81 protein-coding genes, 5 tRNA genes and 1 other RNA gene are annotated in these 98,430 nt (G+C 66.4%); 52 read left to right on the top strand and 35 right to left on the bottom strand.

All coding sequences use genetic code 11. The features are described 5' to 3' along the window. Window positions 1-112: 112 nt before the first annotated feature. Entirely contained in the window at window positions 113-754 is a 642-nt protein-coding gene (locus ACULPM_RS05035) for a hypothetical protein (RefSeq protein WP_445331967.1), read from the bottom strand. A gap of 171 nt (window positions 755-925) precedes the next feature. Here ACULPM_RS05035 and argH point away from each other — a divergent pair, with 171 nt between their 5' ends. The 10 genes from argH to ACULPM_RS05085 all read left to right on the top strand — a co-directional run bounded on the left by argH (window position 926) and on the right by ACULPM_RS05085 (window position 11,772). Further along, window positions 926-2,317 carry an argininosuccinate lyase gene (gene argH / locus ACULPM_RS05040; protein ID WP_445331966.1) on the top strand — a complete coding sequence of 464 codons (1,392 nt, stop codon included), beginning with the start codon at window positions 926-928 and terminating at the stop codon, window positions 2,315-2,317. A 132-nt stretch (window positions 2,318-2,449) separates the two neighbouring features. Further along, the gene (locus tag ACULPM_RS05045) at window positions 2,450-4,576 is read left to right on the top strand and encodes an InlB B-repeat-containing protein (RefSeq protein ID WP_445331965.1); all 2,127 of its coding nucleotides are present in this window, start codon (window positions 2,450-2,452) and stop codon (window positions 4,574-4,576) included. Between the two features lie 164 nt (window positions 4,577-4,740). Then, window positions 4,741-6,087, top strand: coding sequence for an adenylosuccinate lyase (purB, locus tag ACULPM_RS05050; RefSeq protein ID WP_445331964.1), 1,347 nt, complete (start codon window positions 4,741-4,743; stop codon window positions 6,085-6,087). A gap of 99 nt (window positions 6,088-6,186) precedes the next feature. Beyond that, a complete protein-coding gene (locus ACULPM_RS05055) occupies window positions 6,187-6,447 on the top strand; it encodes a TIGR03905 family TSCPD domain-containing protein (RefSeq protein WP_167930724.1) in 261 nt (86 codons plus the stop codon). 21 nt (window positions 6,448-6,468) lie between these two features. Next, a complete protein-coding gene (locus ACULPM_RS05060) occupies window positions 6,469-7,677 on the top strand; it encodes a Tat pathway signal protein (protein WP_445331963.1) in 1,209 nt (402 codons plus the stop codon). Window positions 7,678-7,768: 91 nt separating this feature from the next. Continuing rightward, the gene (locus tag ACULPM_RS05065) at window positions 7,769-8,491 is read left to right on the top strand and encodes a response regulator transcription factor (protein WP_167930723.1); all 723 of its coding nucleotides are present in this window, start codon (window positions 7,769-7,771) and stop codon (window positions 8,489-8,491) included. 8 nt (window positions 8,492-8,499) lie between these two features. Next, window positions 8,500-10,032 (top strand): ATP-binding protein, encoded by a 1,533-nt coding sequence (locus ACULPM_RS05070; RefSeq protein WP_445331962.1) that lies wholly within the window; start codon window positions 8,500-8,502, stop codon window positions 10,030-10,032. A 79-nt stretch (window positions 10,033-10,111) separates the two neighbouring features. After that, window positions 10,112-10,990: a phosphoribosylaminoimidazolesuccinocarboxamide synthase gene (locus tag ACULPM_RS05075; RefSeq protein WP_445331961.1), complete on the top strand. Its 879-nt coding sequence runs from the start codon at window positions 10,112-10,114 to the stop codon at window positions 10,988-10,990. Between the two features lie 28 nt (window positions 10,991-11,018). Further along, a complete protein-coding gene (locus tag ACULPM_RS05080; RefSeq protein WP_167930721.1) occupies window positions 11,019-11,651 on the top strand; it encodes an APC family permease in 633 nt (210 codons plus the stop codon). A gap of 45 nt (window positions 11,652-11,696) precedes the next feature. After that, window positions 11,697-11,772: transfer RNA gene (locus ACULPM_RS05085), tRNA-Arg, on the top strand. A gap of 188 nt (window positions 11,773-11,960) precedes the next feature. Here ACULPM_RS05085 and pknB read toward each other — a convergent pair. The 6 genes from pknB to ACULPM_RS05115 form a co-directional block, all read right to left on the bottom strand. After that, on the bottom strand, window positions 11,961-14,042 hold the full coding sequence (pknB, locus tag ACULPM_RS05090; RefSeq protein ID WP_445331960.1) for a Stk1 family PASTA domain-containing Ser/Thr kinase: 2,082 nt from the start codon (window positions 14,040-14,042) through the stop codon (window positions 11,961-11,963). A 129-nt stretch (window positions 14,043-14,171) separates the two neighbouring features. Then, window positions 14,172-17,075: an FtsW/RodA/SpoVE family cell cycle protein gene (locus ACULPM_RS05095; RefSeq protein ID WP_445331968.1), complete on the bottom strand. Its 2,904-nt coding sequence runs from the start codon at window positions 17,073-17,075 to the stop codon at window positions 14,172-14,174. A gap of 55 nt (window positions 17,076-17,130) precedes the next feature. Next, the gene (locus ACULPM_RS05100; protein ID WP_445331959.1) at window positions 17,131-18,447 is read right to left on the bottom strand and encodes a Stp1/IreP family PP2C-type Ser/Thr phosphatase; all 1,317 of its coding nucleotides are present in this window, start codon (window positions 18,445-18,447) and stop codon (window positions 17,131-17,133) included. Continuing rightward, window positions 18,444-18,857: an FHA domain-containing protein gene (locus ACULPM_RS05105; protein WP_075279122.1), complete on the bottom strand. Its 414-nt coding sequence runs from the start codon at window positions 18,855-18,857 to the stop codon at window positions 18,444-18,446. Before ACULPM_RS05105 ends, ACULPM_RS05100 begins: the two co-directional genes overlap by 4 nt. Then, window positions 18,854-20,002 carry an FhaA domain-containing protein gene (locus ACULPM_RS05110; protein WP_445331958.1) on the bottom strand — a complete coding sequence of 383 codons (1,149 nt, stop codon included), beginning with the start codon at window positions 20,000-20,002 and terminating at the stop codon, window positions 18,854-18,856. Before ACULPM_RS05110 ends, ACULPM_RS05105 begins: the two co-directional genes overlap by 4 nt. Continuing rightward, on the bottom strand, window positions 19,986-21,740 hold the full coding sequence (locus ACULPM_RS05115; RefSeq protein ID WP_445331957.1) for a serine/threonine-protein kinase: 1,755 nt from the start codon (window positions 21,738-21,740) through the stop codon (window positions 19,986-19,988). Before ACULPM_RS05115 ends, ACULPM_RS05110 begins: the two co-directional genes overlap by 17 nt. Before the next feature lie 129 nt (window positions 21,741-21,869). On the opposite strand from ACULPM_RS05115, the gene ACULPM_RS05120 reads away from it, so the two are divergent. Then, window positions 21,870-21,956, top strand: a tRNA-Leu gene (locus tag ACULPM_RS05120). A gap of 149 nt (window positions 21,957-22,105) precedes the next feature. Here ACULPM_RS05120 and ACULPM_RS05125 read toward each other — a convergent pair. Both ACULPM_RS05125 and ACULPM_RS05130 read right to left on the bottom strand, forming a co-directional pair. Further along, on the bottom strand, window positions 22,106-23,296 hold the full coding sequence (locus ACULPM_RS05125; protein ID WP_445331956.1) for a hypothetical protein: 1,191 nt from the start codon (window positions 23,294-23,296) through the stop codon (window positions 22,106-22,108). Between the two features lie 137 nt (window positions 23,297-23,433). Then, the gene (locus ACULPM_RS05130; protein ID WP_445331955.1) at window positions 23,434-23,625 is read right to left on the bottom strand and encodes a DUF6724 family protein; all 192 of its coding nucleotides are present in this window, start codon (window positions 23,623-23,625) and stop codon (window positions 23,434-23,436) included. A gap of 101 nt (window positions 23,626-23,726) precedes the next feature. On the opposite strand from ACULPM_RS05130, the gene serS reads away from it, so the two are divergent. Both serS and ACULPM_RS05140 read left to right on the top strand, forming a co-directional pair. Beyond that, window positions 23,727-25,022 carry a serine--tRNA ligase gene (serS, locus tag ACULPM_RS05135; protein ID WP_445331954.1) on the top strand — a complete coding sequence of 432 codons (1,296 nt, stop codon included), beginning with the start codon at window positions 23,727-23,729 and terminating at the stop codon, window positions 25,020-25,022. Between the two features lie 152 nt (window positions 25,023-25,174). Further along, on the top strand, window positions 25,175-25,567 hold the full coding sequence (locus ACULPM_RS05140) for a hypothetical protein (RefSeq protein WP_167930714.1): 393 nt from the start codon (window positions 25,175-25,177) through the stop codon (window positions 25,565-25,567). Here ACULPM_RS05140 and ACULPM_RS05145 read toward each other — a convergent pair. The 5 genes from ACULPM_RS05145 to ACULPM_RS05165 form a co-directional block, all read right to left on the bottom strand. After that, window positions 25,554-26,261, bottom strand: a complete 708-nt coding sequence (locus tag ACULPM_RS05145; RefSeq protein ID WP_167930713.1) for a GntR family transcriptional regulator — start codon at window positions 26,259-26,261, stop codon at window positions 25,554-25,556. The genes ACULPM_RS05140 and ACULPM_RS05145 overlap by 14 nt on opposite strands. Window positions 26,262-26,382: 121 nt before the next feature. Then, entirely contained in the window at window positions 26,383-27,240 is an 858-nt protein-coding gene (locus ACULPM_RS05150; protein WP_206109072.1) for a PTS system mannose/fructose/sorbose family transporter subunit IID, read from the bottom strand. A 21-nt stretch (window positions 27,241-27,261) separates the two neighbouring features. Further along, window positions 27,262-28,098 carry a PTS mannose/fructose/sorbose/N-acetylgalactosamine transporter subunit IIC gene (locus ACULPM_RS05155; protein ID WP_167930712.1) on the bottom strand — a complete coding sequence of 279 codons (837 nt, stop codon included), beginning with the start codon at window positions 28,096-28,098 and terminating at the stop codon, window positions 27,262-27,264. 28 nt (window positions 28,099-28,126) lie between these two features. Continuing rightward, window positions 28,127-28,621, bottom strand: coding sequence for a PTS system mannose/fructose/N-acetylgalactosamine-transporter subunit IIB (locus ACULPM_RS05160; RefSeq protein WP_445331953.1), 495 nt, complete (start codon window positions 28,619-28,621; stop codon window positions 28,127-28,129). A gap of 50 nt (window positions 28,622-28,671) precedes the next feature. Beyond that, window positions 28,672-29,100, bottom strand: coding sequence for a PTS sugar transporter subunit IIA (locus tag ACULPM_RS05165; protein ID WP_445331952.1), 429 nt, complete (start codon window positions 29,098-29,100; stop codon window positions 28,672-28,674). Between the two features lie 190 nt (window positions 29,101-29,290). Between ACULPM_RS05165 and deoC the strand changes: the two genes are divergently transcribed. Genes deoC through ACULPM_RS05180 form a run of 3 tightly spaced genes read left to right on the top strand, consistent with a single transcriptional unit; the run spans window position 29,291 to window position 31,874 of the window. Next, on the top strand, window positions 29,291-30,001 hold the full coding sequence (gene deoC / locus ACULPM_RS05170) for a deoxyribose-phosphate aldolase (RefSeq protein WP_445331951.1): 711 nt from the start codon (window positions 29,291-29,293) through the stop codon (window positions 29,999-30,001). 9 nt (window positions 30,002-30,010) lie between these two features. Next, window positions 30,011-30,958 (top strand): class I mannose-6-phosphate isomerase, encoded by a 948-nt coding sequence (locus ACULPM_RS05175; protein ID WP_445331950.1) that lies wholly within the window; start codon window positions 30,011-30,013, stop codon window positions 30,956-30,958. A gap of 49 nt (window positions 30,959-31,007) precedes the next feature. Continuing rightward, window positions 31,008-31,874 carry an SDR family oxidoreductase gene (locus tag ACULPM_RS05180; protein ID WP_445331949.1) on the top strand — a complete coding sequence of 289 codons (867 nt, stop codon included), beginning with the start codon at window positions 31,008-31,010 and terminating at the stop codon, window positions 31,872-31,874. 143 nt (window positions 31,875-32,017) lie between these two features. On the opposite strand, the gene ACULPM_RS05185 is transcribed toward ACULPM_RS05180, so the two are convergent. From ACULPM_RS05185 to ACULPM_RS05205, 5 genes are all read right to left on the bottom strand, one after another. After that, window positions 32,018-32,094, bottom strand: a tRNA-Arg gene (locus ACULPM_RS05185). A 135-nt stretch (window positions 32,095-32,229) separates the two neighbouring features. Next, a tRNA-Ser gene (locus tag ACULPM_RS05190) sits at window positions 32,230-32,321 on the bottom strand. 83 nt (window positions 32,322-32,404) lie between these two features. Beyond that, window positions 32,405-33,898, bottom strand: a complete 1,494-nt coding sequence (locus tag ACULPM_RS05195; protein WP_445331948.1) for an ATP-binding protein — start codon at window positions 33,896-33,898, stop codon at window positions 32,405-32,407. Between the two features lie 144 nt (window positions 33,899-34,042). Beyond that, the gene (gene gluQRS / locus ACULPM_RS05200; protein ID WP_445331947.1) at window positions 34,043-35,053 is read right to left on the bottom strand and encodes a tRNA glutamyl-Q(34) synthetase GluQRS; all 1,011 of its coding nucleotides are present in this window, start codon (window positions 35,051-35,053) and stop codon (window positions 34,043-34,045) included. Continuing rightward, the gene (locus ACULPM_RS05205; RefSeq protein WP_445331946.1) at window positions 35,025-35,675 is read right to left on the bottom strand and encodes a GNAT family N-acetyltransferase; all 651 of its coding nucleotides are present in this window, start codon (window positions 35,673-35,675) and stop codon (window positions 35,025-35,027) included. Before ACULPM_RS05205 ends, gluQRS begins: the two co-directional genes overlap by 29 nt. Window positions 35,676-35,744: 69 nt before the next feature. Here ACULPM_RS05205 and purH point away from each other — a divergent pair, with 69 nt between their 5' ends. Both purH and ACULPM_RS05215 read left to right on the top strand, forming a co-directional pair. Beyond that, window positions 35,745-37,376 (top strand): bifunctional phosphoribosylaminoimidazolecarboxamide formyltransferase/IMP cyclohydrolase, encoded by a 1,632-nt coding sequence (gene purH, locus ACULPM_RS05210; protein ID WP_445331945.1) that lies wholly within the window; start codon window positions 35,745-35,747, stop codon window positions 37,374-37,376. Window positions 37,377-37,551: 175 nt separating this feature from the next. Next, window positions 37,552-38,217, top strand: a complete 666-nt coding sequence (locus ACULPM_RS05215) for a hypothetical protein (RefSeq protein ID WP_445331944.1) — start codon at window positions 37,552-37,554, stop codon at window positions 38,215-38,217. Between the two features lie 6 nt (window positions 38,218-38,223). Here ACULPM_RS05215 and ACULPM_RS05220 read toward each other — a convergent pair whose 3' ends face one another. Continuing rightward, window positions 38,224-38,973, bottom strand: a complete 750-nt coding sequence (locus ACULPM_RS05220; protein ID WP_445331943.1) for a C39 family peptidase — start codon at window positions 38,971-38,973, stop codon at window positions 38,224-38,226. 413 nt (window positions 38,974-39,386) lie between these two features. Here ACULPM_RS05220 and nifJ point away from each other — a divergent pair, with 413 nt between their 5' ends. Beyond that, on the top strand, window positions 39,387-42,923 hold the full coding sequence (nifJ, locus tag ACULPM_RS05225; RefSeq protein WP_445331942.1) for a pyruvate:ferredoxin (flavodoxin) oxidoreductase: 3,537 nt from the start codon (window positions 39,387-39,389) through the stop codon (window positions 42,921-42,923). Between the two features lie 212 nt (window positions 42,924-43,135). Here the strand turns inward: nifJ and ACULPM_RS05230 are convergent, their stop codons facing one another. Continuing rightward, window positions 43,136-45,322, bottom strand: coding sequence for a MurT ligase domain-containing protein (locus tag ACULPM_RS05230; RefSeq protein ID WP_445331941.1), 2,187 nt, complete (start codon window positions 45,320-45,322; stop codon window positions 43,136-43,138). Between the two features lie 245 nt (window positions 45,323-45,567). On the opposite strand from ACULPM_RS05230, the gene ACULPM_RS05235 reads away from it, so the two are divergent. From ACULPM_RS05235 to ACULPM_RS05255, 5 genes are read left to right on the top strand one after another with little or no spacing between them, the layout of a single operon-like run. Further along, complete coding sequence (locus ACULPM_RS05235) at window positions 45,568-46,188, top strand: QueT transporter family protein (protein ID WP_167930700.1); 621 nt, start codon at window positions 45,568-45,570, stop codon at window positions 46,186-46,188. Window positions 46,189-46,191: 3 nt separating this feature from the next. Next, entirely contained in the window at window positions 46,192-47,475 is a 1,284-nt protein-coding gene (locus ACULPM_RS05240; protein WP_445331940.1) for a glycosyltransferase family 2 protein, read from the top strand. Further along, window positions 47,472-48,869, top strand: a complete 1,398-nt coding sequence (locus ACULPM_RS05245; RefSeq protein WP_445331939.1) for a sensor histidine kinase — start codon at window positions 47,472-47,474, stop codon at window positions 48,867-48,869. Before ACULPM_RS05240 ends, ACULPM_RS05245 begins: the two co-directional genes overlap by 4 nt. 20 nt (window positions 48,870-48,889) lie before the next feature. Further along, on the top strand, window positions 48,890-49,606 hold the full coding sequence (locus tag ACULPM_RS05250; protein WP_167930698.1) for a LytR/AlgR family response regulator transcription factor: 717 nt from the start codon (window positions 48,890-48,892) through the stop codon (window positions 49,604-49,606). A gap of 45 nt (window positions 49,607-49,651) precedes the next feature. Then, window positions 49,652-50,116, top strand: coding sequence for a YfcE family phosphodiesterase (locus ACULPM_RS05255; protein ID WP_445331938.1), 465 nt, complete (start codon window positions 49,652-49,654; stop codon window positions 50,114-50,116). Between the two features lie 119 nt (window positions 50,117-50,235). On the opposite strand, the gene ACULPM_RS05260 is transcribed toward ACULPM_RS05255, so the two are convergent. Both ACULPM_RS05260 and trxA read right to left on the bottom strand, forming a co-directional pair. Beyond that, complete coding sequence (locus tag ACULPM_RS05260) at window positions 50,236-50,922, bottom strand: phosphatase PAP2 family protein (protein ID WP_445331937.1); 687 nt, start codon at window positions 50,920-50,922, stop codon at window positions 50,236-50,238. Window position 50,923: 1 nt separating this feature from the next. Next, a complete protein-coding gene (trxA, locus tag ACULPM_RS05265) occupies window positions 50,924-51,241 on the bottom strand; it encodes a thioredoxin (protein ID WP_167930695.1) in 318 nt (105 codons plus the stop codon). Window positions 51,242-51,415: 174 nt separating this feature from the next. On the opposite strand from trxA, the gene ACULPM_RS05270 reads away from it, so the two are divergent. The 6 genes from ACULPM_RS05270 (at window position 51,416) to ACULPM_RS05295 (ending at window position 60,364) form a co-directional block, all read left to right on the top strand. Then, window positions 51,416-51,970: a hypothetical protein gene (locus tag ACULPM_RS05270; RefSeq protein ID WP_445331936.1), complete on the top strand. Its 555-nt coding sequence runs from the start codon at window positions 51,416-51,418 to the stop codon at window positions 51,968-51,970. A gap of 64 nt (window positions 51,971-52,034) precedes the next feature. Continuing rightward, window positions 52,035-53,729, top strand: coding sequence for a glucose-6-phosphate isomerase (pgi, locus tag ACULPM_RS05275; RefSeq protein WP_445331935.1), 1,695 nt, complete (start codon window positions 52,035-52,037; stop codon window positions 53,727-53,729). A 352-nt stretch (window positions 53,730-54,081) separates the two neighbouring features. Next, window positions 54,082-55,281 (top strand): DUF362 domain-containing protein, encoded by a 1,200-nt coding sequence (locus ACULPM_RS05280; RefSeq protein ID WP_167930692.1) that lies wholly within the window; start codon window positions 54,082-54,084, stop codon window positions 55,279-55,281. 372 nt (window positions 55,282-55,653) lie between these two features. Further along, the gene (locus ACULPM_RS05285) at window positions 55,654-58,269 is read left to right on the top strand and encodes a vWA domain-containing protein (protein WP_445331934.1); all 2,616 of its coding nucleotides are present in this window, start codon (window positions 55,654-55,656) and stop codon (window positions 58,267-58,269) included. A 218-nt stretch (window positions 58,270-58,487) separates the two neighbouring features. Beyond that, entirely contained in the window at window positions 58,488-59,396 is a 909-nt protein-coding gene (locus ACULPM_RS05290) for a ribokinase (protein ID WP_445331933.1), read from the top strand. Next, a complete protein-coding gene (locus ACULPM_RS05295) occupies window positions 59,393-60,364 on the top strand; it encodes a nucleoside hydrolase (protein WP_445331932.1) in 972 nt (323 codons plus the stop codon). The genes ACULPM_RS05290 and ACULPM_RS05295 overlap by 4 nt, the downstream gene beginning before the upstream one ends. 111 nt (window positions 60,365-60,475) lie before the next feature. Here the strand turns inward: ACULPM_RS05295 and ACULPM_RS05300 are convergent, their stop codons facing one another. The 3 genes from ACULPM_RS05300 to ACULPM_RS05310 all read right to left on the bottom strand — a co-directional run bounded on the left by ACULPM_RS05300 (window position 60,476) and on the right by ACULPM_RS05310 (window position 63,120). Beyond that, complete coding sequence (locus tag ACULPM_RS05300; protein ID WP_445331931.1) at window positions 60,476-61,339, bottom strand: alpha/beta hydrolase; 864 nt, start codon at window positions 61,337-61,339, stop codon at window positions 60,476-60,478. Between the two features lie 57 nt (window positions 61,340-61,396). After that, complete coding sequence (locus tag ACULPM_RS05305) at window positions 61,397-62,239, bottom strand: alpha/beta hydrolase (protein ID WP_445332321.1); 843 nt, start codon at window positions 62,237-62,239, stop codon at window positions 61,397-61,399. 158 nt (window positions 62,240-62,397) lie between these two features. Further along, entirely contained in the window at window positions 62,398-63,120 is a 723-nt protein-coding gene (locus ACULPM_RS05310) for a UTRA domain-containing protein (protein WP_445331929.1), read from the bottom strand. A 214-nt stretch (window positions 63,121-63,334) separates the two neighbouring features. Here ACULPM_RS05310 and treP point away from each other — a divergent pair, with 214 nt between their 5' ends. Both treP and ACULPM_RS05320 read left to right on the top strand, forming a co-directional pair. Further along, on the top strand, window positions 63,335-65,338 hold the full coding sequence (gene treP / locus ACULPM_RS05315; RefSeq protein ID WP_445331928.1) for a PTS system trehalose-specific EIIBC component: 2,004 nt from the start codon (window positions 63,335-63,337) through the stop codon (window positions 65,336-65,338). A 45-nt stretch (window positions 65,339-65,383) separates the two neighbouring features. Further along, on the top strand, window positions 65,384-67,069 hold the full coding sequence (locus tag ACULPM_RS05320; protein ID WP_445331927.1) for an alpha,alpha-phosphotrehalase: 1,686 nt from the start codon (window positions 65,384-65,386) through the stop codon (window positions 67,067-67,069). Between the two features lie 155 nt (window positions 67,070-67,224). Here the strand turns inward: ACULPM_RS05320 and ACULPM_RS05325 are convergent, their stop codons facing one another. Further along, window positions 67,225-67,782 (bottom strand): hypothetical protein, encoded by a 558-nt coding sequence (locus ACULPM_RS05325; protein ID WP_445331926.1) that lies wholly within the window; start codon window positions 67,780-67,782, stop codon window positions 67,225-67,227. Window positions 67,783-68,205: 423 nt separating this feature from the next. Continuing rightward, window positions 68,206-70,020, bottom strand: coding sequence for an adenine deaminase (gene ade, locus ACULPM_RS05330; protein WP_445331223.1), 1,815 nt, complete (start codon window positions 70,018-70,020; stop codon window positions 68,206-68,208). 278 nt (window positions 70,021-70,298) lie between these two features. Between ade and ffs the strand changes: the two genes are divergently transcribed. Beyond that, an RNA gene (gene ffs / locus ACULPM_RS05335) (signal recognition particle sRNA small type) lies at window positions 70,299-70,394 on the top strand. A gap of 78 nt (window positions 70,395-70,472) precedes the next feature. Here ffs and ACULPM_RS05340 read toward each other — a convergent pair. Next, window positions 70,473-70,562, bottom strand: a tRNA-Ser gene (locus ACULPM_RS05340). A gap of 61 nt (window positions 70,563-70,623) precedes the next feature. Between ACULPM_RS05340 and tadA the strand changes: the two genes are divergently transcribed. After that, window positions 70,624-71,100 (top strand): tRNA adenosine(34) deaminase TadA, encoded by a 477-nt coding sequence (gene tadA / locus ACULPM_RS05345; protein WP_445331222.1) that lies wholly within the window; start codon window positions 70,624-70,626, stop codon window positions 71,098-71,100. 175 nt (window positions 71,101-71,275) lie between these two features. On the opposite strand, the gene ACULPM_RS05350 is transcribed toward tadA, so the two are convergent. Further along, a complete protein-coding gene (locus ACULPM_RS05350; protein WP_445331221.1) occupies window positions 71,276-72,538 on the bottom strand; it encodes a class I SAM-dependent rRNA methyltransferase in 1,263 nt (420 codons plus the stop codon). Between the two features lie 148 nt (window positions 72,539-72,686). Beyond that, window positions 72,687-73,949: a DEAD/DEAH box helicase gene (locus ACULPM_RS05355; RefSeq protein WP_445331220.1), complete on the bottom strand. Its 1,263-nt coding sequence runs from the start codon at window positions 73,947-73,949 to the stop codon at window positions 72,687-72,689. 73 nt (window positions 73,950-74,022) lie between these two features. Between ACULPM_RS05355 and ACULPM_RS05360 the strand changes: the two genes are divergently transcribed. The 5 genes from ACULPM_RS05360 (at window position 74,023) to ACULPM_RS05380 (ending at window position 79,209) form a co-directional block, all read left to right on the top strand. Then, on the top strand, window positions 74,023-74,997 hold the full coding sequence (locus ACULPM_RS05360) for a homoserine O-succinyltransferase (RefSeq protein ID WP_167931230.1): 975 nt from the start codon (window positions 74,023-74,025) through the stop codon (window positions 74,995-74,997). A 326-nt stretch (window positions 74,998-75,323) separates the two neighbouring features. Next, window positions 75,324-75,764 (top strand): XRE family transcriptional regulator, encoded by a 441-nt coding sequence (locus tag ACULPM_RS05365; protein WP_445331219.1) that lies wholly within the window; start codon window positions 75,324-75,326, stop codon window positions 75,762-75,764. A 117-nt stretch (window positions 75,765-75,881) separates the two neighbouring features. Further along, the gene (locus ACULPM_RS05370) at window positions 75,882-77,483 is read left to right on the top strand and encodes a serine/threonine protein kinase (protein ID WP_445331218.1); all 1,602 of its coding nucleotides are present in this window, start codon (window positions 75,882-75,884) and stop codon (window positions 77,481-77,483) included. Window positions 77,484-77,592: 109 nt separating this feature from the next. Beyond that, window positions 77,593-78,126, top strand: coding sequence for a hypothetical protein (locus tag ACULPM_RS05375; protein ID WP_167930816.1), 534 nt, complete (start codon window positions 77,593-77,595; stop codon window positions 78,124-78,126). Between the two features lie 27 nt (window positions 78,127-78,153). Next, entirely contained in the window at window positions 78,154-79,209 is a 1,056-nt protein-coding gene (locus ACULPM_RS05380; protein ID WP_167930817.1) for a DUF6591 domain-containing protein, read from the top strand. Between the two features lie 2 nt (window positions 79,210-79,211). Here ACULPM_RS05380 and ACULPM_RS05385 read toward each other — a convergent pair whose 3' ends face one another. Beyond that, complete coding sequence (locus ACULPM_RS05385) at window positions 79,212-79,427, bottom strand: helix-turn-helix domain-containing protein (RefSeq protein ID WP_167930818.1); 216 nt, start codon at window positions 79,425-79,427, stop codon at window positions 79,212-79,214. Window positions 79,428-79,505: 78 nt separating this feature from the next. On the opposite strand from ACULPM_RS05385, the gene ACULPM_RS05390 reads away from it, so the two are divergent. Further along, window positions 79,506-80,780 carry a DUF4839 domain-containing protein gene (locus tag ACULPM_RS05390; RefSeq protein WP_445331217.1) on the top strand — a complete coding sequence of 425 codons (1,275 nt, stop codon included), beginning with the start codon at window positions 79,506-79,508 and terminating at the stop codon, window positions 80,778-80,780. A 486-nt stretch (window positions 80,781-81,266) separates the two neighbouring features. On the opposite strand, the gene ACULPM_RS05395 is transcribed toward ACULPM_RS05390, so the two are convergent. Further along, a complete protein-coding gene (locus ACULPM_RS05395; RefSeq protein ID WP_445331216.1) occupies window positions 81,267-83,846 on the bottom strand; it encodes an FAD-dependent oxidoreductase in 2,580 nt (859 codons plus the stop codon). A 142-nt stretch (window positions 83,847-83,988) separates the two neighbouring features. Here ACULPM_RS05395 and ACULPM_RS05400 point away from each other — a divergent pair, with 142 nt between their 5' ends. The 8 genes from ACULPM_RS05400 (at window position 83,989) to ACULPM_RS05435 (ending at window position 91,161) form a co-directional block, all read left to right on the top strand. Then, window positions 83,989-84,786 (top strand): Cof-type HAD-IIB family hydrolase, encoded by a 798-nt coding sequence (locus ACULPM_RS05400; RefSeq protein WP_445331215.1) that lies wholly within the window; start codon window positions 83,989-83,991, stop codon window positions 84,784-84,786. Between the two features lie 43 nt (window positions 84,787-84,829). Beyond that, a complete protein-coding gene (locus ACULPM_RS05405; protein WP_167930822.1) occupies window positions 84,830-85,192 on the top strand; it encodes a NifB/NifX family molybdenum-iron cluster-binding protein in 363 nt (120 codons plus the stop codon). 5 nt (window positions 85,193-85,197) lie between these two features. Then, window positions 85,198-85,911, top strand: a complete 714-nt coding sequence (locus ACULPM_RS05410; protein WP_445331214.1) for a hypothetical protein — start codon at window positions 85,198-85,200, stop codon at window positions 85,909-85,911. 67 nt (window positions 85,912-85,978) lie between these two features. Further along, window positions 85,979-86,527, top strand: a complete 549-nt coding sequence (gene yfcE, locus ACULPM_RS05415; RefSeq protein ID WP_445331213.1) for a phosphodiesterase — start codon at window positions 85,979-85,981, stop codon at window positions 86,525-86,527. Between the two features lie 312 nt (window positions 86,528-86,839). After that, window positions 86,840-88,744 carry a molecular chaperone DnaK gene (gene dnaK, locus ACULPM_RS05420; protein ID WP_167930825.1) on the top strand — a complete coding sequence of 635 codons (1,905 nt, stop codon included), beginning with the start codon at window positions 86,840-86,842 and terminating at the stop codon, window positions 88,742-88,744. Window positions 88,745-88,871: 127 nt separating this feature from the next. After that, window positions 88,872-89,612 (top strand): nucleotide exchange factor GrpE, encoded by a 741-nt coding sequence (gene grpE / locus ACULPM_RS05425; RefSeq protein WP_445331212.1) that lies wholly within the window; start codon window positions 88,872-88,874, stop codon window positions 89,610-89,612. A gap of 114 nt (window positions 89,613-89,726) precedes the next feature. Then, window positions 89,727-90,695: a DnaJ C-terminal domain-containing protein gene (locus ACULPM_RS05430; protein ID WP_445331211.1), complete on the top strand. Its 969-nt coding sequence runs from the start codon at window positions 89,727-89,729 to the stop codon at window positions 90,693-90,695. After that, a complete protein-coding gene (locus ACULPM_RS05435) occupies window positions 90,679-91,161 on the top strand; it encodes a heat shock protein transcriptional repressor HspR (protein ID WP_167930827.1) in 483 nt (160 codons plus the stop codon). Before ACULPM_RS05430 ends, ACULPM_RS05435 begins: the two co-directional genes overlap by 17 nt. Window positions 91,162-91,206: 45 nt before the next feature. On the opposite strand, the gene ACULPM_RS05440 is transcribed toward ACULPM_RS05435, so the two are convergent. Further along, on the bottom strand, window positions 91,207-91,827 hold the full coding sequence (locus ACULPM_RS05440) for a hypothetical protein (RefSeq protein ID WP_445331210.1): 621 nt from the start codon (window positions 91,825-91,827) through the stop codon (window positions 91,207-91,209). 571 nt (window positions 91,828-92,398) lie between these two features. Between ACULPM_RS05440 and clpB the strand changes: the two genes are divergently transcribed. The 3 genes from clpB to ACULPM_RS05455 all read left to right on the top strand — a co-directional run bounded on the left by clpB (window position 92,399) and on the right by ACULPM_RS05455 (window position 96,977). Further along, window positions 92,399-95,035 carry an ATP-dependent chaperone ClpB gene (clpB, locus tag ACULPM_RS05445; protein ID WP_445332322.1) on the top strand — a complete coding sequence of 879 codons (2,637 nt, stop codon included), beginning with the start codon at window positions 92,399-92,401 and terminating at the stop codon, window positions 95,033-95,035. A gap of 157 nt (window positions 95,036-95,192) precedes the next feature. After that, a complete protein-coding gene (locus ACULPM_RS05450; protein WP_445331208.1) occupies window positions 95,193-96,827 on the top strand; it encodes a PASTA domain-containing protein in 1,635 nt (544 codons plus the stop codon). A gap of 6 nt (window positions 96,828-96,833) precedes the next feature. Further along, window positions 96,834-96,977, top strand: coding sequence for a hypothetical protein (locus tag ACULPM_RS05455; protein ID WP_445331207.1), 144 nt, complete (start codon window positions 96,834-96,836; stop codon window positions 96,975-96,977). A gap of 160 nt (window positions 96,978-97,137) precedes the next feature. Here ACULPM_RS05455 and ACULPM_RS05460 read toward each other — a convergent pair whose 3' ends face one another. Next, window positions 97,138-97,584, bottom strand: coding sequence for a hypothetical protein (locus ACULPM_RS05460; protein WP_167930831.1), 447 nt, complete (start codon window positions 97,582-97,584; stop codon window positions 97,138-97,140). Window positions 97,585-97,853: 269 nt separating this feature from the next. Between ACULPM_RS05460 and ACULPM_RS05465 the strand changes: the two genes are divergently transcribed. Beyond that, window positions 97,854-98,282 carry an Hsp20/alpha crystallin family protein gene (locus ACULPM_RS05465; protein WP_167930832.1) on the top strand — a complete coding sequence of 143 codons (429 nt, stop codon included), beginning with the start codon at window positions 97,854-97,856 and terminating at the stop codon, window positions 98,280-98,282. The last annotated feature ends 148 nt before the right edge of the window (window positions 98,283-98,430 follow it).

A 98,430-nucleotide genomic window follows, 5' to 3' on the forward strand; every position in this document is an offset into this window, starting at 1 on the left:
CCGCCACGTCCCTGCCCGTCATGCTCGCCATCGCGACCTCCCTACGCCGTCGTGCCCCTCGCTGCGAGCGTACGCCGGCGACCGGACAGAAACTCAGGGGCTATGCTTCTCGTTAGGGGCCACATCTTCGAATTCCGTATCCATGTTCGGCGACGGGCTTCTTGAGGAGCAGCGCCATGGTCGCCTCCATTGCCGACCAGGCGTTGTCCTCGACGCTGAGAAGGGCGCGCCGCGCCGCGCTCGTCCCCGTTAGCCTGTGTGTCTCCTCAATGAAAGAGCGGATGCTCGCAACGTCTGTGACAGGACTGAGCCCATGGGTGACCTTCCCAGACCGAGGGTTGAGGGGGTCGCGACAGAAGCTCCCGCACAGCTCGTATCCCAAGAGGCCGAGCGCGGCGGGCTTCATGATCGTGGCGAGCTCGACAAAGAGAAGCTCAGGGCACGGGATCGTGAGGTTCTCGCCAAGCCGGAGGAACGACCCCTCGGGAAGTCCCGAGAGGTAGAGGGTGTTCTTGAAGAAGGAGGCGAGCGGTCGCGTCCCCTTCGAGGGGACTGCCACATAGACGGGCCGAGAGCTGCTGGGCGGATCCGATAGGCCGAGGAGCTGATGGGGGATGATCCGCGCACTCCACCTGCGCTGCGGATGGGGGTCGGGCTCGGGGAGGCCGCAGACCTGGGCGGATGCGTATTCCCCCGTGATCCTCACGTGACGGAGAAGCGCGAGCGCTGAGAGCTTGTTGACGCAGAGATGCACCGGAAATCCAATCACGAATCTAGTATATTATGTAGCGGACATAATGTACTAGATTAGTATGCTAATCCAATCATTATCGATAAAATCAAAGAAACAAACATTGGGGACTTTTTGGGAGCGGTCTGCCCTTTGGTAAGCTAGACGCGTCAAATCGCGAGCAAGGAGGCTATGATGGCGCTGTGGGGCGGCAGGTTCGAGAAGGGCGTGGACGCGTTCACGCAGGAGTTCGGCGCGAGCCTCGAGATCGACAAGAACATGGCGGCCCAGGACATCGCCGGCAGCCGCGCGCACGCTCGCATGCTCGCTGAGCAGGGCATCATTTCCTCCGAAGATCAGGCCGCGATCGATGCGGGCCTCGCTGACATCGCACGCCAGATCGAGGACGGCTCCTTCGCCTGGGACGTCAATGACGAGGACGTCCACATGGCCGTGGAGGGCGCGCTCACGCGCAGCATCGGCGCGGCCGGCGGGCGCCTCCATACGGGCCGCAGTCGCAACGATCAGGTCGCCACGGACATCCGCCTGCTCGCCAAGGACCTCTGCGACCAGCTGCTCGCGGGCAACGTCGCCCTGCGTCGCGTCCTCGTGGAGGCGGCCTCCCAGAACCTCGACGTCGTGATGCCCGGCTACACGCACCTACAGCACGCCCAGCCGGTGCTGCTCTCCCACCACCTGCTCGCGTACTTCTGGATGTTCTCGCGCGACTTCACCCGTCTCGCTGCGGCGCGCACGGCGGCCGATGCCAACCCGCTCGGCGCGGCGGCGCTCGCCGGCACCACCTACCCGCTCGACCGCGAGCGCACCACGGAGCTCCTGGGCTTCTCCCGCGCCATCCCCAACTCGCTCGACGCCGTCTCCGACCGCGACTACCTGCTCGACCTCGAGTACGCCTGCGCCGTGAGCATGATGCACCTCTCGCGCCTCTGCGAGGAGATCGTGCTGTGGAGCTCCACGGAGTTCGGCTTCATCACCCTCTCCGATGCGTACTCCACCGGCTCATCGATCATGCCGCAGAAGAAGAACCCCGACTTCGCCGAGCTTACGCGCGGCAAGACCGGTCGCGTCTATGGCGACCTGATGGCGCTGCTCACCACGATGAAGTCGCTGCCGCTGGCCTACAACAAGGACCTCCAGGAGTGCAAGGAGGGCCCGCTCGACGCCGCGCGCACGCTCTCCGACTGCATGGAGATCGCCGCGGGCATGGTGGAGACCTGGACCGTCAACGCCGACGTCATGCTCGCACAGGCGGGGACGGGCTTCTCGGCCGCCACGGACGTGGCCGACTACCTTGCCAAGAAGGGTATGCCCTTCCGCGAGGCGCACCGCGTGGTGGGCGAGCTCGTGCTCTACTGCGAGAAGCACGGCAAGGGCCTCGAGGACCTCACGGCCGAGGAGTTCGCCGCGGCGAGCCCGCTCTTTGAGGCGGACATCGCGCAGGACCTGGACCCGGCCGGCATCGCCAACGCCCGCGTGACGTATGGCGGCACCGGGCATGATGCGGTCGTCGTGCAGCTTGACGAGGCACGCTCCGCGCTCGAGAAAGACGCGGAGACCGTCGCCTAAATCGCATAAAACCATTCACCGACTTGACCCCCTCGCTTGCCGACGAGGGGGTTTGCATCTGCGGCAAATGTGCAAGTACGGGCATCTTCTCAGTAGGTATCCCTCTATTCCTACGCGAGAAGGGCGGGAACTATGAGACGGGATCGCAGATGGGCCCTCTGGCCCCTCGCGGTGCTGCTCGGCACCGCGCTCACCCTCGCGCCCGCGCTCGGGGCGCACGCGTATGCCGTAGAGGGTGATGTTGCCGGCGGCTCGACGGGCGTTGTCGAGCCGGGGGATCCCGCGGGAGCCCCGCTCGACGCCGAGACGCTCGTCGCCGCGCTCGATGCCGGCGGCGAGGTCACGCTGACCGCCGACGTGACGCTTGAGGGGCGGGTGGACGTGACCGAAGACGTCACGCTCGACCTCAACGGCTTCACACTGACGGGCGTCCTGCGCGCGAAGGGCGCGAGCCTGACGGTTCTTGATTCCAGCGAGGGCCAGACCGGGTCCATGGTTGACCCCGCCGGCGAGTTCCCACTCGTGAGAGGCGACGGGGCGACGGTCCTCGTCATGGGCGGGACGTTCCACGTGGAGCCTCCGGAGGGCTTTGTCCCGGATGGCCATGAGGCGATCGAGAAGGATGGCGTGTGGCTGGTGACCACGGCCGCGGAGCCCGAGCCCGTGCACGCGCACGATCTTGTTGCCCATGAGGAGGCGCCTGCGACCTGCACGACGCCGGGAACAAAGGCGTACTGGGAGTGCGCCGGCTGCGGCAAGCTCTTTGCGGATGCGTCCGCAACGACGGAGCTCCAGGAGAGCCCGTCGATCGCGCCCACGGGCCACACCCTCGCCTCCGTGCAGGAGGTGGCATCCACCTGCGTCGCCCCCGGCACTGCCGCCCACTGGAGGTGCGAGGCCTGCGGGGAGCTCTTCGGGGATGACAAGGCCGAGCAGGCCGTGTCCGCGGGCGACCTGGCGCTCCCGCTGGCTGCCCATGACCTCGAGTACGTTCCCGAGGTCCCGTCCACATGCGTTCAGTCTGGGACGGCCGGGCACTGGCACTGCTCCGTCTGTGGCGGGCGCTTCGCTGACGAGGGCGCCGCGCAGGCCGTGACGCTTGACGAGCTCGTGCTCCCGATCGGCGGGCATGCGCTCGCAGCCGTCGAGGAGACCCCTGCCACCTGCACGAAGCCCGGAACGGCCGCCCACTGGACGTGCGCGCTCTGCGGCAAGCTCTTCGCTGACGAGGCAGGCAGCGTTGAGGCAACAGCGGAGAGCCTGGCCACCGACCTCGCGCCCCACGCGCTCGCCGAGGTGGGCGGGACGCCCGCGACCTGCACCGAGCCAGGCGTTCGTGACCATTGGAAGTGCTCCGTCTGCGGCAAGCTCTTCTCCGACGAGGCGGGCACGACAGAGGTGACGGCCGAGCAGCTCGGAACCGACCTCGCGCCCCACGCGCTCACGGCCGTCGCGGAGGTCCCTGCCACCTGCGCGGAGACTGGCACCGCGGCGCACTGGCGCTGCACCAGCTGCGGCGGCCTCTTCAAGGACGAGAGGGGCACGCAGCCCGTCTCTGCCGACGACCTGGTCATTCCGCTCGCCGCGCACAGGCTGACGGCGCACGCCCCCAAGGCGGCCACCTGCACCGAGCCGGGCAGCCTCGCCCACTGGACCTGCGAGGTCTGCGGAAAGACCTTCCTGGACGACCGCACACTCGATCCTGCGGGTGACGTCGTCGTTCCTGCGACGGGCCACGAGGCCGTCCACCACGAGCGCATCGCGCCTACGACCAGGGCGGAGGGTCGTGCGGAGTACTGGGAGTGCTCCACCTGCGGGAAGCTCTTCTCCGACGAGGACATGACCAAGGAGACCACAAAGGATGCGCTCGTCCTGGCCAAGCTCAGGGTCTTTACCGTCACCTTTGACGACTGCCTCAAGGGGACGGAAAACGTCGCCTACGAGGTGACCGAGGGCCGCGCCACGCCAAGACCCAAGGACCCGTCCCTCAAAGGCTGGAAGTTCGAGGGCTGGTACGCCTATGACGGCGGCTGGGCCCGTGAGGCATACGATTTCGACGCCGCCGTGACCGAGGACCTCACGCTCTACGCCAAGTGGAGCGAGCTTCCCGACGCCGGGGCGGCGGGCGAGAAGGACGCGGCGCCTACGGTCCCCGAGACCGGCGACGACCTCAACACCGCCGCCCCCGTGGTAGTTGCCCTGGCTGGGGTCGCCGCGCTCGCGGGCACCGTCATAGCGAGGCGACGCGCGCGTCGCTAGCGTGTCCGAACATGACCAAACGCCGTCATGACGACGGCGCCTTCGGGGCCTCGCCGCGCGCGGGGCCCCGCTCGTTTGTGGGGCGTCCGTTGGGCCGTACGTATCGTCCCACGCCCTGCGGTAAAATCAATCCGTTGGACGCGCGCCTAAGCCGAGGAGGCCTCATGATCGATCGCTACACCCGTCCTGAGATGGGCCACATCTTCTCCCTGGAGAACAAGTACCTCATCTGGCAGGAGATCGAGGTCCTGGCCTGTGAGGCGCACGCCGAGATGGGCAAGATCGGCATCACGCGCGAGGAGGCCGCTTGGATCCGCGAGCACGCCGCCTTCAACAAGGACGAGGTCGACGCCATCGAGGCCGTGACCAACCACGACGTCATCGCCTTCCTTACCAACATGGGCGAGTACATCGATCACGACGTCCCCGAGGGCGAGCCCAAGCCGTCCCGTTGGGTCCACTTTGGCATGACCTCCTCCGACCTTGGCGACACGGCTCTCTGCTATCAGCTCGTCCAGGCCACCGACATCCTGATCGAGGACTGCAAGAAGCTCGGCGAGATCTGCAAGCGCCGTGCCTTCGAGGAGCGCGACACCCTCTGCGTGGGCCGCACCCACGGAATCCACGCCGAGCCCATGACCTTCGGCATGAAGTTCGGCAGCTGGGCCTGGGAGCTCAAGCGCGACTACGACCGCCTCAAGGACGCCCGCGCCAACGTGGCCTTCGGCGCCATCTCCGGCGCGGTGGGCACCTACTCCTCCATCGACCCGTTCGTCGAGGAGTACGTCTGCGAGCACCTGGGCCTCGTGCACGACCCGCTGTCCACGCAGGTCATCTCCCGCGACCACCACGCCTACCTCGCCGGCGTCCTGGCCACCACCGCCGCCACTTGCGAGCGCATCGCCACGGAGATCCGCAACCTCCAGAAGACCGACACCCTCGAGGCCGAGGAGCCGTTCCGCAAGGGCCAGAAGGGCAGCTCGGCCATGCCGCACAAGCGCAACCCCATCACCGTGGAGAAGGTCTGCGGCCTCTCCCGCGTGGTGAAGGCCAACGCGCAGGTTGCCTTTGACAACGTGGCCCTCTGGCACGAGCGCGACATCTCGCACTCCTCCGCCGAGCGCGTGGCGCAGGCCGACAGCTTCATCGCCCTCGACCACATGTTCCAGTGCCTCACGCGCATCGTGGACGGCCTCATCCTCTACCCGGCCCAGATGCTCGCCAACCTCAACAAGACCCGCGGCCTGATCTTCTCGTCCAAGGTCCTTCTCGCCCTCGTGGAGACGGGCATCACGCGCGAGGAGGCCTACGCCATCGTGCAGGAGAACGCCATGGCCACGTGGCACGAGGTCCAGCAGTGTGCCGGCGGTACCACGTTCCGCGAGAAGCTCGAGGCAGACCCGCGTTGCACCGTGCCCGCCGCCGAGCTCGACGCCATCTTCGACCCGCGCGCCTTCCTCACGCGCGCCGGCGTCGTCTTTGACCGCCTGGAGCAGCTCAACTTCGACTAACCGCGCGCCGTGCAAAAGGGACAGTCACTTTTGCACGCCGGCGACAGACATCAGAGAGCGTGCAAAAGTGACTGTCCCTTTTGCACGGAAGGAGCGGACATGCACTTTGACTACACGCCGCGCGGGGTCTGCTCGCGCGCCATCCACATCGACCTTGCGGACGACGGCAAGACTATCGAGCAGGTCTCCTTTGAGGGCGGCTGCAACGGCAACCTCAAGGCCGTGAGCAAGCTCGTCGCCGGCCATCCCGTCGACGAGATCGTGGGCATCCTCTCCGGCAACACCTGCGGCCCGCGCCAGACCTCCTGCGCCGACCAGCTCGCGCGGGCCCTCGTCGAGGCCTCGGCCCAGGCGCGCTAGGCGAGAAGGACGGTCGACCCGGTGAGGCTCCCCAAGCTCAAGATGACGCGCCGCTCGCTCTTCAAGGCGACGGCGGTCGGCGGTGTGACCGCGGCGGCGGTCGGCATCCTGGCCGGCTGCACGCATGGTGCGAACGACACCGTGGCAGACCCCACCGTGGTCGACGAGTCCGAGGCGGACGACATCCTCTCGGAGTTCGAGGGCGTGGACACGACGCTCGCCGTCGAGGGGTCGTGGACCCTGCCGCTCGGCAACGTGCTCCACCCGGCCGAGGGCACGTGGATTCCCGTCACCACGGCGGGGTCCTCTGCCACGCCGATGGTCACGGGATCGGCCTTCTCGCTCGCGTCCGGGGAGCTCATGGAGGTCGTCCCCGAGCCCGTCAGCGGCTCGGCGACTTCGGTCATCTATGACGCGCGCTGCTCGGACAGCGTGTACGCCTGGACCGAGCTCGACCTGGTGACGCGGGCGTGGTCGCTCCATGCGTCCTCGTTTTCCGCCGGCGAGCTGACCGGGGACACCAAGACCCTCTGGGAGGGCACCTCGGACTATGACCCAGCCCCCTTCGCCGTCTCCGGCTCGAGCGTGATCTGGCAGGTCCAGCCGTCGACGCTCGGGACCAAGACGCAGGAGCACTCCTTCTGCTACATCTGGCATGCCGGGGACTCGGACGCCCAGGCGGTGGTGGAGTCCCCGGGCCGCTTTGCCACGTGGCCGACCGTCTCGGGCGAGGTCGTCACGCTCGCTCCGCGCGTGCGCGCCTCCGAGGGGACCTACTACGGCGTCACCGCCTACTCCCTCTCGGACGACCTCAAGACGAGGATCGACCAGCTCGTCATGCCCCAGGGCGTGCGACCGTTCCGCGCGGCCCGCGTGGGGGACCGGTTTCTCGTCTCGGTTGAGGCCAGCTACAGCACCGGCGGCCTCCTCGGGCAGATGGGCACCTACATCGGGACGTCCTCGGCCGGCTTCTACCGCCTCAACCGCGAGCCGTCCGAGTGCGGCTGCGGCAACGGCGACCTGTTCATCGTCAAGAGCAACGCCACATACCTCGTGCTCGACCTCGCCAAGCGCCAGTACTCGGCGCTGCCCTCGGCAGACCGCATCGTCGACTACGGGGAGTACCCGGCCCGCGTGGGAGAGTGCGACCTCTTTGTGACCTTCTCGACGGTCAAGGACGCGGACACCGGCTACCCCGCTTCCGTTGCGGTGCGTACCTTCCGCCTGTAACTTGGAATCTCCAGCGGCCCGGTAGGGTACACTAGGGTCATCCACGGACCGGATTTCCCGGAGACGACCAGTCGTTAGCGAGGAGGCCAGCATGGCTTCAGATGAGAAGAAGATTCTGCTCGTTGAGGACGAGAAGGCAATCAGGGACGCCGTCGCGGCGTACCTCGAGCGCGAGAGCTATATCGTGCGCGGCGTCGGCGACGGCCAGAGCGCCGTCGAGGAGTTTGAGAAGCACACCTTCGACCTCGTGATCCTCGACCTCATGCTCCCCAAGCTCTCGGGCGAGCGCGTCTGCCGCGCCATCCGCGAGACGTCCAACGTGCCCATCATCATGCTCACCGCCAAGGGCGAGGTCGAGGACCGCATCATCGGCCTCGAGCTCGGTGCCGATGACTACCTCATCAAGCCCTTCTCGCCGCGCGAGCTCGTCGCCCGCGTGCGCGCCCTGCTTCGTCGCGCCCACACCGAGACCGAGCCGCAGCTCGAGGTGCTCGACTTCGGCGATCTCGTGATCGACATCTCGGGCCACAAGGTCCTCGTGGAGGGCAAGGAGGTCGACCTCACCGCCTCCGAGTTCAAGCTGCTGACCACGCTCGCCCGCTACCCGGGCCGCGTCTACACGCGCATGGAGCTTGTCGAGAAGGTCCTGGGCTACGACTTCGAGGGCTACGAGCGCACCATCGACTCCCACGTCAAGAACCTCCGCGCCAAGCTCGGCGACGACCCGCGCAACCCGCGCTGGCTCTACACCGTCCACGGCGTCGGCTATCGCTTCGAGGCTCCCGAGAAGGCGGCCGACGCCGGCAGCCGATAGGCGCCGGGATGTCCGCGCGCTTCGTCACCGGAAGGGACGCACAGCTGGACGAGGGCGGCTCCGAGCGGCCCTCGTCCTCTCGTAGCTCTTGGAACACGATCAAGCCCTCGCCCAAGCGCGGGCGCCCCTACTCCACGAGCCTCACCCTCGGCTTTGCGCTGACGGCGATAATGACGGCCGTGGTGCTCGTGGTGGTGCTCGCCATGGTGTGGGAAGGCCAGTTCATGGCCTACACCCGCCAGAACATGCAGAGCATCGCCGACTCCACGGCGGAGAGCATATCCGAAGCATACCAGCAGACCGGCGAGCTCGACGAGACCGCCGCCGCTGCCGCCGCGGGGGCGTCCTCGCTCTCCTCTGACATCGTCGTCCAGGTCGTCGACGCCGACGGCAACGTGCTCTACGATGACACCTGGGCTCGGTCGACCACGCTCACCCCGGATGCCGCCGAGGGCGCGAAGCCCGTTCCCGCCACGGTCCCGACCGCCCAGGAGGCGCTCGTCACCTCGCAGATCCTCGACGAGGACGGGGCCGTCGTCGGCGAGGTCCGGCTCTGGGCCTTTGGATCCGAGGCCCTGCTCACCAAGAGCGACGCGTCCTTCCGCTCCAACTCGTACGGCGCCATCGCGACGGCCGCCGCGATCGCGGCCCTTCTCGCCTGCGTGATCGGGTACTTTGTCTCGCGCGGGATGGCAAAGCCCATCCAGCGCATCACCTCGACGGCCAAGCAGATCAGAAACGGCGACCTCACGGCGCGCACCGGCGTCACGGGTGCCGACGAGATCGGCCAGCTCGGCGAGACCTTCGACGACATGGCCACGACCATCGAGCGCGACATCAAGCTCGAGCACCGCCTCACCGGGGACGTCGCCCATGAGCTGCGCACGCCGCTCATGGCCATGCAGGCCACGGTCGAGGCCATGCAGGACGGCGTCCTGCCCGCGGACGACGAGCACCTGGAGGTCGTGGCCTCCGAGGTGCGCCGCCTCTCCCGCCTCATCGACGCCATGCTCAAGCTCTCGCGCCTGGAGAACGGCACCACCGAGGTCAAGGTCGAGAAGACCGACATGGTGTACCTCGTCAAGAGCCTGGTCTCCGCCCAGCACCAGCTCTTCCACGAGCGCGGTCTCCACCTGCGCTTCGTTGACGAGACCGCCCACGGCGAGCTCTACGCCGACGTCGACCCTGACCTCATCCGCGAGGCGATCGTGAACCTCATGAGCAACGCGATGCGCTACACCAACGCGGACGGCTGGGTGAAGGTCTTTCTGCGGCAGGATCGCTCCGACGTGCTGGTTGGGGTCCAGGACACCGGCATCGGCATCGCCAAGGAGGACATCCCGCAGACCTTCTCGCGCTTCTGGCGCTCCGACGTGAGCCGCGAGCGCGTGTCCGGCGGTCTTGGCGTGGGCCTGGCCATCACTAAGGAGATCGTCGACAAGCACAACGGTACGATCCTCGTGGAGTCCGAGCTCGGCAAGGGAACCACGTTCACGCTGCGGATTCCCCAGCGCCGCGAGCGCAAGGAGAAGGACCGGTAGCGCCGCTGTGCTCGCCGCGCCGCGGCGAGAGTGACGTATACTGGATGGTTGAGTGAAACGCCTACGAAAGGTGGCCGGAATGGCTGAGATGGAACTTCGTCCGGACTCGCACGGCAAGGTCCGCGACATCTACGACTGCGGCGACAGCCTCCTCATGGTGGCGTCCGACCGCATTAGCGCCTATGACTTCATCCTGCCGGACGAGATCCCGCACAAGGGCGAGATCCTCACCCGCATCTCCGCGTTCTGGTTCGAGCGCTTTGCCGACCTCATCCCCAATCACATGATCTCCTGCGACGTGGCCGACCTCCCTGAGGAGTTCAAGCCGTACGCCGACTACCTCGCCGGCCGCTCCATGCTGGTCAAGAAGGCCCAGACCGTGCCCATCGAGTGCATCGTCCGCGGCTACCTCACCGGCTCCGGCAAGAAGACCTACGACGAGGACGGCACCGCCTGCGGCATCAAGCTGCCCGACGGCCTGACCGAGGCCTCCAAGCTCCCCGAGCCGATCTTCACCCCGTCCACCAAGGCGGAGCTCGGCGATCACGACGAGAACATCTCCTTCGAGCGCTGCTGCGAGATCGTGGGCGAGGACGTGGCGGCCCAGCTGCGCGATGCCTCCCTCTCGATCTACAAGGCCGCTGCCGACTACGCCGCCGAGCAGGGCATCATCATTGCCGACACCAAGTTCGAGTTTGGCTTCATCGACGGCAAGCTCACCCTCATCGACGAGTGCCTCACCCCCGACTCCAGCCGCTTCTGGCCTGCCGACTCCTACGAGGAGGGCAAGGTCCAGCCGAGCTACGACAAGCAGTACGTCCGCGACTGGCTGCGCGCCAACTGGGACATGACCGGCGAGCCACCGCGCATCCCCGCCGAGGTCATCGAGGGAACCTCCAAGCGCTACCAGGAGGCCTTCCAGATCATCACCGGCACCGAGTTCGTGCCCGCCCGCTAACGTCGAAGACGACCGCAGAAGGAGCTTCATGTCACTCAAGGACACCATCGAGGGCGCCCGTCGCGAGGCCGAGGGCAACGCCGTCGGCCGTCCCAAGAAGGAGGCCGAGGCCGTGACCTCCACGAGCGAGGAGCGCAAGGGCTTCTCGCGCAGCTCTGCGGCCAAGGCGCGTCCCGTGCGCGAGGCCGGCGCCTCAGTGCGCGTGGAGAGCAAGGCGAAGGCCTCCGGCCTTGGCCGTGCCGAGACCAAGGAGGAGAAGAAGGAGCGCAAGCGCCGCGAGCGCGAGGAGGAGGACATCCGCAACCGCGCCTACGACCTCGTCCTGCGGGAGCTTCCCGGCTACAAGAAGACCGAGAAGGTCTTCTGGGCGTTTCTCGGCGTGGGCATGGCGCTCGCCGTCATTTCCCTCATCTGCGCCTACGTCTTTGGACAGAACACCGACCTCGGCACCTGGCAGGGCATCCTGAGCGTGGCGTCGCTCGTCTTTGCGTATGCCGCCATCATTGGTAGCTTCATCTACGACATGGTGAAGCGCCGCCCGTTCCGCAAGGCGGCTGAGGCGCGCGTCCGCGGCCTCTCCGACAAGAAGCTCCTCGAGCTCTTCCAGCGCGCGAGCGCCGAGGCGTCCGCGAAGAAGGTCGAGAAGAACGTCAAGAAGTAGCTTTTGTCGCCGCGCGTGCGCGGTGATAGAATAGTTCGACGCACTGCCTTCGTAGCTCAGGGGATAGAGCACCGCTCTCCTAAAGCGGGTGTCGGCCGTTCGAATCGGCCCGGGGGCACCAGTAAACTCGCAGGTCAGACGGTATAAGCCGTCTGACCTGCTTTTCTTTTCCGTACAAGATGCCTAAAAGGTGCCTGTCCCCATTTAGGCATGCCTAAAAGGGGACAGGCACCTTTTAGGCATCTTGTAGGCAGAAAAAACGGCCGGGCCCTGCGGGGCCCGGCCGTCGTGGCGTCGGGTGCGTTTGCGCTAGTTGCCGCTCTTCTGTCGCGAGGACGAGCGTGAGTTGACACTGACGCCGTTTCCGATGTCGGTGCCGGTGCCCTCGCCGCTCGTGCCGCCCTGGTTGTCCCCGGTGGAGGAGTTCCCGCCCCCCTCGGTTCCCGTGTTGGACCCGCCGCCCTCGTTGCCGGTGGACTGGACCTCGGTGGTGAGGACGATCGTGCCGCCCTCGGGCAGGGACTCCCAGGCTGACTGGTTGACGACCACGCCCTCGGCGCTGCTGCCCGAGGCGAGCTGCACCACGAAGCCGAGGTTCTGGAGCTGCGCGCGGGCGTCGTAGTAGCTCTTGCCCACGACGTACGGCACGGGCACGTTCTCCACGGGCTTGGGGCCGCTCGAGACGGTGATGGTGACCGTGGAGCCCACCTCGGCGGTGTTGCCCGCCGCAGGGTCGACGGAGATGACGTTGCCCTCGGCCACGGTGTTGCTGTAGTCCCAGACCACCTTGACGTCAAACTCGCCGTCGCTGCTGGAGAGGCGCTCCTGCGCGTCCTCGTAGTAGTCGCCCACCACGTTGGGGATGACGGCCGTGCTCGCGCCGGAGGAGATGTGATAGGTGATGGTCTCGCCGACGTTGACCTCGGTGCCCTCGGGCGTGTCCTGGGCGCAGACGCGGCCCTTCTCGATGGAGTCGCTCTCCTGGTCCTCGCCCTTGCGCCCCTTGAGGTTGTACTTGGCAAGCTCGTCTTCCACCTGGTCCTCGGGGAGGTTCGTGAGGTCGGGCACCGTGACCTTCTCGGCCGGCGCCTCACCCTTGGAGACGCGGATGTCAATGGAGGAGCCCTCGGGCATCGCGCGGGTGGCAAGGGGGTTCTGCTCGTAGACGAGGCCCGGGTCCTGCGCCGACGTGTAGCCCTGCTCCACCTTGCCGACCTCGAAGCCGTTGTCCTCGATCGCCTTGATGGCCTGCTCCTGGGTGAGGCCGATGAGGTTGGGCACCGGCTTGGTCTGGGTGCCGGAGCCAAAGATCGAGAAGAGCGCGACGGCCGCCACGGCCACGACGGCGATGACGCCGATCACGCCGAGGATGACGTTGCGACGGTGCCTGCGCTGACGCTCGGCCTCCTCCTCGGCAGCCTGCTCTGTGGCGCTCTGCGCGCGATAGCGGTTCGTGCGCTCAACGCGGGGGATGGAGGCGGTGCTGCCCGTGGCGGGGATGGCGCCCGTGCCGCGCTCGAGCTTGTTGGTGGGCTGGATGGGCAGCATGGCGGTGGCGCTGTTCACGGCCTGCACGCGGCCCGCGAGGTAGTCGCGCAGCGTGCGGAAGAGCTCGTCTGCCGTCTGGAAGCGGTCGGCCGGGTTCTTCTGCATGCACTTGAGGATGATGGACTCGAGGGCGGGGTCCACGGAGGGGTTGAGCTGGCTGGGCGGCTTGGGCTGCTCGTTCACCTGCTTGAGGGCGACGGTGATGGCGTCGTCGCCCTGGAAGGGGACCTGCCCGGTGGCTGCCTCGTACATCACGATGCCGAGCGAGTAGATGTCCGTGGTGGGCCCGAGCTCCTTGCCCTGCGTCTGCTCGGGGGAGACGTAGTGGGCCGTGCCGAGGACGGAGTTGTCCTGCGTGAGGTGGCTGTTCTTGGCGCGCGCGATGCCGAAGTCCATCACCTTGATGTTGCCGTCCGGCTGCACCATGATGTTCTGCGGCTTGATGTCGCGGTGGATGATGTCGTGCTTGTGGGCCACGGAGAGCGCCTGCGCGATCTGCGAGCCGATCTGCGCGACCTTCTTGCAGTCGAGCGCGCCGTGCTTGCGAATGCCGCTCTTGAGGTCGGTGCCGCGCAGGTACTCCATGACGATGTAGTACGTGTCGGCGTCCTTGCCCCAGTCGTAGACGGAGACGATGTAGGGGCTCTGGAGCGCCGCCGCCGCCTGCGCCTCCTGCTTGAAGCGCGCGGCGAAGGACGGGTCCGCGGCGTACTGGGGCAGCATCGTCTTGATGGCGACGGTGCGGCCGAGCACCTCGTCAAGGCCGCGGAAGACCGTGGCCATGCCTCCCGTCCCGATCTTGTCCTGCACCTGGTAGCGTCCGCCGAGAATCATCCCTGGCATGCTCAACTCCTATCCCGCTCGCGGCCGTGCCGCGTCCCCTTTTCTGTGCGCCGAGGGCGCGTCCTGCTCTGTCCCTGGTTCGTTTCTGCTTCGTTGGTCAGTGTGTCCTGTCGGTCTGTCGCGCCCCCATCAGCTGCCCGCCCCGGATGACTGCACGGCGAGGGCGCGCGCGAGCACCTGCCCGGCGAGCGAGGCCGCGAGGCCCTCGACGTCCTCCCCCTGGCCCTCGACGCAGATCGAGATGACGAGGGTCGGGTTGTCATACGGCGCGAAGCCGATGAAGAGCGAGTTGATGGTGCCGTCCCCGACCTCGGCGGTGCCGGTCTTTCCGGCCACGCGGGTCCCCTGGACCCGGGCCGCCATGCCCGTGCCGCTCTCGACGACCTGGAGCATGGCCTCCTTCACGAGTGCGGCGGTGTCGGCCGAGATGGCCTGCCCGAGCGAGCGGGCCTGGGTGCGCGAGGTCTCGACGCCCTCGGGGGAGAGCACGTGGTCGACCACGTAGGGGTCCATGACCACGCCGCCGTTGGCGATGGCCTGGGCCACCATGGCGTTCTGCATGACGGTGGTCTGCGGGCCCGCGGGGCTCTCGTGCTCGCCCACGGGCTGGCCGCAGGCCGCCCACGCGGTCTCCCACTCCGTCATCTCGGACGGGTCGGGCATGAGGGAGGCGGTGCACTTGAAGTCCTGGCCGACGCGGCGCCCGTATCCGAAGGCGTTGGCGTAGCTCACGAGCGTGCTGGCTCCCACCTCCACGCCGACCTGCCCGAAGGCGGTGTTGGAGGAGACGGCGAGCGCGTCGCGCAGCGTGAGCTCGCCGTAGTCGGCGTCGTGGTTGTTGGTGACGGGTGCGCCGCCGATCTCCATCTCGGCGCTCGCGTCGTAGACGGCGTCGAGCGTGGTGGTGCCGGAGTCGAGCGCGGCGGCCAGCGTGAGGGCCTTGAAGGAGGAACCGGGCGGGTAGAGGACGCTCGTCGCGCGGTCGATGAGCTCGCCGTTCGTGCCCGAGGCCATGACGGACTCGAGGTTGTCGACGGTGTAGGTGGGGTTGGACGCCTTGGCCAGGACGGCACCCGTCTTGGGGTCGAGGATCACGATCGAGCCGGTGTAGCCCTGCAGGGCGTCCTCCGCCGCGCGCTGGATGAGCGAGTTGATGGTGAGCGCCACGGTCGAGCCGGGCTGGTCGACGCCCGCGAGGGTGTAGAGCGCGCTTCTCCAGTTGGAGTAGTCCGCATGCCCGGTGAGCGTGTCGTTCATGGTCTCCTCGATGCCGGCTGAGCCGTACTGGAGGGAGATGTAGCCCACGGTGTGGCGCGCGAGCGTGCCCTGGGGGTAGCTCCGGAGGTAGGTGCCGTCGGCCTGCTGGATGCTCTCGGCCAGCGTCACGCCGTCGGACGTGATGATGGCACCGCGCTGCACGTAGGCGCTCCGGGCGATGGTGTGGTTGTTCGTGGGCAGGTCCTGCACGCGCGCGGCGTCGATCTGCATCACGTACGTGAGGTTGGCGATAAGGACGGCAAAGAGCAGCGAGAAGACCGTGATGAGGTTCGTCAGACGCTTTCCGAGCGCCACGCGGCCCAGGACGCCGGACTCGGCCGTGAGCAGCGAGAAGCTTCCGCGCGCGTGGCTGCCGTGCACCACGGACGCCGCGTGCGCGCCGACCTTGCCGGCCCCCTCGGCGACAGACGACAGCGGCGGGCGCACGTTCTTCTCGCCCGAAAGGCCGCTCTCGATCTGGGTGCCGCGGCCGGTGCCCTCGTCTCCCGCGCGCAGGAGCAGGCCAACGATGATGAAGCTCGCGAGCAGCGAGGTGCCGCCCTGGCTCATGAAGGGCAGGGTCACGCCCGTGAGCGGCAGGAGCTTGGTGACGCCTCCCACGATGAGGAAGGCCTGGAAGCAGATGGCGCTCGTGAGGCCCACCGCGGCGAAGGCCGAGGTGTCGGACTTGGCGCGCGCCGCCGTTGCGAGGCCGCGCACGCACAGCAGCAGGTAGAGGATCAAGATGGCCGCGCCGCCGAGCAGCCCCATCTCCTCGCCGATGGCGGAGAAGATGAAGTCGCTCTCCACGACGGGGATGACCGTCGCCATGCCCTTGCCGATGCCGCGTCCCACGAGCCCGCCGTCGGCGAGCGAGTAGAGCGACTGCACGATCTGGTAGCCGCCGCCCGAGGCGTCGGCCCACGGGTCGAGCCAGATGTTCACGCGCGTCTGCACGTGGCCGAAGAGGTTGTAGCAGGCCACGCCGCCCACGGCGAGCAGAAGGAGGCTCACCACGACGTAGCTCACGCGGCCGGTGGCCACGTAGAGCATGATGAGGAAGAACGTGAAGAGGAGAAGGGCGCTGCCGAGGTCGGTCTCAAAGGCCACGACGAGCAGGCTCACGCCCCAGACCACGAAGAGCGGCAGGAGCATCCTCAGGCGCGGGAGGCTCACGGGGCCGATCTTGCGCATGGAGGCCGAGAGCGCCTCGCGGTTGGCGGCGAGGTAGAACGCCAGGAAGAGGACGATGGCGATCTTGGCGAACTCGCCGGGCTGGAAGGTGAAGCCGCCGATGTTGATCCAGAGTTTGGACCCGCCGCGCTCGGTGCCGACGATCATGGGCAGCACCAGCAGGATCACGCCGGCGATTCCGAGCGTGTACTTGAAGTCCGCGAGGCGGTCGAGGTTGCGCACCACGGCGAGCACGACGACCATGGCCGCGATGGAGACGAAGAGCCAGATGACCTGGTTGACGGCGAGGTCGGGCGCGAGACGCGTGAGGAACGTGATGCCCGTCCCCGAGAGCGCGAAGACGATGGGCAGGATGGCGGGGTCGGCCCCCGGCGCGAGGAAGCGTATGGCGACGTGGGCCGCGCCGAAGGCGGCGAAGAGCCCCAGCGGCACGCCCAGCGTGGCGAGGCTCAGCTGCGCCGTGGTGGTGACCACGTACATCGCATAGAGCAGGACGACGGGCACCGCCGCGAGGAACAGCAGGAAGAGCTCGGTGTTGCGGCGTGAGAGGCCGCGCGGGGCGGGAGCGGAGGGGGCGGCCATGGCCTCGTAGGCCGCGCGCGTGCGAGCGCCCGAGAAGTGCGTTCTTCTCGCCATCTCACTCGCCCCCGTTCGTCTCTGCTTCGCCCGTCTGCCCCTCGGTCGGAGGGGTCTCGGCAGCGCTCTGGCCCGCCTGACCGGCGTCCTCCGTGGCGGCCCCCTCCTCGGCGCCGGGCTGACCGTCGGACTTGGCCCCCTCGGCCACCTGGGCGGCCTTCACGGCCTCCTCGTCGATCTGGCGGTGGTAGGAGTCGATTGTCTCGAGCGCCGCCTCCTCGCCGTTCACGCGGATGCCCTGCTCGAGCTGGTCCTGGACGGACGAGGGGAGGTCGCTCACCTTCACGGCGCTCGTCCCCACGAGCTCGTTCAGCGGGATGCCGAGGATGTCACCCTTGATGCCGCGGTAGATGGCGACGGTGCCGCCGTTCTCGGCGAGGTACCACTCGCTGCGGACGAAGGCCGCGGTGACGAGGAAGGCGGCGATGAGGACGCCGGCCACGGCGCTCGTGATCATGGCGGCGCGCCGGATGAGCCGCCGGCGGATCTCGTCGGCGACGCCGTCGTTCAGGACGTCAACGACGATGACGGTGACGTTGTCCGCGCCGCCCGCCGTGAGCGCGGCGGAGACGAGGTTGTCGGCCGCCTGCTGCGGCGTGGCGCTGGACACGGCGACGGACTCTATCTCGCTGTCGGAGATCATCGACGAGAGGCCGTCCGAGCACAGGATGATGCGGTCGCCCGTGTTGACCTCGAGGGAGAAGTGGTCCGCGTACATGTCCGGGTCCGAGCCGAGCGCTCGGGTGATGATGGAGCGCGAGGGGTGCGTGCGCGCCTCGTCGGCCGTGATCTGGCCGGAGTCGACGAGCTCCTCGACGTAGGAGTGGTCGTGCGTGACGCGCACGAGCGTGCCGTGGTGCAGCACGTAGGCGCGCGAGTCGCCGACGTGGGCCACGGCCATCTTGTTCTTCTCGATGAGGATGGCGGTGGCGGTGCAGCCCATGCCGGGCTTGCCGATGCCCTCCTCGGCGCCCTTGATCACGGCCTGGTTCGCAGCCTCGACGGCGGCGCCGAGCAGGACGTCGTCGGCGGTCGCGGGCGCGCGCTCGCCGATGGTGTCAACGGCGATGGAGCTTGCGACCTCGCCGGCCGCGTGGCCGCCCATGCCGTCGGACACCACGAAGAGCGGCGCGCGAAGGAAGAACGAGTCCTCGTTGTGGCCGCGGACGAGGCCCACGTCGCTGCGCGAGCCCCAGGAGATGAACCCGTTGGAGCCCGTGACCTTGTCCGCGCCGGCGCGTCCCTCGACGGGCATCTCGGCGCGGCCCGGGGCGTTGGCGGGCTCCGGGGCGGTGATGACCTGAGACTCCTCCGTCATCCGCGGCTCACCCTCATGATGGTGTCGCCCACCTGGACCTCGTCGCCCTCCCTCAGCGTGACGGGCTGCTCGATGCCGTGCCCGTTGACGAGCGTTCCGTTGGTGGAGCCGAGGTCCTCGAGCACGAGGGCCGGCCCCTGGAGGGTGAAGCGGGCGTGCGTTGACGAGACGTAGGGCTCGTCAACGACGATGTCCGACGAGGGGGAGCGCCCGATGACGACGGGGCCGAGGATGTCGACGTGCAGGCCCCTGAGCGAGCGGGTGCCCTTCTCCACGTCCACGGACCAGATCGCCGCGTCGCGACGCTGGCCCCGCACGAGGCCCACGCCCGTCCGCATGACGGCGAAGAGGAAGATGTACAGGACGACGACGAGAAGGACGCGTCCCACGAAGAGGACGAGGTCGATCATGCGCGCATCTCCCTGAACTCGAGGTTCACAAGGCCGAGCGTGATGAGGTCGCCGTCGCGCAGGACGCAGTCCTGGACGTCGACGTCGTTCACGAGCGTGCCGTTGGTGGAGTTGAGGTCGGTGATGTGCCAGTCGCGCCCGTCAAAGGAGAGCTGGGCGTGGCGGCGGGAGACGTTGGGGTCGCGCAGGACGACGCCGGCCTGGGAGCGCTCGCGCCCGATGACGGTCGCGGGGGCCTTGGCCGAGAAGGTCCGCCCGGTCTGGCGGTCGATGAGCAGGCAGGTGGCCACGCTCTCGTCCTCGGCGGGTGCCGCGGGCGCTGGCGCCGGGGCGGGGATGGAGGACGCCACGGCGGCGGCCCCGGGGACCGCGCCGGCGATGCCGGCGACCGCGTCCGCCCCCACGCCGCGCCTCATGTCGACGAGCGGGACGTTGCGGCGCTGCGTCTGCGGAACCGGGATGGCGGCGGGCTGCGCCGCGGGCGCGACGAGCGGCGTGCCGGCTGCCGCGACGGGCATGGGCGTGGACTCGGACGCGGAGGCGACGGGTCCCGCGACGTCGTCAAACTCGGCAGGCATGACCTCGAGGCCGGCCTCGGAGTCGGAGAGCGCGGGACGGCGCTCGGGCTCGCGCGGGGCGAGCGACGCCATGCGGTCGGACGGGCGGCGCGTGGGTCGCGGCTGCGGTCCACGACGGTTGATCTTGGCCGCGGCGCCGCCGGCGCTCGAGTTGCCCGCGAGGAACGCGCGCTCCTCCTCGCGCAGGCGGTTGAGCGTCCGCGCGTCGACGTTCTCCGCGAAGACGGCGAACTTGCCAGAGCGCTGCGACGGGTCGACCATGAAGCGCACGAGGGGACTGCCCACGAAGGCGTAGCCCTTCTTCTGGGCCTGGGCCGTGACGAAGGAGGAGATCTCGTAGGTGATCTGCTCGTAGAGCGGCCGCATGAGGGAGTCGTCGGAGGAGGAGACGAGCACGGTGTAGAGCGCCGGCGCGGTGTCCACGCCGTCTATCTCGTACGTCTCGTTCTCCATCTCGCGCGCCGCGCGCTTGGCGAGCTTCTTGAATGAGAACGGCTCGGTATATCCCTGCGGCGCGGCCCCGAACACGGAGCTGATGCGCCCCTCAAAGTCACTGAGGAAGCTCATGGTACCCATCCTCGTCATCCAGGTCCTCGAAGAGCGGCCCTCTGAGGACTGTCGCAATGCACAAAAGCACAGACAAGAGTACCGCAATGACGACGGCCTCCCAATCGAGGGCGGCCCATATACCGGCATTCTCCATGCTAGCTGCGACGACCTCGGAGCCGACAAGCAGGCAGAGGCCGAGGATCTGGCCGCAGACCCCCGCCGCCACCGAGCCGCGCAGCGCCACGGCGGACGAGACGGCGCCGCAGAGCGCAGCGCCCGCGCAGACGGCCCAGAACGCCGGGTCCGACCACTCCGCGAGCAGCGCCGCGACAGTCACCGTGGCGGAAAAGCCCGCGTCGACGGCGCACCCGAAGAGGCTTCCCAGCAGGTAGCCGACCGCGCCCGTGACCGCGGCGGGGCCGGGGTCGAGCGCGTACCCCGCCACGCCCGCGCCCGCGGCGGGCGTGGGCAGGCAGCAGGGGAGAAGGACGGCGAGGCCGCCGAGGTGCTCCTTTCGGCCCACGGCGGCCCACCACACGAGGGTCGCCGCCGCCACCGCGGCCGCAAGCGGGAACGACGAGGGCGCCCGAGAGGTGACGCCGAGCGCGCCCGCCAGCGCGAGGCCGCCGAGCGCGCCGCCGAGGGGCGGCCAGGCCGCCGCGGCGACGGCGCACGCGAGTGACGCCGCCGCGGCGGCGCCGGACTCGGGTCCAAGCAGCGCGGGCAGCGCGAGCCGGACGGTCGCGAACGTCGCGAGCGCGGTGACGGCGCGGCCGATCGCGCTCGGCAGCCACGGGAGGCGCAGGGCGATCGGCGGGCGCTCGCCCACGAGCGTGGCCGCCGACCCGTCGTCCTTCTCGGCCTGGTCAACGAGCTCCCTGAGCGACGCTGCGCCGGCGCGCGGGTCGCCCAGCCAGGGGACGAGCTCGTCGGCGAACTCCCGGACGTCGGCAGGCCGCGCGGAGGCCTGGGGGGCGAGCGCGTCGGCGAGGATGAGCTCGGGGTCTCCGGCCAGCTCCGGGCAGTCGCGGGAGAGGGGCCGCCGCGGCCCGCGCTCGATGAGGCGCAGCGAGGCGGCGGCGGAGTCCGCGGCAAAGGGGCAGGTCCCGCCGAGCGCCTGCCAGAGGACCACGGCGAGCGAGAAGACGTCGCTGCGCTCGTCCACGAGCATGCCCTCGATTTGCTCGGGGGGCATATAGCCCACGGTGCCGCCGCGCGCCCCGCCGTATCCGGCGGCCGAGGCGAGCGTGGCCATGCCAAAGTCCGCGAGCTTCACCACGCCCTGCCGGTCGATCATGATGTTGGTGGGCTTGATGTCCAGGTGCAGGACGCGGTTCTCGTGGGCAAACTCGAGCGCGCGGGCCACGGAATCGAGCACCTGCGCGCACTCCTCGCAGGTGAGCCTGCCGCCCTCCACGCGGGCGAGCAGCTCGGCGAGGTTGAGCCCGTCGACGTACTCCATGACGATGTACGCGTAGGCCCCGTCGGACTCAAAGTCAAAGACCGTCACGATGTTGGGGTGTCCCAGCATGCACGCCGTGCGCGCCTCCGCGAGGGCCTCCTCGGCCGTCGTGGTTGCGGCGTCATCGAGGATGGGGAGCCGCTTGATGGCCACACGGCGCTGGAGGCGCAGGTCCCAGCAGGTGCAGACCGTGCCAAAGCCGCCGGTCCCCCGGCGCGCGAGAACGCGATACCTGCCTAGGAGGATCTCCTCGGGCGGCGTGTGCTGCTGCGCGATAGGGCTCGTCTCGCTCACGGCGTCTCCTTCGGTTGTGCTGCGTGTGCCGTGTCGTGGGCCCATTCTACCGCAGGCGCGCGGGCGGGCCGTCCCGCCAGAAAAAACACTTGGCAGGTTGCGGGGCATGCGCTAGAATGACCTCTGCACGCGGGCGTGGCGGAATTGGCAGACGCGTACGGTTCAGGTCCGTATGGGGGCAACTCCATGAAGGTTCAAGTCCTTTCGCCCGCACCATGACTGTTTGGCCCCGGCTTCGCGCCGGGGCTTTTTTGTGCCGCGGGCCGCGGCCCGTCCCCTGTCACGGCTGCAATTAACGCGCACTCGTGCACGGTTCTTCTCGCGTTTGCCCAGTTGGCACTTTAGAACTCGTGCACGAGTGCGCGTTAATCTCCCGCGAGGGAAACCTCCTCCACCGTCACGAACTCGTCTCCCAGGAGAAGGACGTCCTCGGGGGTTCCCTCCCTCGCCTTCTGGCGCGCCGCCATGGCACGGGCGTAGCGCGCTCCCGGCTCCCACGGGAGGAGCGACCAGATGAGTTCCTGGCGTTTCCGGGCGAGCAACGGGGACGCGAGCGCCAGGCGCACGTCCCCGAGCGGTTGGCCGCAGAGCTCCTCGCAGGCCAAGGCCGCCTCGAGCATGACGGTGTCAAGCCCGCCGTCGGCAAACAGGTCGTCGGCGATGACGGGCAGGATTATCTTGCCGCGCGCGGCGAGCTCCCGGTTTCTCCTGAGGTCGTCGAGGTATTTCTCGCGTACGCTGCGCATGGCCTCCGTGCGCTCCTCGGCAGACTCGGCCCGAGCGATGGAGGCGAGGTCAAAGTGCCCGTACCCGTCATAGTTGAATCCCATGGGCGTTCCGTCCACCTCTATGTCAGGCACGCGCGACGCCCTTACCCCACGTTGCAGCAGCTCGGCCGTCGTCTCGTGGCGGACGTTGAGGGTCACGGGCCCCGCGCCGAAGCCCAGCTCGGTGACGGGCAGGCGGACGAGAAGCGCGAGAAGCGCCTCCGTGGGTGACCAGGCGTTGTCGGCGACATGCGCGAGGGTGCGACGGGCTTGGTCAACGCCGCGCAGGCCCGGGCAGCCGTCGAGAAACTCCGCGATTCTCGCCTTCGTCGTGGCCGGCTCGACGCCAAACGTCACACTGCCCGTTCGCGGCGAGCGCGGGTCGCGCGCGTAGGTGCCGCAGAGCTCGTAGCCTACGAGGGCGTGGACGATGGGGTGCATGACTCCCGCAAGCTCGAGAAACAGCAGCTCGGGGCCAACGGAGACGACCTCCTCCCCCAAGCTGACGTAGGAGCCGGGCGGAATGTCGCCCCCGTGCACGGAGCTCCGGAAGAACGCGGCGCGCGGTCGCAAGCGCGCCTGCGGGACCACGATGTCAAGGGGGCGATCCTGGCTCGGCGGCGCGTCAATCGCGAGCGGGCCCTTCGGTATGATGCCGGCGGTCCAGCGTTTCCGCGGGGTGGGGTCCGGCACGGCAAGGTCGGTTCGGACGCCGGCCAGCCGACCGTTCTCGCTTCGCTCACGCCGCAGTGCCCTCAGCGCGGACATCCGATTGACGGTAAGAAGCACGCCCCCTCCTCCCGACGAGCGGCTGATAGGGAATTAACGCGCACTCGCGCACGGGTTCTTAAATGCCAACAGGGCAAACGTAAGAAGATCCGTGCACGAGTGCGCGTTAATCGAGAAGAACCTGCGGGCCGAGTCCGCTACTCGTCACCCTCGTCGTCGAAGAGGTCCCAGTCACCCTCGGACTTCTCGTGGTTGAAGTAGCGCTTCTTGGTGGTGCGTTCCATGAGCAGAGCGATGACGAGGCAGATCACGATGCCACCGCCGATGAGGCAGATGACGCCCATCTTGTCGTTGAAGAGCCATGTGAAGAAGTCGCCAATCGCCTGCATGCACCCTCCCGGGAACGCGTCGTTTCATCCGCACAAGTATATACTTGGAGGGCCGCGCGCGAGCGTCGGCGAAATGCACGCACCCAAAGCTAGGAGCCAGCATGCTCGACATCAAGTTCGTCCGCGAGAACCCCGACCTTGTGGACAAGGCCTGCGAGTCTCGCCAGAACGCCCGCTGGGACCGCGAGAAGTTCTTCGAGCTTGACGAGGAGCGCCGCTCCGTCATCGCCGAGGTCGAGAAGCTCCAGGCCGAGCGTAACTCCGTATCCAAGCAGATCGGCCAGCTCATGCGCGAGGGCAAGAAGGACGAGGCCGAGGCCGCCAAGGCGCGCGTGGCCGCCAACAAGGACCGCATCGCCAGCTTGGACGACCGCCGCACCGAGGTCGAGGACGCCCTCTTTGACCTGGTGTCCCGCATTCCCAACATCCCGCACGAGAGCGTCCCCTACGGCAAGGACGACTCCGACAACCCCGAGGTGCGCCGCTGGGGCACCCCGCGCGACTTCTCCGCGGACGGCTTTGAGCCCAAGGCGCACTGGGACCTCGGCCCCGCCACGGGCATGATCGACTTTGACCGCGGCGTCAAGATCGCGGGCACGCGCTTCTACGTGCTCGGCGGCATGGGCGCCCGCATGGAGCGCGCCCTTATCAGCTTCATGGTTGACATGCACGTCAAGGCCGGTTTCAAGGAGTGGTGGATGCCCGTCATCACCAACCGCGAGACCCTCTTTGGCACGGGCCAGCTGCCCAAGTTCGAGGACGACCTCTACCACGTCAACCCCGACCTCTACCTCATCCCCACGGCCGAGGTCATGCTCACCAACCTCCATCGCGGCGAGGTCCTCGAGGCCTCCCAGCTGCCGCTGTGGTACACGGCCTTCACGCCGTGCTTCCGCGAGGAGGCGGGATCGGCCGGCCGCGACACGCGCGGCATCATCCGCGTGCACCAGTTCGACAAGGTCGAGATGGTCAAGTTTGCCAAGCCCGAGGACTCGATGAACCAGCTCGAGAGCATGGTCGGCGAGGCCGAGGCGGTGCTCCAGGCGCTTGAGCTGCCCTATCACGTGGTCACGCTCTGCACCGGCGACATCGGCTTCTCCGCGTGCAAGTGCTACGACCTCGAGGTGTGGCTGCCCAGCTACGGCGCCTACAAGGAGATCTCCTCCTGCTCCAACTGCTGGGACTTCCAGGCCCGCCGCGCCAACATCCGCTACAAGGACCCGGCGGAGTTCAAGGGCACGCGCTACGTTCACACCCTTAACGGCTCCGGCCTCGCCGTTGGCCGCACGATGGCCGCCATCATGGAGAACTACCAGAACGCCGACGGCTCCATCACGGTGCCCGAGGCCCTGCGTCCCTACATGGGCGGCGTCGAGGTCATCCGTCCGGAGGCCTAGCGCCTTCTGCCCAGAGTGCTGCGGGGTCGTCCGTCACGCGCGGGCGACCCCGTTTTTTGCCGCTCCCACCGTTGACGGAAAAAGAACATGTGTTCTAAAAGAACAAATGTTCTGCTATACTGTTGGCGGGGACGAGAGGGAAGGCGGTTGCCATGGAAGAGCGTGAGATTGCCAGATTCGAATGCGCGGGCGACGTGCGGGTGATGCGCGTCGGCGCGGATGGCGAGAAGATCGTGGTGCGCGAGGACCTTTCCGGCCCGTCGGTTCTTCTCGCCTATGGCGAGAAGAACCGGACGCTCAGGGTATCGCTCGCGGCGGAGGACGCTGCACGACTGCTGCGGTTGGGCTTCTGCGGGGGCGTTGACTCGCTGTGGAGCTACCTGTCGGACGAGGCTCATGACATCGTCGACCTGATGGACCTCTGCGACGGGCTGGGCGTTCCGTATGCGTTCTCGTCTGAGGGGCCGGGCGGCGTCCTGCAGTTTAGGCCGGCCCGTCGGTCAGATCAGGGTCCGGGCGCCCCGCCCGCGATCAGACTCGGCTGACGTTGAGCTCAAAGCTGTTGCTCTCCCCGCGGTAGGTGGCCACGGAGTACTCCACGGCCGTTCCGCTGGCGTCACGGGCGACGGTGTGGAAGAGCAGAAGCGGGTCGCCGGCCTCGACGTCGAGGAGCGCGGCGGCCGCGCCGTCGGCCTTGATGACCTCAAGGCGCCTCCGCGCCGTCATCACGGGGTTCCCGCAGGCGTCCATCGCGGCGTAGAGGCTCGACTCGTTGAAGTCGAACGAGTCGAGGCCGGGGTAGAGCGCGCAGGGGATGTAGCTCTCCACAAAGACGTTGGGCAGGTCGTCGGCATAGCGGAGTCGGACGAGCTTGAAGACGTCCTGCCCGCGGGTGAGCTCGAGGCGCTTCTCGACCTCGGCGTTCGCGCGCTCGCGCTTGAACACGAGGACCTTGGTCTTGGGGAGGCGCCCCGCGAGGCGCATGGCGTCCTCGAAGCTCGAGATGCTCATGGTGAAGGACTGGCTCACCTTGGGCTTGGTGACCACGGTGCCACGACGCCTCCTCTTCTCAAGATAGCCGTCGCTGACGAGGATCTGGAGCGCCTGACGGATGGTGGGGCGGCTGACGCCATAGATCTCGGCGAGCTCAAGCTCGGAGGGGATGGTCTGCCCCTCGGGATAGGTGCCGTCCTTGATCTTTGAGAGGAGGTCGTCCTTGATTTGATCGTAGAGGGTCATGGGATCCTGCCGTCGTGTGAGCGCGTTGACGCGTTGATTGTAACGCGCGCGGGACCCGCGCAGAGCGCAGGTCCCGCAGGGGATGGGGCATAAACAATCATTCAAAAGGCGCGGGCCTCTCCTAGAAGACGCCGAGGACGCACAGAACGCTGATGGCAACAGCGAGAATGACGATGACCTTGGTGGGGCTGTACTGCTTCTTGCCGAGCATCCACCAGGTCACGAGGACCGCGATGAGCGGGAGCAGCGCGGGGAAGACGCCGTCGAGGGTGGTCTGGAGCGGCTGCCACTCCTCGCCGAAGGGGATGTTCAGCGTGGTCGTGAGGGCGATGTTGCCCGCGGCAAGCGCGCCGACGACCATGATGCCGAGCACGTTGAAGGCGTCCATGATGCGCCTGGCGCTCTCGCCGACGATGACGTCGATGGCGCCCACGCCCAGCTTGTAGCCCGTGCGGTAGCTGATGAACGAGATGACGGGGCCGATGATGCCGTAGGCGACGATGTAGAAGAGCGGCCCGAGGGGGCTTCCGCCGTTGGCGAGGCTCATGCCAATGGAGAGCAGCGTCGGGACGATGATGCCCTGGATGATGGAGTCGCCGATGCCCGCGAGCGGTCCCATGAGCGTGGCCTTGATGTTGTTGGGCATCTCCTCGGAGACCTCGCCGCCCAGGGCGATGTTCTCCTCGAGGGAGGTCACGATGCCGTTGATGATCTGGCCGGTCTGCGGCTCTGTGTTGAAGAAGACCGAGTGGCGGACGAGGAGGCGACGCTTTGCCTCGGGGTCGTCGGCATAGTACTTGTTGGCGAAGGGGATGTACGACCAGGCGTAGGCGTGGCCCTGGAGCTTCTCGTAGCTCATGGAGGCGAGGTGGGTGAACGCCCAGCGCAGCCAGATCGTGTTGAGCTCCTTGTTGGTCAGACGCGGCTTTCCGTTGGCGCCGACGCCCTGCTGGGTCATATCGGTGGTTTCAGTGGCCATGGGAGTGCTCCTTTCCGGTGCTTAGAACAGGTCGTCGTCCTCGTAGACTGCGTGCGCGTCGGCCTCCGCCACGGCCTCTGCCGCCGGCTCGGCGGCGGACTTGCCGCTGGAGAGGAACACGAGGTAAGCGACAAGCGCGGCGATGAAGACGATCGCGACCATCGAGAGGCCGGCGAAGGACAGGAGGACGAAGCCGGCGAGGAAGAAGATGAGCTGCATCTTGTCCTTGATGACGATGTTCATGAGCATGCCGATTCCGAGGGCGGGCAGGACGCCGCCGAGGACGGAGATGATGTGCGTGACGATCTCGGGAACGCTGTTGAGCAGCGCGTCGACGACGCCCTGGCCGAAGAAGACGATCAGGAAGACGGGGACCGCGCGGATGAAGAAGGTGCAGATCTGCGGGTAGACGATGTGCCAGAGGGTGATGCCGCGGTCGTCGTTGTTCTCCGCGGCGCGCGAGGCCCCGTTGTTGAAGAACGAGTAGAGCGCCATGCGCGTGTTGTAGAAAATCAGGCCGAGGGTCTGGCCGATGAGCACGGAGAGCGTCACCGCGATTGCGGGGTCCTTGGTCGTGGCCATGGCAAGGCCGATGCCGCCGTACGAGGCGTAGGTGATCTCGGAGTTGGTGGCGCCACCGGTCGAGAGGTTGGCGATAAAGACGGCCTGGACGGCAACGCCGCACAGGACGCCCTGGGTGACGTCGCCAAACACGAGGCCGCAGAGCAGGCCGGCCACGAGCGGACGGCCCATCACGTAATAGCCCCAGCTCATGCCAAAGAGGCAGCAGCTCTCGATGGCGCCGAGGTAGCAGAACACGCCACACATGAGCGCGGGGAACAGCAGCGCGAGGTTCATGTCTTTCTCCCTTTCTCGTTAGGGGTCGCTACATTGCCTGGTACTTTGCCTTGAGCTCGGGCCAGGTGCGGATGGAGTCGTCGGGGAGCAGCTGGAACTGGATGTCCACGCCGGCCGCGGCGAGCTCGTCGAGGGCCACGACGTCCTCGTCGTTGAGCATCACGGTGTTGCCCATGTTCTTGGTGCCCTCGCGCGTGGCGTTGAGGTTGCCCACGTTGAGGGCCCCGCCGTAGTTGCCGCCGAGCTTGGTGAGGTCGGCGAAGTTCCTGATGGAGTCAGAGATGACGAAGAACTTCTTCGGGGAGGCGCTTGCCTTGGCGAGGGCCTCGGGACCCTGGGCGAGGGTGTAGATGCCCAGCTTGAGCTTGCCGGCGGCGGCCTTGAGGACCTTGCAGCGCAGCTGGTCGGCAGCGACCTTGTCGCTGATCACGAGGATGGCGTCGGCGGGCTTGACGGCGACCCACCTCGTGGTCGTCTGCCCATGGATGACGCGATCGTCAACGCGTGCGAGCACAATGGCCATGTTCTTCTCCTTTCCTGAGCGCCCGGGGTGCGGGCGCCTTGCCTACGTCGCTAGAAGAGGTCGTCCTCGTCGTTCTCGGGCCCGTCGTCGGGGAGCTCGGCGGCGATCACGCCGCCCCGCCCCGCCTCGACGGCCACGCCGAGCACCTCATCGAGGTCGTCCGAGTCCGCGGCGGCGATTCCCACCTCGATGAGCATGGGGAAGTTTGCCCCCGCGACCACGCGAAGCTCCTCAGGATGCTGGAGGAAGAGGGCATACGCCTCGTTGTACGGCGTTCCACCAATAAGGTCAGACATAATAAGCGTCTTTCCTTGGGCGAGCGATGCGTCGACGGCGGCGACGAGGCGCTTGCGAAAGTCGTCGATGCCGTGCTTGTCAAGCCCGACGGCGACGACCGGGGCGGGCTCAGCCACCATCATGTGCAGGGCGTCCACGAGTCCCTCGCAGAGTTTCCCGTGGGAAGCCACTACAATGTTCATATGCGCTCCTTTCGATCGCGTTGGTTGTAGTGAATCATATAAGTCAGACAAAAAATGTCCATATTGCGAGAATTGCGGTCCCATGAACGGTAGTAAAACTGACATAAACGGTACAAATAGAATATGACAGTCTGATAAGTCATCTATATGTTAGTATCAGCGCAAGGTCGGATCGAACGAAAGGACTGCCATGAAGCGCTACACGATTGATGATCTTGCCCGCCTCGTCGACCACACCAACCTGCACGCGGACGCCACGCGCGCGGACATGGAAAAGCTCTGCGAGGAGGCCAAGCGCTATCACTTCAAGATGGTCGCGGTGAACTCCGTCCAGTCCAAGCTCTGCTCCGAGCTGCTCGCCGGCACCGACATCCACACCGGCGCCGCCATCGGCTTCCCCCTTGGGCAGACCACCATCGCCGTCAAGGTGTTCGAGACCAGAGACGCCCTCGCCAACGGCGCGAACGAGATCGACTACGTGGTCAACCTCACCGAGGTCAAGGCCGGGAACTGGGACTACATCGAGGACGAGATGGCCCAGATCGTGGCCATCTGCCGCGAGGCGGACGTCCCCTCCAAGGTCATCTTCGAGAACTGCCTGCTCACCCAGGACGAGAAGCTCAAGCTCTGCGAGATCGCGAGCAAGGTGCTCCCGACCTTCGTCAAGACCTCCACGGGCTTCTCGACCGGCGGTGCCACCGTCGAGGACGTCAGGCTCATGCGCGAGCACACGGACGAGCGCGTGAAGGTCAAGGCCGCGGGCGGCATTCGCACGGCGGACGACTTCCTCGCCATGGTCAGCGCCGGTGCGGAGCGCATCGGCTGCAGCGCCGGCATCCCCATCATCGAGGAGCTCAAGGCACGCCTCGAGGCCACGGGCGCCGACGCCTTCGAGCTCTAGGGGGCTGTGATGGGCCCGCTGCTGCTCAGGCCAAACTACATCTCCCCGGTGTGGTCGGGGCCGCGCGTCAACGAGGCGCGCGGCATTGCGGGGGAGACCCTCTACGGGGAGTCGTTCGACGTCTCCGTGCACGAGGGCCTCGTCAACACGGTCGAGGGCGGGCCCTTTGACGGCAAGCCGCTCGACGAGCTCGTCCGCACGCATCGCGCGGAGATCATGGGCGACCTCGCGGATGACGGCATCGTGCAGATCATCGTGATGGATGCGGGGGAGAACCTCTCCGTTCAGGTGCATCCGGACGAGGCCTATGCCCAGGCGCACGAGGGCGACCACGAGAAGACCGAGTCCTGGTACATCCTCGCGGCGGACCCCGGCGCCTTCATCTACTGCGGCACGACGACCGATGACGTGGAGGCCCTGCGCGCCTCTGCGGCGGATGACACGCTTGGCGAGAAGTACGGCCGCAAGGTGCCCGTGTCCGAGGGAGACTTCGTTCTCATTCCGGCGGGGACGCTCCACGCCATGGGAAAGGGCGTCTTCGCGCTCGAGGTGGGAAGCCTCGGCTTCAAGACCTACCGCATCTGCGACTGGGGCCGGGGACGCGAGCTTCACGTGCGCCAGGCCTTTGACGTGCTGAGGACCGACTCGCTTCCCACGCCCAACCATCTGGGCCCGTTTGACCCTCAGGCGTCCGCGGGCGTGCGCCGCGGGGTGACGCATCGGCTCTTCGCCTCTGACGTGATCGACGTGCGCGGAACGTGGGAGCAGGCGATGGATGGCCGCTACGAGATGCTTTCCTGCGTTGCGGGCTCCGCGCGCGTGCGCGCTGCGGGGGGCGTCTGCGAGCTGCCGTTCACACGCTCGCTCCTCATGCCCGCAAGCGCCGGCTCCTATACGATTGAGGGGACGTGCCGGGTCCTGCGGAGCTATGCGGCCCGACCCGGCGAGGTGCTGTGACGGGGATGCTGACAAACGACCCGGTCACCATTGTCAGGAAGGAAGGGGCATGAAGCGGATTCTCATCACGGGCGCGCGCGGGTACCTTGCGAGCCTCGCGCGCCTCTACAACGCCGGGAGCTACGAGTTCTCCTGCATCTCCCACACCGACGTCGACTTTCACGATCCCGTCGGCGTGGAGGAGTTCTTCCGCGCGGCGGACTTCGACGTGTGCCTGCACATGGCCGCGGACGCGACGACGGCCCACTGCGAGCAGGACCCCGATGGCACGCATCGCGTGAACACCGAGTCAGCGATCGCCATTGCGCGCGCGTGCGCCGAGCGTGGCCGGCGCGTGGTCTTCATCTCCACCGAGCAGTGCTTCAACGCCTCGCCCGGGCCGGCGCCCTTCTCGGAGGATGACGAGCAGGTCTCGACGACGCGCTACGGCCAGCAGAAGATGGAGGCCGACGCCTGGATTCGCGAGAACGTGGACGACTATCTCATCCTGCGATTCTCGTGGATGTTTGGTCTGGCCATGCCTGGCGTGCGCCCCTCGCCCAACATCCTCGCCAACGTGATGCGCGTCCTGCGCTCCGGGGAGCCCGCGGCCTTCCGCGTGCACGAGCGTCGGAACATGACCTACGCGCAGCGCTTTGCGGGGCAGCTGCCGCAGATCCTCGAGCTTCCGAGCGGGGCGTATCACTTCGCCAGCCAGAACGGGCGCACCACGTACGAGACCGCCCGCCTCGTGGCCGAGCGCCTCGGCTGCCCCGCGGGCGAGGTCGACCGTCTCATCCTGCCCGACGAGACCACGTACGCGGACCGGCCGCGCGACTTCCGTCTGGCGTCGGACAAGATTCAGGCGGCAGGCATTGAGCTCGGGACCTTCGAGGAGGACCTTGACCTCTGCCTCGGGGACTTTGGGCTTAGGTAGGCAGCACACGCTCCTCGTACGCACCCCGGCCACGGGTCCTTCTCGCCATCAGCGATGACGCGAGAGGGGTTGGCTGGGGTGCGTACTTTATGTAGCGTGGAGGCATGCAAAAAGGGGCTCCCGAAGGAGCCCCTTACTTTGCGTGGTGCGGCGTATAGGATTCGAACCTATGACGCCCTGATTCGTAGTCAGGTCCTCTATCCAGCTGAGGTAACGCCGCGTGCAGTTGGATATATTGCCACGCCTCCCCCGGCGCGTCAAGCGGGATTTCAAAAAATGTTGGAGATGTGAGGGCGAGGAGGGGTGCGTTCACGAGAAAGGCCCGCCCCGCAGCGCGGAACGGGCCCGAACAATCTGGCGGAGAGCTGGGGATTCGAACCCCAGATAGGATTTGCATCCTATACTCGCTTAGCAGGCGAGCACCTTCGGCCTCTCGGTCAGCTCTCCAAACTGGTGCCTGAGCATCATACCGCACAACCGGTGAACTCACAACTATCGCGCAAGCGGGCGGGCGAGAAACGCAAAGAATGTCAGACGAGTCGATACCTGCGTCTTTTGCTTCCGGCCGGGTCGGTGGGTTCGACAGCTCCGTTATTAATGAGGCGCTTTAGGTGGCTGAGGACCGTCGAGCGCGCGAGTCCGGAGGCGTCCTGGATTTCACGGGTGCTCACCGTTCCACGATCCATGATCATTTGGATAATCGCCTCGTCGAGCTCGGCAGCCGAGAAACCCTGGCGCTCGGCGGTCGCCAGCCTTCTTCGCTCAAACACGATGGTGAATCGCCCTGGGCTGTCGTAAACGAGCGGGTCACGCATGAGCGCATCGGCGAGTGTCCGCTTTATCTCAACGTATCCCGTCCCCTTGTTCTCAACGACATAGCGCGCCCCGTGAAGATCGGATGGGTAGGGAGTGCTTGACAGGAGCTTGGACAGGAACTGATTTCTTGTCGAGGAAACTCCCGGCATCCCGAGCGTGTCGACTGTCACGCCGCCGAACAGCCCGCCGGGGTTGGTGATCTCTAGGCAGTCGGCGTACAGGTTAATCTGCACCTGACCCCCACGCGCCTCGGGAGAGTAGTCCCGGTGCATGAGCGCGTTGGCAATTGCCTCCCTAAGCGCCGCGGGGGGATAGTCGGGCAGGTCTTGGCGAAACGCCCCGCTCACGAGCGCTCCCGTGCGGGTGTTCCTTTCGATGACGGAAAGGGCTTGCGCCACCATGGTTGGTATAGATCCGCCGATCTCCTGCGAATCTACGTAGCGCCTGCCCGAGGAGAACGGGCTGTGACGCGTTCCGGGAAATTCCACGAACGTTATTCCAAGTCGCGGAAAGAATGTCTGTGGAAACACGCCTAAGGCGAGTAGGCCGGCGAGCGTCGGGCGATCCTCTCCATTGGAGTCGGTCCTGATTACCCGGAGGGCCCTGAGAGCGGCAGAGTCATCAAGTGAGCCGAACACTAGGGGGTTGAGTGAGCGCTCGCGGGCAAGCAGCTTGCCAATAAGGACGGAATCGAGGTCGCCTAAGGTTGCCTCGTCTACGACGTCCAGGTCATGCTTTGGCTGGGTGCGCTCCTCGCGAAGTCGGTCTATTTCGTATGGCGTGAGGTGACGGTCGCCGTCTCCAACACGTACGTAGGAGCCTTCGTATATATGGCTTGCGGTGATATAGCAGGGTTTTTCTGTGGGACGCATCTCTGGTATGTCGGCAACGACGACGGGCGTGCCCTGATAGGGGACAACTTCGATTCGAGGTGTTACGGGCGGGGTGAGCTGCTGGCGACACGCATTGCCCAGGGCGTCACGCATTGCGGGGGCATCGAAGTTCTCGACTGGCAAAAAGCCGTCCTGTTCGGAGATGCCCAGAATGAGCACTCCCCCTGATGTGTTGGCAAAGGCGGATATCGTTCTAAGGACATCTTTTGGGAAGCCGCCCTTCGCGCTCTTGACCTCGACGTTCGTAAGATCGCTCTCGATTGTGCGCATGAGGCCGAGGAGTTGCTCGGGGAGCCTGCTCGTCTCGAGGTCCATGAATCCTCCCAATAAGATGGATGGATAGACAGTGCAATGAACTGATATTAGCAAATTATAGACTGATAGACAGAAAGGATGGACTCATGGAGGGATAATATGGACTGAAGAGAGGCTGTTATGGAGCGTGAACCGGACGCAGCTCTATGACAGCCTGGCGAGAAACGCATCGTCCACGACGATGTCCTCCCGGTGGGCGGTGACCTTGTCCCACGAGAAAAGCGGCACGAGCTCGGGGGCGCTGCCCTCCCAGCCGGGCTCGGCAAGCCCCGCCGCGCAGGCGAGCGCGCTCACCACGCGCTCGGGCCGCACGCCGCGCTCCCGCAGGGCGCCGAGGTCGAGGTCCTTCTCGCGCTTTGCGAGGCGCCGCCCGTCGGGGGCAACGAGCAGCGGCACGTGGCCGTATTCGGGCGCCGCATACCCAAGGAGCCCGCCCAGATAGACCTGGCGCGCGCAGGAGCCCAGGAGGTCTCGTCCCCGCACCACCTGCGTCACGCCCATGAGTGCGTCGTCTACCACCACGGCGAGCTGATAGGCCACCACGCCGTCGCTGCGCCGCACGAGGAAGTCGCCGCACTCGCGCGCGAGGATCTCACGCTGCGGCCCATAGGCAAGGTCACAGAACTCGATGGTACCCGTCGGGTCATCCGCCGCTGGGACGCGCAGGCGTGTGGCGGGCGGGCGCACGGCAGACCGGCGCGCTGCCTCCTCTGCGGAGAGACCTCGGCACGTCCCCGCATAGACCGGCGTGCCGTCGGAGGCGTGCGGGGCGCGCGCGGCATGCAGCTCCGCGCGAGAGCAGAAGCAGGGATACGTCAGTCCGGCGTCAGCCAGTCGCGAGAGCGCGTCCGCGTAGACCGCCGCGCGCTCGCTCTGCCAGTAGGGGCCCTCGTCCCAGTCCAGCCCCAGCCAGCGGAGGTCATCCATCAGGAGCTCCGCGCGCTCGCGGTTGGCCGCGCGCGGGTCAAGGTCCTCGATCCTGAGCACCATCTCTCCGCCCGCGGCACGCACGGAGAGCCACGCCACGAGCGCGGCAAATGCGTTGCCCAGATGCATCCGTCCCGAGGGCGTCGGGGCAAAGCGCCCGCGCACTTGCCTAAAAGGGGCCTGTCCCCCTTTAGGCGAGTTAGAGGAGCTGGTCGTAGACGTAGACATAGAACTCGTCCCTCTCGGGGTCAACGCCGGGCCAGTAGGCGCCGGAGCGGCGGCGCATGGCCTGCGTGAGGCCCTTGTGCTCGTAGAACCCAACGTCGCAGCTGTCGTCGGTGAGCAGGTGGTAGCCCGCGGCCCCGGACTCGCGCAGGTGGTCGAGGGCTGCCGAGAAGAGCCTCCCGCCGATGCCGAGCCCCTTGGCGTCAGGGGAGACGATGAGCAGCTTCACCGCCGCATCGACGCCCGCGGGGTCTCCTGCGGCGTACTCGCGCTCGAGCTCCGCCTCCTCGCGCACGCCGTCCATCTCCGTGCGCACGGCCTCCGCGAGCTGCGGGTCCTTCTCGGCGGCTCGCGTGAGGCGCGCCTCGAGCTCGGCCCAGCCGGCGCCCTCGGGAGCCTCCTGGCCGCGCTCGGCGAGAAGGACCACGCCCAGGATCTCACCCGCGCGCTCGGCCACGAGCGACCACGTCGCCTGCGAGAGGTAGTGGGCGAGCTCGATCTGGCTCGCCACGCGCTGGGCGACCCCGTCGAACTCGGGGAGCCACGTGCGGCCGAGAAGCACCGCCGCGCGCTCGAAGTCCTCCGGCGCAAAGGCGCGCCACGTCAACTTTTCCGTCTGCGTCATGTTGTCCTCCAGCTGCGGTATCGTAGAAGAGACGGTACAACATGTCGTCGTCAAACCCAAGGAGGGGCCATGGCAGACACTCCCATCAAGCGAGCGCTCGTCTCCGTCACGGACAAGACGGGCGTGGTCGACTTCGTCAAGGCGCTCGAGGACGAGTTCGGCGTCGAGGTCATCTCTACCGGAGGCACCGCGCGCGTGCTTGAGGAGGCGGGCGTGCACGTGGTGCCCATCGAGCAGTACACGGGCTTCCCCGAGATGATGGACGGCCGCGTCAAGACGCTGCACCCCAAGGTCCACGGCGGCCTGCTCGCGCGCCGCGACAACCCGGAGCACATGGCCGAGGCCGAGGCGCACGGGATTGGCATGATCGACCTCGTGTGCGTGAACCTCTATGAGTTCGAGAAGACCGTGGCCAAGCCGGACGTCACCTTCGACGACGCCATCGAGCACATTGACATCGGCGGCCCCTCCATGCTGCGCTCCGCGGCCAAGAACGCCGCCTCCGTGACCGTGGTCTCCGACCCGGCTGACTATGACGAGGTCCTCGCCGAGATGCGCGCCAACGATGGCTGCACCTCGCTCGAGCTGCGCCGCTACCTGCAGCTTAAGGTCTACGAGACCACGGCAAACTATGACGCCGCCATCGCCATGTGGCTCGCCGACCGCTATGACGAGGACTTTGCCGATGACGAGGCCGAGGAAGAGCCCGCAATGCCCGAGGAGCTTGGGTTCTACCTCGAGAAGGTCGATGACCTGCGCTACGGCGAGAACCCCCAGCAGACCGCCGCAGTCTATCGCTTTGCCGACGATATGGCCGACGCGCTCTCCTCGGCCAACCCCCTCGTCGGAGCCGAGCAGGTACAGGGCAAGCCGCTCTCCTACAACAACTACCTCGACGCCGACGCCGCCTGGAACCTCGTGCGCGAGTTCGACGGCCCGGCCTGCGTGATCCTCAAGCACCAGAACCCCTGCGGCTCCGCCGTCGCCGACGACGTCACGTGCGCCTACGACCGCGCCTTCGCGTGCGACCCCAAGAGCGCCTTCGGCGGCATCATCGCCTGCAACCGCGAGGTTCCCTACGAGCTGGTGGAGCACTTCGCCGACGAGAACAAGCAGTTCGTCGAGGTCATCATCGCCCCGAGCTACACGCCCGAGGCGCTCGAGCGCATGGCCAAGCGCCCCAACCTCCGCGTGCTCGCCACGGGCGGTGCCGAGGGCCACGCCGAGTTCGAGCTGCGCTCCATCGACGGCGGCGTTCTCGTCCAGAACGTCGACACTGTGAGCGAGGACCCCGAGACCTTCACCTGCCCGACGGAGCGCAAGCCCACGCCGGAGGAGATGGACGAGCTCATGTTTGCCTGGCGCGTCTGCAAGGGCGTGAAGTCCAACGCGATTCTCGTCTCCAAGGGCAAGGCCGGCATCGGCATGGGGCCGGGTCAGCCCAACCGCGTTGACTCCGCGCTGCTCGCCTGCGAGCGCGCCGACGAAGCCTGCGAGCGCATGGGCGTGGAGAAGGGCGGCTACGCCTGCGCGTCCGACGCCTTCTTCCCGTTCCGCGACAACGTGGACGTGCTCGCCGAGCACGGCGTGACCTGCATCATCCAGCCCGGCGGGTCCAAGCGCGACGACGAGTCCATCGAGGCGTGCAACGAGCACGGCATCGCGATGGTCTTCACCGGCAACCGCCACTTCCGCCACTAGACTTGCCTAAAAGGGGACAGGCCCCTTTTAGGCAAAGCGCCCCGGACGGCCGAGATGCCGCCCGGGGCGCTTCGTCAGATGGCGGCGTGCAAAAGTGCCTGTCCCCTTTGCACGGTCGCGACGGGCGCGTTGGGGTACCCTACGGGAACGTGACGCAGACGTAGGGGGAGGACGCATGCAGCTGGAAGACACGACGCAGATGGACGGATTCAAGCTGGGGAGCCCTGCGCTCGTCTGCCGCTGGCGGCTCGCGAGCCGCGCGCTGCCGCTGGAGAACCGCCACCTTCGCGCGCTCGGGCAGCGGGTCGTGAACGGCGAGCTCGTGCCGACCGAGCTTGTCGCTTGGGCGAAGCAGCACATTGAGTGGACGCTCGCCGAGGGCGCCGCGGAACACCCCGATGGCGTGCTCATGCTCATCATCGACGGCGAGGGGAGGGCGGCCATGACCGTGGGGCCCTACGAGCCGCTGGCGCTGCGCTCCCCGTCGGCGCTCGCCGACCGCGCCCGAGCGGCGGGCGTTGAGGCGAGGAGCACGGGGGTTGCCCCGGAGTCGCTCTGGCTCGTCCGCGAGGAGGGGCTCATTTGGGGCATCGATGCCGACGAGCGTCCCTCCGGGGCGGCGACGCTCATGGCCGACCTCGCCAAGACCGTGGGCTTTGCGGTCGAGCGCAGGGCCGGGCTCGCGGAGGCCCTGCTGGCAGGAGAGGTCTCCTACGACGAGGCCCTTCTCGTCTCCGACGAGCACGGGATCGTGCCGGCGTCGGGCAAGGCGCAGCCACGCGCGGAGCGATTTGCCGAGGGGTATGCCAAGCTGCTCGCGTCGTCCGGAAGGCGCAGGTAGGGTGCCCTACGCCGCCGAGAAGCTCCAGATGTTCTGGGCCTCGGCGCAGATGGTCTCGAGGTCCCAGACGCGCATGCTGCGGCCCACGCTGTTGGAGTCGTGCACGAGGACGTGGGTCCCGTCCGAGGCCATGCCCTCCACCACGATGTAGTGGCCGACGCGCGTGAACGTGCCGGGCTCCATGGCGCAGATGAGCGGGTGCCCCGCCTCAAGCGCCGCCTTGAGCTGGCTCTCGACGGCGGGAAGGGTCTGGCTGTAGAGGCCGAGCGTCGCGGCGCCCTCGCTCATGAGCGTCCAGGCGCTGCCGTTGCCGTCGGTGGCGTAGCCGTTCTCGGTGCTGAAGGCGGCCATCTGAACGGGGTCGTAGTCGGTGCTGCCCGTCAGGTACACGTAGACCATCGTGAGCGCGGTGGGCCCGCAGCCCTGCTCGGCGAAGCTCCCTCCGCAGTACTCCGCGTCGGCCCACTGCGGGTCGATCTGGTAGAGGTAGGGCATCTCGCCCTTGCGCCACTCCTCACGCGGCGTGCTCGTGATCGCGGGCTCGTCTGCCGTGGCGGGGATGCTCGTGTCAACGGGTCCTGAGGCCTCCGCCTTGCTGGGGCCCGATCCCAGCGAGCATGCTGCAACCAGTGCCAGCGCGATGACGAGAAGAACCCCGGCGCAGACGGCCGCCACGAGCGCGCGCCCCGTGCCGCCTTTCTTGCGCCCCCGCGGGCTTCCGCCGCGGGCAAGCGTCATGTTGCCGATGTCGTTCACGCCCGCCCTCCCGTCTTACGTACTGATGGATTCTATCATGCGACTTCTACCTGCCGTCGCGGGCCCATCCGCGCTCGTGGGGGAGGAGTCAGCTGAGCGTCACAATTTCACCACGAGGCGACCGGGGCGCGCCCCCGTCCTTCTCGCCTTGCGGAAGCGGGGCCCGGTCCTGCGTCGCCGTAGGGTAATCCCCCTCATTCCGGGGTATTTTACCTGCGATTTGTTATGCGGGACGTTTTACGGCAAAAACCGCGCGCTCGACCGATTTGCCGCCGAAGTCGTGAATAAAAACGCGCGCGCGGAGTACACTGTCACCATGCATGGGCCATTGGCCCGACTCAGTCATGTGTCTTGTGAGTGAGAGCTGCCTGAGGCCATGGGGGTCCTCAGGGGACCGGTTCGAAGGAGAGGATATGGCGCGTAAGTTTAAGTCCATGGACGGCAACGAGGCGGCGGCGTACGTCTCGTATGCGTTCACCGAGGTGGCGGGCATCTACCCGATCACCCCGTCGAGCCCCATGGCCGACCACGTTGACCAGTGGGCCGCTCAGGGCATGAAGAACGTCTTTGGCACGCCGGTCAAGGTCGTTGAGATGGAGTCCGAGGCGGGCGCCGCGGGCACCGTTCACGGCTCGCTCGGCGCCGGTGCCCTCACGACCACCTACACGGCGTCGCAGGGCCTGCTCCTCATGATCCCGAACATGTACAAGATCGCCGGCGAGGGCCTTCCGGGCGTCTTCCACGTGTCCGCCCGTACCGTGGCCACCCACGCCCTCAACATCTTCGGCGACCACTCCGACGTCATGGCCTGCCGTCAGACCGGCTTTGCCATGCTCGCCGAGGGCAACGTCCAGGAGGTCATGGACCTCGCGCCGGTGGCCCACCTCGCGGCCATCGAGGGCAAGGTGCCGTTCCTGAACTTCTTCGACGGCTTCCGCACCTCGCACGAGATCCAGAAGGTCGCGGTCTGGGACTTCGACGACCTCAAGGAGATGCTGGACATGGACGCCGTCCAGGCGTTCCGCGACCACGCCCTCAACCCGGAGCACCCGCACGCCCGCGGCTCCCACGAGAACGGCGACATCTTCTTCCAGCACCGCGAGGCCTGCAACAAGGCCTACGACGCGCTGCCCGCCGTGGTCCAGTCCTACATGGACAAGATCAACGAGAAGCTCGGCACCAGCTACCACCTGTTCGACTACTACGGCGCCGATGACGCCGACCGCGTCGTGGTCTGCATGGGCTCCTTCTGCGACACGCTCGAGGAGGTCATCGACTACCTGAACGCCCACGGCGAGAAGGTCGGCCTCGTGAAGGTCCGCCTGTACCGCCCGTGGTCCGTCGAGGACTTCGTGGCCGCGCTGCCCGCAACCGTCAAGAAGATCGCCGTCCTCGACCGCACCAAGGAGCCCGGCTCCATCGGCGAGCCCCTCTACGAGGACGTCATCTCCGCGCTCTACGAGGCCGGCAAGACCGAGATCACCGTCGTCGGCGGCCGCTATGGCCTCGGCTCCAAGGACGAGCCGCCCGCGGCAGCGTTTGCCGTCTACAAGGAGCTCGAGAAGGACGCCCCCGCCCGCGAGTTCACCATCGGCATCGTGGACGACGTCACCAACCTGTCGCTCCCCATGGACCCGGACGCCCCCAACACGGCGGACCTGTCCACGATCGAGTGCAAGTTCTGGGGCCTCGGCGGCGACGGCACCGTCGGCGCCAACAAGAACTCCATCAAGATCATTGGCGACCACACCGACAAGTACGTCCAGGCCTACTTCCAGTACGACTCCAAGAAGACCGGCGGCGTCACCATCTCGCACCTGCGCTTCGGTGACTCCCCGATCCGCTCGCCGTACTACATCAACAAGGCCAACTTCGTCGCCTGCCACAACCCGTCCTACATCATCAAGGGCTTCCCGATGGTCCGCGACGTCAAGCCGGGCGGCACGTTCCTCGTGAACTGCCAGTGGTCCGACGAGGAGTTCGCCTCCCACCTGCCGGCCGTGGCCAAGCGCTACATCGCCAAGAACAACATCAACGTCTACCTGATCGACGCCATCGACCTCGCCGAGAAGGTCGGCATGGGCAAGCGCACCAACACGGTGCTGCAGTCCGCGTTCTTCTCGCTCGCGCAGGTTCTTCCCGCCGAGGACGCCATTCAGTACATGAAGGACGCCGCGGAGAAGTCCTACGCCAAGAAGGGCCAGAACATCGTCGAGGCCAACTGGAAGGCCATCGACGCCGGTGCCACCGCGTACCGCAAGTTCGAGGTTCCCGCCGACTGGGCGAACGCCGAGGACGAGAAGGTCGAGCTCACGCTCGAGGGCCGCGAGGCCATCGTCAAGCAGGTCCGCGAGCTCATGGAGCCCATCAACCGCATGGACGGCGACTCGCTGCCCGTCTCCAAGTTCGTCGACGTTGCCGACGGCCAGTGGGAGCTCGGCGCCTCTCAGTACGAGAAGCGCGGCGTCGCCGTCATGGTTCCGCACTGGGATGAGACCAAGTGCATCCAGTGCAACCAGTGCTCCTTCGTCTGCCCGCACGCCACGATCCGCCCGATCGTGATGAACGCCGAGGAGCAGGCTGCCGCCCCCGAGAACATGCGTCGTCTCGACCTCACCATCCCCAAGGGCACCGGCTACACCTTCACCATGGCCATCAGCCCGCTCGACTGCATGGGCTGCACCAACTGCGCGAAGGTCTGCCCGAAGGGCGCCCTCACGATGGTCCCGCAGGAGTCCGAGCTCGATCAGGCTCCGGTGTGGGACTACGCGGTGAACAAGGTCTCCGAGAAGAAGGAGCTCGTGGCCGCCAACGTCAAGGGCAGCCAGTACGCCAAGCCGTACCTCGAGTTCTCCGGCTCCTGCGCCGGCTGCGCCGAGACCGCGTACGCGCGCCTCGTCACGCAGGTCTGCGGTGACCGCATGTTCATCTCCAACGCCACCGGCTGCTCCTCGATCTGGGGCAACCCGGCCGCCACGTCGCCGTTCAACGTCAACGCCTGCGGCCACGGCCCGGCGTGGAACAACTCCCTGTTCGAGGACAACGCCGAGCACGGCCTGGGTCTCGCCCTTGGCTATGACGCCGTCCAGGAGAAGGTCGTCGCCGAGACCGAGAAGCTCCTCCAGTCCGACTGCGCGTCCGACGCCCTGAAGGAGGCTGCGACCGCCTGGCTCGAGGCCCGCAACGACACCGAGGCCAGCAAGACCACCGCTGCCGCCTACGTCGCCGAGCTCGAGAAGGCCGACTGCGACACCGCCAAGGCCATCCTCGCCGACAAGGCCTACCTCACCAAGAAGGCCTTCTGGATCTTCGGCGGCGACGGTTGGGCGTATGACATCGGCTTCGGCGGCCTCGATCACGTGCTTGCCTCCGGCAACAACGTGAACGTCTTCGTCTTTGACACCGAGGTCTACTCCAACACCGGCGGCCAGGCCTCCAAGGCCTCCAACATCGGCCAGGTGGCCCAGTTCGCCGCGGCCGGCAAGGTGACCAAGAAGAAGAGCCTCGCCGAGATCGCCATGTCCTACGGCTACGTCTACGTGGCCCAGGTCGCCATGGGCGCCAACATGAACCAGACGCTCAAGGCCATCCACGAGGCCGTGTCCTACGACGGTCCGTCGCTCATCATCGGCTACAGCCCGTGCGAGATGCACTCCATCAAGGGCGGTGGCATGCAGAACTGCCAGATGGAGATGAAGAAGGCCGTGGAGTGCGGCTACTGGAACCTCTTCCGCTACAACCCGGCCGCGCCTGCGGGCAAGAAGTTCACGCTCGACTCCAAGGAGCCGGCTGGCGGGTACCAGGACTTCCTCATGAACGAGGCTCGCTACACCTCGCTCACCCGCTCCTTCCCCGAGCGCGCCAAGGAGCTCTTCGCCGAGAACGAGGAGGCCGCCATGGCTCGCTACGCGCACCTGCTCAAGCTCAAGGACCTCTACGCTGAGGCGTAAGCTCCTCTCGCTGAGCTGATTGCGCAAGCTGCGGCCCCCGGCATCGAGCCGGGGGCCGTTTTTTGTGGGCCCTCGGCGTCTGGCCGCGCCGCTGCGCCACTGGCGTCAGGCTTATTTGGCACGCGATCCACGCGTGCCAAATAAGCCTGACGCCAGTGGCGCAGCGGCGCGGCCAGACGCCGAGGGCGCCGATGATATAGTTCGATGGGGGGCTAGCGTCCCGTTGCGATCCTCGTGGCGACGTCGTGCGCCAGGTGCTCGAGCGAGTCGTCCAGCGGCGAGAGCTCGATCTTCTCGCCACGTCGACACAGGGCGCGCTCGATCAGCCAGTCCGTAACGCCGGGGTTCTTGGGCAGGATCGGACCGTGCAGATAGGTGCCCACAACGCCGTCGTGGAGCACGCCCTCGCCGCCGTCCTCGCCGTTGTTGCCGGTCCCGTGGACCATCGCGCGCCCCAGGGGCTTCTCGCCTGCGCCCAGCACCGTGCGGCCCGCGTGGTTCTCAAAGCCCACGATCGGGGCGTCGCATACGGGCGACTCAATCGCCACGTTGCCGATGAGGCGCGTGCTCCCGGCGGTCGTCTCGATGTCCAGTACGTGCAGGCCCTCCACGCGCTCCTCGCCCATCATGTAGTAGTGGCCGAGCAGCTGGTAGCCGCCGCAGATGGCAAGAAGAACGCCCCCCTCGTCGACGTAGGCCTCCACCTTCTCGCGCTGTGCCTGCAGCTCGCGGCAGACGGCAAGCTGGTCGCGGTCTGCGCCGCCGCCCAGAAGCACGATGTCGGCGTCGGTGAGGTCGAGCTCCTGGCCCATGAGGACCTGGTCAACCCGGCAGGGAATGCCGCGCCACGCGCAGCGCTTGGAGAGCGAGGCGATGTTTCCGCCGTCGCCGTAGAGGTTGAGGGCGTCAGGGTAGAGGTGCACGATGCGCAGCGGGCGGTCAAGGGCAGGGGTTGCCGGCTCCTCATGCGCTATCCACGAGACGCCGACGGACGTTGCGCTCACGGTGTCGACAGCAGACCTGTCCCCTTTTTTCTGCGAGGAAAAACCCGTCCCTAATTTACAGAGGTGGTCGAGGTCGGCGACGACGGGCGGGAAGGCGGTGTAGTTGGCGATCACGTGGAGCTTCTCGCCCGCGTCAACAAAGCGCAGGGCGTCCTCGACGCCATCGATGAGCTCGATGGGGCAGCCGAGCTCGGCGTACTTCACGCGCACCGCCATGTCCTCGCGGCGGGTGCCCCCCACGCAGACGCACCGCAGGTCGGTGAGGTCACGCAGGCGCTCGAGGTCGATGTCCCAGATCCAGGAGACGTCGTGGCCGTCCGCGTCGTTGTCGTTGAGGAAGAGGGCCACGTAGCGCCCGTCCTCGGCGCGCACCTGCTGCACCATGCGGTTGAAGCCCGTGGGGTTCTTCGCGAGGTTGCTCACGACGGAGTGGTCGCCGCCGAGCCGGTAGGTCTTGCCGCGACCGCTCGCGGGCTCGTATGCGTCGAGCGCGCCCTGGAAGTCGTCCGCGTCTCCGCCGCCGAGCAGGCACGCCACCAGGGCCGCCATCACGTTGTAGACCATGTAGAGGCCGTTGTAGCGGGTGCGCACGTGGTGCCGCACGTTCTTCTCGCCCCGGCGGTCCTCGACGTCGAACTCGTAGCCGCCGCAGGTCAGCGTCACGTTGACGGCGGCAAAGGCAAGCTCGGGGCGCTCCCAGCCGCACGCGGGGCAGCGGTACTTGCCCAGCTGGCCGTAGTGGACGTACGCGTAGTCCAGAGGCGCGTTGCACTTCGCGCAGAAGCGGCTGTCGGAGATGCGGTCGGCCTCTTGGCCGGTGGGCTCGTCGATGCCGAAGGGGACGCCCGGGTTGCCCACGCGCGCCGCGATGGAGGCGCAGAGCGGGTCGTCAGCGTTGTAGGCGATGGCGGTCTGCGGCGAGCGGCGCAGCGCCTCGGCAATGACGTCCTGCGTGTGGTCGATCTCGCCGTAGCGGTCCAGCTGGTCGCGGAACAGGTTGAGAAGGACGAGCGCCCGCGGCCGAAGCGCCGGCAGCACGCGCACGGTGTAGAGCTCGTCGCACTCGAAGCAGCCCACGCGCGCGCCCGACCCGCGGGACTCCACGAGGGCGGAGGCGATGCCCGACTCCATGTTGTTGCCCGCGCGGTTGCACACCACGTCTCCGGCCCCCGCCGCGAGCGCGTCGGCGGCAAGGCCGGTCGTGGTGGTCTTGCCGTTGGTGCCCGTGACCACCACCGAGCGCTCGAGCGCGCCGCCCAGCTCGCCGATGAGGTTCGGCGCAAGGCGCAGCGCCACGGCGCCCGGAGCGTTTCCGCCGCCTCGATGCAGCAGGCGGGTGGTGCCCCAGCGCGCCGCGTCGGCGGCGAGGCAGGCGATTCTTACGCGCGGGTTCATGCGGGGCTCCCTCCGGGCGGCTCTCACTGCAGCAATACTAGCACGCGGGCCAGGGCGGCCCTTCCGGCCTCGCGCCGTGGGCGGGGGTCCGCGCGGGGCGGGGGGCACAACTCTGCTAGTATCAGTTCTGTCGTGCCCGCGGGGATGCTTCTTTTGGAGTGCTTTCCACCGGGATCCCGCAGGTCGTGGGCGCGACATGCCCGTCCGGGCATCCAGCAAAGCCCTCCGACAGAAAAGAGAGAAGCATGGGACAGCACAACGCGGCAGCAAACATCACGGCACACCACGTCGACGCGAGAAGAACGGCGCGCATCGGGGCTGTCGCGGCCATCTATGCGGCCCTGACGCTCTGCGCCCTGCTCTTCCTCGGCAGCCTCGCCTGGGGGCCGGTGCAGTTCCGCGTCTCCGAGGCGGCGTGCGTCCTGGCGCTCTTCACTGCCGACGCCGTCCCGGGCCTGGCGCTCGGCTGCGCCATCGCCAACCTCGCCAACATCGCGCTCTCGGGCACCGGCATGCTCGGCATGCTCGACGTGGTCTTCGGCAGCCTCGCCACCGCGCTCGGCGCGTGGTTCACGTGGCGCAACCGCCGCCGCCCCGCGCTCGCCCTCATGGGGCCGGTGCTTGCCAACGCCCTCATCGTGCCGCTCTACCTCCCGCTCATGCTCCAGGGGATCGGCTTCTACACCATCCCGTTCACGAGCATCGCCATCGACGGCGCGTATCCGGCCATGTACGTCTTCGGCCTGCTTGCCACCGGCATCGGCGAGGCCGTGGTCATGTACGTGCTCGGCCTGCCGCTTGCCCGGGCCCTCTCCAAGACGTCGCTTCCCCGCCAGCTGGGCAGCGACGGGACGTCGCAGGGGTAGCTCTTGAATCCGGTCATCGTCATACCGTCGTACTGGGCCGAGGGGGCGCAGCCGGGCGCCCTCGGCGAGCGGGGGGTCTATGACTACACCACCCCGATCGACAAGCCCCTGCCCGAGCTGGAGCTCTGCCTCTCGTCGCTCGATCAGGTGCGCGGCGTCATCCGCGTGATCGTGCTCGTGGTGTCGCCCATCACGTGCGAGGACTCGGCGCGGGCCCGCGTGGAGAGCATCTGCCGCGCGCACCCCGCGCTGAACCCTCTCGTCATCGGCGCCCGCGAGGCCGCCCACGTGGAGCGTGCCGTCGCTCGCATGGCGCACCACGTCACCGGCGAGACGGTCGCGCTGCGCGGCTATGGCGCCATCAAGAACATGGGCCTCGCGGTCGCCGCCGTCTTCGGCCACGACGTCGTGGTCTTTCTCGATGACGACGAGGTCGTGCTGGACCCCGACTTCCTCATCAACGCGGTGCACGGCCTCGGGTCGCTCACGCGGCAGAACCTCAAGGTCCTCGTCAAGAGCGGCTTCTTCATCGACGCCAACAACAGCCCCTACGCAGACCCCACCGACGAGTGGACCGAGAAGTACTGGTCGAAGGCGGCGGAGTTCAACCGCGTCATGGAGCGGATGCAGACCTCGTCGTCGCGCTTCTCGCGGTCGAACCACCTCTGCGGCGGGTGCTGCGCCCTGCACGCCGAGGCGTACGCGAAGGTCCCCTTTGACCCGTACATCACGCGCGGCGAGGACCTCGACTACGTGCTCAACCTGCGGGCCAACGGCATGGACGCGTGGTTTGACAACGCGTGGTTCGTACGCTCGCAGCCGCCCGAGGAGATGGCGAGCGTCCCGTCCATGTTCATGCAGGACGTCCATCGCTGGCTGTACGAGTATCGCAAGCTCGATGCCATGAACGCTCGTCGCGACCTGCGCACCATCACGCCCGAGTCCCTCATGCCCTATCCGGCGCCGTGGCTCTCGGCCGGCGTGCGCCGACGCGTCTTCCAGACGGCCCTGCGCCGGTTCATCAAGGGGCCGAACCGTCTTGCGTACCTGCGCATCCTCACGAAGGGGCGCTACGACGCCGACAAGTTCGCCCGCGCGGCGAGCTCGCGCTACCTGTCCTTCTCGATGATGTGGCCGGGCGTGGTGGCGGCACTCTGGGAGGACCCGCTGCTCCAGGGTGCCATCAGGCGCACAGGCGAGATCGTGCCGCCGGAGGAGCGCGCGGCGGCCGCGACCGACGACCTCGGCGACACCGGGGCGCTCCCGACGGTTGGTGATGCCCAGTGATCGGAAAGCTCCGCCCGCGCCGGCGCTCCGCCGACGTCCTTCTCGCCGTGTGCGCCGTCCTTCTCGCCGCGCTGCTCATCACGAGCATGCGCGACGGCATCGTCGTGGCCGCCATGCTCGTGGGCTGCGGCATGGCCGGCGTCATCGTGATGAGCGGAGCCATCAGCGTGACGCCCGAGGACACGCGCTCCGAGGCCACCGAGCGCACGCTGCGCGTGGCCGCGAACACCCTCGCCCACCTGCGCGGCGGCCTCACCGAGGAGAACGCCCGCGCCATCTGCTCGATGCTTCTTCCCGAGACGGACGCCGCGGCCATCGCCATTACCGACACCGTGAAGGTGCTCGCCTACGAGGGCGCCGTCCAGACGCCCTTCCGCGCGGGCACCCCCAACGCCAAGCCAACGCTCGAGGTGCTGGAGAGCCGTCGCATGGAGACCTTCGTCGCCGTGGACGACGACACGCAGGAGGCGCGCCTCTTCGCCGTGGGAAGCCGCGCCGAGGGCAGCGCCTTCGGCATCATCGTGCCGCTGCTCGTGCAGGACCGGGCGGTGGGAACGATCAAGTTCTACTATCGGCGCGACCTCGACATCGACCGCACGCAGCTCGCCATCGCCGAGGGCCTGGGGCTGCTCCTCTCCACCCAGCTCTCGTCCTACGAGCTGGACAAACAGGCCGAGCTCACCGCCCGCGCGGAGGTCAAGGCGCTCCAGGCGCAGATCAACCCGCACTTCCTCTTCAACGCGCTCAACACCATCGCGTCGTTCACGCGGACCAACCCCATCAAGGCGCGCGACCTGCTGCGCGAGTTCTCGCTCTTCTATCGTCGCACGCTGGAGAGCTCCGAGAAGGCGCTCATCCCGCTCTCCCAGGAGCTCCAGCAGACGCGCAGCTACCTGCGGATCGAGAAGGCGCGCTTCGGCGAGGACCGCATCGTGGAGAGCGAGCGCGTCGAGAGCGGCTGCGAGAGCCTGCCGGTCCCGTCGTTTCTGGTGCAGCCCATCGTGGAGAACGCCGTCCGCCATGCCATGCGCGACGAGGGGCCTCTTCACGTTGAAGTTCAGGTAGCCACCGACGGAAATGATATTCTTATTGCCGTGACTGACGACGGCCTGGGCATGGACGACGCCGTCGCCAGTCGGCTCATGGCCGAGGCCGTCGAGCCCCGCCCCTCATCGGGCGCGGGCGCCGAGAAGGGCGCGGGCATGGCGCTGCGCAACGTGGCCGAGCGCATCGAGCGCTTCTACGGCGTCGGCTCGGGGGTGGAGATCGTCTCCAAGCCGGGCGAGGGCACGTGCGTGACGCTCAGGCTCGCGGGGGCGAGAAGATCGCTCCTCTCGGGGGCGGCTCAGAAGCAGGATGAGGGGACGCGCGGCCGCTCTGGCCGGGCGTCCTGAGAGCGTGAAGGGGAACGTGTATGCGCGCGATGATCGTGGACGATGAGGCTCCGGCCCGCTCCGAGCTGAGGTATCTCCTCGAGGAGACCGGCAGGGTCGACGCCATCATGGAGGCTTCGAGCGCACGCGAGGCCGTTGAGAAGCTGATGGAGAGCAAGGCCGACGTCATGTTCCTCGACATTCAGATGCCCAAGACCTCCGGCATGCAGCTCGCGGAGGCGCTCCACCGCCTCAAGAACCCTCCCGCGATCGTGTTTGTGACCGCCTACAGCGAGTACGCGCTCGAGGCGTTTGGCGTGGATGCGATCGACTACCTCATGAAGCCCGTCGAGCCCGAGCGTCTGGGCCAGGCGCTCGACAAGGTCCAGTCGCGCATGAAGCCGCAGCCCCAGAACCACTCCTCGGTGGAGCGCATCCCCGTGGTCAAGAGCGGTCGCAAGGTGCTGGTGCCCATCGACCAGATCCGCTACATCGAGGCCAAGGACGACTACTCCTGCATCTACACCGCTGACGACCGCTTCCTCTCCACGATCTCCCTCGCCAAGCTCGAGCAGAAGCTCGCGCCGCACGGGTTCTTCCGCGTGCACCGCGGCTACATCGTGAACCTCGAGTACGTTGAGGACGTCGAGGTCATCTCGTCCGGCATTCTGCAGCTGGGCGTCAACGGCATCGAGGGCAAGAAGATCTCCGTCTCGCGCCGCCGCGTCGTGGCGCTCAAGCGGGCGCTCGGCCTCTAGGCCCCTCGCTCCCAATCCAGGCCCAGACTCCAAGGGAGGTCGCGCGTGGGCGAGCTCAGGCGCTACGACATCATCTCGGACACCCATGGATACCTGACCCCGGAGCTGCTCGAGGCGCTCCAGGGCGCGGACGTCATCGTGCACGCGGGCGACATCTGCTCGCCCTCCGACTTTCACAAGCTGCAGCTCATCGCGCCCGTCCAGGCGTGCCTCGGCAATAACGACTATGCGTCCGACTATCCGCCGACCGTCCGCACGCGCAAGATGTTCTACGGCAGCGGCCTCAAGTGGCAGGTGACGCACCGCCGCGAGCGGCTCAACCTTGCGATGTGCGACATCGGCATCTTCGGGCACACCCATGTGCCGTTCCTCGAGCGCGACGAGTGGACGGGCGCGCTCGTGATGAACCCGGGCAGCCCCACGGGCCCCCGCCGCTCTCGGCCGTCGATGGGCCGAATCCTCTGCGAGGAGGGGCGCGTCGTCGACGCGCAGATCATCACACTGCGGTAGACGGCGCCAGGCCCAAAATTAATCCGCCCTGTGGCGGTGTAGCGAAAATGCCAACTGGGCAAATGTCGCCGCACGCCGCCACAGGGCGGATTAATTTTGGGCCTGGCGCCGGAGCCGCCCTAGGAAGCGTCCACGGTAACGAGTGCCGGCGCTACCACGCGCGTGTAGAACGCCAGCCACACGAGCGAGACGCAGAACCCCGCAATCACGTCCGAGGCAAAGTGGACGCCCAGGTAGATGCGGCTCACCCCGACCATCACGATGACGAGGCCAAACACGACGCACCAGACCGTGCGCATGGCGTCGCGCCGGTGATAATGCCAGATCATCCAGATGAGCAGGCCAAAGAACGCCATGGCAACCATGGAGTGCCCGGAGGGAAAGCTGTATCCCGTCTCCTCGACGAGACGGAACCCCTCTGGTCGTGGCCGCTGGACGATGAGCTTGAGCAGCGCGTTCAGCACGACCACGCATGCCAGGTTGATGGAGACGCACCATCCCGGGGCCTTCCCCGGGGCGAGCGCGGCGATGGCCGCCGCCATCACGGCGAGCACGATGACTGAGGCGAGCGAGGTGAAGCCCTCCATGACGGGCGTCAGGGCGTCCGAGCGAAGGCCCTCGACGAATACCTGGTATGCCAGGGCGTCGAGTCGCATGAGCTCCCCCTCGGCGACCTCGCCGAGAAGGACGAGAAAGACGAGCGTGGCAACCAGGGCGATGATCGCACGCAGGTTGTTCCGGGCAAGGGCCAGGGCGCCGCGAGCAACGTCGCGGGCGCCCTGGGAGAAGTCCGATCTGCGGTTCATGCTAGAGGTTGGCCTCCAGCTCGGAGACGAGCGAGGGCTTGGGCATGTTGCCGACCATGGTGTGGACGGGCTGCCCGCCCTTGAAGAGGATGAGCGTGGGGATCGAGACGATCCTGAAGCGCGTGGCGAGGTCGGGCTCCTCGTCGACGTTGCACTTGTAGACGGTGAGGCGGTCGGCCATCTCCTCGGAGACCTGCTCGACGGTGGGGCCGAGCGCGCGGCACGGACCGCACCACGGCGCCCAGAAGTCAACGAGGACGGGCTTGTCAGACCCGGCGATGACGGAGTCGAACTCGGCCGCGGTGATTGCCTGAGACATGTGACCCTCCCTTTGGTCGGTGATGTTCTTGATTGGCTTATGCCCGATTTACACTAGTTCAAACGACGGCGAGCGGATATGTGACAATTCACATAGCAATTTTTCGACAGCGGCCTCCCGGCAAAGGGGCAAGGTCAGCCGTCAGGAGGCTGGACGTAACGCGAAAGGAGCGCAATGGCATCAGAGCGAGACGCGCGTCGGCGCGCGTATCTTGACAAGGCCGCGGCGGAGGTCGACGCGCTTGAGGCACGGGGCGTCGTCATGGGCGGCAACGCGTTCTCCACGGTTCTTCTCGCCAAGGGCGAGCTCACGGAGGGCGAGAAGGGCGGAGACGCCCCGTTCTCAGGCGCTGACGGCACGGCCCTCAAGGCATCGCTCAAGGCGCTCGGCTACGCGCCCGAGGAGTGGGAGTGGCTGCTCACGGTCGATGCCGCCGGTGAGCCTCTCGATCCAGAGCTCCTGGTCGAGGCAATCTGCGCGCTCGACCCCGCCACGATCGTCTGCTGCGACGATGCGGCCGCCTCGGCCCTGCGAGACGCCTACGCGGACGACCTCGTGCTCATAGACGCGCTCGAGGAGGCCATGCTCGCCCCGGGCGCCGTGGCCCGCGTGCGGGGCATGCGCGTCCTCAACCTGGGGGGCTTCGCCGACGCCCTTGCAGACCCTCACGAGAAGCAGGTCATGTGGGCGCGCCTGAAGAAGATTCCGCCGCTGGGCGAGCCGTTCTAGCAGCTCGCGTCTGCGCGCGATATGCTTACCCTATCTGCAGCTTCCCGGGGAAGGAGCACGTACCATGTCCACCATTGCCGCGCCCATCGACGCAACCGCCACGCCCGAGTGGGCGGCCCTCCAGGCCCACCATGATGAGCTCGTGAGCTCCGGCTTCAACCTCAAGGACGCCTTCGCCGGCGATTCGGACCGCGTGGAGAAGCTCTCATTTGATACCGAGGACCTGCACTTCGACCTCTCCAAGAACCTCGTGACCGAGAAGACCCTCGGCCTGCTCTGCGACCTCGCGCGCGCCGTGGGTCTCGAGGAGCGCCGCGACGCGATGTACGCCGGAACGCACATCAACACCACCGAGGACCGTGCCGTTCTCCACACGGCGCTGCGCCGCCCGGCGGACGAGAAGGGCACCGTCTTCGACGGCGAGCAGGACTGCGTGGCCGACGTCCGCGAGGTGCTCGACCGCATGTACGCCTTCGCCGAGCGCGTGCGCTCCGGCGAGTGGAAGGGCGTCACGGACAAGCGCATCGAGCACGTCATGTCCATCGGCATCGGTGGCTCCGACCTCGGTCCCGTCATGGTCTACGAGGCCCTGAAGCCCATGGCTGATGCCGGCATCGACTGCCGCTACGTCTCCAACATCGACCCCAATGACATGGCCGAGAAGGTCAAGGGTCTCGATCCCGAGACCACGCTCGTCATTGTGGTCTCCAAGACGTTCACCACGCTGGAGACCCTTACCAACGCCCGCGAGGCCAAGACCTGGCTGCTTGAGACGCTGCGCGCGCAGGGCGCGATCGACGGCTCGGCCGAGAAGGACGCCGAGGCCATCCGCAAGCACTTCGTCGCCGTCTCCACCAACCTCGAGCTCGTGGCCGAGTTCGGCATCGACCCCGAGAACGCCTTCGGCTTCTGGAACTGGGTCGGCGGCCGCTACTCCGTTGACTCTGCGGTGGGCCTCTCGCTCATCATCGCCTTCGGGCCGGAGCGCTTCGAGTGCTTCCTCAAGGGCTTCCACGACCTCGACACCTACTTCAAGGAGACCCCGCTCGAGAAGAACGTCGTGGCGCTTCTCGGCCTCATCAACGTCTGGTATGTGAACTTCTACGGCGCCGAGAGCCACGCCGTGCTGCCGTACAACCAGTACCTGCACCGCTTTGCCGCCTACCTCCAGCAGCTCACGATGGAGTCCAACGGCAAGAGCGTCCGCTGGGACGGCAGCCCCGTGACCTGCGCCACCGGCGAGATCTTCTGGGGCGAGCCGGGCACCAACGGCCAGCACGCCTTCTACCAGCTCATCCACCAGGGCACCCGCATGATTCCCGCGGACTTCATCGCCTTCGTGAACACGCCCAACCCCGTGAAGGACGGCGATCAGGACGTCCACGAGCTCTTCCTCGGCAACTTCCTCGCGCAGACCAAGGCCCTCGCCTTTGGCAAGACGGCCGACGAGGTCCGCGCCGAGGGCACGGCCGAGTGGATGGTGCCGGCGCGCGTCTTCGAGGGCAACCGCCCGACCACGTCGATCTTTGGCGTGGAGCTGACGCCGCACGCGCTCGGCGAGCTCATCGCGCTCTACGAGCACATCACCTTCGTCGAGGGCACAGTCTGGGGGCTTGACTCCTACGACCAGTGGGGCGTCGAGCTGGGCAAGCAGCTCGCCAAGCAGATCACGCCCGCCTTCCACGACGACGAGGCCCTTGCCGCGCAGGACGCGAGCACCCAGGCCCTCATCCAGTACTACCGCGCCCATCGCAAGTAGCGTGCAAAAGGGACAGGCACTTTTGCACGTTTCGGGCCGCCGGGCTTCTCGTCCGGCGGCCCTTTTGTCAATCGGGGGACATCCCCCAATTTGCATATAAGCTTGGCATGGGGTGCGGCCGGTCCCGCCGATTGTCGGTGTATTTTGAGGACGGGGTCGAGCATGGCCCCCATTCCGAAGGAAGAAGCCACAGCTAGGCAAACGCCACATTGCCGGTCGTACTTAGGGGTCCCGGCGAAAATCACCGACAATCGGCGGGACGGCCCCCTAAGAGAAACCTCGCCGGCCTCGTGCCCCGCGAATCCAGGCTGACCTACAATTTTGCTGGAATCCAGCCGAGGAGAGGGGACGCATGGATACTGCTGCTAACAGCACCGCAAAGGTCTACTACACCAACCTGCGCACCTACGCGCGCGAGAGCCAGCTCGACAAGCTCAAGCGCCTCATCCGCCGCGCCGGCATCGAGCAGATCGACTTTGAGAACAAGTTCGTGGCCATCAAGATTCACTTTGGCGAGCTGGGCAACCTCAGCTTCCTGCGCCCCAACTACGCGCGCGCCGTGGCCGACGTGGTCAAGGAGCTGGGCGGCAAGCCCTTCCTCACGGATTGCAACACGCTCTACGTGGGCAGCCGCAAGAATGCGCTCGAGCACATCGACTGCGCGTACCAGAACGGCTTCACCCCGTACGCCACCGGCTGCCAGGTGATCATAGCCGACGGCCTCAAGGGCACCGACGAGACCCTCGTCCCTGTGAAGAACGGCGAGTACGTGCGCGAGGCCAAGATCGGCCACGCCCTCATGGATGCGGACATCGTGATCTCGCTCACGCACTTCAAGGGCCACGAGCAGGCCGGCTTTGGCGGCTGTATGAAGAACCTCGGCATGGGCGGCGGCAGCCGTGCAGGCAAGATGGAGCAGCACGCGGCCGGCAAGCCAAACGTCAAGACCGAGAAGTGCATCGGCTGCCACGCGTGTGAGCGCATCTGCGCGCACGGCGCCATCAGCTTCGACGAGACGCGCGAGCGCGAGCTCAGGAGCGGCAAGACCGTCACCGTGCCCGTGGCCCATATCAACCACGACGTCTGCGTCGGCTGCGGCCGCTGCATCGGCGCATGCAACCAGGACGCCATCGCACCGGGCTCCGATGCCGCCGTCGACGTGCTCAACTGCAAGATCGCCGAGTACACGCAGGCAGTGGTGCAGGACCGCCCGAGCTTCCACATCTCCATCGCCATGGACATCAGCCCCAACTGCGACTGCCACGCCGAGAACGACACGCCCATCGTGCCCGACCTCGGCATGTTCGCGAGCTTTGACCCCGTGGCCATCGACCAGGCCTGCATCGACATGGCGCTGGCAGCGCCCACGCTGCCCAACTCCGAGCTCACGGACATGAAGGCCAAGCTGGAGGCCGAGGGCGGCGTCCCGGAGCGCTGCCAGCACGATCACTTCAACCTCACGCACCCGGACACCAACTGGCGCTCCATGATCGAGCACGGCGAGAAGATTGGGCTGGGCACGAGCCACTACGAGCTGATTGAGGTCAAGTAGCCTCGGCGCGGCCGATAGTCGAACGGACGAACTCCTCTGTATCATACGATACAGAGGAGTTTGCAGCGTGCGGACGCTGTCTCCTTGACTGCCGGGAAGGCGGTTCGTGCGGGGTGCGGGTGGAATGGCGGAGACCTGTCCGTTTGTCTCGCCCCCGGCCCGTCTCCAAGAGAACGCAATGAGAAGGCCGGGACGTTTGTGAGCCGGGCGACAGCGCGGGCGCCGGGCCCAATTGCCTTGCAACCGCGCGTTCACATCCGGTCACGCCCGATTCTGCGCCGCTTGCGGTGTATATAATTCATTTACAATTCTAATTGAATCATTTAGATAATATCAAATAGTCTGGAGCCCAAAACCGCGTGAGGAGGTCCCATGAGACCAAGTAAGCCGTTTCAGACTATGCGCCAACTGCTGATTTTACTTACCATTTCTGTCGTCATGGCCATTTCAGCTCCCCTTATGGCTTTTGCCGATGAGGCGTCGCGAGCGACGGGGCCGGTATCCCACAACGCGATCGTCCTCGTTCTCGACAACTCTGGCAGCATGAGCGGCGCCAAGGCGCAAAAGCTTGAAGAGGCGGCGCAGCAGTTCAGCGAGAAGATTCTTGAGGCGGATCCTCGCAGCCAGATCGCAATCGTTTCGTTTGGGTCGGACGTCAACGTACTCCCGTTCACAAGCGACCTCAACGAACTGGAGTCGTTTGTAGAGAACGACATGAACGACTGGGGCTCAACAGATGTGACGAGCGCCCTTAAGTACGCGCATAGTACTGCCCTGCTGCTGCAGGACACCGGACTCGACCAGTACGCAAAGAGCATCGTAACGATGTCGGATGGAATGCCGAACAGTTCCAGCACCGCCATCGCGCAGGCGGAGACCATGTTCCCCAGCTACAACATGTACTCCGTTGGGTTTATGGCAACCTCAAGCTCGGAAATCAACTTCCTCAAGGCAATTCAGAACTCCGGGTACTTTGAGGCCGATGACCTAGATTCCCTCATCGAGAAGTTCGTCGAGATTGCAGAGGAGCTCCTCAACCCGGTCCAGATCTCACTCTCCCATACCCCCATCCAGACCGTCTCTCCCGACCAGGTGGCAAGCTATCGGCTTTCCGCCACCATCACCAACCCAAACAGCAAGGCCGTGCAGAATCTCACCGCCGACCTTGCGCTCCCGGGCGAGACGACCCTCCAGAGCGGCGAATCACATCATGAGCTTGGCGCGCTGCTTACCGGCCAGTCCGTAACGCTCTCATGGGACATCACGGTTAGTCCCTCGGCCGTTGGGGAGGTCACCTATTCAGTTACCGCGGGCGGGAGCAACATCGTCAACCTCACGCAGTCCGAGAAGATCGTTCTGGAGCTCACGGGCAGCAATGACAACCATTTTGTGTTTGGAGCCGACAACTGGTCCTTCGCGAACAGCCCCACGTATTTTGGCAGCACGTACTACCTGAACTCAGCCGATTACAACGCCCTTCTGAGCGGCCTCAGCAACTCTGAGAAGCAGAACATCAAAAACAACGTTAACGCTCAGTGGAGCGGAAGCTGTTATGGGTTTGCCGCGAGCTCCATCCTTAGCAAGATGGACGTTATCAACCCGCTGCTCCGTCAGCCGGGCGCCAGCAGCCTCTATGACATGACCGCCTCGAAAGACGTCCAGTCCTACATCAACTACTACATGTTCACCCAGATGCTTGAGCCCATCCGCGCAGACCGTGCCGACTTCGTCTCTTTGACCGATGTCGAGAAGGTCAATCTGCTCAAGGAGCGCGTGAGCGCGGTGGCGACTGGGGGGAGCCCCGTGCTGCTTGGCTTCAACCTTGATTTTGACTATCTTGGACAGAACGCCGGTCATGCAATCGTGGGCGACCGCTACGACAGCGGAAGCTATACCCTTGACTCGGGCACGTACGACGGCAGGGTCCGCTACTACGACTCAAGAGACCCCGACAGGCAGAACCACTACATCTACGTCAACACCGAGACGGGGGCATGGGATATTCCTGACTACGGCGAAACCAACTCAGCTAGTTCAAGCGCCGACCTCACGCGGGCAAACAATGACCTCGCGCTCATGAACACAAAGGACATCGAGACTTCCGTGGAAAACTACAAGGCAATTCTCCGAGCCACCAGTGAGACAAACTTCACTAACGCCGTGCTGCGATTCAAGAACATGATCTACAGCTTCTTCGACATCGTGTCCGGCAAGACGGACCTCGTCCACTGGTTTGACGACCAATCCGGGTCAGGCTCCCCGCTGTCCGTCGTCCTTCCCGACAACAGTGGTGACTACACCATCAGCTCGCCCGACGGCTATGGCTACTCCCTGCAGTACGCTGACATGCTGCTGAGCGTTGATGCGGACTCCGCCGATAGCGCAAGCTTCATCAGGAGCGGATCCGTCTCCCTCGAGGGCAACAGAGGGGCATATTCCCTGCAGGCAACAAGCGACGATGCCCAAGGCGAGCTCTACACCTTTGGCGTGCGCGGCTCCTCGTCCGGGAACGTGGCGCTCATAAAGACGGGCGAAGGCTACGTTGCCAAGGCGGACTCTCTTGACGGGGCTGTCGTGACTGCTGAGGGAGACAATACCTCCAAGGAGCTTCCCATCGAGGGGGAGAGGGATGAGCTGCTGATTACCTCTGATGGAACCGACATCACGGCTTCCGCAGACGAAGACGGCGACGGCACGTTTGAGACCGTCGTAGCCTCGACATCCGATGACAATCAGACGCCGCCGCCCTCGGCCCCCGGAGGAACCGACCCGTCCGATGATGCGGGGGCTTCCCAGCCCAACAAGGATGCCGACCCCTCCGAGGGCCCTGACAAGAGCGGCGAGGGAACTCCCAACACAGGCGACGTCAGCTTCGCCCTTGCCCCCATCATCGCCGCGGCTGGCGTGATCGTCTGCGCCGTTGGAGCAGTCATGCGCGCCCTCCTGGGCCACGGAAGAGACGGACGTGGTGGTCCCGCTAGTTCCTAGCCTGACTTACGTCCCCATGGCCTAAACCCATCGGCCCGTCGCAGTTCATTGAATCTGGCGACGGGCCGACGTCTTATGAGAGAGCAGTCCGTCTTTCACGGGCGTTTCTCGCCGGCGGGGGTGGCGGGGTGCAACCCTCGCCCCGCGTTGAAGCCCGCTGCACGGCGAGGCAAAAGAGTGGAAAATGGTGTCGTTAACCATCGCGGAGAGGAGCCTCCATGCCCAAAGTCATCGTTTTCGGCAGCATGAACATGGACCTCTCCATCGACGCGCCGCGCGTGCCGGCCGCCGGCGAGACGCTGGCAGGCTCTGGATTCATCACGGCGGCAGGCGGAAAGGGTGCCAACCAGGCCGTGGCAGCCGCGCGTCTTGGCGCGGACGTGCGCATGGTCGCGGCCGTGGGTGCGGACGGCTTCGGCAACGAGCTGACGGCCGGGCTTGCGGCGGCGGGGGCGGACGTCTCGCTCGTGCGTCACGTCGCGGACGAGACCACGGGCGTCGCCGTCATTCTCCGCACGGCGGGCGAGAACCGCATCGTGCTGCACGCGGGGGCCAACCACGTGCTCGACGCGGACGATGTGGTCTCTGACCTGCGACGCATTGGCGAGAAGGACGACATCTTCGTCACTCAGGGAGAGTGTGATCCCCAGGCGACGGAGGCCGCCCTGCGCTCGGCGCATGAGCTGGGGCTCTATACAATCTTCAACCCCGCGCCGGCGCGTCCCGTGCCAGACGATCTATGGCCCTGTGTCGACCTCGTCTGCCTCAACGAGACGGAGTGCCAGATCATGTGCGGCGTCCTGCCCGTCGACGATGGCACCTGCCTGACGGCTGCGCTCCGTCTGCGCGAGTTGGGCGCCGGCGCGGTCGTAATCACGCTCGGGGCGGCTGGGTCGTTCGGCCTCGACGCCGGCGGCCCCGTGCGCGTTCCCGCGGCGCCGACGAGCGTCGTGGACACCACGGGCGCGGGGGACACCTTCATCGGCGCGCTTGCGGCCGGGAGGGCACGGTCCTTCTCGCTTGCCGAGTCCATGGGCTGGGGCGCCCGCGCCGCGGCCCTTGCCGTGAGCCGGCTGGGCGCCCAGCCCTCAATACCCACCGCGGACGAAGTGGAGGCTGCTCGATGAGCGAGCGCAAGAAGCTGATACTCGACCTCGACACCGGCATCGACGACGCCCTGGCGCTCGCCTACACGCTCGGGAGCCCCGAGGTCGAGCTCGTGGGCATCATCGCGAGCTACGGCAACGTGACCATGCGCCGGGCGGAGAGGAATGCTCGCGCGGTGCTTGAGGTCCTCGGTCACCCCGAGGTGCCCGTCTTTCGCGGGGCCGAGCGCGCGCTCGCGGCGGAGGGGGAGTTTGCCCCCTCGGAGGCCGTCCTCCGCATCCACGGCAGCAACGGTCTTGGCGAGCAGGACTTCTGCGCCGCCGCGGGCGGGTGGTGCTACTCGGCGCCGCGGGATGGGATGGCGTTTCTCGCTCGCGCCGTGGACGAGTACGGGGACGATCTGCTCTATGTGCCGACGGGGCCTCTTACCAACCTCGCCACGGCGCTCGTGCACGAGCCGCGCCTGGCGCGCTCCCTCCCGTGCGTGACGTTCATGGGAGGTGCCCTGGCGGTGCCCGGCAACGTTACCCCCTGTGCGGAGGCGAACATCCACAACGACCCCGAGGCCGCCGACGTGGTGCTGAGCCTCGGCCTGCGACTGCGCATGATCGGCCTCGACGTGACGCACCAGGCCGTCCTGACGCGCGACGACACGGCGTCCTGGCGCGAGCTGGGCACGGCGTCGGGGCGGCTCTACGCGGACATGACCGATCACTACATCGGCACCTACGAGCAGAACAACCCCCACATGGGCGGGTGTGCCCTGCACGATCCGCTTGCGGTGGCGGCGGCGATTGACCTCTCGCTCGTGGAGTGCCTCCGGACGAATCTGCGCGTGGACCTCTCCGGCGCGACGCGCGGTCGCACCGTCTGCGACCCCGACCGGCTCAGGGATGCCGAGAAGAACCACGAGGCAGCCCTCGTCGTCGACGCATCGCGCTTTTTGAGGCTCTTCCGCGAGCGCGTGGGACGCGCGCTCGCGTCGTGACAGTCAGGGCCATGCCACTGGCGTCAGGTTTATTTGGCACGCGTGGCTTGCGTGCCAAATAAACCTGACGCCAGTGGCATGGCCCGTCCCCTTTGCACGCCTGAGGCCGACCTACTGGTTCTCGGGCGGGCGGAGCTTGGTGAGGGCGGTGTAGTCGACCTCGGCCGAGCTCGGCTTCATGGGGCCGGGAGCATACCAGTCGAGCGCGCAGTCGATCCAGGCGTTCCAGAACGGCCACTCGTGCGCGCCGATCTCCGGCTCCCAGTAGGTGACGTCAAAGTTGGCGTCGCGCAGCAGGTGGACGAGGTCGCGGTTGTTCTGGCAGAGGTTGTCGTGCAGGCCGCACGCGGCGTAGAAGCGCGGCTTGGGCAGCTCGGGATTCTGTCGGAACTTGTCGATGAGGGCCACGTAGTCCTTGTCCGACCCGATTACGGTGTCGAGGTCGCCGAAGAAGCGCTCGTAGTACTTGCGCTTGCGTGGGGAGTGCGAGTCCACGGCCTCGAGCACGCGGTCGCGCATGAACGCGCCGGAGAGGATGATGATGTTGCCAAACCGGTCGGGACGCAGCAGGCCGTTGATGAGCGCCGTGTAGGCACCGATCGAGATGCCCGCGAGCGCCGTGTCCTCGCGCTTGGAGGAGAGCGGGAAGAGGCGGCGCGTGAAGTCCACCAGCTCCTCGCTGATGAACTTGCCGTGCCACTCGTTTATCTCAGGCTTGTTGAGATAGAGCCCGTCCTCGCCCGAGGGGAGGATGAGGGCGACGTCGCGCGCCTCGGCCGTCTCGACCACGTGCGTGCGGTCGATCCAGTCGACGTCCTGCCCGAAGAGCCCGTGCAGCAGGTATACCGTCCGGTACGGCCCACGACGCTTCTTCGCGAGCTTGTCGCCGTCCATCTTGTCGGCGGGAATCACCGCCGTGAGCACGACGTTGCGCTGAAGATAGTGAGAGTAGAAGTCGACTCTGAGCAGTGCCATCCCGAGTCCCTCCCTGCGCGGTCGGATTAGACGGTGTCCCGGCTCCGCCGCATGACGCTAGAGGAGCCAGTCGAGCGCCTGCGGCAGGGCTGCGTTCCAGAAGTCCCAGTCGTGGCCGCCCGCCATCTCATGATACGTGACCTCGAGACCGGTGTCGCGCATGCGCCCTGCCAGCATCCGGTTAGCTTCGGCGAGCGGGTCCTGGTTGCCGCAGGACATGTAGATGCGCGGACGGGGGCGGTCGCAGTAGACGAGGTCCGCCGCCAGGCGCGCCGGGTCCTTGTCGCTTCCGCGAACCTCGTCGAGCTTGCCGAAGGTGTGCTCGAGGAAGGGACGGGACAGGAAGAAGAGATCGTCGGAGATGATCTGGTCGAAGCCGTCGATGATCATGGCGGAGGAGAGGGCCACGATGGAGCCGAAGGTCTCGCAGTACCTGAGGCCGTTGCGCAGGGCGCCGTACGCTCCCATCGAGATGCCGCCGATGAAGGTGTCCTCGCGGCGGTCGGAGAGCGGGAACATCCGGCGCGCCACCTCGACGAGCTCCTGACCCACGAAGCGGCCGTAGTAGTCGTGCGTCTCGGGCTGGTCCAGGTAGAACGCGTTGTATCCGGAGGGCATGACCACGGCGATGCCGTGGCTCTCCGCCCAGTGGCGGATGCGCGTCTCGGAGATCCAGTCGGCATGGTTGCCGGAGATGCCATGCAGCAGGAAGAGCGTCTTCTTGGGCGGGTAGGGCATGCGCTCCCACGCGCTGTCCTGGGCCTCGACGGTCTTCTCGGCATGACGCAGGTTCGAGTTGACGGCATAGGCGGCGCCCTGGTCGTCAAAGGGCAGGATGACCTCGAGCGTGGTGGTGCGCATGAGGCTCGAGGAGAAGTAGTCGACACTGATGAGGGCCATGGGGGCCTCCTTGTTGCGGGTTAGTGGAACCACGCAAGTATAGCGTGCCGCCGGCGTCAGCCGCGCGTGCCACTGGCGTCAGGTTTATTTGGCACGCGCGGCTTGCGTGCCAAATAAACCTGACGCCAGTGGCACGCGCGGCTGACGCCGGCGGCACGCTATACCCGTTGGCGGACGGCGGTGTCGCGGAAGCAGAAGTGGTCCGGGCGGTGACGGGACTGCGTCCACTCGATGAGGACGCCCTGCGCGTCGAAGGTCTGGCTCGTAACCACCGCCAGATAGTCGATGCCGTCGAGGTCAAGGAGCTCACGGTCCTTCTCGCCCGCCCGCTCCACGGTGATGGTGCGCTTGCTCATGGCGATGGTGATTCCCAGGGTCCCCTCGATGTGGTCGTAGATCGACCGGCGCGCAACCTCAACGGTGATGCCGGGGACCGAGGACGTGCGGAAGAGGCTGTGGTCGAGGATGAGCGCCTCGCCGCCGATGCGTCGCACGCGGATTACGTAGGTGAGCTCGTCCCCCTGGGCAAAGCCGGTCAGGCGCGCCAGCCGCCCGTCCGCGATGACCTGCTCCACGCGCGCCACCTCCGTCCGCGTGTCAAGGTGGGCCCGCTCGCCCGCCTCGCGGAACGACTCGATGGCGCCCACCGTGAACGAGGTGCGCTCCTGCGGCTGGTAGACCACGCGCACGCCCTTGCCGTGAACGGGCTGGACGTAGCCCTGCTCGCGAAGCAGGCCCAGGGCCCGCCGCAGCGTGTTATGGGAGCAGTCGAATGCGGCCGTGAGCTCGGCCTCCGAGGGGAGAAACGACTGGAAGGGGTAGTCGCCCCGCTCGATGCTGTCGCGAATCTCGCGGAAGATGACGTCATAGCGCGCCTTCATGAGACCTCCTTCATATCCACTATAAATCTTATTCAAATGAGATATTTCCACAAAATAATGCCGCTCACGGATGATTTTCTACCATTCACCGCTGATAACCAACTTATTCAAATAAGTAGTGCCACACTCACGATGAACTTATTCAAATAAGTTTACGCGCCCGGGAGGGCGCGGAGGGAGCGGGCCGGTTATGGTTACCAGGAGGAGGTAGCTGATGGGAAAGTACACGGAGGACGCCGCGAGGCTCCTCGACCTCGTTGGCGGCAAGGGGAACATCTCCGCCGTAACGCACTGCATGACGCGCATGCGCTTCGTGCTGGTGGACCCGGGCAAGGCCGACGTCGAGGCCATTGAGGGGCTGCCCAGCGCAAAGGGCACCTTCACGCAGGCGGGGCAGTTCCAGGTCATCATCGGCAACGACGTCGCGGACTTCTACCGGGAGTTCACGTCCGTGAGCGGCATCGAGGGCGTCTCAAAGGAGGCGGCCAAGGAGGCGGCGGGCGCCAACCAGAACCCGCTGCAGCGCGCGATGGGCATCCTGGGAGAGATCTTCGCCCCGATCATCCCCGCCCTCATCTGCGGCGGCCTCATCCTCGGCTTTCGCAACATCATCGGCGAGGTCAACTTCTTCACCGACGCGGGCACCCTCGACCTCCAGCACGGCACCAAGTCAATCGCCGACATGTGGACGTTCTGGAACGGCATGTACGGCTTCCTCTGGGTCATCGGCGAGGCCGTCTTCCACATGCTGCCCGTGGGCATCTGCTGGTCGGTCACGCGCAAGATGGGCACCACGCAGATCCTCGGCATCGTCCTGGGCCTGACGCTCGTCTCGCCGCAACTGCTCAACGGCTTCTCCGCGGCAACCGCCACCGCCGAGGACATCGCGGCGCACACCTATGACTTCGGCTTCTACTCGTTCTTGGGCACCGGCTATCAGGGGCAGGTCATCGCCTCGCTCATGGCCGCCTTCGTGCTGGTGTGGCTCGAGAAGTTCTTCACCAGGGTCACGCCCGAGGTAGTACGCATGATCGTGGTGCCGTTCATGTCCCTCGTGCCGGCCGTGTTCATCGCGCACCTGGTCGTGGGCCCCATCGGCTGGGCCATCGGAAACGCGATCGCCGACGTGGTCAACTGGGGCCTCTCATCTGACGTCCGCGTGCTCTTCGCCGCGCTCTTCGGCGCCGTCTACGCACCGCTCGTGATGACGGGCCTGCACCACATGACCAACGCCATCGACACCCAGCTCGTGAACCAGCTCGGCTACACCACCCTCTGGCCCATGATCGCGCTCTCCAACATCGCGCAGGGCTCCGCGGTCCTGGCCATGACGGTGCTCCAGCGCAAGAACGAGCGCGCCGAGCAGGTCAACATCCCCGCCTGCATCTCGTGCTACCTCGGCGTCACCGAGCCCGCGCTCTTTGGCGTGAACCTCAAGTACAAGTTCCCGCTGGTCTGCGGCATGATCGGCTCCGCCTGCGCGGCCATGGTCTGCACCGGCTTCGGCGTCCAGGCCCTCTCCATCGGCGTCGGCGGCCTGCCGGGCATCCTCTCGATCGTCTTCACCTACTGGGGCGTCTTCGCGGCCTGCATGCTCATCGCGATCGCCGTGCCGTTCGTGCTGACGTACTTCGTGGGAATGCGCCAGCTTGGCGAGAAGGACCGTGGGCTCGCGGCCGCCGCGGCTCCCGTCGAGGGCACCGCCGCGTCCGTCGCGGCACCGGCTGCCGCCGCCCCTTCCGCGGAGGTGCGCGACCACGTTCTTCTCGCCCCGCTCTCCGGCTCCGTGGCGCCCATCACCGAGATGCCCGACCCGGTCTTCTCCAGCAGGGCCATGGGCGACGGACTGGCCATCGAGCCCGCCGCCGGGGCGGACACCGTCGTCGCGCCTGCCGACGCCACCGTCGCCGCCACGATGCCCGGCTCCAACCACGCGATTGGTCTCGTGCTTGACGACGGCATGGAGCTTCTCGTCCACGTGGGCGTGGACACCGTCGAGATGGGAGGGGACGGCTTTGCCTGCCTCGTCGAGCAGGGGCAGCGCGTGAGCGCCGGCCAGCCGCTCATGACCTTCTCGACCGAGAAGATCCGCGCGGCCGGGCACCCCACCGCCGTCGCCTTCGTGGTGACGGGCGAGGGCTCCGCGACCGGCCTTGCGCTGCTCGACGGCATGGACGCCGAGGCCGGCCTCACGACCGTCGCCACCTACCGCGCCTGACGAGGGCGTCCCCGCTCAGGACCTACGTTGAGAGGAGGCTGCCGGATGGCAGCGATCGAGAAGGACTTCCGCAGGAGCGTGGTCTACCAGATCTACGTCAAGAGCTTCTGCGACAGCGACGGCGACGGGGTGGGCGACCTGCCGGGCATCACGGGCAAGCTCGACTACCTGGCCCGGCTGGGCGTGGACTACCTGTGGCTGACGCCGTTCTACCCCTCGCCCCAGCGCGACGGCGGCTACGACATCTCGGACTATCGCGCCGTCGACCCCGCGTACGGCACGATGGACGACTTTGACGAGCTCGTCGCGCGGGCCCACGAGCGCGGGATCGGCATCATGCTCGACATGGTGCTCTGCCACACCTCCTGCGAGCACGAGTGGTTCCAGCGCGCCCTCGCCGGCGACGAGCGGTACCGGGCGTACTACATCCTGCGTGACGGCCGGGGCTCCTCCGGCCCCGGCGACCCCGGGCAGCCCCCCACCAACTGGGACTGCGCCTTTGGCGGCAGCGCCTGGAAGTGGGAGCCGCGCCTCGGCGCGTGGTACCTCCACCTGCACGACGTGAGCCAGCCCGACCTCGACTGGACCAACCCCGAGGTGCGCGAGGCGTGCGCCGACGTGGTGCGCTTCTGGAAGGGGCGCGGCGTGGACGGGTTCCGCTTCGACGTGGTGAACCTCATCTCCAAGCCGGAGGTCTTCGAGGATGACCTCTCTGGCCAGGGGCGGAGCCTCTTCGCGGATGGGCCTCACGTGCATGAGTACCTGCGCGAGCTCGTGGCGCGTGCGGGAATCGACGGCATGGTGACCGTGGGAGAGATGGCCTCGACCGACCTCGTCAACTGCGTGCGCTACACGCGGCCGGAGGACCACGAGCTTTCCATGAGCTTCAGCTTCCACCATCTCAAGGTCGACTATGCCGGCGGCAGGAAGTGGGAGCTTGCTGAGCCCGACATCGGGCAGCTGCGCGCAATCTTCCGCGAGTGGCAGGAGGGCATGCAGGCCGGAGGCGGCTGGAACGCGCTCTTCTGGGACAACCATGACCAGCCGCGCGCGGTGACGCGCTTCGGCGGGCGCACGGGCGTGGGAGAGCGCGGGAGCAGCTGGGAGCGCGTGGGGAAGATGCTCGCCGTCTGCGACTTCCTCATGAAGGGGACGCCCTATGTCTACCAGGGAGACGAGCTCGGCATGGTCAACCCCGGCTACGACTCCATCGAGGAGTTCCGCGACGTGGAGAGCCTCAACCACTACCAGATCATGCTCGAGATGGGGAAGAGCCCCGCGGAGGCGCTGCGCGTGGTGAGCGAGCGCTCGCGCGACAACGGCCGCACGCCCATGCAGTGGAGCGCCGCACCGGGCGCGGGCTTCACCTCTGGTGAGCCGTGGATCGGGATTCCAGCGTCGGCAGGGCTCGTGAACGCCGAGGCCGAGGTGGGAGTCGAGGGGTCGATGTTCGAGTTCTACCGCTCGCTGGTGGCGTTGCGGCATGCGTCCGACGTGGTCGCGACGGGGGAGGTGCGCTTCCTCGATGCCGGGGAGGCGGCGCCCAAGGTGATCGCGTACGAGCGCGCGCTTGGCGACAAGCGGCTGGTGGTGGCGTGCTCCTTCGATGGCGCGCCGTGCCGGATAGCGGACCTGGGGGTCGAGAAGTACGAGGTTCTTCTCGGCAACTATGACGACGCGCCCACGCCCGGCGTGCTGCGCCCCTACGAGGCCGTGGTCTGGCGTCGCTAGCTCTCGTGCTGGGCGCGTGCCACTGGCGTCAGGCGTGCAAAGGGGACAGGCACTTTCGCACGGCATGCCGTGCGAAAGTGCCTGTCCCCTTTGCACGCCTGACGCCAGTGGCACGGCCCGTCCCCCTCGCACGCCCGACGCCGGCGGCACGCCGCTTAGTGCTGGTCCTCGAGGAAGCGGATGAGGTCGCGATAGCGGTTCTCGCTCAGGCAACGACGGGGGACATAGGCGTAGCGCCCGTGACCAAAGCTTGCGAGGAGGCACTCGTCGGTGGCGCTCACCCACTTGAGGTCAGAGAGCGGGTAGGTTGCCGAGCTGCCGAGGTTGGTCTGCACGTGGACCGCATCGTCACAGATGACCACGTGCCTGCGCTCGTTGGGGCCCTCGAGTGCGAGGCTGCCCCCGCGCGCGAGGCGCAGCTGGATGGTATTCCAGTTGGCCCATACGTAGAGCAGGGCAAACGCGATCACGGCCAGCACGATGAGCAGGACGTTGTTATCCCGGAAGTTCCAGGCGCAGAACACGAGGACCAGCAGGGACGCAAGGTTGACGAAGGTCAGGCACTGCTTGGTGCGCGGGTGGATGCGCTCGGCCGCGCGCGCCAGGACGAGCTCGTTGTAGTCGTACGTCATGGAGGCGCGGACGTTCTCAAAGGCGTCGTCGTTGAACTCGCTCTGCTCGCTCCGGCGCCGAACGGCGGACTTTTTGGCCATGCTCACTCCTTTGGGTCGGTGCACCCGATACATCCTATCGCGGCTGTGGAGACCTTGTCGGCGAGATGTGCTTCGTCGGTGAATATGACCGTTCGCCGCAATGTCGCCTTGGTGACGCTACGTATTGGGAATGATATACGCCGTGCAGGGAGCGACGGCACGACGGATTGACGTCCGTGTTGACGCACTGTGTGAGCGTAATTGCTAGGCAGCTGCCAAAAGTGGGGGCCCGGGGCGCGTACGATGCGCCGACGGGCCCTCGTCCATATGTGCCACTGGCGTCAGGCGTGCAAAGGGGACGGGCCGTGCCACTGGCGTCAGGTTTATTTGGCACACGCGGTTTGCGTGCCAAATAAACCTGACGCCAGTGGCACGGCCCGTCCCCTTTGCACGCCTGACGCCAGTGGCGCGGCCCCGGTGGGCCTACTCTACGATCAGGTCCTCCATCTCGAAGGTGAGGCAGTTCACGTAGCCGCGGTTCGTGAGGCGCAGCTCCGGCACGCACGCGAGCGACATCACGCCCATCGTCATGAAGGGCGATGGCATCGTGCAGCCCATCTGCTCCCAGGCCCTTCTCGCTCCCGCGACCTTCTCGGCCACGACCTCAACGCGCTCCGTGCTCATGAGGCCGCACACGGGCAGCTCCACGAGGGCGAGCACCTTGCCGTCGGCAACGGCGACCTCGCCGCCCCCGCACCCCACGAGCGTGCGCGCCGCGAGCGCCATGTCCTCGTCGTTGTCGCCCATCACGAGCAGGTTGTGGGCGTCGTGGGAGACGGTCTGCGCGAGCGCGCCGTGAATGCCGAAGCCCGTGACGAAGCCCTGGGAGTGCGTGCCCGCCTCGCCGTGATGGCGGTCGAAGACGCAGACCTTGAGGACGTCATGATCGGGGTCGGCGAGCAGCGCGCCGTCGCGCACGGGCACCTCTACGACGATGTCGCGCGTGAGGGTGTCGCCGGGCTCGATGCCCATGGCGCGCACGCGCGCGGTGCCATCCGGGCGGCCGCCGGCATCAAATCGGAACGCCTCGGGCGTGGGAACAAAGCCGAGGCTCATGGTGTGCGTCATGAAGTCGGGCCACTCGTAGGGGGCGGGCGAGAAGAGCGCGTGCCCGTCCTCGGCCACCAGCTCGCCGTCGATGAACACCTTGCGCGCGCGGAAGCTCTCGAGGTCGTCGAGAAGAACGATGTCGGCGCACTTGCCCGGCGTGACGGATCCCATGTCGTGCGCGAGCCCGAAGTACTGCGCGCAGTTGATGGTGGCCATCTGGAGGGCGGTGACCGGGTCGAGCCCGAGCTCGACGGCCGTGCGCAGGATGCGGTCCATGTGGCCCTCGTCCACGAGGGTGTGCGGGTGGTTGTCGTCGGAGCAGAGCAGGCACAGGCGCGTGTCAACGCCGCTTGCCACGAGCTGCGGGAGATAGCCGGGCAGGTTGAGCCAGGCCGAGCCCTGGCGCAGCTGCACGTACATGCCCAGGCGGAGCTTCGCGAGCACCTCGTCAAAGCTGCCGGACTCGTGGCAGGAGGAGACGCCGGCGGCGACATAGGCGTTGAGGCCGCGGTCTCGGTCGGGGGAGGGGAAATGCCCGGTGACCACGTGGTCCGCCTTGAGCGTCTCGCGCATCTCGTCGATCGCGTTCTTCTCGCCAGCGAGGATGCCGGGGAAGTTCATCATCTCGCCGAGGGCGACGACGTTGTCCCACGTCATGCTGTCTGCGATATCTGCCGCAGTGACCTCGGCGCCGGTGTCCTCCACGCCCGTCACGGCCGGCACGCAGGACGGAGGGGTCATCATGGCCTTGAGCGGCGTTCGGCGGGCGTCCTCGAACATCGCGCGGACGCCTTCCATGCCGGCAACGTTTCCGACCTCGTGCGGATCGCAGAAGATGCCGGTGGTCCCGTGCGGGACGACGGCGCGCGCGTACTCGGCTGGACCGATCATGGCGCTCTCGATGTGGATGTGGCTGTCCATGAGGCCGGGTGCGGCGTAGAGGCCGCTTGCGTCCACGACCTGCGTGTCGGGTCCGATGCAGTGCTCGGCCGTGTGCTCGCCGAGGCCGAGGTAGGCCACGTGCCCGCACGCGACGGCGATGTCGGCGTCCGGCAGGATCTCGTGCGTGGTCACGCTGACGAGGTTGGCGTGGCGAATCACCAGGTCCGCTGGCTGGGCGCCCTGCGCCACTCGCACGAGCTCGTCGTTGCACTCCCAGAGCGGGACCTTGCAGAAGTTGTTGCGCATGGGGCCTCCTTGCGTTCGGGTTGTGACAAGGGTAGCGCGCCGTCGCGCGCGGGCAGGGTGCCATCGGCGGGCGGTTATGGGTTTGGTACCCCGGCCGAGTGCGCATAACCCGACAAATCAGAGGATTTTTCGACGAAAATGTCGGGTTGTGCGCACTTCGGGATTGCAGGGAGGCGCGATGGGCGCGCGAGCGACGCCTCCGAGAGCGCGTTCAAAGCGGGCGCGGCGGCCGTGCCCGTGTGCTGGGCGCGCTTCTGCTACACTCATGTGGAGCGCGTTCGATGGGTTCGGGTGACGCAACACCTCGAACCTGGTCAGGGCCGGGAGGCAGCAGCCATAAGGGGCCTCTGGCGGGCACCCGTTCCCATCGAGCGCGCTCGGGCGTTCCGGGCTGCGGCCTGGGACGCCTTTTGTGTTTCTATATATAGGGAGCTCGCTGGGAAGAAAGAAGGCGGAGGAGGAGGGATTCGAACCCTCGGAACGGGGGTTACCCGCTCGACGGTTTTCAAGACCGCTGCAATCAACCACTCTGCCACTCCTCCGAGTGTGCGAGCACTAGTATCCTACCCCATGTGGGGCAGACGCGGACGCGGGGGACAAAAGATGGACGCTGACGAGAAGGACCTGGGGCTGGACGAGTCCTACATGCGCCTGGCCCTCGAGGAGGCCGAGCTGGCTGCGACCGAGGGCGAGGTGCCCATCGGCGCCGTGGTGGTGTGCGACGGACGCGTGGTGGCGCGGGCGCACAACCGTCGAGAGACCGACGCCGACCCGTCTGCCCACGCCGAGTTCTCCGCAATGGTCGCCGCGGCGCGCGAGCTGGGCCGCTGGCGTCTTACGGGCTGCACCGTCTACGTGACGCTGGAGCCGTGCCTCATGTGCGCGGGGCTCATGGTCAACGGGCGCGTGGACCGCTGCGTGTATGGCGCCGCCGACCCCAAGGGCGGTGCGCTCGGGACACTCTATGACGTGAGCCATGACCCGCGGCTCAACCACGAGTTCGCAGTCACGGGCGGCGTGCTCGCGGATGAGTCGGCGGGGCTGCTGCGCGCGTTCTTTCGTGCGCGAAGGCAGCGCTAGCCCGCGTTCTTCTCGCCGACGTTGGGGCGCACATTTGCAGGGACTCGTCATCAGCTTTGGAAAGTGCCTTGGCCAGTGAGAGTCTATGAACACTTTCGCGGTCTTAGGGAGACCACAGATTCTCTAAGAACGAATTGGCTCCCTAAATCGTTCTTAGAGTGTCGCCTCTGGGGGGCTAGACAACCTGGAAGATGAAGAAGTCCAGGTAGTGGCTCTCGGGGAAGCCCCAAAGGATGGGGTGATCGGGGGCCTGCTGACGCTCCTCGACCTGCTTGAGCTGTACGTTTGCCTGATGTGCCGCCTCCGCAATTGCCTTGGCCAGGAGGTCGCGCGTCATGAAGTGGGAGCAGCTACAGGTGGCAAGGTAGCCGCCGCGGGGCAGCATGCGCAGGGCCTCGTAGTTGATCTCTCGGTAGCCGCGCGCGGCATGGCCGACGGTGCCGCGGCTCTTGGTGAAGGCGGGCGGGTCCAGCACGATGAGGTCGAAGGGACCGCCCTCCTCGCGCAGACGGGCGCGGTTGGAGCGGAGCTCGGGTAGGTATTCGAGGACGTTTGCGCAGGTGAAGTCCATGTGGGCGTCCAGACCGTTGAGGCGGGCGTTCTCGCGGGCGAGGTCGATGGCGGTCTGGCTCACGTCCACGCAGCGCACGAACTCCGCCCCGCCGGCGGCTGCGTTCAGCCCGAAGGGCCCCACGTGGCAGAAGCAGTCGAGCACGCGCCGGCCGGCCGCGATCTGGCGCACGGCGCGGCGGTTGTACTTCTGGTCGAGGAAGAAGCCGGTCTTCTGGCTGTTCTCGATGTCAAGATCGAAGGCGAGGCCGTTCTCGCGCACCATGATGCGCGGGCTCTCCGGCGCGGGCAGGCCGTCCCACCAGCCCTTGTACTGCGGCAGCCCCTCCTTGGCGCGGGACGCGCCGTCGTTGCGCTCGTAGATCGCGTCGATCTTCTCGCCGTCCGCGGCGAGCGCGTCGAGAAGCGCGCGATACACGACAGGCCGCAGGCGCTCCATGCCCACGGTGCCCACCTGCGCGACCAGCACGTTCTCGTAGCGGTCCGCCACGAGGCCGGGAATGCCGTCCGCCTCGGAGAAGACCACGCGGCAGCAGTTGGTATCGACCTCGGAGCCGGGAAGGGCGCGGCCGCCCATCGTGGCACGGCGATGCTGCCAGGCCCAGGCGACGCGCCTGCGCCAGAACGCCTCGTCAATGCGGTCGTTGGCGTTGCGGGTGACAATGCGGACGCGGATCTTGGACTCCTGCGAGAGGAGACCCGCGCCCTGCCAGGTGCCGTTCTCCTCGAAGACGTCGACCACGCCGCCGTTCTCGGCGGGCTCGGCGGAGATGACCTCGCCCTCGAAGACCCACGGATGGCCGCCGGCAAGCGAGCGCGCCGCCTTGCGGGTCACGGTGATGCGCGGGTATGGGCGCGCCTGCTTCATGTGCTCTCCTGGGATTTGGGGATTTGGGGACGGGTTTTTTCTCTCAGGGCTTTTGGGACAGGTCTTGGCCCGTGCTAGAGGCGATGCTCCGACAAAATGGGGACCTGTCCCAAAAGCCCTGAGAGAAAAAACCCGTCCCCAAATCCGACTAGTAGTGGCGGCCGTAGCGGCCGCCGGCGATGCCACGGCCGCGGCTGCGTGAGCCGGCGAACATCGTGCGCGTGGAGCGCCTGGTGGGGCGGTCGGCCTGTGGCACGATGCGGCCGGAGTCGTATGCGAAGCCGTCGAGGTCCCACACGGGCACGAGCTTCTTGGTGAAGTACTCGATTTCGCGCAGGGGGCTGATCTCGTCCGGCGCCACAAAGGTGTAGGCGTGGCCGGTGGCACCAGCGCGGCCCGTGCGGCCGATGCGGTGGACGTAGTCCTCCGGGTCCATGGGGACGTCGAAGTTGACCACGGCGTCGATGCCGGAGACGTCGATGCCGCGGCTCATGACGTCAGTTGCCACGAGGACCTGGCACTTGCCCTCGCGGAATTTCTCGAGCGCGCGCTCGCGCGCCTTCTGCGGGCGGTCGGCGTGCATCACGTCGACCTTCACGCCCGCGTTCTTGAGCGTCTTGGAGACGTCGTCCACGCGGTGCTTGGTGCGGCAGAACACGAGCACGCGCTCGGGCTTCTCGCCCGCCGCGCCGCCGGTGTCCAAGAGGGCGCGCAGAAGCTCGGTCTTCTGACCCTGGGTGATGGGGCAGAGGTGCTCCTCCACGGTGTCCGCGGTCTCGCCCACGCGGGCGATCTCCACGGTGGCGGGGTCGGTGAGCAGCGCGTCGATCGTGGACTTGATCGACGGCGGAATGGTGGCCGAGAAGAGCAGCGTCTGGTGGCGCTCCGGAAGCGCGTGCATGATGCGGCGGACGCTCGGCCAGAAGCCCATGTCCAGCATGCGGTCGGCCTCGTCGAGGACGAGCACCTTGACCTGCGCAAGGCTCACGTGCTTGTGCTCCATGAGGTCGATCAGTCGACCCGGGGTGGCAACGAGGAGGTCGCAGCCGCGCTCGAGGTCCTTGATCTGGCGGTCGAACTTGGCGCCGCCCATGACGATGACCGCGCGCTGGCCGGTCTTCTCGCAGACCACGGAGACGACCTTCTCGATCTGCGCCGCGAGCTCGCGCGTGGGCGTGACCACGAGCGCGTGCGGGCCCTTGCCCTTGGCGCCGGCCACGAGCTGCAGCGCGGGCAGCGCGAAGGCCGCGGTCTTGCCCGTGCCCGTCTGCGCGGAGGCCACGATGTCGCGGCCCGTGAGGACCACGGGGATGGCCTGCTCCTGGACGGGGGTCGGGGTGGTGAAGCCGAGGGCGTCCACCCCGGCGAGAATCTGCTCGTTAAGCCCGAGCTCGGCAAATGTAGTAGTCATGGGTCTAAGTATAGAGCATGGGCGGCGCGACGTGGGTATACTGGACGGGTTAAGCCGCAGAAACGGAGTTCGCATGCCCATCAACATCCCCGACGGCCTGCCCGCCAAGACCATCCTCCAGCAGGAGCGCATCTTCGCCCTTGAGGAGGAGGTGGCCAGCCACCAGGAGATTCGCCCGCTGCGCGTGGCGATCCTCAACCTCATGCCCACCAAGATCGAGACCGAGACGCAGATCCTGCGCCTCATCTCCAAGTCTCCGCTGCAGGTGAGCTGCGACTTCATGCGCGTCTCCACCCACGAGTCCACGCACGTCTCGCAGGACCACCTGGTCAAGTTCTACGACACGTTCGATGCGTTCCGCGACAAGAACTACGACGGCCTCATCATCACCGGCGCGCCCGTGGAACACCTCGAGTACGAGGAGGTCGACTACTGGGACGAGTTCTGCGAGATCGTGGACTGGAGCCAGGAGCATGTCTTCTCGACGATGTTCCTCTGCTGGGGCGCGCTCGGCGCGCTGTGGCACCTGTATCAGATTCCCAAGCGCCAGCTCGGCTCCAAGCTCTTTGGCGTCTTCAAGCAGCGCCTCTGCGACGAGTACAGCTTCCTCACCAACGGCTTTGATGAGGTGCACTACATGCCGCACAGCCGCCATGCCGCCATCGATACCGGCGAGCTGGCCAAGCATCCCGAGCTCTGCACGCTCTCCGAGGGCTTCACGAGCGGTCCGTCTCTTCTCGCCACGCGTGACTTCCACGAGGTCTACGTGACCGGCCACTTTGAGTACGGCCGCGACACCCTGGCCGACGAGTTCTGGCGCGACTTCCACAAGGGCCTGCCCATCCGCGTGCCCGAGAACTACTTCCCGGACGACGATCCCGAGAAGCAGCCGCTCTTCACCTGGCGCGCGCATGCCAACCTGCTCTACCGCAACTGGCTCAACTGGGTCTACCAGATGACGCCGTATGATTTGGATGAGATCCCGGCGGCAATCGCCGACCTGCGCGCACGTGCCACGGCGGCCACCGGCCACGTGGACAAGTTCTAGGCGGCGGGCGGGGCCTCTCCTTCTGCAATCAGCGGGATAGTGCGAAATAATTGGCGTCCCGTCTGCAATCAGCGGGATAGTGTGAAGGGTTTTCGGAGGGGTGTTGGGTAGACGCCCTTCCATTTCCTGCGAAAACGTCGCTGGAGAGGCGCCCGGGACGTCTCCTGGCGTCGTTTTTTGGCCAAAATGCCTTCACACTATCCCGCCGATTGCAGGGCCGCTGGTCGATATTTCGCACTATCCCGCTAATTGCAAACGCGCGCTCCGCGCATCATAGTGGTGGGCGAGGTCGGCCTCGTCCCGTCGTACGAGAAAGGTGATGCGCCATGCCCAATGAGCGTCTGACAGAGAAGCTGCTTGAGCGCCTGCTGGCGTCCTCGACGCCGGAGGCATATCTCGACGAGGGCCTGACCATTGACCGCGAGCTTCCCGACTACCTCTTTCAGCTGCTTGGCGAGAAGGGCATGAAGCGCTCCGAGGTGGTGCGTGCCTCGGGTCTCAACAGCACGTTCGTCTACGACGTTTTCAACGGCGACAGCCGCCTTGGCCGGGACAAGGCCATCATGCTGGCGCTTGGCATGGGATGTACCCTGCGGGAGACCCAGCGGCTGCTGCGCCTTGATGGCGTCTCCGAGCTCTGGGCAAAGAACCGCCGAGATGCCGTGATCATCTGGTGCGTGGAGCACGGCTATAGCCGAACTCAGACGGATGACGAGCTGTATCGTCTGGGCGAGAAGACCCTGCTGGGCACCGGTCCGCTCCGTTAGCCGCCGGCGCATCTGACGCATGCCGCTCATTCAGTTGCGAACTGAGGAATCAGTCCATGACTGAATATAACCTTTACTATTGTTGGCTGAGGGTGGGGACGAGCGGATGGCGCTGAGGTGAACGACGAGCAGGTCATGCATGCCATGGGCATAGACGACGCATATCACGTGGAGCGCGTGCTGGCCAGCGGAGCCGGCGGCACGACGGAGCTTGTGACCCTGGACGGCTCTGGCCCGTTCGTGCGGAAGCGGATCCCTGCCAAGCTGGCGCGTCGCGGCGTGTGGGCGACGCTCGTCGAGTGCGACTCGGCCCGCCTGCCACGTGTCGAGGCAACCTACGAGATGCCCCGCGAGTTCGTCGTGGTGTGCGACTACGTTCCGGGAGAGAATCTCGAGCAGCTGGTTGCCGCTCGCGGGCGTATTGGAGAGAAGGACGCGCCGCAGATAGTCGCCCAGCTCTGCGAGGCGGTCGGCGCCCTTCACGCGCACGGCATCATCCATCGCGACATATCGCCCACAAACGTGATTGTCGCCGCGGACGGCGCACACCTCATCGACCTGGGGATTGCCCGCTTTCGCGTGGAGGGCGCCACACGCGACACCACGCAGCTCGGCACGTACGGCTTTGCGTCCCCGGAGCAGTACGGCTTTGCCCAGACCGACGCCCGCTCGGACGTCTACTCGCTCGGCCGCATGCTCGGCTATCTGCTCACGGGCGTCATGCCGGCGGAGGGAGAGAAGTACGAGGCGGCGCTCGAGGACGACTCGCTGGTCTCGCCGGACCTGCGGGCGGTCATCCAGCGCGCAAGCGCGATGGAGCCGAGCGCGCGCTACCAGAGCGCCGAGGCCCTTGCGGCGGCGCTGGGCGGGGAGGAGGTTGCTGGGTCAGAGCCGCCTGCCGACCCGGTGGGGCCGCCGACGTTTGAGTCGGCGCCGCGGCGGCGCAACTGGGTGAAGGTTCTTCTCGCCGTGATGGCGGCCGTGGCGTTTATGGCTGCGGTGGCGATCATCCTGGCCCAGACGTTTGGGGCAGGCGAGAAGGACGTGGACGCTCCGCCGGCGAACGAGCCTGCGGCGAGTGTGACCGCGGATGACGAAACCGCGGAGGGCGGTGAGTCCACCAGTGGTACCGCGCCTGCAGCGGAGACCGTTGACCTCGAGATCGTCGAATCCGGGTGGTCAGTGGACTCGCAGGGCTATGTGCATTATGCGGTCGGGCTTCGAAACAACGGGGACGCCACCATCGATAACCCCGGGTATACGGTGACTGGTCGCGATGAGTCTGGAAGAGTGGTCTTTTCTGACGAGCAGCGCGTTTTTGCAGTCCCGGCTGGTGAGACGGTCTATTTTGGGTCGTTGACCGGAAACGGCACCGCGCCGACCTCCGTTGACTTTTCTCTTATGGGTGTCGATCAGGATCAGATCAAGCCCGAGATGGACGTGCCCGCCTTCTCCGTACTCGATGCCGGCGTCGTAGAAGGCACCCTCGGGGGATTTAGCGTCGTGGGGGAGATTAAGACTGAGCACGCGGGTGATGAGAGCATCGGCATGGGTGACGTTCTGATTGCCGTGGTTCTCCGCGATGCGGGCGGCAACATTGTTTATGGCGCGCTGACCTTTGCGGAACGTCCTGACGAAGGCGAGTCGACCTCGTTTGAGATTAACGTCGTCGATGACGTGGATTACGCAACATATGAGGTGTACACGCAGGCGTGGTGAGGCGCGGCCGTTCGGTGGCCTTGACCGTTCACGTAATTCAGTTGGCAACTGAGGAATTGCTTTGGCCCTCCTTTCAGAATGGGCGTCAACCTTCTGAAAGGAGTTTGGAATGGGCGAGAAGAACGTGGAAACGAAACGTGTCGCGGTCATTGCGACGATTATCGCGGCGGCCCTGCTGGTAGCGGCGTTCTTCCTGCCGTATGCGGCGGGAACGCAGGAGTTCCGCGATGGCTTGGACTCGATGTCCGCGAATCCCTACTCCGAGACTCTGGGCATGAGTAACGAGGACCTCGCCGACATTTCTCTCTTCAAGTACGCGCGAATCTACGGCTCGTCCAGTGACCTAGGTATGGGCGAGACGTTTGCGATGGTCTATGTTCCTCTGACGGTCGCTCCGGCGGTGCTCGGAGCGCTGACGCTGCTGTTCGCGCTGCTGCGCAAGCCGATTCCCGCGATTGTGTTCTCCGTGCTCACCGTGGCTATGACGTTCCTCCTGAACTGGGACTTCGAGGACCGTGGCGTGATTCCGAGCAGCAGCTACGACTGGGGCATTGCGAAGTGGGTGTATCTGCTGGCAGGCATCGTCGTGGTTTCGTGCGCGGTGTGGCAGATCGTGCTGCGCGGGCAGTCGAAGAAAGCATAGGGAGCTCGAGCAAGAGGGGTGGCAGTCATGAAACGGATAGTTCGGACGTTATGCGCGGCCGCGATGGTTGTGACGCTTGCGGCGTGCGGCGGTGGCAGTGATGGCGGAGAATCTGCTCCCCAGCAGGCGCCCTCGAGCGAGCCCGAGAGCGCGGCTCCGGCAAATAGCCTCGAGGAGATAATCCAGCGCGCTCAGGCTGACTTCACCGAGACAAGTCAGAAACTGCTTGACGAGCAGGAGAAGGTGTTCTCTGAGGTTGGAGACAGCTACGAGGACTACCTCGCCAATCTCGACATGATTCAAGCATGGTACGACCTGTCCATTAGCGAGACGGAGGCGCTTGGCGAGCGCGCTGTCGAGTATGGGCGCGAATACTACAAGGCGGTTGTCGACAACGTTGACGTGACGGACGATCGCGAGCTCGACAAGGCGACCGAGGAGTTCTACGACACGGTTTATGAGGACGCATACGACGATTATTACGACGCCATCTACGAGGATGCATACGACGAGATGTATGACACGTACTACGATGGCATTATTCGGGATGCGTATGACACGACCCCGTACGACGAGTGGTCGGATACATCGAGTGACGCGTATGAGGCGTACTCCGACGCTCGGAGTGATGTCTATGAGGCAATCTCCGATGGTCGGTCTGACGTGTATGGCGATTACTCCGATGTGCGCAGCGCGTTTTACTCAAACGACTTTGATGTGGAAGGAATCTTTGCCCCAGTACAGACGAAGGACGAAGGTCAGGAGGGCGACGCTGAGGAACCCGTAGCTGACTCCTCTGAAGACGACGCTGTGGATACCTCGGCCGTTGATCCAGCGTTCAAGGAGACAATGGACGGGTATGAGGCATTCTTCAGCGAGTACGTCGAATTCATGAAGGCATATGAGGCTGACCCCACTTCGGTTGAACTCATCGGACAGTACTCAGATCTGATGACAAGGTATACGGAGACCATAAACGCAATGGGGGAGATCGACGAAGGCTCCCTGACGCCGGCCGATGCCGCATATTATGCCGAAGTGACTGCGCGCATATATGAGATGCTGGCCGAGGTTGGACAATAGGGCTAGAAGTTGATCAGGTCTCGCGTTGGTACATCAAGGGCCTTCGCGATGCGGATAAGGACATCGATGCCAACATCAGCCGTTCCTGTCTCGATTTTCCAGAGATAGGAACGGCTTGTGCCCGTCATGAGCGCAAGCTGGCGCTGAGATATTCCGCTCCGGGTGCGCTCAGCGCGTATTCGGGCGCCGATGGCCCGTTTCTCTTCCGCGTTGTCCATGCGGGAAAGGATAGAAGCGGTACCATTGGCTCATGCTCTCTATAGAGAGCCGATTCATACGGATGAATGGAGCGTATGTTGTCTAACTTCGGGTATCGGGCCATTCGTGGCCTGTCGTGCATGCTCGTTGCGGCGGCCATGGCCCTATCTCTTATTGGCTGCTCGGAAGGTCAAGCGGAGACAGAGCCCAATCAAGATGCCGGATCAAGCGTATCCATTACCGTTGAGTGCGAGTCAAATCTCTTATTGAGTAAGTACGACATTGCTGTTTATGTCGACGCGGACTCTTTGGGGACTCTCGACCATGGGACAACCAAGACGTTTGAGGCGACCTTGGCCGACGGGGACCATGAGCTGAGATTCGCAAAAGAAGACGACGGAAACGTTGATGGGTCAGTGGGGATATCCATCAACGGTGATACGTCGCTCAAATATCGAGTTAAGTGCACCTCTTCCCAAGTCGAGATTGAGCAGATTGACTCGGTTTTCCCGCCGATTTCGTCCGACGAGGCATCGACGAAATATCACGATGAGCTCTATCGCGCATTCGAAGAAGCGGGATTCACCAACATAAGAGAAGAAGAGCTGCGCGATTTGACGCCGGACCAAAGTGACAAGAACTGGCTTGTGGGAAGCGTTTCCATTGGGGGCGCGGAGAGCTTCAGCGTGCAGGATGCGTTTGCTGCTGATGAGGAGGTCGTAATTAGCTATCACGTTCTCGCGGACCTCAACCCTCCCGCCTCTTCTGATGAGCTTGAAGGAATGGGCTACGAAAACGTTGTTGAGCTGTTTGAGGATGCCGGGTTCATCAATGTGACGACTACATCGACGAGTGCTTCTGGGGTTGGCGGAACGGTCTCCTCAGTGAAGATTGGAGGTATTTTCGGGTCATCTGACTTCACAACAAGTGATTCGTTCCCCTTTGACGCCGGAGTTGAGATTACGTATTACGAGGGCGCTTCAACATCGGACGAGTCGATGCAGCCCCCTGCTGAGGAGGTGCCCGAAGAGGACCTCAGCTCGCTGCTCGCCTCAAGCGATACTGATGCGAGTTGGTTTAGCTCTGCGTATCGGGGCAGGACCATCACCTTTGATGGCTGGGTTGCCGACATGATGAACCACGAAAACTATGACACCCGTTACGACGTACTTATCCTCGCGGGAGATAACGGCGTAAGTCCAATGACAGGGCCAAACTTCAGACTTACAGACGTGAACTTCTATGACATGAACGTGACAAATGCAGACTCGCTCCGCGGGGGTGACAATATCACCATTACCGCAATTGTCGGCGACTACAACTCAACAGCAGATTGGCTTGAGCTTGACCCGGTGTCTATTTCGGTTCGTTAAGGAGCCCATGATGTATTGCCCAAGCGTTGAGGGCTTGAGGAGTCGATTGCGCAGAACTCGATTCTGCTTTTGAGGTTGCTGCGCCGGCAGTGCCAATGCGGCCTGAGTCGCCCACGGAGCGACTCAGGCCGCATTTGGATAGAGGGTGATATTTGCCCGCCCGGCCAATTCGAGCCCAACAAGCTTAGTGGCTATAGCGTGCGACCCCCTAATCTCTCGGACTGCCACACGGAGGGCGACCATTTTGTCGGCGCGGCGAATATGGCTGCCGAGGGGATCGAGCTCGTAATTGAGCCCCATATCGGGAACGGCTTCGCGCTTCGGGACCGCGCTCGGTGCATCGGATTCGGAGAGAGTTCGAAAGTCTCTCCCCTCAGCGGACGCTGATTCCCGGTGCTTCACCGAGACAAGCGGCCGGGCCCGGACACCCACGTCCGGGCCCGGCCGATGTGCAAAAGTGACTGTCCCTTTTGCACGTTTTGCACGCTAGCAGGTGGCGCCGCCGATGACGGTCTTGTTGAGGATGGCGTCCTTGTCGATGGGCGCGGTCAGCAGCTTCTCCTGCACGTAGTCAAAGCCAAGGCGCGCCACGGTGTCGGCAAAGCGCTCGCCGCTCTCGCCCTCGTCGCGGAAGAAGAGGATCGCACGCTCCACGAGGTCCATGACCTCGTCCTCGCTGGTAAAGATCTTGTCCAGCGCCTGGCCGTGCGCGACCTTCTTGCCCCAGCGCCCGCCGATGTAGACCTTGTAGCCTGCAAGTCCCTCGGTCACGGCACCAAACGGGCACGCGCCCACGCAGCGGCCGCAGTGGTTGCACGCGGAGCCGTCGATCGTGATCTTGCCGTCCGGCCCGATCTGCGCGTCACCCATCGGGCACGCCTTCACGACCTGGCAGACCTTGCACGCGCGACACTTCTCGAGGTCTATCTGCGGCACGCGCTGACCAACGATGCCCAGGTCGTTGAGGTCGGGCTTGACGCACATGTTGGGGCAGCCGCCCACGGCGATCTTGAACTTGTGCGGCAGGTCCACGCCGTGATAGCCCACGTAGAAGCGCTCGTGCAGCTTCTCGGAGAGGTCGAAGGTGTCGATGAGGCCGTACTGGCAGGTGGTGCCCTTGCAGCTCACGACCGGGCGCACCTTGGAGCCGGTGCCGCCGGCGTCCAGGCCATGGTCCTGCAAAAAGCCGATGCACGCGTCAATGTTGTCATACCTCACGCCCTGAATCTCCAGCGTGAGGCGCGTGGTCATCGTGACCTCGCCGGAGCCAAAGCGCTCGGCGGCCTCGGCCACGGCGCGCTGCTCGTCCACCGTGATCTTGCCGTTGCGCGTGATCACGCGGATGTTGAAGACGTCGTCAAAGCGCTTGTCCTGCAGGCAGCCCAGGCCCTTGAGGCGCTTGACCTCGGCAGCGGGGAGCTTCTTGCCTGCCGGGCGCGGCACGCGAACCTCGTTGAACGTCACGCCGCCCTCCAGCACACGCGTGGCCGTGTAGCCAGCGGCCTTGAGGCGGTTCTGCGCAAAGTAGCCGCGCTTGCCCTTGGCGCACACCAGCAGGAGCTTCTCGTCCTTCTCGTGACCGGGCAGCCCGTCCGGGCCGATCTTGGTGAGGTCAACCCACTCCGCGCCAGGAATCGTGGGCGCGGGCAGCACGTCGATGACGTGGTAGTCCGCGGCGGCGCCGGCGGCGTACTCGGCCGGCGTGAAGCTCTCGAGCTCGCCCGCGAGCTTGTTCTCCAGGATGTAGGCCGTCGTGACCAGCGGGTGGATGGCCGTCGAGAAGGGCGGCGCGTAGGAGAGGTCCATCAGGTCCAGGTCCTCGACGCAAGCCTTCTGGTAGAGCGCGGTCACCACCACGTCAGTGACCTTGTCCACCGCGCCGGCGCCGAGCGCCTGCACGCCGAGCAGCCGGTGCGAGCCGCGGTCCGCGACGAGCTTCACCATGAAGCTCGAGGAGCCGGGGTAGTAGTGGGCCTTGTCGTCCACCACGGAGACCACGCTCACCGGGTCAAAGCCCGCCTCGCGCGCTGCCGCCTCGGTGAGGCCGGTGCGGCCGCCGTTCAGCGTGGGCAGCAGGCGCACCACGCCGGTGCCGAGCGCGCCGGGGTAGGGCGTCGGCGTGCCCGTGAGCGTGCGGGCGATCGCGCGGCCGGCGATGTTGGCCGTCGAGCCCATGGCGCTCCAGAATGGGCGGCCGGTGATGGCGTTGGTGACCTCGGCGCAGTCGCCGGCGGCGTAGACGTCCGAAAGGTTGGTGGCGCCGAGCTCGTCCACGACCACGCAGCCCTTGTCGAGCTCCACGCCGGAGCCCTCGAGCCACGCGGTGTTGGGGCGGATGCCGATGGAGAGGATCACGAGGTCCGCGGGAAGCGTCCCCGCGCCGGTCTCCACGCCCTCGACCTTGTCGCCGCCCTTGATGGCCGCCAGCGGGCACGACGTCATGACGCGCATGCCGGCCGCCTTGAGCTGGCGCTGTGCGAACCCGGCCATCTCGGGGTCAAAGACGTTTGGCAGGATCTGCGGCAGCGCGTCGATCACGGTGACGGAGAGGCCGCGCGCGAGCAGGTTCTCGGCCACCTCCAGGCCGATGAAGCCGGCGCCCACGATTACGGCGCGGCGCGCACCGGCGTCGGCGTAGTTTCGGATGGCCTCGGCGTCGTCGGGCGTGCGCACGGTGAAGACGCCAGGCAGGTCGGTGCCGGGGATGCTCGCGGGCACGATCGGCGAGGCACCGGTGGCGATGACCAGCCTGTCGTACGTCTCGCCGTGCTCGGAGCCGTCCTTCTCGCGCACCGTGACCTCGTGCGCGGCGGCGTCGAGCGCCACGGCCTCCGCGCCCGTGCGCACCTCAACGCCGGTGAGCCCCTCGTAGGCGGCCGGCGTGTTGACGATGAGCTCGCCGCGAGTCTGGATGTCCCCGCCGATGTAGTACGGCAGGCCGCACCCGGCGTAGCTGATGTCCTCGCTCTTGGTCACGACCACGACCTCGGCCGAGCGGTCGCACCGCTTGAGCTTGGCCGCGACCTTGGTTCCGGCGGCCACGCCGCCCACGATCAGGTACCTCATGGCGTTCCTCTCCGTTGGCGCCACCCCTCGCGGCGCACCTTCCCATGGTAGGTCCGCGCATCGAGGTTTTTATCGGCAATCGGCGAGAAGCGCGCCCGACTCGGCCTATCATGCTGATCAGGCGAGAAGAACGGGAGGCCCCATGCCCCGCACGGCAGTTTTCAGTGACATCGACGGAACGTTGCTCAACTCCACCCATCAGGTGACGTCCCGCACGCGCGACGCGATCCGCGCGGTGCAGGCGGCGGGCGTGCCGTTTGTGATCGTGACGGCGCGCGGCGTCTCGGGGACCTACCCGCTCCTCGATCAACAGGACATCTCCTGCACCGTGGTCACCTACAGCGGCGGCGTCATCCTGGACGAGGCGCGTAACGTCATCCACCACCACGGTCTCACGCGCGCGCAGGCCCAGGAGGTCGTCTCCTTTGCCGAGGCCGAGGGCCTGGACATGACCTGGAGCGCCTACTCCTTCGAGGACTGGGTGGCGCCCGACCGCACCGACCCGCGCCTGCTCCAGGAGGAGCGCATCGTGATGGCCGAGGCGCGCGAGGGCACCATCGGCTCCATCGAGCGTGACGAGGTGCAGAAGATCCTCTGCCTCTGCACGGCGGGCAGCACCAAGGAGGTCGAGCGCCGTCTCAAGGAGCGCTTTCCCGAGTTTGCCATCGCCATCTCCTCGGAGACGCTCATCGAGGTCATGCCCGCCGGGTCGAGCAAGGCGGGCGCGGTTCGCATCCTCTGCGACCTCTGGGGGCTTGACCCGGCCGACGCTCTGGCGTTCGGCGACAACTACAATGACCTTCCCATGCTCGAGGCCGTGGGCCACGGCTACCTCATGGGCAACGCGCCGTCGGAGCTCCTGGAGCGCGCGTCGCTCGTCGCGCCCACGAACGACGAGGACGGCGTGGCGCGCGTGCTCGAGCATCTTGGCCTCATATGACAAAGGTGACAGGGTCAGCTGTCATAAACGAAAGGAGAACCCCATGAAGGTCGCCATCCCCACCCTCGGCAAGGGCGGTCTTGACTGCGAGCGCTCCGGCCACTTTGGCCACTGCGACTGCTTCACCGTGGTCGACGTCGAGGACGGCAAGGTCGGCGCCGTGAGCGTCATCGACAACCCGCCCCACGAGGAGGGCGGCTGCATGCGCCCCGTGGCCCTGCTCGCCCAGAACGGCATCGACGCCATCGTTGCCGCCGGCATGGGCATGCGCCCGATGATGGGCTTCGCGCAGGCCGGCATCACCGTCTACTTTGAGAACCAGACCCCGGGTGTGGGCGACGTCGCGCAGATGGCCGCCGCCGGAACGCTCCCCGTCATGGGCGAGGAGCACGCCTGCCATCACTAGGCCCCATGCCCTTCGGCCTGGTCATAGCCGGCTGCCTCTCCGGCGAGAAGGCCGACGCGGGCGTGGCCACGCTTGTGGACGAGCTTGCAGCGGCGGTCGGTGCCGGCGCAGTGCTGCGGGCTCGAACGGGCGGCCGTCCCGTGGGGCGGCCCCTGTCGGACGTGTTGGCCGAGCTGCGCTCCGGGGGCGTGCGTCGCGCCCTTGTGGTCACGACGCACGTGGCGGACGGCCAGCTGCAGCGCGCGGCGGCGTCGGCGGTGCGCGATGCCGCGCCCGGCTTTGAATCGCTGCGCCTCGCGCCTCCCCTGCTTGCGGGCGAGAAGGACTGCGCGGCCGTAGCTGCCGCGCTCGACGATGCCCTGCCCGCGCGACCCGGCCGCGTCGTGGCCCTCGCCGGGCACCGCGGACCGGAGTGCGAGGCCGCGCTGGCGCGCCTCGAGGGCGCCCTTCGGGCGCGGGGGCGCGACGACGTGCTCGCGGACGCTCCGGAGCGCCTGACCGCGCGCCTGGAGGGGGTGGGCCTCAGGGTCCTTCTCGGCCCGTTTTTGATGGCTCTCGGCCATCACGCGCGTCACGAGGTGCTGGGCGAGCTCGCGCGGGACCTCTCGGCGGACGTCTGGCCCCACTCCCTCGCCGAGCTGCCCGCCGTCCGACGCCTCGTCGTCGACCACGCAATTGGGGACGGGTTATTTCTCTCAGAGGCTTTGGGACAGGCCTGAACTGCGTGCAGGCCTGTCCCAAAGCCTCTGAGAGAAATAACCCGTCCCCAAATCGAAAGGACTGAACATGAAGCTCGTCATTGCCTCTGACATCCACGGCGCCGCCGACGCCTGCGTGCGACTCATGTCTGCCATAGAGACGGAGTCCCCGGATCGCGTGGTCCTTCTCGGCGACCTGCTTTACCACGGGCCGCGCAACGACCTGCCCGCGGACTATGCGCCCAAGCGTGTGATCGAGATGCTCAACTCAATCGCCGAGCGCGTGATTGCCGTGCGCGGCAACTGCGAGGCCGAGGTCGACCAGATGGTCCTCAAGTTCCCCTGCATGGCGGACCACAACGTCCTTCTCGACGCCGGGGCGGACGGCGGTCCCTACACGCTCTTCCTCACGCACGGTCACGTCTACGGCCCGGGTCGTCACAACAGCGTGGACGCCTGGCCCGCGCTGCCGCCGCACTCGGCGTTGGTCTACGGCCACACCCACATCAAGGTGAGCGAGAAGGACGTGGAGCACGACGCCTGGGTCTTCAACCCCGGCTCCGCGGGCATTCCCAAGGACGGCTCGGCCAGCTATGGTGTCTACGAGAACGGGCGCTTCGAGCACCGGCTGCTGTAGTCCCTCATCGGCGTCGTGCCGCGGGCGTCGGGCGTGCAAAGGGGACAGGCCGTGCCACTGGCGTCAGGTTTATTTGGCACGCAAACTACGTGTGCCAAATAAACCTGACGCCAGTGGCACGGCCTGTCCCCTTTGCACGCCCGACGCCCGCGGCACAAACCCCTAAAATCCTCGCTTCAAAAAATCTCATGTGTAGAGACTTAGATTATGTATAGAATCGAGGCGCAGAGGGGATAAACTCAACCGTACAGACAGGAAACAGGCGAGCGGGCCCGCGCAGGCGCGGGCTCCACGCAGGAAAAGGAGAGCATCATGGGCAAGATTCTCGGTATCGACCTTGGTACCACCAACTCCGCGATGGCGGTCCTCGAGGGCGGCGAGCCCACGATCATCGTCAACGCCGAGGGCGACCGCACCACCCCGTCCGTCGTGGGCTTCCGCTCCGACGGCGACCGCATCGTCGGCAAGGCGGCCAAGAACCAGGCCGTCACCAACCCCACCAACACCGTCTTCTCGATCAAGCGCTTCATGGGCCGTCGCTACGACGAGGTCGGCTCCGAGCTCAAGACCGTCCCGTACAAGGTCAAGCCCGGCGTGGGCGGCCGCGCGGTCGTTGAGATCGACGGCGAGGACTTCACCCCCGAGCAGATCAGCGCCATGATCCTCTCCAAGATGAAGGCCGATGCCGAGAAGTACCTCGGCGAGCCCGTCACCGACGCCGTCATCACCGTCCCGGCATACTTCAACGACGCCCAGCGCCAGGCCACCAAGGACGCCGGCAAGATCGCCGGCCTCAACGTCCAGCGCATCGTCAACGAGCCCACCGCCGCGGCCCTGGCCTACGGCCTCGACAAGAAGGGCATCGACCAGAAGGTCCTGGTCTTCGACCTCGGCGGCGGCACCTTCGACGTGTCGCTTCTCGACCTCGCCGACGGCGTCGTGGAGGTCCTTGCCACCAACGGCGACAACCACCTCGGCGGCGACGACTGGGACCAGCGCGTCATCGACTGGCTGGCCGACAAGTTCCAGTCCGACAACGGCATCGACCTGCGCAAGGACCCCATGGCCCTGCAGCGCCTAAAGGAGGCCGCGGAGAACGCCAAGAAGGAGCTCTCCTCCGCCCAGCAGGCCCAGATCAACCTGCCCTTCATCACCGCTGACGCCACCGGCCCCAAGCACCTCGACTACACGCTGACCCGTGCCGAGTTCGAGCGCATCACGCGCGACCTGCTCGACCGCTGCAAGGGCCCCGTCACCAAGGCCCTGCACGACGCCAACCTGCAGCTCTCCGAGGTCAACGAGGTCATCCTCGTGGGCGGCTCCAGCCGTATGCCCGCCGTCCAGGAGCTCGTCAAGCAGATGACCGGCAAGCAGCCCAACATGTCCGTGAACCCGGACGAGGTCGTGGCCGACGGCGCGGCCGTCCAGGGCGGCGTCCTCACCGGCGACGTCTCGGGCATCCTGCTTCTGGACGTCACGCCGCTGTCCCTGGGCGTTGAGACCATGGGCGGCGTCATGACCAAGATGATCGACCGCAACACCACGATCCCCACCTCCAAGACCGAGATCTACTCCACGGCGGCCGACAACCAGACCTCCGTCGAGATCAACGTCCTGCAGGGCGAGCGCGAGATGGCCGCGGACAACAAGTCCCTCGGCAAGTTCAACCTCACCGGCATCCCGGCCGCCCGCCGCGGCATCCCGCAGATCGAGGTCACCTTCGACATCGACGCCAACGGCATCGTGAAGGTCACCGCCAAGGACAAGGCCACCGGCAAGAGCCAGCAGATCACCATCTCCGGCTCCACCGCCCTCTCCGACGACGAGGTCGACCGCATGGTCAAGGACGCCGAGGCCCACGCCGAGGAGGACAAGAAGCACAAGGACGAGATCGAGGTCCGCAACCAGGTCGACTCCCTCGCGTACTCCACCGAGCAGACCCTCAAGGACCTGGGCGACAAGGTTCCGGCCGACCAGAAGAAGGCCGCCGAGGACGCCGTGGCCGAGGCCAAGAAGGCGCTCGACGGCACCGACGTGGAGGCCATCCGCGCCGCGGGCGACAAGCTCCAGGAGGTCGGCCACAAGCTCGCCGAGGTCGTCTACTCCGCCACGCAGGAGGACGCTGCGGCCGGCGCGGGCGCGGGCGCGCAGGGCGGCTCCGCCAACGACGTCGTGGACGCCGACTACGAGGTCGTGGACGACGACAAGAACAACTAGTCCACAGCGGCCGTACGTAACGGATTAGAACAGGGGCGGCCACGGCTACGCGGCCGCCCCTCGTGCAAAGGGGACCGTGCAAAGGGGACAGTCACTTTTGCACACCCGAGAGTTTGAGGAGGGTGACGTGAAGGTGCCCATCGAGGTAGAGGACGAGAAGAACGAGGCCATGGAGCCCGAGCCCGTCGAGCCGGAGGTCGTGGAGCCGGAATCCGAGGAGGCCGAGGCCGTCGTCGAGGACGTGGACCCGGACGAGGAGCGTGCCCGCGTAGAGGCCGCCATCCGCGCCGGCGAGGAGGCCGCCGAGCGCGAGCTTGCCGCCGACGCGAGCAAGATTCGCGAGGAGCGCGACGAGCTGCAGAAGAAGCTCGCCGACGTCGAGGATCAGATCGAGGCCGCCAAGAAGGAGGCCTCGGAGGCTACGGAGCGCATGCTGCGCCTCCAGGCGGACTGGGACAACTACCGTCGTCGCACCGCCGCCGAGCGTCTTGCCGAGAAGGAGCGTGCGGCAGAGAAGCTGGTCACCAACCTGCTGCCGGTGATCGACGACATCGAGCGTGCCATCGAGCACGCCGGCGTCACTGAGGGCGACACGCAGTTCCAGCAGTTCGTCGACGGCGTCTCCGCGGTGCACGCCAAGATGCTCGGCGTGCTCGAGAAGGAGGGCGTCGAGCCCATCGACCCGGTGGGGGAGCCCTTTGAGCCGCTGGCCCACCAGGCCGTCGGCCGCGTGGAGGACAAGGACGCCTTCGACGAGACCGTGGCCCAGGTGTACCAGAAGGGCTACAAGATGGGCGACAAGGTCATTCGCACCGCCATGGTGACGGTGACCTACGGCGGGCCCAAGCGTCCCGCCGAGGAAGAGTAGCGCCGCGGGCGTGCAAAGGGGACAGTCACTTTTGCACGCGCGCGGGTTAGTTGGACGGCGTGCAAAAGTGACTGTCCCCTTTGCACGCCCTATCAGAAGGGAGGCTCGTGCGAGATGGCAACTAAGCGAAGCTACTACGACGTGCTGGGCGTGAAGCGCGACGCCTCTGACGACGAGATCAAGAAGGCGTTCCGCAAGCTGGCGGCCAAGTACCACCCGGACGCCGGCGGTGACGAGCAGAAGTTCAAGGAGGTCAGCGAGGCGTACACCACGCTCTCGGACCCCAAGAAGCGCCGTGAGTACGACCAGATGCTCATGTTCGGCGGCATCCCCGGGGCCGATTTCGGCGGCTCGGGCGGCCGTGGCCGCTATACGTACACCACCAACGTGGGCGGGGACTGGTCCGACATCTTCGACAGCATGCGCGGCGGCGGTGACGGCGGCTTCGGCGGGTTCGACTTCTCGTCGATCTTCGGCGGGGCCGCGGGGCGTGCGGCCAATCGGCCCACTAAGGGCAGTGACCTCACCATGTCGGTGGACGTCTCCGCCGAGGAGGCGTTCCGCGGCGCCACGCGCAAGGCGACGTATCGCGTGCCCTCCACGGGCGAGGAGCAGACGCTCACCATCAAGATTCCCGCCGGCGCCGTTGACGGCGGCAAGCTCCGCTACCGGGGCCGCGGCGAGTACGGCACCAACGGCGGCGACCGTGGCGACCTCGTGATTACCACGCACGTGGCGGAGCACCCGCTGTTCAAGCGCGATGGCGCGGACGTGCGGATGGACCTTCCCATCAGCATGTACGAGGCAACGCTCGGCGCGACCGTCGAGGTCCCGACGCCCGACGGGACCGAGGTGCGCCTCAAGGTCCCGGCTGGCACGCAGGACGGCAAGACCTTCCGCTTCCGCGACCTGGGCGCCCCCAACGTCAAGCGCAAGGGCACGCGCGGCGCGCTCTACGTGACGGTGCGCGTGAAGGTCCCGACGCTCGTCACCAAGAAGGAGCGCGACGCGCTCGAGGCGCTGCGCGACGCCGACACGCGCGACTACCGCGAGGAGGTCAACCGTTATGGTACGCAGCGCTAGCGAGGAGCGCGGCAGGGACCGCGGGCGTGAGGGGCGCGACCGCGACAAGCCCCTCTACATGATCAGCGTGGCCGCCGAGCTCACGGGCATGCACCCGCAGACCCTGCGCGTCTACGAGCAGAAGGGGCTCGTCACGCCCGGACGCTCGCGCGGCAACACGCGCCTCTACTCGCAGTCAGACATCGACCGGCTGAACCTCATCTCCAAGCTCACCGACGAGGGCATCAACCTCGCCGGCGTCGTGCGCATCCTCGACATGCGCGAGCGCATGCTGGCGCGCGAGGACGAGCTCGAGGAGCTGCGTCGCCGCGTGCGCGAGCTCGAGGACGAGGTCCACGAGTTCCGCATGCAGGAGAAGATCACGGCGCTCGCCCGCTATGACAGCGCGAGCAGCCCCGAGCAGGTCATGCGCCGCCTGCTGCTCAACGGCGCCCCCGATTCTGGCGAGAAGGACGGCCATGCCTAAAAGGGGCCATGCCTAAAAGGGGCCTGGCCCCTTTTAGGCATGTTTTTACGCGACCTCGGCTGCCAGCGCTTCGTCCGGCAGCGAGTCGACGGCCGCCTCGGTGTAGGCGGAGAGTATGTACGTCGTGTAGCCGAAGTCCTCGTCGATGCCTATGAGAAGCATCCAGTACGCCGCCGGCCCCTCCCCCTCGATGCGCCCCACGCGATAGAGTCGCACGCGGCCGAACTTCTCGTCCTCGACGCGGTCCGTGTAGAACGGGTCGCGAAGCCCGGCACGGTCGAGCATGTCGTCGCCAATCGCGTTCGACTCCTCCTCGCTCACGACGGGCGCGCACTGAAAGCTGAACGATGCCTCCGACGGCGCGTTGCCGGCACTCAGAAGGTCTGGCGACGTGCCGCCGAGCATCAGGCTGTTGGAGCGGCACTCGGGCTGCCCCTCCACGGGCTCGCTCGTCTGCCACGAGCCATACGGCACGCCGACCGAATACGTGAACCCCAGCTTGCTGAGGGCGCCGGGCAGGTCCTTGGGATCGCATGCCAGCATGCCCACCACGTCATATGCGGAGGAGACGGCGCCGCTCGTCACCGCCTGACATGCCCCCAGCGTCATCACGATGGCGACGACTGTGGCGAGAAGAACGACAAGCCGATGCGTGGTCCGTCCCATTGCGGCCTCCCAGATACGGTTTCGTAAAGTATAGAGAAAGCTGGCACGTCTCGCCGTGCGCTGCCATGCGAGGCGGCGGGCGGCACGCCGGGACTCAAATCCCCAACCGAGCGCGCGGCCTTGCTCAAATCCCCAACTGAGTACAGGGGCGCGCTCAAATCCGGATTTGAGCGCGCGGGCAGGGGCTTGCATGCCGCGCTGGGTGACAAAAGCCCAGTTCGCGTGCTGGCGAACCTTCCTAGGGCGTGGTCTTTCGCTTCTGAGGGACGGGGCCTGGCACTCAAATCCCCAACTGAGTGCGTAGCCGTGCTCAAATCCGGATTTGAGCACGGTGGCACGGCGCCGCGGCAGCACGGCGGCATACGGCGCACGGTAGGAGGCCTCGCGGCATTCCCGCGGCACCCCGTGCAGCCCCCACGGCACAAGGACCCGGAGAGGTCCCTGCGCCACCCACGTTCTTCTCGCCAGCACGCAGAAAATCTACTATGTAGACGCTTAGATTTGCGTATACGCCCCAGCTTGGGAGGGAACAATATCCCTTGATAAACAACGACCCAAGAAGGGGGCAACTATGAGAATCGACAAGTGGGCCGTCACGGCCCAGGAGGCGCTCCAGGCCTCCATCGGCATCGCAACGGACGCAAGTGCCGGGCAGCTCATGCCCATTCACCTGCTCAAGGCCCTGCTCAGCTCGGGGGAGCACAACCTGCGCGCGATCATCGAGCGCGTCGGTGCGGACCCGGCCGGCATCGAGGCCCAGGTGGACCAGGCCATCGCGCGTCAGCCGCGCGTCACCGGAGACGCCAGCCAGATGGGGATGGGCGACGCCCTCGTCCGCGTGACCAACGCGGCGGAGAAGCTCGCGTCCAAGATGGAGGACTCCTACGTCACCACCGAGCACCTGCTCTGCGCGCTCGCCGACGCCAAGGACGAGGCCGGCTCAATCCTCAAGGCCGCCGGCGTCACGGCCAAGCGCGTCGAGGAGGCCTATGACGACCTGCGCGGGGACGAGCGCGTGACCAGCCAGGACTCCAAGCCGGAGTTCGAGGCGCTCGAGAAGTACGGCCGCAACGTCACGGACCTCGCGCGCCAGGGCAAGCTCGACCCGATCATCGGCCGCGTCGAGGAGATTCGCCGCACCATCCAGGTGCTCTCCCGCCGCACCAAGAACAATCCCGTGCTCATCGGCGAGCCCGGCGTGGGCAAGACCGCCATCGTCGAGGGGCTCGCCCAGCGCATCGTCAACGGCGACGTCCCGTCCACCCTGCGTGACAAGGAGCTCATCGAGCTCGACATGTCCGCGCTCGTGGCTGGCGCCAAGTACCGCGGCGAGTTCGAGGACCGTCTGAAGTCCGTGCTCAAGGAGGTCGAAAAGTCCGACGGGCGGATCATCCTCTTCATCGACGAGCTCCACACCATCGTGGGCGCGGGCGCCACGGAGGGCTCCATGGACGCCGGCAACATCCTGAAGCCCGCCCTCGCGCGCGGCACGCTGCATGCTATCGGCGCCACCACGCTGGACGAGTACCGCAAGTACATCGAGAAGGACGCGGCTCTCGCGCGGCGCTTCCAGACCGTCATGGTATCGGAGCCCACCGTCGAGGACACGATCTCCATCCTGCGCGGCATCAAGGACCGCTACGAGCAGCACCACCGCGTGCGCATCACGGACTCCGCGCTGGTCAGCGCCGCCGACCTCTCCAACCGCTACATCTCCGACCGGTTCCTCCCGGACAAGGCCATCGACCTCGTCGACGAGGCGGCGAGCCGCCTGCGCATGGAGCTCGATAGCATGCCGGCAGACATCGACGCCGTGGACCGCCAGCTCACGCAGATGCAGATCGAGGAGCAGGCCCTCATGAAGGAGGAGGACGCCGCCAGCAAGGAGCGTCTCGAGACCCTGCGCGGCGAGATCGCCACCACGCGCGAGAAGCTCGACGGCATGAAGGCCAGCTGGGAGAACGAGAAGGGCGCGATCGACCGCGTGCAGGACCTCAAGTCCAAGATCGAGGACGCGCGGGTGGAGATGGAGCGCGTGACCCGCGAGGGCAACCTCGCCCGCGCGTCCGAGCTGCGCTACTCCACGATCCCGAGCCTCCAGCGCGAGTACGACGAGGCGGAGGCCGCGCTCACCGCCCGTCAGGAGGAGGGCGGCCTGCTCAAGGAGGAGGTCACGTCCGAGGAGATCGCCGAGGTCGTGAGCTCGTGGACCGGCGTGCCCGTGTCCAAGATGATGCAGGGCGAGATGGACAAGCTAAAGAACCTGGAGGGCGAGCTGCACAAGCGCGTCGTGGGGCAGGACGAGGCCGTCTCCGCCGTGGCCGCCGCCGTGCGCCGCAGCCGCGCGGGACTCTCCGACCCCAACCGACCCATCGGCAGCTTCTTCTTCCTCGGCCCCACCGGCGTGGGCAAGACGGAGCTCGCCAAGGCGCTCGCGGAGAACCTCTTCGACGACGAGCGCGCGCTCGTGCGCATCGACATGTCCGAGTACATGGAGAAGTTCAGCGTGCAGCGCCTCATCGGCGCGCCCCCGGGATACGTGGGCTACGACGAGGGCGGCCAGCTCACCGAGGCCGTGCGCCGCCGCCCGTACTCCGTGATCCTGCTCGACGAGATGGAGAAGGCGCATCCCGACGTCTTCAACATCCTGCTGCAGGTGCTCGACGACGGCCGCCTCACCGACGGCCAGGGCCGCGTGGTGAGCTTCAAGAACACGATCATCATCATGACGTCCAACGTGGGGTCGCAGTTCATCGCCGGGGCCAACGCGGCGAGCGACCCGGACGAGGTCCAGCGCGAGGTCAACAACGCTCTGCGCCAGACCTTCAAGCCGGAGTTCCTCAACCGCATCGACGACGTGGTGGTCTTCCACGCCCTCGGCCTCGAGGACATCGAGAAGATCGTGGACATCCAGCTCCGCGACGTACGCGACCGCCTCAGCCGCGACCGTATCCAGCTCGTGCTGACGCCTGCGGCCAAGCAGTCGCTCGCCCTTGACGGCCTCGACCCCGTCTACGGTGCGCGCCCGCTCAAGCGTCTCATCCAGCGCCAGGTGGTGGACTCGGTGGCCAACCTCATCATCGACGGTCAGCTCGCCGAGGGGGACACGGTCCGCGTGGACGTGGGCCCCGACGACCGCCTCTTCGCGGCGCGCGACGATGCGGCGAGCCACGACGGCGAGCCCCTCGAGCCCGACTCCGTGGAGTAGCGCCAGGGGGCGGTGAGACAAAGGGGACGGGTTCATTTGTCTCATGCACCCCAATGAGACAAATGAACCCGTCCCCTTTGTCTCACCGCCCCCTTTGTCTCCCGTTGGGCCGTTGCTTTACGATAGAGTCATCATTCAACGATAGGTTGGGGACGACATGGCACAGGACGAGAAGAACCCTCTGGGCGAGACCGTGGCGATGCCGCCCGACTCAGACCCGGATGCCACGCAGCTTGCGGACGAGGCCCCGACGCGCCGCGTCGCTCCGGAGGCCCTGCCCACAATCGTGCTGCCCGCCGAGAAGGACGTGCCCGGGCGGCCCGAGACGGCGGCCGATGGCATCGACGCCCTCGGCGACCCGTACTTCTCGCCCGTCGTCCCCAACGACCTCACCGAGGCGCGCGTCCCCGTCTCAATCCCGTCGCCGGTCCAGAGCCTGCCCGAGCGCAAGCGCCGCCTTCCGCGCTGGGCGGTGGCCCTCATCGTCGTGGTCCTTCTCGCCTGCGCGGGCGGGGTGGCGTACTACACCTACGACCAGGAGCTATGGGGCGGCAAGACCATTCCCCGCGTCGTCGGCCTCACGCAGGAGGAGGCCACGCGCGCCCTTGAGAACCTCGGCTTTGCCGTGAGCGTGGAGCCTGTCGCGGCCGATGACGGGTTTGGCATCGTGCTGGCGTGCAGCCCGTCGGAGGGTCAGCGCGTCGACCCCGCGAAGGGCGCCACCATCTCCGTGGCGAGCCAGCGCACCATACCCCAGATCGTGGGGATGGACGTCGAGTCCGCCCATCAGGCGCTTCTGGACGCGGGCGCGGAGAACGTCACGCTCTCCTATCAGAACTCCGACCAGCCCGCCGGGACGGTCCTGGCCGTGAGCCCCGAGGAGGGGAGCGCGTTCGTCTCGTCCGATCCCATCACCGTGACCGTAGCGCGGGCGTTCACCGTCCCCGCGCTCGAGGGGATGCCCCTCTCAGACGCTCAGGCCCAGCTCGAGGCAGGGGGCCTGACCTCAACGGTCATCTACGTCGAGTCCGACGCGGAGAAGAACACCGTGGTGAGCCTCGACCCGCCTGCGGGGACCGAGGTCGCCGCGGGCGCAAGCATCACCCTGGCGGTGGCGACGCCCATGCCCCACGAGCCCTATGACCTGATGGGATACCTCGACGCGGCGCCCCAGGCGCTCTCCGCGTACCTCGCGGACGCGGGATACACGCTCGACTACGGGGAGATCTACGCCTCGGGCGGCAACGCGCACGTTGCCTATACGGGCACCTCCGGCGACCTCCTCCAGATAACCAACGAGCCCGAGACCGCCCACTACGCGGGCGGATCCCAGGCCGACGTGCTCGCGCGTGGCGCGGGGGTGGGCGGCGTGCGCTACGCGTTCTCCGCGGAGACCCTGCCTGAGGGCGGCGCCACCGAGAACGAGTCGGGCATTCGCGCCGTCATGGAGGCGTGCGGCCTCGAGGGCCTGCTCGACACCTGCACCGAGAGCGACATCGTCGCGCCCATACCGGATCCGGAGCCGCAGGAGCCCGAGGATCCCGCGGACAAGGAGGGCGCCGACGGGGAGGGCGACGCGGAGGAGGAGCCCGCAGAGCCCGCGCACCACTTCATCTGCGGCTATGGCCGCCAGGGTGACTACACGTGGGCGGTCATCATCGGCGGCTACGAGGGGTCCACGCGCGTGGTGGCGCTCGTCGCGCCGACGGCGCACTTCTCTTCCGTCAACCTCTCGAGCTTTGGCGGGAGCGTCTGCGACTACATTGCCTACATCGATCAGTACACGGGGTGATGCCGCATGAGCGACAAGAAGAAGGGCGAGAAGGACGTGGAGAGTGACGAGTTCGTGCGCGCCGAGAACGAGGACGACGACGGATACGACCCCTATTCCGACCGGCGACCCGACCCCGAGCCGCTCTTCGAGCGCGACCCCTGGTCATAAGGCGCGCCTCCGGTGTCAGGCTTGTGCCACTGGCGTCAGGTTTATTTGGCGTGCCATGGGCGTCAGGTTTATTTGGCACACGTTGCCCGTGTGCCAAATAAACCTGACGCCCATGGCACGCCAAATAAACCTGACGCCAGTGGCACAAGCCTTGGCTGGGTTAGCTCGTGGCGCCCCAGTTGGTCTGCATGTAGCCCCAGAGGAAGTAGACGACCACCGCGAGGACGGCGAGGACGGCGATGAGCGCGAGGGCGGTCTTGATGCGGGTCTTGCGTTCCCGTGAGACGAAGATGTCGCGACGTCCCTTCGGAATCTCGAGGTACTGGCCGTAGTGAAGGTCGCGGCGAAGCTGCTGCCCGTCGGCGCGGGAGCGGCGATACCCCCGTCCCGAGAACGCTCCGCCGCCGACCGTGTACCCGGAGTCGTGGGCTATCTGGGCGGGCTCATCCTCCTCGTTGGCAAAGTCGTCGATGGGCTCGACGCTGCGGTGAGCTGGCCTCTGGCGGACGTAGGGCGTACGCGCCGCCTGCTCGGGCGCCCTCTGCGTGGTTCCGGAAGGCTCGCTGGCGCCATCGGCGAGGTCGTCGCGCTCGTTATCGTTGGTCATGTGTGCTCCCGTTAGCAGTCATGAACAGCAATGCACACATCATACGGCAGCGCGAACGCGCGCCGCCCGCGGGCGAAAAGACTTCTAAAACTGTAAGAATTCCCAGCTCGGATCAGTGGTATATCTAAGTCCACTACGCTTAGATATGGTGAGTATATGACGCTAAGAAAAGTTCCTGCCAAGCGTATAGAAATCGAGGCGAGGGGAACAAATAGCTATGTACAGCAAGGGCGCCGGGGTGGCGCCCACATCACAAGGGAGTGATCATCATGGCACTGGTTCCTTACGATCGTTATTCTCGCGCTCTTCGCAACTGGCCGTTTGACGCGCTGGACAACTTCTTCGACGCGCCCTTCGCGCCGCTCTCCTCGACCGCCGCGAGCTTCAAGATGAACGTCGAGGACGCGGGCGACAGGTACGTCGTCTCCGCAGAGCTCCCGGGCGTCAAGCGTGAGGAGATCGACGTCGAGCTCAACGAGGGCCGCCTCTCCATCTCCGTCGAGCGTAAGGAGTCCGATGAGGAGAAGGGCAAGAACTACCTCTACAAGGAGACCGGCGAGTGGAGCGCCACGCGCGGCGTTTACCTCAAGGATGCGGCCGTTGCCGGCCTGACCGCCAAGCTCGAGGGCGGCGTCCTCACCGTGAACGTCCCCAAGCAGCAGGAGAAGGCCAACGTCACCAAGGTCTCCATCGACTAGCAGCGCCTCTCGATGCGGCAACGTCTCGGGCCGGAACCCACGGGTTCCGGCCCGTTTTTCATGTCGAGTCGTCCCGCCGCCCCCGTGCCGCTGTGCCACTGGCGTCAGGTTTATTTGGCACGCGAAGCGCGTGCCAAATAAACCTGAC

Source organism: Thermophilibacter sp. ZX-H3 (genome assembly GCF_052599055.1).

Bases quoted from the DNA above. Each gene is read 5' to 3' on its own strand.
- ACULPM_RS05105 (WP_075279122.1), bottom strand. From the start codon at position 18,857: ATGATCGACCTCGTCCTCTTCGTGGGACGCGTCCTTCTCGTCGTCGTC.
- ACULPM_RS05465 (WP_167930832.1), top strand. From the start codon at position 97,854: ATGGCACTGGTTCCTTACGATCGTTATTCTCGCGCTCTTCGCAACTGG.
- ACULPM_RS05155 (WP_167930712.1), bottom strand. From the start codon at position 28,098: ATGAACCTCGCGCTGCTGTTCCCCGCGCTCATGTGTGGCGTGTTCTGC.
- ACULPM_RS05325 (WP_445331926.1), bottom strand. From the start codon at position 67,782: ATGGCCAAAAAGTCCGCCGTTCGGCGCCGGAGCGAGCAGAGCGAGTTC.
- ACULPM_RS05045 (WP_445331965.1), top strand. From the start codon at position 2,450: ATGAGACGGGATCGCAGATGGGCCCTCTGGCCCCTCGCGGTGCTGCTC.
- ACULPM_RS05320 (WP_445331927.1), top strand. From the start codon at position 65,384: ATGGCAGCGATCGAGAAGGACTTCCGCAGGAGCGTGGTCTACCAGATC.
- ACULPM_RS05230 (WP_445331941.1), bottom strand. From the start codon at position 45,322: ATGAACCCGCGCGTAAGAATCGCCTGCCTCGCCGCCGACGCGGCGCGC.
- dnaK (WP_167930825.1), top strand. From the start codon at position 86,840: ATGGGCAAGATTCTCGGTATCGACCTTGGTACCACCAACTCCGCGATG.
- clpB (WP_445332322.1), top strand. From the start codon at position 92,399: ATGAGAATCGACAAGTGGGCCGTCACGGCCCAGGAGGCGCTCCAGGCC.
- ACULPM_RS05250 (WP_167930698.1), top strand. From the start codon at position 48,890: ATGCGCGCGATGATCGTGGACGATGAGGCTCCGGCCCGCTCCGAGCTG.
- ACULPM_RS05440 (WP_445331210.1), bottom strand. From the start codon at position 91,827: ATGGGACGGACCACGCATCGGCTTGTCGTTCTTCTCGCCACAGTCGTC.
- argH (WP_445331966.1), top strand. From the start codon at position 926: ATGGCGCTGTGGGGCGGCAGGTTCGAGAAGGGCGTGGACGCGTTCACG.
- ACULPM_RS05455 (WP_445331207.1), top strand. From the start codon at position 96,834: ATGAGCGACAAGAAGAAGGGCGAGAAGGACGTGGAGAGTGACGAGTTC.
- ACULPM_RS05080 (WP_167930721.1), top strand. From the start codon at position 11,019: ATGTCACTCAAGGACACCATCGAGGGCGCCCGTCGCGAGGCCGAGGGC.
- ACULPM_RS05285 (WP_445331934.1), top strand. From the start codon at position 55,654: ATGAGACCAAGTAAGCCGTTTCAGACTATGCGCCAACTGCTGATTTTA.
- yfcE (WP_445331213.1), top strand. From the start codon at position 85,979: ATGAAGCTCGTCATTGCCTCTGACATCCACGGCGCCGCCGACGCCTGC.
- ACULPM_RS05160 (WP_445331953.1), bottom strand. From the start codon at position 28,621: ATGGCCATTGTGCTCGCACGCGTTGACGATCGCGTCATCCATGGGCAG.
- ACULPM_RS05310 (WP_445331929.1), bottom strand. From the start codon at position 63,120: ATGAAGGCGCGCTATGACGTCATCTTCCGCGAGATTCGCGACAGCATC.
- ACULPM_RS05385 (WP_167930818.1), bottom strand. From the start codon at position 79,427: ATGGACAACGCGGAAGAGAAACGGGCCATCGGCGCCCGAATACGCGCT.
- ACULPM_RS05195 (WP_445331948.1), bottom strand. From the start codon at position 33,898: ATGGACCTCGAGACGAGCAGGCTCCCCGAGCAACTCCTCGGCCTCATG.
- ACULPM_RS05435 (WP_167930827.1), top strand. From the start codon at position 90,679: ATGGTACGCAGCGCTAGCGAGGAGCGCGGCAGGGACCGCGGGCGTGAG.
- ACULPM_RS05145 (WP_167930713.1), bottom strand. From the start codon at position 26,261: ATGACCCTCTACGATCAAATCAAGGACGACCTCCTCTCAAAGATCAAG.
- ACULPM_RS05375 (WP_167930816.1), top strand. From the start codon at position 77,593: ATGGGCGAGAAGAACGTGGAAACGAAACGTGTCGCGGTCATTGCGACG.
- ACULPM_RS05175 (WP_445331950.1), top strand. From the start codon at position 30,011: ATGGGCCCGCTGCTGCTCAGGCCAAACTACATCTCCCCGGTGTGGTCG.
- ACULPM_RS05360 (WP_167931230.1), top strand. From the start codon at position 74,023: ATGCCCATCAACATCCCCGACGGCCTGCCCGCCAAGACCATCCTCCAG.
- ACULPM_RS05180 (WP_445331949.1), top strand. From the start codon at position 31,008: ATGAAGCGGATTCTCATCACGGGCGCGCGCGGGTACCTTGCGAGCCTC.
- ACULPM_RS05365 (WP_445331219.1), top strand. From the start codon at position 75,324: ATGCCCAATGAGCGTCTGACAGAGAAGCTGCTTGAGCGCCTGCTGGCG.
- ACULPM_RS05065 (WP_167930723.1), top strand. From the start codon at position 7,769: ATGGCTTCAGATGAGAAGAAGATTCTGCTCGTTGAGGACGAGAAGGCA.
- serS (WP_445331954.1), top strand. From the start codon at position 23,727: ATGCTCGACATCAAGTTCGTCCGCGAGAACCCCGACCTTGTGGACAAG.
- ACULPM_RS05430 (WP_445331211.1), top strand. From the start codon at position 89,727: ATGGCAACTAAGCGAAGCTACTACGACGTGCTGGGCGTGAAGCGCGAC.
- ACULPM_RS05260 (WP_445331937.1), bottom strand. From the start codon at position 50,922: ATGAACCGCAGATCGGACTTCTCCCAGGGCGCCCGCGACGTTGCTCGC.
- purB (WP_445331964.1), top strand. From the start codon at position 4,741: ATGATCGATCGCTACACCCGTCCTGAGATGGGCCACATCTTCTCCCTG.
- ACULPM_RS05305 (WP_445332321.1), bottom strand. From the start codon at position 62,239: ATGGCCCTCATCAGTGTCGACTACTTCTCCTCGAGCCTCATGCGCACC.
- ACULPM_RS05130 (WP_445331955.1), bottom strand. From the start codon at position 23,625: ATGCAGGCGATTGGCGACTTCTTCACATGGCTCTTCAACGACAAGATG.
- tadA (WP_445331222.1), top strand. From the start codon at position 70,624: ATGGACGCTGACGAGAAGGACCTGGGGCTGGACGAGTCCTACATGCGC.
- ACULPM_RS05095 (WP_445331968.1), bottom strand. From the start codon at position 17,075: ATGGCCGCCCCCTCCGCTCCCGCCCCGCGCGGCCTCTCACGCCGCAAC.
- ACULPM_RS05070 (WP_445331962.1), top strand. From the start codon at position 8,500: ATGTCCGCGCGCTTCGTCACCGGAAGGGACGCACAGCTGGACGAGGGC.
- ACULPM_RS05270 (WP_445331936.1), top strand. From the start codon at position 51,416: ATGGCATCAGAGCGAGACGCGCGTCGGCGCGCGTATCTTGACAAGGCC.
- pknB (WP_445331960.1), bottom strand. From the start codon at position 14,042: ATGCCAGGGATGATTCTCGGCGGACGCTACCAGGTGCAGGACAAGATC.
- gluQRS (WP_445331947.1), bottom strand. From the start codon at position 35,053: ATGTCTACGTCTACGACCAGCTCCTCTAACTCGCCTAAAGGGGGACAG.
- ACULPM_RS05300 (WP_445331931.1), bottom strand. From the start codon at position 61,339: ATGGCACTGCTCAGAGTCGACTTCTACTCTCACTATCTTCAGCGCAAC.
- ACULPM_RS05450 (WP_445331208.1), top strand. From the start codon at position 95,193: ATGGCACAGGACGAGAAGAACCCTCTGGGCGAGACCGTGGCGATGCCG.
- ACULPM_RS05055 (WP_167930724.1), top strand. From the start codon at position 6,187: ATGCACTTTGACTACACGCCGCGCGGGGTCTGCTCGCGCGCCATCCAC.
- ACULPM_RS05295 (WP_445331932.1), top strand. From the start codon at position 59,393: ATGAGCGAGCGCAAGAAGCTGATACTCGACCTCGACACCGGCATCGAC.
- treP (WP_445331928.1), top strand. From the start codon at position 63,335: ATGGGAAAGTACACGGAGGACGCCGCGAGGCTCCTCGACCTCGTTGGC.
- ACULPM_RS05165 (WP_445331952.1), bottom strand. From the start codon at position 29,100: ATGAACATTGTAGTGGCTTCCCACGGGAAACTCTGCGAGGGACTCGTG.
- ACULPM_RS05235 (WP_167930700.1), top strand. From the start codon at position 45,568: ATGGGACAGCACAACGCGGCAGCAAACATCACGGCACACCACGTCGAC.
- nifJ (WP_445331942.1), top strand. From the start codon at position 39,387: ATGGCGCGTAAGTTTAAGTCCATGGACGGCAACGAGGCGGCGGCGTAC.
- ACULPM_RS05290 (WP_445331933.1), top strand. From the start codon at position 58,488: ATGCCCAAAGTCATCGTTTTCGGCAGCATGAACATGGACCTCTCCATC.
- ACULPM_RS05100 (WP_445331959.1), bottom strand. From the start codon at position 18,447: ATGACGGAGGAGTCTCAGGTCATCACCGCCCCGGAGCCCGCCAACGCC.
- deoC (WP_445331951.1), top strand. From the start codon at position 29,291: ATGAAGCGCTACACGATTGATGATCTTGCCCGCCTCGTCGACCACACC.
- ACULPM_RS05280 (WP_167930692.1), top strand. From the start codon at position 54,082: ATGGATACTGCTGCTAACAGCACCGCAAAGGTCTACTACACCAACCTG.
- ACULPM_RS05380 (WP_167930817.1), top strand. From the start codon at position 78,154: ATGAAACGGATAGTTCGGACGTTATGCGCGGCCGCGATGGTTGTGACG.
- ACULPM_RS05075 (WP_445331961.1), top strand. From the start codon at position 10,112: ATGGCTGAGATGGAACTTCGTCCGGACTCGCACGGCAAGGTCCGCGAC.
- ACULPM_RS05460 (WP_167930831.1), bottom strand. From the start codon at position 97,584: ATGACCAACGATAACGAGCGCGACGACCTCGCCGATGGCGCCAGCGAG.
- ACULPM_RS05215 (WP_445331944.1), top strand. From the start codon at position 37,552: ATGCAGCTGGAAGACACGACGCAGATGGACGGATTCAAGCTGGGGAGC.
- ACULPM_RS05205 (WP_445331946.1), bottom strand. From the start codon at position 35,675: ATGACGCAGACGGAAAAGTTGACGTGGCGCGCCTTTGCGCCGGAGGAC.
- ACULPM_RS05405 (WP_167930822.1), top strand. From the start codon at position 84,830: ATGAAGGTCGCCATCCCCACCCTCGGCAAGGGCGGTCTTGACTGCGAG.
- ACULPM_RS05395 (WP_445331216.1), bottom strand. From the start codon at position 83,846: ATGAGGTACCTGATCGTGGGCGGCGTGGCCGCCGGAACCAAGGTCGCG.
- ACULPM_RS05400 (WP_445331215.1), top strand. From the start codon at position 83,989: ATGCCCCGCACGGCAGTTTTCAGTGACATCGACGGAACGTTGCTCAAC.
- ACULPM_RS05140 (WP_167930714.1), top strand. From the start codon at position 25,175: ATGGAAGAGCGTGAGATTGCCAGATTCGAATGCGCGGGCGACGTGCGG.
- trxA (WP_167930695.1), bottom strand. From the start codon at position 51,241: ATGTCTCAGGCAATCACCGCGGCCGAGTTCGACTCCGTCATCGCCGGG.
- purH (WP_445331945.1), top strand. From the start codon at position 35,745: ATGGCAGACACTCCCATCAAGCGAGCGCTCGTCTCCGTCACGGACAAG.
- ACULPM_RS05350 (WP_445331221.1), bottom strand. From the start codon at position 72,538: ATGAAGCAGGCGCGCCCATACCCGCGCATCACCGTGACCCGCAAGGCG.
- pgi (WP_445331935.1), top strand. From the start codon at position 52,035: ATGTCCACCATTGCCGCGCCCATCGACGCAACCGCCACGCCCGAGTGG.
- ade (WP_445331223.1), bottom strand. From the start codon at position 70,020: ATGCGCAACAACTTCTGCAAGGTCCCGCTCTGGGAGTGCAACGACGAG.
- ACULPM_RS05110 (WP_445331958.1), bottom strand. From the start codon at position 20,002: ATGAGCTTCCTCAGTGACTTTGAGGGGCGCATCAGCTCCGTGTTCGGG.
- ACULPM_RS05150 (WP_206109072.1), bottom strand. From the start codon at position 27,240: ATGGCCACTGAAACCACCGATATGACCCAGCAGGGCGTCGGCGCCAAC.
- ACULPM_RS05410 (WP_445331214.1), top strand. From the start codon at position 85,198: ATGCCCTTCGGCCTGGTCATAGCCGGCTGCCTCTCCGGCGAGAAGGCC.
- ACULPM_RS05355 (WP_445331220.1), bottom strand. From the start codon at position 73,949: ATGACTACTACATTTGCCGAGCTCGGGCTTAACGAGCAGATTCTCGCC.